General features: G+C 61.3%; 111 protein-coding genes, 2 tRNA genes and 1 pseudogene (2 of these 114 running past the window's edge). 72 read left to right on the forward strand and 42 right to left on the reverse strand.

From position 1 onward, the window contains the following. Both tcuA and tcuB read left to right on the forward strand, forming a co-directional pair. Positions 1-69, forward strand: the end of a protein-coding gene (gene tcuA, locus FB597_RS06050; RefSeq protein WP_141913993.1) for an FAD-dependent tricarballylate dehydrogenase TcuA. The gene continues 1,341 nt to the left of window position 1, outside the view; 69 of the gene's 1,410 nt are visible here — the last part of the coding sequence; the start codon falls outside the window, past its left edge; it ends in the stop codon at positions 67-69. Beyond that, positions 56-1,258 (forward strand): tricarballylate utilization 4Fe-4S protein TcuB, encoded by a 1,203-nt coding sequence (tcuB, locus tag FB597_RS06055; protein ID WP_144768645.1) that lies wholly within the window; start codon positions 56-58, stop codon positions 1,256-1,258. Before tcuA ends, tcuB begins: the two co-directional genes overlap by 14 nt. 97 nt (positions 1,259-1,355) lie before the next feature. On the opposite strand, the gene FB597_RS06060 is transcribed toward tcuB, so the two are convergent. Further along, a complete protein-coding gene (locus FB597_RS06060) occupies positions 1,356-1,829 on the reverse strand; it encodes a cyclophilin-like fold protein (protein WP_141913991.1) in 474 nt (157 codons plus the stop codon). 168 nt (positions 1,830-1,997) lie between these two features. Beyond that, positions 1,998-2,684 (reverse strand): annotated as a pseudogene (locus tag FB597_RS06065) (LysR substrate-binding domain-containing protein); the annotation flags it as partial. Between the two features lie 113 nt (positions 2,685-2,797). On the opposite strand from FB597_RS06065, the gene FB597_RS06070 reads away from it, so the two are divergent. The 5 genes from FB597_RS06070 (at position 2,798) to FB597_RS06090 (ending at position 5,415) form a co-directional block, all read left to right on the forward strand. Next, positions 2,798-3,169 carry an alpha/beta hydrolase gene (locus tag FB597_RS06070; protein WP_255463849.1) on the forward strand — a complete coding sequence of 124 codons (372 nt, stop codon included), beginning with the start codon at positions 2,798-2,800 and terminating at the stop codon, positions 3,167-3,169. Positions 3,170-3,371: 202 nt separating this feature from the next. Next, positions 3,372-4,232, forward strand: coding sequence for an SDR family oxidoreductase (locus FB597_RS06075; RefSeq protein ID WP_144768647.1), 861 nt, complete (start codon positions 3,372-3,374; stop codon positions 4,230-4,232). An 11-nt stretch (positions 4,233-4,243) separates the two neighbouring features. Continuing rightward, entirely contained in the window at positions 4,244-4,585 is a 342-nt protein-coding gene (locus FB597_RS06080) for a hypothetical protein (protein ID WP_144768649.1), read from the forward strand. A 180-nt stretch (positions 4,586-4,765) separates the two neighbouring features. Beyond that, on the forward strand, positions 4,766-4,945 hold the full coding sequence (locus FB597_RS06085) for a hypothetical protein (RefSeq protein ID WP_141913987.1): 180 nt from the start codon (positions 4,766-4,768) through the stop codon (positions 4,943-4,945). A 173-nt stretch (positions 4,946-5,118) separates the two neighbouring features. Then, positions 5,119-5,415: a hypothetical protein gene (locus FB597_RS06090; RefSeq protein WP_141913986.1), complete on the forward strand. Its 297-nt coding sequence runs from the start codon at positions 5,119-5,121 to the stop codon at positions 5,413-5,415. Positions 5,416-5,847: 432 nt separating this feature from the next. Here FB597_RS06090 and FB597_RS06095 read toward each other — a convergent pair whose 3' ends face one another. Beyond that, positions 5,848-6,267, reverse strand: coding sequence for an Rrf2 family transcriptional regulator (locus tag FB597_RS06095; RefSeq protein ID WP_141913985.1), 420 nt, complete (start codon positions 6,265-6,267; stop codon positions 5,848-5,850). A gap of 93 nt (positions 6,268-6,360) precedes the next feature. Here FB597_RS06095 and FB597_RS06100 point away from each other — a divergent pair, with 93 nt between their 5' ends. Further along, the gene (locus FB597_RS06100) at positions 6,361-7,356 is read left to right on the forward strand and encodes an alpha/beta fold hydrolase (protein ID WP_255515733.1); all 996 of its coding nucleotides are present in this window, start codon (positions 6,361-6,363) and stop codon (positions 7,354-7,356) included. Between the two features lie 126 nt (positions 7,357-7,482). Here FB597_RS06100 and FB597_RS06105 read toward each other — a convergent pair whose 3' ends face one another. Further along, complete coding sequence (locus FB597_RS06105) at positions 7,483-8,460, reverse strand: LysR family transcriptional regulator (protein WP_255517088.1); 978 nt, start codon at positions 8,458-8,460, stop codon at positions 7,483-7,485. 224 nt (positions 8,461-8,684) lie between these two features. Here FB597_RS06105 and FB597_RS06110 point away from each other — a divergent pair, with 224 nt between their 5' ends. The 9 genes from FB597_RS06110 (at position 8,685) to FB597_RS06150 (ending at position 17,947) form a co-directional block, all read left to right on the forward strand. Beyond that, the gene (locus FB597_RS06110; protein WP_141913983.1) at positions 8,685-9,962 is read left to right on the forward strand and encodes an MFS transporter; all 1,278 of its coding nucleotides are present in this window, start codon (positions 8,685-8,687) and stop codon (positions 9,960-9,962) included. A 26-nt stretch (positions 9,963-9,988) separates the two neighbouring features. Beyond that, positions 9,989-11,056 (forward strand): porin, encoded by a 1,068-nt coding sequence (locus FB597_RS06115; protein WP_255515734.1) that lies wholly within the window; start codon positions 9,989-9,991, stop codon positions 11,054-11,056. A 101-nt stretch (positions 11,057-11,157) separates the two neighbouring features. Further along, the gene (locus FB597_RS06120) at positions 11,158-12,615 is read left to right on the forward strand and encodes an FAD-dependent monooxygenase (RefSeq protein WP_370454645.1); all 1,458 of its coding nucleotides are present in this window, start codon (positions 11,158-11,160) and stop codon (positions 12,613-12,615) included. Further along, on the forward strand, positions 12,615-13,952 hold the full coding sequence (locus FB597_RS06125) for an amidohydrolase family protein (protein ID WP_141913981.1): 1,338 nt from the start codon (positions 12,615-12,617) through the stop codon (positions 13,950-13,952). The genes FB597_RS06120 and FB597_RS06125 overlap by 1 nt, the downstream gene beginning before the upstream one ends. After that, positions 13,949-14,974, forward strand: coding sequence for an alpha/beta hydrolase (locus FB597_RS06130; RefSeq protein ID WP_141913980.1), 1,026 nt, complete (start codon positions 13,949-13,951; stop codon positions 14,972-14,974). Before FB597_RS06125 ends, FB597_RS06130 begins: the two co-directional genes overlap by 4 nt. A 21-nt stretch (positions 14,975-14,995) precedes the next feature. After that, a complete protein-coding gene (locus FB597_RS06135) occupies positions 14,996-15,841 on the forward strand; it encodes a fumarylacetoacetate hydrolase family protein (RefSeq protein ID WP_144768651.1) in 846 nt (281 codons plus the stop codon). 68 nt (positions 15,842-15,909) lie between these two features. Further along, positions 15,910-16,824 (forward strand): VOC family protein, encoded by a 915-nt coding sequence (locus tag FB597_RS06140; protein ID WP_141913978.1) that lies wholly within the window; start codon positions 15,910-15,912, stop codon positions 16,822-16,824. Positions 16,825-16,862: 38 nt separating this feature from the next. Continuing rightward, positions 16,863-17,423 (forward strand): carboxymuconolactone decarboxylase family protein, encoded by a 561-nt coding sequence (locus FB597_RS06145; protein ID WP_141913977.1) that lies wholly within the window; start codon positions 16,863-16,865, stop codon positions 17,421-17,423. A 101-nt stretch (positions 17,424-17,524) separates the two neighbouring features. Continuing rightward, entirely contained in the window at positions 17,525-17,947 is a 423-nt protein-coding gene (locus FB597_RS06150) for a cupin domain-containing protein (protein WP_370454657.1), read from the forward strand. 66 nt (positions 17,948-18,013) lie between these two features. On the opposite strand, the gene glmS is transcribed toward FB597_RS06150, so the two are convergent. Continuing rightward, positions 18,014-19,831 carry a glutamine--fructose-6-phosphate transaminase (isomerizing) gene (gene glmS / locus FB597_RS06155; RefSeq protein WP_144768653.1) on the reverse strand — a complete coding sequence of 606 codons (1,818 nt, stop codon included), beginning with the start codon at positions 19,829-19,831 and terminating at the stop codon, positions 18,014-18,016. A 194-nt stretch (positions 19,832-20,025) separates the two neighbouring features. Between glmS and FB597_RS06160 the strand changes: the two genes are divergently transcribed. After that, positions 20,026-20,505: an Lrp/AsnC family transcriptional regulator gene (locus FB597_RS06160; RefSeq protein WP_141913974.1), complete on the forward strand. Its 480-nt coding sequence runs from the start codon at positions 20,026-20,028 to the stop codon at positions 20,503-20,505. A gap of 94 nt (positions 20,506-20,599) precedes the next feature. On the opposite strand, the gene glmU is transcribed toward FB597_RS06160, so the two are convergent. Next, on the reverse strand, positions 20,600-21,958 hold the full coding sequence (glmU, locus tag FB597_RS06165) for a bifunctional UDP-N-acetylglucosamine diphosphorylase/glucosamine-1-phosphate N-acetyltransferase GlmU (protein WP_141913973.1): 1,359 nt from the start codon (positions 21,956-21,958) through the stop codon (positions 20,600-20,602). A gap of 277 nt (positions 21,959-22,235) precedes the next feature. Here glmU and FB597_RS06170 point away from each other — a divergent pair, with 277 nt between their 5' ends. Continuing rightward, on the forward strand, positions 22,236-23,282 hold the full coding sequence (locus tag FB597_RS06170) for a glycosyltransferase family 4 protein (RefSeq protein WP_141913972.1): 1,047 nt from the start codon (positions 22,236-22,238) through the stop codon (positions 23,280-23,282). 48 nt (positions 23,283-23,330) lie between these two features. On the opposite strand, the gene FB597_RS06175 is transcribed toward FB597_RS06170, so the two are convergent. From FB597_RS06175 to FB597_RS06205, 7 genes are all read right to left on the reverse strand, one after another. Continuing rightward, positions 23,331-25,259 carry a glycosyltransferase gene (locus FB597_RS06175; protein ID WP_255463850.1) on the reverse strand — a complete coding sequence of 643 codons (1,929 nt, stop codon included), beginning with the start codon at positions 25,257-25,259 and terminating at the stop codon, positions 23,331-23,333. Between the two features lie 276 nt (positions 25,260-25,535). Further along, on the reverse strand, positions 25,536-26,696 hold the full coding sequence (rffA, locus tag FB597_RS06180; RefSeq protein ID WP_141914219.1) for a dTDP-4-amino-4,6-dideoxygalactose transaminase: 1,161 nt from the start codon (positions 26,694-26,696) through the stop codon (positions 25,536-25,538). Between the two features lie 22 nt (positions 26,697-26,718). Beyond that, the gene (locus FB597_RS06185; protein ID WP_144768655.1) at positions 26,719-27,720 is read right to left on the reverse strand and encodes a class I SAM-dependent methyltransferase; all 1,002 of its coding nucleotides are present in this window, start codon (positions 27,718-27,720) and stop codon (positions 26,719-26,721) included. Next, a complete protein-coding gene (locus FB597_RS06190; RefSeq protein WP_141913970.1) occupies positions 27,721-28,362 on the reverse strand; it encodes a class I SAM-dependent methyltransferase in 642 nt (213 codons plus the stop codon). It lies immediately after the preceding gene. Further along, positions 28,355-29,068, reverse strand: a complete 714-nt coding sequence (locus FB597_RS06195) for a WbqC family protein (RefSeq protein ID WP_141913969.1) — start codon at positions 29,066-29,068, stop codon at positions 28,355-28,357. Before FB597_RS06195 ends, FB597_RS06190 begins: the two co-directional genes overlap by 8 nt. A gap of 8 nt (positions 29,069-29,076) precedes the next feature. Continuing rightward, positions 29,077-30,459, reverse strand: a complete 1,383-nt coding sequence (locus FB597_RS06200) for an FAD-binding oxidoreductase (RefSeq protein ID WP_141913968.1) — start codon at positions 30,457-30,459, stop codon at positions 29,077-29,079. Further along, complete coding sequence (locus FB597_RS06205) at positions 30,459-31,238, reverse strand: TylF/MycF/NovP-related O-methyltransferase (RefSeq protein WP_141913967.1); 780 nt, start codon at positions 31,236-31,238, stop codon at positions 30,459-30,461. Before FB597_RS06205 ends, FB597_RS06200 begins: the two co-directional genes overlap by 1 nt. A gap of 308 nt (positions 31,239-31,546) precedes the next feature. Between FB597_RS06205 and rfbF the strand changes: the two genes are divergently transcribed. Genes rfbF through FB597_RS06225 form a run of 4 tightly spaced genes read left to right on the forward strand, consistent with a single transcriptional unit; the run spans position 31,547 to position 35,881 of the window. Next, positions 31,547-32,323, forward strand: a complete 777-nt coding sequence (rfbF, locus tag FB597_RS06210; RefSeq protein ID WP_141913966.1) for a glucose-1-phosphate cytidylyltransferase — start codon at positions 31,547-31,549, stop codon at positions 32,321-32,323. 4 nt (positions 32,324-32,327) lie between these two features. Further along, positions 32,328-32,885, forward strand: a complete 558-nt coding sequence (locus tag FB597_RS06215) for a dTDP-4-dehydrorhamnose 3,5-epimerase family protein (RefSeq protein ID WP_144768657.1) — start codon at positions 32,328-32,330, stop codon at positions 32,883-32,885. Then, on the forward strand, positions 32,882-34,105 hold the full coding sequence (locus FB597_RS06220) for a class I SAM-dependent methyltransferase (protein ID WP_141913964.1): 1,224 nt from the start codon (positions 32,882-32,884) through the stop codon (positions 34,103-34,105). Before FB597_RS06215 ends, FB597_RS06220 begins: the two co-directional genes overlap by 4 nt. 27 nt (positions 34,106-34,132) lie before the next feature. Continuing rightward, the gene (locus FB597_RS06225; RefSeq protein WP_141913963.1) at positions 34,133-35,881 is read left to right on the forward strand and encodes a hypothetical protein; all 1,749 of its coding nucleotides are present in this window, start codon (positions 34,133-34,135) and stop codon (positions 35,879-35,881) included. Between the two features lie 83 nt (positions 35,882-35,964). Here the strand turns inward: FB597_RS06225 and rfbD are convergent, their stop codons facing one another. The 9 genes from rfbD to FB597_RS06270 all read right to left on the reverse strand — a co-directional run bounded on the left by rfbD (position 35,965) and on the right by FB597_RS06270 (position 44,256). Then, entirely contained in the window at positions 35,965-36,915 is a 951-nt protein-coding gene (gene rfbD, locus FB597_RS06230) for a dTDP-4-dehydrorhamnose reductase (protein ID WP_144768659.1), read from the reverse strand. 10 nt (positions 36,916-36,925) lie between these two features. Continuing rightward, positions 36,926-37,471: a dTDP-4-dehydrorhamnose 3,5-epimerase gene (rfbC, locus tag FB597_RS06235; protein WP_144768661.1), complete on the reverse strand. Its 546-nt coding sequence runs from the start codon at positions 37,469-37,471 to the stop codon at positions 36,926-36,928. Between the two features lie 26 nt (positions 37,472-37,497). Then, a complete protein-coding gene (rfbA, locus tag FB597_RS06240; RefSeq protein WP_144768663.1) occupies positions 37,498-38,394 on the reverse strand; it encodes a glucose-1-phosphate thymidylyltransferase RfbA in 897 nt (298 codons plus the stop codon). A 2-nt stretch (positions 38,395-38,396) separates the two neighbouring features. Then, complete coding sequence (rfbB, locus tag FB597_RS06245) at positions 38,397-39,461, reverse strand: dTDP-glucose 4,6-dehydratase (RefSeq protein WP_144768665.1); 1,065 nt, start codon at positions 39,459-39,461, stop codon at positions 38,397-38,399. A gap of 13 nt (positions 39,462-39,474) precedes the next feature. Continuing rightward, a complete protein-coding gene (gene galE, locus FB597_RS06250) occupies positions 39,475-40,485 on the reverse strand; it encodes a UDP-glucose 4-epimerase GalE (protein ID WP_144768667.1) in 1,011 nt (336 codons plus the stop codon). Between the two features lie 35 nt (positions 40,486-40,520). Further along, entirely contained in the window at positions 40,521-41,597 is a 1,077-nt protein-coding gene (rfbG, locus tag FB597_RS06255; protein WP_186442744.1) for a CDP-glucose 4,6-dehydratase, read from the reverse strand. A 452-nt stretch (positions 41,598-42,049) separates the two neighbouring features. Further along, positions 42,050-43,042 (reverse strand): tRNA 2-thiocytidine(32) synthetase TtcA, encoded by a 993-nt coding sequence (ttcA, locus tag FB597_RS06260; RefSeq protein ID WP_255517089.1) that lies wholly within the window; start codon positions 43,040-43,042, stop codon positions 42,050-42,052. A 20-nt stretch (positions 43,043-43,062) separates the two neighbouring features. Continuing rightward, positions 43,063-43,458, reverse strand: coding sequence for a dihydroneopterin aldolase (locus FB597_RS06265; RefSeq protein ID WP_183405700.1), 396 nt, complete (start codon positions 43,456-43,458; stop codon positions 43,063-43,065). A gap of 18 nt (positions 43,459-43,476) precedes the next feature. Further along, entirely contained in the window at positions 43,477-44,256 is a 780-nt protein-coding gene (locus tag FB597_RS06270) for an SDR family oxidoreductase (RefSeq protein ID WP_144768671.1), read from the reverse strand. Positions 44,257-44,278: 22 nt separating this feature from the next. Here FB597_RS06270 and FB597_RS06275 point away from each other — a divergent pair, with 22 nt between their 5' ends. From FB597_RS06275 to FB597_RS06295, 5 genes are all read left to right on the forward strand, one after another. Next, a complete protein-coding gene (locus tag FB597_RS06275) occupies positions 44,279-45,439 on the forward strand; it encodes a class I SAM-dependent methyltransferase (RefSeq protein WP_144768673.1) in 1,161 nt (386 codons plus the stop codon). A 10-nt stretch (positions 45,440-45,449) separates the two neighbouring features. Then, positions 45,450-45,644 carry a DUF2905 domain-containing protein gene (locus FB597_RS06280; RefSeq protein ID WP_050467708.1) on the forward strand — a complete coding sequence of 65 codons (195 nt, stop codon included), beginning with the start codon at positions 45,450-45,452 and terminating at the stop codon, positions 45,642-45,644. 17 nt (positions 45,645-45,661) lie between these two features. Next, positions 45,662-46,318, forward strand: coding sequence for a response regulator (locus FB597_RS06285; protein WP_141913953.1), 657 nt, complete (start codon positions 45,662-45,664; stop codon positions 46,316-46,318). Further along, complete coding sequence (locus tag FB597_RS06290; protein ID WP_144768675.1) at positions 46,315-47,646, forward strand: ATP-binding protein; 1,332 nt, start codon at positions 46,315-46,317, stop codon at positions 47,644-47,646. The genes FB597_RS06285 and FB597_RS06290 overlap by 4 nt, the downstream gene beginning before the upstream one ends. Positions 47,647-47,877: 231 nt before the next feature. Next, a complete protein-coding gene (locus FB597_RS06295; protein WP_144768677.1) occupies positions 47,878-49,359 on the forward strand; it encodes a DegQ family serine endoprotease in 1,482 nt (493 codons plus the stop codon). Between the two features lie 129 nt (positions 49,360-49,488). On the opposite strand, the gene kefC is transcribed toward FB597_RS06295, so the two are convergent. Further along, on the reverse strand, positions 49,489-51,333 hold the full coding sequence (kefC, locus tag FB597_RS06300) for a glutathione-regulated potassium-efflux system protein KefC (protein WP_144768679.1): 1,845 nt from the start codon (positions 51,331-51,333) through the stop codon (positions 49,489-49,491). A gap of 13 nt (positions 51,334-51,346) precedes the next feature. Further along, positions 51,347-51,907: an NAD(P)H-dependent oxidoreductase gene (locus tag FB597_RS06305; protein WP_144768681.1), complete on the reverse strand. Its 561-nt coding sequence runs from the start codon at positions 51,905-51,907 to the stop codon at positions 51,347-51,349. 319 nt (positions 51,908-52,226) lie between these two features. Here FB597_RS06305 and FB597_RS06310 point away from each other — a divergent pair, with 319 nt between their 5' ends. The 5 genes from FB597_RS06310 to FB597_RS06330 all read left to right on the forward strand — a co-directional run bounded on the left by FB597_RS06310 (position 52,227) and on the right by FB597_RS06330 (position 55,612). Next, positions 52,227-53,279 carry a gamma-glutamyl-gamma-aminobutyrate hydrolase family protein gene (locus FB597_RS06310; RefSeq protein WP_141913949.1) on the forward strand — a complete coding sequence of 351 codons (1,053 nt, stop codon included), beginning with the start codon at positions 52,227-52,229 and terminating at the stop codon, positions 53,277-53,279. Between the two features lie 243 nt (positions 53,280-53,522). Beyond that, positions 53,523-53,831, forward strand: a complete 309-nt coding sequence (locus FB597_RS06315; protein ID WP_141913948.1) for a YqjD family protein — start codon at positions 53,523-53,525, stop codon at positions 53,829-53,831. An 11-nt stretch (positions 53,832-53,842) separates the two neighbouring features. Further along, positions 53,843-54,244: a phage holin family protein gene (locus tag FB597_RS06320; protein WP_144768683.1), complete on the forward strand. Its 402-nt coding sequence runs from the start codon at positions 53,843-53,845 to the stop codon at positions 54,242-54,244. A gap of 62 nt (positions 54,245-54,306) precedes the next feature. Beyond that, the gene (locus FB597_RS06325) at positions 54,307-54,720 is read left to right on the forward strand and encodes a hypothetical protein (protein ID WP_255517090.1); all 414 of its coding nucleotides are present in this window, start codon (positions 54,307-54,309) and stop codon (positions 54,718-54,720) included. A 181-nt stretch (positions 54,721-54,901) separates the two neighbouring features. After that, positions 54,902-55,612: an OmpA family protein gene (locus tag FB597_RS06330; protein WP_144768687.1), complete on the forward strand. Its 711-nt coding sequence runs from the start codon at positions 54,902-54,904 to the stop codon at positions 55,610-55,612. A gap of 76 nt (positions 55,613-55,688) precedes the next feature. Here the strand turns inward: FB597_RS06330 and FB597_RS06335 are convergent, their stop codons facing one another. Next, positions 55,689-56,270, reverse strand: a complete 582-nt coding sequence (locus FB597_RS06335) for a cytochrome c5 family protein (protein ID WP_144768689.1) — start codon at positions 56,268-56,270, stop codon at positions 55,689-55,691. 232 nt (positions 56,271-56,502) lie between these two features. On the opposite strand from FB597_RS06335, the gene FB597_RS06340 reads away from it, so the two are divergent. Then, positions 56,503-56,578 (forward strand) — tRNA-Arg (locus FB597_RS06340). Positions 56,579-56,778: 200 nt separating this feature from the next. Here the strand turns inward: FB597_RS06340 and FB597_RS20205 are convergent. Further along, positions 56,779-57,030 carry a hypothetical protein gene (locus tag FB597_RS20205; RefSeq protein ID WP_186442753.1) on the reverse strand — a complete coding sequence of 84 codons (252 nt, stop codon included), beginning with the start codon at positions 57,028-57,030 and terminating at the stop codon, positions 56,779-56,781. Here FB597_RS20205 and FB597_RS20470 point away from each other — a divergent pair. From FB597_RS20470 to FB597_RS06400, 13 genes are all read left to right on the forward strand, one after another. Further along, positions 57,010-57,579, forward strand: coding sequence for a Plug domain-containing protein (locus FB597_RS20470; protein ID WP_255517091.1), 570 nt, complete (start codon positions 57,010-57,012; stop codon positions 57,577-57,579). The genes FB597_RS20205 and FB597_RS20470 overlap by 21 nt on opposite strands. Further along, entirely contained in the window at positions 57,540-59,141 is a 1,602-nt protein-coding gene (locus tag FB597_RS06345; protein WP_255517092.1) for a TonB-dependent siderophore receptor, read from the forward strand. The genes FB597_RS20470 and FB597_RS06345 overlap by 40 nt, the downstream gene beginning before the upstream one ends. A 676-nt stretch (positions 59,142-59,817) precedes the next feature. Beyond that, the gene (locus FB597_RS06350; protein WP_144768691.1) at positions 59,818-60,162 is read left to right on the forward strand and encodes an ATP synthase subunit I; all 345 of its coding nucleotides are present in this window, start codon (positions 59,818-59,820) and stop codon (positions 60,160-60,162) included. Next, entirely contained in the window at positions 60,159-60,980 is an 822-nt protein-coding gene (gene atpB / locus FB597_RS06355; RefSeq protein ID WP_141913941.1) for a F0F1 ATP synthase subunit A, read from the forward strand. The genes FB597_RS06350 and atpB overlap by 4 nt, the downstream gene beginning before the upstream one ends. Positions 60,981-61,063: 83 nt before the next feature. After that, entirely contained in the window at positions 61,064-61,309 is a 246-nt protein-coding gene (gene atpE, locus FB597_RS06360; protein WP_006461334.1) for a F0F1 ATP synthase subunit C, read from the forward strand. Between the two features lie 74 nt (positions 61,310-61,383). Beyond that, complete coding sequence (locus FB597_RS06365) at positions 61,384-61,854, forward strand: F0F1 ATP synthase subunit B (RefSeq protein WP_141913940.1); 471 nt, start codon at positions 61,384-61,386, stop codon at positions 61,852-61,854. A gap of 1 nt (position 61,855) precedes the next feature. Then, positions 61,856-62,389, forward strand: coding sequence for a F0F1 ATP synthase subunit delta (locus FB597_RS06370; RefSeq protein ID WP_141913939.1), 534 nt, complete (start codon positions 61,856-61,858; stop codon positions 62,387-62,389). A gap of 47 nt (positions 62,390-62,436) precedes the next feature. Then, positions 62,437-63,978, forward strand: a complete 1,542-nt coding sequence (atpA, locus tag FB597_RS06375; RefSeq protein ID WP_144768693.1) for a F0F1 ATP synthase subunit alpha — start codon at positions 62,437-62,439, stop codon at positions 63,976-63,978. A 29-nt stretch (positions 63,979-64,007) separates the two neighbouring features. Next, a complete protein-coding gene (gene atpG / locus FB597_RS06380; RefSeq protein ID WP_141913937.1) occupies positions 64,008-64,880 on the forward strand; it encodes a F0F1 ATP synthase subunit gamma in 873 nt (290 codons plus the stop codon). 64 nt (positions 64,881-64,944) lie between these two features. Then, on the forward strand, positions 64,945-66,345 hold the full coding sequence (gene atpD, locus FB597_RS06385) for a F0F1 ATP synthase subunit beta (RefSeq protein ID WP_141913936.1): 1,401 nt from the start codon (positions 64,945-64,947) through the stop codon (positions 66,343-66,345). A 193-nt stretch (positions 66,346-66,538) separates the two neighbouring features. Continuing rightward, positions 66,539-66,961, forward strand: a complete 423-nt coding sequence (locus FB597_RS06390) for a F0F1 ATP synthase subunit epsilon (protein ID WP_141913935.1) — start codon at positions 66,539-66,541, stop codon at positions 66,959-66,961. A 192-nt stretch (positions 66,962-67,153) separates the two neighbouring features. After that, positions 67,154-67,606 (forward strand): CoA-binding protein, encoded by a 453-nt coding sequence (locus FB597_RS06395; RefSeq protein WP_144768695.1) that lies wholly within the window; start codon positions 67,154-67,156, stop codon positions 67,604-67,606. Between the two features lie 105 nt (positions 67,607-67,711). After that, positions 67,712-68,524 carry a polyphosphate kinase 2 family protein gene (locus tag FB597_RS06400; protein ID WP_141913933.1) on the forward strand — a complete coding sequence of 271 codons (813 nt, stop codon included), beginning with the start codon at positions 67,712-67,714 and terminating at the stop codon, positions 68,522-68,524. Between the two features lie 45 nt (positions 68,525-68,569). On the opposite strand, the gene FB597_RS06405 is transcribed toward FB597_RS06400, so the two are convergent. Further along, a complete protein-coding gene (locus tag FB597_RS06405) occupies positions 68,570-69,364 on the reverse strand; it encodes a transporter substrate-binding domain-containing protein (protein ID WP_144768696.1) in 795 nt (264 codons plus the stop codon). Between the two features lie 286 nt (positions 69,365-69,650). On the opposite strand from FB597_RS06405, the gene hemE reads away from it, so the two are divergent. The 10 genes from hemE to FB597_RS06455 all read left to right on the forward strand — a co-directional run bounded on the left by hemE (position 69,651) and on the right by FB597_RS06455 (position 81,757). Further along, positions 69,651-70,730, forward strand: a complete 1,080-nt coding sequence (gene hemE, locus FB597_RS06410; RefSeq protein WP_141913931.1) for a uroporphyrinogen decarboxylase — start codon at positions 69,651-69,653, stop codon at positions 70,728-70,730. 739 nt (positions 70,731-71,469) lie between these two features. After that, a complete protein-coding gene (locus FB597_RS06415; protein ID WP_144768698.1) occupies positions 71,470-73,608 on the forward strand; it encodes a primosomal protein N' in 2,139 nt (712 codons plus the stop codon). Between the two features lie 179 nt (positions 73,609-73,787). Continuing rightward, positions 73,788-74,333 (forward strand): DUF6622 family protein, encoded by a 546-nt coding sequence (locus FB597_RS06420; RefSeq protein ID WP_370454658.1) that lies wholly within the window; start codon positions 73,788-73,790, stop codon positions 74,331-74,333. Between the two features lie 154 nt (positions 74,334-74,487). Beyond that, a complete protein-coding gene (argS, locus tag FB597_RS06425) occupies positions 74,488-76,221 on the forward strand; it encodes an arginine--tRNA ligase (RefSeq protein WP_141913928.1) in 1,734 nt (577 codons plus the stop codon). 211 nt (positions 76,222-76,432) lie between these two features. Then, a complete protein-coding gene (locus FB597_RS06430; protein ID WP_141913927.1) occupies positions 76,433-77,047 on the forward strand; it encodes an SPOR domain-containing protein in 615 nt (204 codons plus the stop codon). Positions 77,048-77,172: 125 nt separating this feature from the next. Beyond that, entirely contained in the window at positions 77,173-77,874 is a 702-nt protein-coding gene (locus FB597_RS06435; protein ID WP_141913926.1) for a thiol:disulfide interchange protein DsbA/DsbL, read from the forward strand. 267 nt (positions 77,875-78,141) lie between these two features. Next, positions 78,142-78,843, forward strand: a complete 702-nt coding sequence (locus FB597_RS06440) for a thiol:disulfide interchange protein DsbA/DsbL (protein WP_144768700.1) — start codon at positions 78,142-78,144, stop codon at positions 78,841-78,843. A gap of 108 nt (positions 78,844-78,951) precedes the next feature. Then, on the forward strand, positions 78,952-79,758 hold the full coding sequence (locus FB597_RS06445) for an SDR family oxidoreductase (RefSeq protein ID WP_144768702.1): 807 nt from the start codon (positions 78,952-78,954) through the stop codon (positions 79,756-79,758). A 55-nt stretch (positions 79,759-79,813) separates the two neighbouring features. After that, entirely contained in the window at positions 79,814-80,767 is a 954-nt protein-coding gene (gene fmt, locus FB597_RS06450; RefSeq protein ID WP_144768704.1) for a methionyl-tRNA formyltransferase, read from the forward strand. Positions 80,768-80,851: 84 nt separating this feature from the next. Then, positions 80,852-81,757 (forward strand): LysR family transcriptional regulator, encoded by a 906-nt coding sequence (locus FB597_RS06455; RefSeq protein ID WP_144768706.1) that lies wholly within the window; start codon positions 80,852-80,854, stop codon positions 81,755-81,757. A gap of 72 nt (positions 81,758-81,829) precedes the next feature. Here the strand turns inward: FB597_RS06455 and FB597_RS06460 are convergent, their stop codons facing one another. The 3 genes from FB597_RS06460 to FB597_RS06470 form a co-directional block, all read right to left on the reverse strand. Further along, positions 81,830-82,288 (reverse strand): cupin domain-containing protein, encoded by a 459-nt coding sequence (locus tag FB597_RS06460; protein WP_141913921.1) that lies wholly within the window; start codon positions 82,286-82,288, stop codon positions 81,830-81,832. Positions 82,289-82,348: 60 nt separating this feature from the next. Further along, positions 82,349-82,960 carry an isochorismatase family protein gene (locus tag FB597_RS06465; RefSeq protein ID WP_144768708.1) on the reverse strand — a complete coding sequence of 204 codons (612 nt, stop codon included), beginning with the start codon at positions 82,958-82,960 and terminating at the stop codon, positions 82,349-82,351. 136 nt (positions 82,961-83,096) lie between these two features. After that, positions 83,097-83,564, reverse strand: a complete 468-nt coding sequence (locus FB597_RS06470; RefSeq protein ID WP_141913919.1) for an Lrp/AsnC family transcriptional regulator — start codon at positions 83,562-83,564, stop codon at positions 83,097-83,099. Between the two features lie 162 nt (positions 83,565-83,726). Here FB597_RS06470 and rocD point away from each other — a divergent pair, with 162 nt between their 5' ends. Further along, positions 83,727-84,965, forward strand: coding sequence for an ornithine--oxo-acid transaminase (rocD, locus tag FB597_RS06475; protein ID WP_255517093.1), 1,239 nt, complete (start codon positions 83,727-83,729; stop codon positions 84,963-84,965). Continuing rightward, positions 84,962-85,843: a dimethylarginine dimethylaminohydrolase family protein gene (locus FB597_RS06480; RefSeq protein ID WP_144768712.1), complete on the forward strand. Its 882-nt coding sequence runs from the start codon at positions 84,962-84,964 to the stop codon at positions 85,841-85,843. Before rocD ends, FB597_RS06480 begins: the two co-directional genes overlap by 4 nt. 7 nt (positions 85,844-85,850) lie before the next feature. Here FB597_RS06480 and FB597_RS06485 read toward each other — a convergent pair whose 3' ends face one another. After that, positions 85,851-86,441 (reverse strand): 5'-methylthioadenosine nucleosidase, encoded by a 591-nt coding sequence (locus tag FB597_RS06485; protein WP_141913916.1) that lies wholly within the window; start codon positions 86,439-86,441, stop codon positions 85,851-85,853. Positions 86,442-86,640: 199 nt separating this feature from the next. On the opposite strand from FB597_RS06485, the gene metH reads away from it, so the two are divergent. The 4 genes from metH to FB597_RS06505 all read left to right on the forward strand — a co-directional run bounded on the left by metH (position 86,641) and on the right by FB597_RS06505 (position 93,200). Then, complete coding sequence (metH, locus tag FB597_RS06490; protein ID WP_144768714.1) at positions 86,641-90,384, forward strand: methionine synthase; 3,744 nt, start codon at positions 86,641-86,643, stop codon at positions 90,382-90,384. Positions 90,385-90,429: 45 nt separating this feature from the next. Beyond that, positions 90,430-90,726, forward strand: a complete 297-nt coding sequence (locus FB597_RS06495) for a hypothetical protein (RefSeq protein ID WP_144768716.1) — start codon at positions 90,430-90,432, stop codon at positions 90,724-90,726. A gap of 506 nt (positions 90,727-91,232) precedes the next feature. Next, on the forward strand, positions 91,233-92,387 hold the full coding sequence (locus FB597_RS06500; protein WP_255517105.1) for an MFS transporter: 1,155 nt from the start codon (positions 91,233-91,235) through the stop codon (positions 92,385-92,387). Between the two features lie 123 nt (positions 92,388-92,510). Further along, positions 92,511-93,200 (forward strand): MarC family protein, encoded by a 690-nt coding sequence (locus tag FB597_RS06505; protein WP_141913912.1) that lies wholly within the window; start codon positions 92,511-92,513, stop codon positions 93,198-93,200. Positions 93,201-93,225: 25 nt separating this feature from the next. On the opposite strand, the gene FB597_RS06510 is transcribed toward FB597_RS06505, so the two are convergent. The 5 genes from FB597_RS06510 to FB597_RS06530 all read right to left on the reverse strand — a co-directional run bounded on the left by FB597_RS06510 (position 93,226) and on the right by FB597_RS06530 (position 99,574). Continuing rightward, positions 93,226-93,879 carry an LON peptidase substrate-binding domain-containing protein gene (locus FB597_RS06510; protein WP_141913911.1) on the reverse strand — a complete coding sequence of 218 codons (654 nt, stop codon included), beginning with the start codon at positions 93,877-93,879 and terminating at the stop codon, positions 93,226-93,228. Positions 93,880-93,908: 29 nt separating this feature from the next. Beyond that, positions 93,909-95,438, reverse strand: coding sequence for a SpoVR family protein (locus FB597_RS06515; RefSeq protein ID WP_141913910.1), 1,530 nt, complete (start codon positions 95,436-95,438; stop codon positions 93,909-93,911). Then, positions 95,435-96,700, reverse strand: a complete 1,266-nt coding sequence (locus FB597_RS06520) for a YeaH/YhbH family protein (protein ID WP_141913909.1) — start codon at positions 96,698-96,700, stop codon at positions 95,435-95,437. The genes FB597_RS06515 and FB597_RS06520 overlap by 4 nt, the downstream gene beginning before the upstream one ends. A gap of 116 nt (positions 96,701-96,816) precedes the next feature. Then, positions 96,817-98,739 carry a PrkA family serine protein kinase gene (locus tag FB597_RS06525; protein WP_144768719.1) on the reverse strand — a complete coding sequence of 641 codons (1,923 nt, stop codon included), beginning with the start codon at positions 98,737-98,739 and terminating at the stop codon, positions 96,817-96,819. Between the two features lie 340 nt (positions 98,740-99,079). Further along, positions 99,080-99,574, reverse strand: coding sequence for a hypothetical protein (locus FB597_RS06530; RefSeq protein WP_144768720.1), 495 nt, complete (start codon positions 99,572-99,574; stop codon positions 99,080-99,082). A 532-nt stretch (positions 99,575-100,106) separates the two neighbouring features. Between FB597_RS06530 and rpmH the strand changes: the two genes are divergently transcribed. The 7 genes from rpmH to FB597_RS06565 all read left to right on the forward strand — a co-directional run bounded on the left by rpmH (position 100,107) and on the right by FB597_RS06565 (position 105,470). Beyond that, entirely contained in the window at positions 100,107-100,244 is a 138-nt protein-coding gene (gene rpmH, locus FB597_RS06535; protein ID WP_006461360.1) for a 50S ribosomal protein L34, read from the forward strand. Between the two features lie 37 nt (positions 100,245-100,281). Beyond that, positions 100,282-100,683 (forward strand): ribonuclease P protein component, encoded by a 402-nt coding sequence (gene rnpA, locus FB597_RS06540; protein ID WP_141913906.1) that lies wholly within the window; start codon positions 100,282-100,284, stop codon positions 100,681-100,683. 13 nt (positions 100,684-100,696) lie between these two features. Continuing rightward, positions 100,697-101,044, forward strand: coding sequence for a membrane protein insertion efficiency factor YidD (gene yidD, locus FB597_RS06545; RefSeq protein ID WP_144768721.1), 348 nt, complete (start codon positions 100,697-100,699; stop codon positions 101,042-101,044). 16 nt (positions 101,045-101,060) lie between these two features. After that, positions 101,061-102,755, forward strand: a complete 1,695-nt coding sequence (yidC, locus tag FB597_RS06550; RefSeq protein ID WP_144768722.1) for a membrane protein insertase YidC — start codon at positions 101,061-101,063, stop codon at positions 102,753-102,755. A 182-nt stretch (positions 102,756-102,937) separates the two neighbouring features. Continuing rightward, positions 102,938-104,338, forward strand: a complete 1,401-nt coding sequence (mnmE, locus tag FB597_RS06555; RefSeq protein WP_144769019.1) for a tRNA uridine-5-carboxymethylaminomethyl(34) synthesis GTPase MnmE — start codon at positions 102,938-102,940, stop codon at positions 104,336-104,338. A gap of 362 nt (positions 104,339-104,700) precedes the next feature. Beyond that, on the forward strand, positions 104,701-105,294 hold the full coding sequence (locus FB597_RS06560; RefSeq protein WP_144768723.1) for a nitroreductase family protein: 594 nt from the start codon (positions 104,701-104,703) through the stop codon (positions 105,292-105,294). Between the two features lie 99 nt (positions 105,295-105,393). Continuing rightward, a tRNA-Asp gene (locus FB597_RS06565) sits at positions 105,394-105,470 on the forward strand. A gap of 67 nt (positions 105,471-105,537) precedes the next feature. Here the strand turns inward: FB597_RS06565 and FB597_RS06570 are convergent. Next, positions 105,538-106,458, reverse strand: a complete 921-nt coding sequence (locus FB597_RS06570) for a LysR substrate-binding domain-containing protein (RefSeq protein ID WP_144768724.1) — start codon at positions 106,456-106,458, stop codon at positions 105,538-105,540. 116 nt (positions 106,459-106,574) lie between these two features. Between FB597_RS06570 and FB597_RS06575 the strand changes: the two genes are divergently transcribed. Beyond that, complete coding sequence (locus FB597_RS06575) at positions 106,575-107,387, forward strand: class II aldolase/adducin family protein (protein ID WP_144768725.1); 813 nt, start codon at positions 106,575-106,577, stop codon at positions 107,385-107,387. 70 nt (positions 107,388-107,457) lie between these two features. Here FB597_RS06575 and fusA read toward each other — a convergent pair whose 3' ends face one another. Beyond that, positions 107,458-109,563 (reverse strand): elongation factor G, encoded by a 2,106-nt coding sequence (gene fusA / locus FB597_RS06580; RefSeq protein WP_144768726.1) that lies wholly within the window; start codon positions 109,561-109,563, stop codon positions 107,458-107,460. A gap of 315 nt (positions 109,564-109,878) precedes the next feature. Here fusA and FB597_RS06585 point away from each other — a divergent pair, with 315 nt between their 5' ends. After that, positions 109,879-110,562 carry a TetR/AcrR family transcriptional regulator gene (locus tag FB597_RS06585; RefSeq protein WP_144768727.1) on the forward strand — a complete coding sequence of 228 codons (684 nt, stop codon included), beginning with the start codon at positions 109,879-109,881 and terminating at the stop codon, positions 110,560-110,562. A gap of 97 nt (positions 110,563-110,659) precedes the next feature. Here FB597_RS06585 and FB597_RS06590 read toward each other — a convergent pair whose 3' ends face one another. The 4 genes from FB597_RS06590 to FB597_RS06605 all read right to left on the reverse strand — a co-directional run. After that, a complete protein-coding gene (locus FB597_RS06590) occupies positions 110,660-111,586 on the reverse strand; it encodes a recombination-associated protein RdgC (RefSeq protein ID WP_144768728.1) in 927 nt (308 codons plus the stop codon). A gap of 98 nt (positions 111,587-111,684) precedes the next feature. Next, positions 111,685-112,836 carry a DNA polymerase IV gene (locus FB597_RS06595; RefSeq protein ID WP_144768729.1) on the reverse strand — a complete coding sequence of 384 codons (1,152 nt, stop codon included), beginning with the start codon at positions 112,834-112,836 and terminating at the stop codon, positions 111,685-111,687. A gap of 40 nt (positions 112,837-112,876) precedes the next feature. After that, the gene (locus FB597_RS06600; protein ID WP_144768731.1) at positions 112,877-113,086 is read right to left on the reverse strand and encodes a SlyX family protein; all 210 of its coding nucleotides are present in this window, start codon (positions 113,084-113,086) and stop codon (positions 112,877-112,879) included. Next, on the reverse strand, positions 113,083-113,165 hold the end of the coding sequence (locus tag FB597_RS06605; RefSeq protein WP_144768733.1) for a TIGR03862 family flavoprotein. 1,201 nt of this gene lie beyond the right edge of the window; the window shows 83 of its 1,284 coding nt (coding positions 1,202-1,284); its start codon lies beyond the right edge, outside the window; its stop codon occupies positions 113,083-113,085. Before FB597_RS06605 ends, FB597_RS06600 begins: the two co-directional genes overlap by 4 nt.

Here is a 113,165-nt window from a genome sequence, read left to right on the forward strand (position 1 = left end):
CGCATCGCCGGCGCCCAGGCGGCGCAGTTCGCCACACGGCAATCTGGAGTTGAAAATGCACAAACTTGAAACCCTGGCCAGGCAGGCGCGCGACGATGCCGGCAATGCCGGTTCCTCCCCGGCGCCGGCACATCGGCGCATCATTCCCATCGCGGCGATGAACGCCGAAGAAACCGAAGTGGCGCGGCAGATGCAGATCTGCAATGCCTGCCGCTATTGCGAAGGTTTTTGCGCGGTCTTCCCGGCCATGACGCGGCGGCTGGAATTCGGCAAGGCCGATGTCCACTACCTGGCCAACCTGTGCCACAACTGCGGCGCCTGCTACCACTCCTGCCAGTACGCGCCACCGCATGAATTTGCGGTCAACGTGCCCAAGGCCATGGCCAAGGTGCGGCTCGACACCTATGCCAGCTATGCGTGGCCGGCGGCGGCCGGGGCGCTGTACAAGCGCAACGGATTGGCGGTCGCGCTGGCGCTGGTGGCCGGCCTGGCGCTGTTCCTGCTGATGGCGCTGGCGGCCAATGGCACGCTGGCCGGCGGTCAGCTGGGCGCCAACTTCTATGCGGTGTTTCCCCACAACCAGTTGGCCGGGATGTTCGGCGCGGTTTTCGGATTCTCCGTGTTGGCGCTGGGCATCGGCGTGACGCGTTTCTGGCGCGATGTCTCGGCCGGAACGGCGAGCGCCGGCGCCGTGCTCGAAACGACCGGCAATGTGCTCGCGCTGACTTATCTGGGGGGAGGTCACGGCGAGGGATGCAACGAATCCGACGACGCGTTCACCCTGTTGCGCCGGCGCTTTCACCACTTCACTTTCTACGGTTTCATGCTGTGCCTGGCGGCGACTACGGTGGCGACCTTCTATCACTATGCGCTGGGGATGGAGGCGCCTTATCCGATCTTGAGCTTGCCCGTCCTGCTGGGAACGGCCGGCGGCATCGGCTTGCTGATCGGGCCGGCCGGCCTGCTGTGGCTGAACCTGCGGCGCCATCCCGAGCATGGCGATATCAGGCAACGCCCCATGGACCGCGGCTTCATCGTATTGCTCCTGTTGACCAGCCTGACGGGCTTGGCGCTGCTGGCCTGGCGCGACAGCGCTGCCATGGCGGCACTGCTGGCCCTGCACCTGGGATGCGTGATGGCGTTGTTCGCCACGCTCCCCTACGGCAAGTTCGCCCATGGCATCTACCGCTGCGCAGCACTGCTCAAAGCCGCCATCGAAAAACGACAGGCCGTCCACATCGATCCCGGATCCACCTGATTCGCCCGATCCACCGAGGCCGGCCAGGACGGGTCAATAAAAAGAGAAAGGCCCGTCATTGAGGCTCGTCTTGAGACCAGTCATGGCGCCCGGCGCGCTATTTGCGTTCTATCCGCGCTTGCTGCGGCGCCATTTTCCCCAGCATGCCCGCATCGCCCTGAATCCTGCCCAGCTTGACCAGTCCCTTTGAATAGCCGAATCCCTTGTAGAAAATCGCCAGGTTTCCCCAAGGGGCATAGAAGGCGATATCTCCTGCCTTAGGAGTGAATCCCTCGGGAGAGCCGGCTGTTGAAAGCCCTCTGGGCAGTTGGGCGATCTTTTCCGTGCGGTTGTAATCGGTCAGTTCGACAGATAGGGGGAGCATTGCCGCGAAATCCTGCGCGGCGGCGCTGGATTCCAACTCTGCGGTAAGCACAGCGTCATTGGTCGTAATGCGGATCTGAATGGTGCCAGTCATTGTGGTCGCAGTTTGCTGTAGAGGATCGGAAGACGCTTCAGCAATGGCTGGAGCGGTCAATACGCATGCCGTCATGAGCGCCGGCATGCGAAAGGAAGAACGGTTCTTGGACATATTAGGGTTGAGATGCTTTGCTTTCCACGGTTCATTGTTTCAGCAATGGGCAAATCAGAATACCGATCGATGGCTACTTGCTCCCATAAGCCACATTAATTAATCGGGCTTGCTGTCCTCGCATTGCCCAGGCATTGTCACGCATCTCGCCATGCATATCGCCGCGCATCAATGTCGGCGGCTCTCATAGCGAAGCGCATTGACGACCAACGCAAATGCCGGCGACGGCTGCCGCCGGCTCGGATAGTACAGGTGATAGCCCTCAAATCTGGGGCACCAGTCTTCGAGCACTCTGACCAACCGTCCCGATTCCAGGTGAGCGGCCAAATCGTCCTCCGGCAACAGCAGTATGCCCAGGCCGGCCAATGCCGCATCAATCTGCGGCGGCGCCGTATTGAAGATCAAGGTGCCGTCCACCCGCACATTGATCTTCTTGCCGCGCTTCTCGAAGTCCCAGACATAGAGCCCTCCCGAGGTAGGCATGCGCTGATTGATGCAGTTGTGGGACATCAGGTCGTCGGGATGTTTGGGAACCGGGTGTTGTTCGAAGTAAGCGGGCGATGCAGCGACGACCATCCTCAGCGGCGGGCCAATCGGAATGGCGATCATGTCCTTGTCGATCGTCTTGCCCCAGCGCACGCCGGCGTCAAAGCGGTCGGCGACGATGTCTCGAAACGCATAGCTCATGTCGAACTCGAACTTGATGTCCGGGTACTCCCGCAGCAGCGGCGTGAGCTTGGGAAGCAGAATGCGCTCAATAATGCCGTCTCCGGAAGTGATGCGCACCGTACCGCCGGGCTTCTCGCGCATGGCGGTCAACGCGTCCAGTTCGGCCTCGATCTCGTCAAAGCGATTATGCGCTGAACCACTCGCAAACGCTGCAACAGCGCCAGCAGATCATCGCCGAGGCGGCCCGGCAGCGATATGCCGAGTTCACCGGCGGCGCGACCAGGTATACCAGCGGCACGGTGCATCGGCTTGATGCGGATACCCACCCGATCCAGCGCGAGTTCTATGACTTCTATCGCACGCCTCGCGGCGAATTCACGCCGGCGACCTCGACTCCCGAGGTCACCACGCATCCGACGCTGACGAGCAACGTGAAGTTCATGAACTTCTACCCCTTCAACGATATCGAGACGATCTCGCCGCGCCCGATGCTGTTCATTGCCGGCGACCAGGCGCATTCGAAGGAGTTCAGCGAGGAAGCATATCGCCTGGCCGGACAGCCCAAAGAGCTCTATTGGGTCAAAGGCGCGGGGCACGTGGATCTCTACGACCGCACCGATCTCATTCCCTTCGACAAACTGGCGTCCTTCTTCCGTTCAAGCTTGAAATGAAGCGCGCATGAGGCAATCCGGGTAATCCGGGCAATGTAGCGCCGCCCGGTGAACCCTGGAAACAGCTCATCTAAAGCAGCTCATCTTCATTCATCCGGCTGTCAAAAATCGGGAGTTCGCTGGCGCAAGTCAGGCCAGTTTCTGACATACCTCTGAAATGCTGTCGCCTAACATGGCGATTCAGCCATGCACGGAGGTCGACATGAATACCCATGAGACAGAATCCATTCCACCCCAGCACCAGGATCGTCAGCCCGGCAGCGAGCAGCTGATGGAACCGCAGCCGGCATCCGGGCCGGCTGCCCGCCCGGCGCGGCGCCTGGCCGGAAAAGTCGCGCTGGTTTCCGGCGGCGACAGCGGCATCGGGCGCGCCGTCGCGCTGGCCTTCGCGCAGGAGGGCGCCAGGTTGGCCATCGTCTATCTCGATGAGCACGAGGATGCGCACCGTACCTGCGACGAGGTGCAGGCGATGGGCTCGCCCTGCCTGCTGCTGCCGGGCGACATCGCTTCCCCGGCCTTCTGCCGGCAGGCCGTGCAGTCTACGATCGATGCCTATGGCCGTCTCGACGTGCTGGTCAACAACGCTGCCCAGCAGTATCCGGCGGCCACCATCGAAGATATCTCCGGCGAGCAGCTGGAGCACACCTTCCGCACCAATGTCTTTTCGATGTTCTACATGGTCAAGGAGGCGCTGCCTTACCTCACGCGCGGCGCGCGCATCATCAATACCGCCTCGGTCACCGCCTATCGCGGCAGCAAGCACCTGATCGATTACTCGGCGACCAAGGGAGCGATCGTCTCGTTTACGCGTTCGCTGTCACAGCAGCTGGCGCAGGCCGGCATCCATGTCAACGCAGTCGCGCCGGGACCGATCTGGACGCCGCTGATCCCATCCAGTTTCACTGCCGAAGAGGTTGAACAGTTCGGCAAGAACGTGCCGCTGGGCCGCCCCGGCCAACCGGACGAGGTGGCGCCGGCCTACGTCTTTCTCGCCAGCGAGGGCGCTTCCTACATGACCGGGCAAGTGCTGCACCCCAACGGCGGCGAGATCATCAACAGTTAGGAGGACGCATCATGCTCACCCGCAATCAACCGTTGCCGGAAGGCGAAGCCGATTCTTGCCGGGAGGCCTGTTGGTATTGCCACGAGGTCTGCCGCAAAACCGCCTTCGACATGAGCCCGGCTGCGGCGCAGGAAATGAACCTGGACGATGTCCGCGTGCTGTTCGAATGCGCCGAGCTGTGCCAGCTGTCGGCCAACTGGCAACTGTCGGGCTCGCCATATCGCCGCCAGATATGCGCCGTGTGCGCGCAGGTCTGCCGCGAATGCGAGCGCCGCTGCGCGGGCAAGATCGACATGGAAGAGTGCGAGTACGCCTGCCGCCGCTGTGCGGAAAGCTGCGAGGCGATGGCGTGATGCGCCGGTCGCTGCCGCGCAGGCCCGGCCCTCATCAAGCCGCGCCGACTTCATTGTCGGAAAATGCTCACCAGGAATGGCGTGCTGGGCCGATAGCCGCGTGGCGGCGACTTCGTTAGGCTGGATGTTCGGAGCGCCGATGCGCGTCCGAGTTTTTCAACCGACCAAGGAGATATGCAAATGTCTAGTGAACATACCCGTGGTGGCAGCCACGAACAGCACGTCAAGGCAGGACAGCAAAGCCACAAGAACTCGCCGGGGGCGGGCAGCGGCGGCGCCAGGTCGGCCGGCTCTTCCCAGGGCGGCACGCATGAGCAGCACGTGAAGGCCGGGCAGCAAAGTCACAAGAACACCAAGTGATGCGCTGACCGCCTCAACGGCAACGGCCGTCTGCAAGGCGGCCGTTGCTTCGTCAACAGGCTGGCCTGAGGCGGCCATGATGACGAGCGTTCCTGAAGGGAGGCTGTCATATCCGTCGCATCCTTTTTCAGGGACGGCGGCCTCGAATCCCAACGATTACAATGGAAAAATGAATGAAAACTCAACAGATCGTTCTTTCAATGGCGTTATCGCTGGCCGCGGCTGCGGTCAGCGCCCAACCGTTTAGCCAGCCGGGTCCCACCGGCGATAATCGCGCCGCCACCGGGAACCCCGGCACGCAGGAGCCACCGGCAGGCAACGGGAAAAAGGCTGCGCAGCAGAAGAAACCGATGCGCGGAGGCGCCGCCGCGCCAGGCGCATCGAAGCGGGCGGCGCCGGATAGCCCGGCGCCTGTCCACTCCTCGGGAACGCCGGCAGAAAACTCGTCGCGGCCGGAAAGCGCGAAATAAACGGGCTTGGCCGATTCCCCAGCGTTACCTTCCATCGATCGCGGGTAGCTATCACGAGCAGATTTTGCTCGTGATAGAACCGCCGATCTCATGCCGCCAGCGCCAAGGATTGATTAGCCTGGCTAATATCCTCTTTAAGTATTCTTCACCTAATCTGTACTTTGCGAACCGGCGTCAACAGTCGCCAGCACTGGCTCTGGTAATCGACGCGTTGAAAATGACCTCGTGATAAGCCAATGGCGAAGGCCGATATCGACCATTCACCCTGGCGCCGGCTGGACGTCCATTGCAGGCGAGTCGTTTATGCGTGCTCAGATAATTGGCAAGTTCTGCCTGAAGCCGCCTGGGCTGCCTTGCAGGATTGGGCATCCGTGCTATCCACGGGCTTTTCCCCGACAACCTTGGCAAACGCTCCGTCACGAACATTGAGACCTATCGAGGTTGCGCGATGGTGCTGGCTAAATCAGCCAGTGTGGTGCCGCGCATAGCTTCGCTGAATCGTTCATGCGCTTGTTGCAGTGCTCCGCCTACGGCCGAATTGACCGCAGCCTCGACCGGGCATTGGGGATGGTCCGACGATGGTCCAATTGCGAAGATATTTTCTGTGCTCAGTGCATTTTGCACGTCCAGTAGTGACACATGCTCGGCTGGCTTGGCGAGGATCCAACCGCCGCCTTTCCCGCCTTCCGATTGGACAATGCCGTGGCTCTTCAAGCATGCCATCGTTCTTCTGACGACCACCGGATTCGTGTTCAGCATGAGCGCAATGGTTTCCGACGTTTCCCTGCCGCCGAGTAAATGCATATGAACCAGAACGTGCAACATGCGGGACAAACGCGTGTCAGTGCGCATCTACGACTTTCCATGAACAACGATTGGTGGGGTTGACCGGGAAATATGTGTAACTTATGATGTTACGCGTATTTCATGTCCGGAGATTCTATCGTGAAAGCTATCCAAAGCCGATTGGTTGCTGTGAACGGCATCAACATGCATGTCTCTGAGCAGGGACAGGGGCCTGTGATATTGCTTTGCCATGGATTTCCTGAGACATCATATTCATGGCGGCACCAGATGGGGCCCCTGGCCGAAGCCGGTTACAAGGTGGTCGCACCGGATATGCGCGGATATGGGAGGACTGATAGTCCTGGTAGCGTCGAGGAATTCTCGATGGAGCATTTGGTGGGCGATATAGTCGGACTGCTTGATTCCATGGAGGTTGAGGATGCCCTGATCGTTGGTAACGACTGGGGGGCTAGCGTGGCTTGGCAAGCGGCATTGAGATTTCCGCGTCGTTTCCGCGGCTTGGTAGCCCTTGGCGTGCCCATGATGCGGCGGGCACCTGTACCGCCGACGACGTTTTTCCCGCGCACAGAAGAGTTAGAACTCTATGCGCTTTACTTCCAGGGTGTTGGAACCGCAGAACAGGAATTCGAAGAAAACGTTGCCGAATCCGTGCTCAAGATACTGTACGCAGCCTCAGGTGAGGCTGGGCCGCGCAAAGAGGGGGATGGAACGCCAAATCCATTTGGAATGGTGAACCGGAAGGCGGGCCTGCTCGCAACTCTTCCGGTTCCCAACCCACTACCGCCTTGGATGAGCCAGGAAGACATCGACGTCTATGCACAGGCGTTTGGAAGAAGTGGCTTCCGAGGAGGACTAAATTACTACCGGAACCTGGATAGGAACTGGGAACAAGAGGCAGCTTACTCGGATGCCGTCGTTGTTGTGCCGACGCTATACCTGGTTGGTGAGAGGGACACAGGGTTGAGCATCCCCGGCATGAGAGAAATAATCGCGTCGATGCCGGAACTGGTGCCAGATTTGCGTGGTGCGCATGTCATTCCAGAATGCGGTCATTGGATTCCACAGGAACGACCAGCCATTTTGTCCAAGATGATCATCGACTTTGCTAATGAGTTGGAGGTCAGGCAGGCGTAGCAAAGATTTCCAGTCAGGCTCCGAACTAAAACGCTCTGGGTATCGATGCGAAGATTGCTCGTCTATCGGAAAGGCGCTGATGGCTACGGAAAATGAATGGTTCGTTTCCAACGGATGCAGGAAGGTTTAGCGGGCCTTTTTGGCGGCGCCAGTTCGTGCACCCGGTGTTTTCACGGAACGTTTGCTCGAGGATTTTATTGGCGCCGAGTCGCGCTCCTTGATGCTGGCGGCCGTTTCCTGGAACAGTTGCCGCAACCACAGGACCGACGGGTCATTGTCTCGAAACTTGTGCCACTGAACGTTTTCCGTGAAGTGAGGGATTTCTGTAGGACAGGGCAATAGTTTCAACGGAAACTGCCTCGTAATCTTCGCAGCTAGTCTGTGCGGAAGAGTTGCAATCAAATCTGTCCCGATGAGTAGTTCTGGAACGAGGGAGAAACTCGGTGCAACCACCGTTTGTTTCCTGTGCTTGTTGCCGGCTGCAATGACACGCGTATCGAACGTGATTCTTCGGCCACCACCCCATTCCACGCTGATGTGATTCGCGTCGAAGTATTCCTCAGTCGTCAATTCTTCTTTGTCTTTAAACGCCCCATTCGCACAGACTAAGCAAGAGAATTTGTCTTCGAACAGCTCTTCTTTGGGATGCCCCTGGACAATCGCATAGTGCGGAATGATAAGAATCTCAGCATCTCCATTCTCCAGATTGTCCGGTGTCTGTGGATTGATTGACCGCAGGTCGAACTCCATCATCGGCGCCACCACTGACGCGCGCCTAATCACCTCCGACAGGAAAACATTGATGACGTAGTCGGACGATTCGATAGTGAATTTGCGAGTCGACGTCGACGGGTCGAACGACGGCCGCGCGCGGGTGATTGTTTGTACCTGCAAAAGCACGTCTCGCACGGGCTTGATGAGGCTGGAGCCCAGCGGTGTGAGCGCATTTGTCTTCCCGACAGACACGAGTAGGTCATCCTCAAAATACTCGCGAAGTCTCGCAAGGGCGCAGCTGGTGGCGGGCTGGCTAAGGAACAGACGCTCCGAAGACTTGCTTACGCTGCGGGTAGATAGCAGCGCGTCCAGGACAACCAACTGGTTCAAATCGAGTTTATTGAATCGCATGGCAAGATATTTACGCTGTAAATGTTTCGGATTTAGACAATCAATTTCACAAATGTAATGCCAAACCTATAATCCATTCAAGCGGTGAAGAACAACCGTCGACATTCAACTACAACTGGAGAGAGACGGTGATTGTTCAAAATGGAACGCCACGTTCGAGGTTCGGACAGTGGGGGCTGGTCGCCACCCTGACGATACTGAGCATGCTGGCGCAGCTCGACAAAAACATTCTGGTTTTGATGGTCGCGCCGATTCAAAAGACCTACGGCGTCAGCGACGTCGAAATCAGTTTCCTGATTGGTGCAGCATTTGCAATCGCCAACATCGCTGTTGGCATACCGGCTGGTTGGATGGCGGATAAGTGGAACCGCCGTGTAGTCATTGCGGCCGGCGTCATTATTTGGTCCTTGGCCTTGTCGGCGAATGCGGTGGCAGCCAGCTTCTTCGGCCTCGTGGCGGCCCGTGTGATTGTCGGCGGAGCTGAAGCGCTCATCCCGCCCTCGTCGTACTCGCTCATTCGTGATGGTGTCGATGAAGACCGCCGGGCACGCGCACTCTCTATTTACACAATGGCCCTGATGCTGGGGACAGGCCTGTCCTTGGTTCTTGGCGGGCCGCTGCTAGCCGCTGTTCATAATGCCGGATGGACGTATATCCCGGTTCTGGGTCACGTCACCTCTTGGCAGTTCACGTTGTTCTTGATTGGCGCCGTGGGCTTGCCGCTGGCCATGACCGTGTTCTTGAATCGCGACCCGGGCCGGTCTGCTGCGGCACCGGCGGAGCTGGCTGCCTCGAATGCGCGAGCTTCATCACTGCCGGACTATCTCTGGGCGAATCGCGCGTTCTTCATCCCCATCCTGCTGTTCGTCGTCGCCAACGCAATTGTCACCTTCGGCATGGCGGCTTGGTTGCCTGCAATGGCGGGTCGCAAGTTCATGCTGGAGATGCGTACGTTTGGTCTTTCGCAGGGCATCATCATGCTGACCGCCGGCCCCCTGGGTCTCTGGCTGGCCGGTATCGCGATGCAGAAGAAGAATGCCAATAATCCGCTCGCTCGAATCATGTCTGTCGGCCTGGTATCGAGTCTGGCGATGACCATCATGCCGACCGCGCTGGTCTTGTCTTCCAGCCTGCAGTGGTTCTGGACCATCAACTGCTTCGTCGTCCTGAGCTCCTGGACCTTCATGTCAGTCACTTCCGTGGTCATCGCACGTACGGTGCCGGCCACATCAGTTGGCCTGGTGATGGCGGTGGTGCTCTTCCTCAACGGCCTGGTCGGCCAAGGCTTCTCCCCGACGCTGATTGCCCTGGTTGGACGCTACGTCTACGGCGGTAGCGAGCATGCGCTGCCCTATGCGATGGCCACAGTGTTCGTTACAGCTGGATGTATTGCCTGCCTGGCGGCGATGAGACTGGTTTTTGTTGTGCAGCGCAGGTTCACAGGCGGAATCAAAGCCGAGCATCAGAATTCGGCCGCCTGATTACATAAAAAACAGGGAGACATGACGTGTTGAAGAAGACTTTATTGGCAGGAGCAGTGATGCTTGTCGCTGCGTCGGCACAAGCCCAGACAGAGAACGTGACGATTTCAGGTGTGTTGGGTGCGGGCGTTTTATACACAAATAACGCAAGCTACCCCAATGGCGGCGCCCGCATGCAGCAAGGCAATACCCATGCTGTCCCGTTCATCGCATTTACCGGCCGTGAAGACTTGGGGGGCGGCGCATCGGCCATCTTCAAATGGGCCAACTATGTACAACTCGATACCGGCGGCTTCAGCCCCTTCGAGACCTTCGTGGGCCTGAGCTCGCGTGACTACGGCACCGTAACACTGGGCAACCAGTACGACTTGCTGGCCGACCTGGTTCCGTACACGTCCGAGCGCTTCACCTCGAACCTTGCGACGCACCCGGGCAACCTGGACCGCACGGTCGGCAATCCGCTCAACAGCCTGGTCAAGTACAAGTCGCCGGAGATGAAGGGTTTCCAGTTTGGCGCCCAATATGGCTATGGAACCCCGACATCGACCACCAACAACGGCAATACGATGGGTTTCAGCGCCAGCTACACCTCCAATCCGTGGCAATTCTTGGTGGTGTGGGAGACGGTGCATGACGTCCCTTACTCGCCGCGCAGCTCCCTGGGCGTGCCGACGCTGTATGGCATCGACTTGGTGAAGAACCCCACCACCAAGGTGGCACAGAACCAGAACACGGCGAGCACTGGTGTTGTGTATTCCAACGCAGGATGGCGCCTGATGGGCAACTACAGCTACACCAAGCTGTCCGCGCTGGGAATTTCAGCAAAGGCCCAGACCATCGACGTCGGCGCCTATAAATATGTCACAACGGCCCTGCGCCTTGGCGGCGGCTACGCCTACACGAAGCTGGAGAACTACAAGTGGAACGTGGTGCATGCACACGCCGATTACGCCCTGTCGAAGCGCACCAGCCTCTACGCTCTGAGCGTCTTCCAGGCAGCAGGCCAGGGGCAGGTCGCGGCCATGCGGTTCCAGCCTATCGCTTCGACGAGCAGGCAGGTCGTGTTTGAGGTCGGTGTTACTCATGTCTTCTGACCCCGGTTAAGCAGTTTGTTGTTTCGTTCAACTCGTTCATACGGAGAGTGAAAATGCAGTGGGATGTGGTCGTAGTCGGGGCAGGGCCCTCGGGTTTAACAATGGCGGGTGAACTCGCAGGCGCCGGCGTGAAAACCCTGGTAGTGGAGAGGCGCACCGCAGGCGTCCAGTCGCGCGCAGGAACCATCCTTCCTCGTGTGCTCGAGTTGTTCGATGCACGCGGTATAGCAGACCGCTTCATCAACAAGACGAAGCAAATCGCTCCGTATCCGTTCAGGCCGTCGCACATCTGGTCGGGGTTCCATCCCATCGACTGGAAGTACCTGGATTCGCGCTTCGGCTTCACGCTGGGTCTGCCCCAGAACCATACCGAGGAAATTCTCTGGGAATGGGCCAAGGAGTGCGGCGCCGAGGTCGTCTCGGACAGCGAGCTCATCGACCTTCGTCAGGACGCTGAGGGCGTCACGGTTCTGGTGCGCTCGTCTGCCGGTGAAGAGAGGGAGATCCGTGCCCGTTATGTGGTGGGCGCTGACGGCGGCCGCAGTGCCGTCCGCACGAAGCTGGGCATGGACTTCGACGGTCACTCCGGCACCTTCCGCGGCATTGTCGTGGATGCACACCTGGAAGCACCGTGGCCGGGCGGCCGTATCAACGTCGACAACGAGATGGGCTGGATTCGCGGCTACACGTTCGGCGAGGGCATCACCCGCTTCAACATCGTCCACCGCGACCGGCGCCATGCCCCCAAGGAGGAGCCAGTCGAGCTGCCCGAGGTGCTCCAGTGCCTGCGCGACGTGCATGGCACCGACTACGGGATTGCCTCCTATCGCTGGGCGTCGCGCTTCGATGACCAGATGCGTAGCGTCAAGCAGCTTCGCCAGGGACGTGTGTTCCTGGTCGGTGAATCGGCCCGCATTCACTACCCGGCCAGCGGCGTGGGCATGAACTTCTGCCTGCAGGACGCCTTCAACCTGGGCTGGAAGCTGGCCAACGTGGTGAAGGGTCTCGCCAAAGCCGATACCCTGGATACCTACCATTCCGAGCGCATGCCGGTCATGGAACGACTGCTGGAGAGCGTGAAGGCGCAATGTGCGCTGCAGTTCAACTTCTCCGAGGACGCCGTTGTCCTGAAGCGCCGCATGCAGGAGCACATCATCCCGCTGCCGGATGTCCAGAAGAAGCTGGTGCTGGAGCTGTGCGGCCTGGAAACTCCGTATCCCCGCGCTGAAGGGGCGCACCCGGCGGAAGGGTTGCGCTGTCCGGACATCCTGCTGACGCTGCTGGATGGCTCTACGCCCAGCATGCTGTCCCTGCTGCGCTCGCGCAAGTTCCTGCTGTTGGACCTGGAGGGCTTCAGCCGCCAGTTCGCCGATCTCGATGTCTCGAAGTACCCCATCGATGTGGTTCAAGCGCGCCTGGCGAAGATTCCCGACGTGCTCGGTGACGTGAAGGCCCTGTTGGTCCGGCCGGATGGCTATATCGCCTGGGCTGGCAGCAGCACTGGCCTGGTGAGGGAAGTCGAAGGCCAGCTTTCGAAATGGTTTAACGGGAGTCTCTGATGCAAACGCAGCGGAAGCTTTTGAAGGGCGGCTGGGTCGTCAGCATGGACCCGAAGGTGGGTGACCACCGTTCGGCCGATATCCTGGTCGACGGCGACAAAATCGTCGAGGTTGCGCCCAACCTGGAAGTGGCGGACGCCGAACTGGTTGATGCCTCCGGGATGATTGTCATCCCAGGCTTTGTGGATACCCATCGCCACACCTGGCAGACCTGCGTTCGCCACCGCTACGCTGATATCGACCCGCAAATCTACTTCGCGGAGATGTTGGGAGCGAAGGGCGCGGCGTATCGGCCGGAAGACGTGTATATCGGCACGTTGCTGGGCGCGGTGTCGGCCTTGGACTCCGGCATCACCACGATGCTGGACTGGTCGCACATCCAGAATAGCCCTGAGCACACGGATGCCGCGGTCATCGCCCTGCAGGACTCTGGCATGCGCGCCATCTTCGCCCACGGCTGGCCGCTGGTCGAAGGCGCATCCTGGATGTTCAACAGCCAGCGCGGACACCTGGAAGACATCCGTCGCCTGCGCCAGCAGTTCTTCTCGTCCGACGACCAGTTGGTCACCCTGGCCATGGCCGGCCGTGGCCCTGAAATGGCCACCCGGGATGTCTGGCTCGGCGACCTGCGCCTGGCCCGAGAGCTCGGTATTCGCTCCAGCATCCACATGGGCGCCTATGCACGGAACGCCAAGGTGCGCGCCATCGCGCAGATGCATGAAGCGGGCGTCCTCGGCGCGGATTTGACCTTCGTCCATTGCTGCTGCTCCCACGACGACGAGATTTCGATGATGGCTGATGCTGGCGTCACCGCATCCCTCGGGGTGCACTGCGAGCTGAACGCCCAAGGTATCGGCGACATCCCGTTCGACCGCCTGCTGGCGGCCGGCATTCGCCCCAGCCTGAGCGGCGACACCGAAACGAAGTGCGCCGGCGACATGTTTACCCAGATGCGGCATGCATTCGCCTATTACCGTTCCTGGATGGGCGGCGGCCACTCCAAGGCAAAGGGTGCACCGGAGACGATGACGATGCGCGACGTGCTGGAGTTCGCAACCCTGTCGGGCGCGCAGGCGACCGGCATGGAGAGCAAAATCGGCTCCCTGACTCCTGGCAAGCAGGCTGACATCGTCATGATTCGTACCGACGACATCAATCTGGCGCCGGTCTCGGATGCAGTGGGAGCCATCGTCCTGGCCGCCCACCCCGGTAACGTGGATTCGGTGTACGTGGCCGGCCGCGCGGTCAAGAAGGGCGGCAAGCTGCTGTCCGTGGACCTCGATCAGGTGCGCGACCGCGCTGTGAGCTCGCAGAAGTTCGTTCTGGGGCTGCAATGACGTCGACCAATTCAGCAAAAGAGTTGGATCCTCAACTGGCGGAAATCGTCCGCAAGGTGGCCGAGGTCGGCATTCCTCCGCCGTTTTCAGGCACGCCAGAGCAGGCCCGGGGCCGCCTGCGCCAGGCAATCGAGCGCGCAAGGGCGGGTAAGACCTTGCCTGAGGTGCTCTCGACGGAGGATGTCGTGGCATCGGACGAGGTCAATGGCCAGCTTATCGAGGTTCCTGTCCGTGTGTATCGGCCCTTGGCTTTCCAGGGGCGGATCCCAACCGTCGTGTTCTTCCATGGTGGCGGCTTTGTCCTGGGCAGCGTTGAGCTCATGGACGACATCGTGCGCAAGCTGTGCCGTGATACCGGCGCCGTCGTGGTGTCCGCGGATTACCGGCTGGCGCCCGAACATCCTTTTCCGGCCGCGCACGATGACGCCCTGGCGGCTACTCGCTGGGCCTTGAAGAACGTGGAAACGCTCGGTGGCGACCCGCTCCGTGTGGCCGTTGCTGGCGAAAGCGCCGGCGCCAACCTGGCAACGTCCGCCGCAATTCTGGTTTCCCGTGAGTCTCCAAGGAGCCTTGTGGCCCAGCTGCTGGTGGTCCCTGGCATTGATATGGCCCGGGATGTGTCGGAAATTGAGGCCCGTGGCATCGACTATCCGATGCTCAAGCCGAACGATTTGCGCGACATTTCCCGCCTGTACATGGGCGAGAACATGACCCAGTCCACGGAATTCCCTCCGTCGCCGCTGCGCGCGACGGCCCTGGAAAGTTCGCCGCCGGCGCTCATTGCGGTCGCCGGCCACGACCCGTTACGGCCAGAAGGCCTGGCGTATGCCGACAAGCTGGCCCAAAACGGAGTCCCGGTGAAGGTGCTCGACTTCGACAGCATGTTTCACCTCTTCTTCGGCATGTTCGAAGCGTCGGCCGGGGCGCGCCTTGCCAATGACCAGATTTGCCAGTCTTTCTCTCGCTGGATTGAGGCCTATTCCAGTGAGGGCGCGGGATGCAGCGCCGCTACTTTCAGCTGATTTTTTCTTAGGAGTTCTGTAATGCGTTACGTATCGGTTTTGTATCAAGGCAAAAAGGCCCTCGGTGTTCGCGAAAGCAAGGGAATTCGCATCATCGGTGAGGAATCTCTGGAAGACCTCCTGGCGCGTGGTGTCAGCCTCAAGAACTACGGCGGGACCTTCAAGGAAGGCGTGGTCGTGGCGGAACAGGACGTTACCTATCTGCCGCCGCTGTCCCGTCCGCCGAAAATCATCTGCGTCGGCCTGAACTATGCCGACCACACCAAGGAGAGCAACTTCGTCCAGCCGGATTACCCCACGCTGTTCTTCCGCGTGAATACCAGCCTGGTTGCGCATGCGCAACCGATGATTCGCCCAGCGGTGAAGGACAGCGAAGGCCTCGATTTCGAAGGTGAGATTGCCGCCGTGATTGGCAAGGGCGGTCGCCACATCGCGCCCGCTGACGCTCTGGAGCATGTGGCCGGATACAGCCTCTTCAACGACGGTTCCGTGCGCGAGTACCAGTTCAAGACCCCGCAATGGACCGTCGGCAAGAACTTCGACGGTACCGGCGCCTTTGGCCCAGACCTGGTCACCGCCGACGAGCTGCCGGCCGGCGCCAAGGGCCTGCGCCTGGAAACCATCCTGAACGGGGAAGAGGTCCAGTCGGCCAGTACCGACGAGATGGTCTTCGATATCGCAACCGTTATCAGCATCGTCAGCCAGGCTATTACCCTGGAACCGGGTGACGTGATTGTCACCGGCACACCGTCGGGTATCGGCTGGGCGCGCTCGCCGAAGCTGCTGATGAAGGCCGGTGACGTGTGCGAGGTCCGCGTCGAGGGTATTGGCACGCTGCGCAACGTCATCATGGACGAAGCACGCTAAGTAGTCCCGGAAGTAAAACGGGCCTCCGGCAACGCATCGTGAGGCCCGTGGCGTTTAGGAGATATGTCGTGACAGCCATCCATTCGATTGACCATTTCGCGCTGGCAGTACCAGATTTGAACCAGGCCAGGACGTTTTTCTCCACCTTCGGGCTGGATATCAAGGAGAACACGAGTCCGGAAGGTGGCCTGAACGTGTTCGCCGCCGATGGCCACCGCTGGGCGCGGCTCGTGCCGGGCGACCGGAAGCATCTGGATTATCTGACCTTCAACGCCTACCAGGAAGATATCTTCCGGTTGCATAGCCAGGTGGTGGAGGCGGGGGCGACTCAGGTATCGGCCATTTCGCAGGGTGACGAGCCCTCGTTCTGGTTCCGCGACCCGGATGGCAACCGGATTCAGGTACGTGTCGGCCCCAAGACCACGCTGGATGAGAAACCGACCAGGACGAGCGAGAGCACGCCGGCGGACAAGCGCGGGGCATGCACACGCGCTGAGGCGGTGACAGTGAAGCCCACCCGGCTCTCGCACGTGCTGCTGTTCACGCCGGATGTCCTTGGCTCGGTGGCTTTCTATGAGCGCGCCCTGGGACTGCGCCTTTCGGACAAGTCCCGCGATATCATCGCCTTCATGCATGCTCCCCATGGCTGCGACCATCACCTAGTGGCTTTCGCCAAGAGCAGCGCGCGAGGCTGGCATCACTCATCCTGGGACGTACCAGACGTCAATGCGGTGGGTGCCGGCGCCGCCCAGATGGCTGCTGCTGGGTATGTGAAGGGCTGGGGCACCGGGCGCCATGTACTCGGCTCCAATTACTTCCACTATGTAGAGGATCCTTGGGGTTCCTTCTGCGAGTTTTCGGCCGACATCGACTATGTGTCCGCAGGCAAGCCATGGCCGGCCGGCGACTTCCCGCCGGAGGACTCCCTGTATCTGTGGGGGCCCGGCGTGCCGGAGAATTTCATCTTCAATACCGAGGCATGAGCCAGTATTGAGCGCACATCACTTTAAGGATGAACAACTTGAGCCCCAGACTGCCCCATTTCTCCGTTGAAAGCGCATCTCCGGAGCAGAAGGACGTATTGCATGCGATTCTCTCCGGCCCGCGCGGCAACCTGAATGGCCCATTTCTCTCGTGGATTCATAGCCCCGAGCTGGCAAGCCGTGCGCAGGAGCTGGGGGCGTTCTGCCGCTACGGCACGGGATTGTCTCTGCGGCTCTCCGAGCTCGCCATCCTGTGCACGGCGGCCAAGTGGAAGTCGCAAGCCGAGTGGTATATCCACTACCCGATAGGCGTTGATGCCGGGCTCAAGCCAGAAGTGCTCGAAGACCTCCGGCAGGATAAGCCGCCCAAGTTCGATAACGGCGACGAAGCCTTGATTTGGCGATTCGTAGAGGACCTGTACCAGAAGAGACGGGTGTCCGACGAGATCTATCACGAGGCGGTCACCAGTTTCGGCGTCAAGACGGTGGTGAATCTGGTGGGGCTGCTGGGGTACTACACCTTGGTGGCGATGAGCCTGAACGTATTTGACGTCAGGGCGGACGGGCAAGTCGAGCTGCCGTTCCCAGATACCCCGTAATGGTCCGCTGCAACCGGGCCAGTCCTTTTTCGAGCGGATGACTGGCCTGATCCCGTTATCCGCTTTAGCAGATTTCTGAACTAACGGAGGCGGTAGAAATGATGGATACGAGTTTGCAGACGAAATTCACGCACGTGAAGCCTGGTGACACTCAGTTCGTTGAGGGGGGCCTGCGGGATTTTTTCGTCTATCGGGACCTGGGCGTCGCCGAGGCCACCCAAGGAAAGGTCATCGCCCAACTGGTGCGCGCAAATGCGGCTCCTGAGGCTGGCACCGGATGGCACGTGCACGAGGCGGAGTTCCACATCGTCTACATGCTGAAGGGCTGGGCGAAGTTCATGTACGAAGACAAGGAAACGCTCGTCAGCGCTGGCGACTGCGTGCATCAGGCGCCGGGTATCCGCCACTTCCTGTTCGACTACTCGCCCGATATGGAGTACCTGGAAGTGGTCGGCCCGGCCGACTTCGCCAGCATCGGGGTAGCGGAGCCATGTGCAGTGCCGGAACCCGCGCCCTGGGCATAAGGCTGAACAGTTTCATCTCCTCTGCTGCCAGCGGAGGTTCTGCCCAGAGGACTTCCCGGGGCATTTTTATTCCACCGTCACCGACTTAGCCAAATTCCGCGGCTTATCCACATCGGTGCCACGCGCCAACGCCGTGTGATAAGCCAGCAACTGCAACGGCACCACGTGCAGGATCGGCGACAACACCCCATAGTGCTCCGGCATGCGGATCACGTGCAGGCCTTCGCTTGAGTGGATGTGCGAATCGCTGTCGGCGAACACGTAGAGCTGGCCGCCACGGGCGCGCACTTCCTGCATGTTCGATTTCAGTTTTTCCACCAGCGCGTCGTTGGAGGCGATGGTGACTACCGGCATCTGGTCGGTTACCAGCGCCAGCGGGCCGTGCTTGAGTTCGCCGGCGGCGTAGGCTTCGGCGTGGATGTAGGTGATTTCCTTGAGCTTCAGGGCGCCTTCCAGCGCGATCGGGTAGTGCAGGCCGCGGCCGAGGAAGAGGGCGTTTTCGCGGCGGGCGAAGGTTTCGGCCCAGGCGACGATGCTGGGTTCGAGCGCCAGTACGCTTTGCAGCGCGGCAGGCAGGTGGCGCATGGCCTTGAGGTGGGCTTCTTCCTGCTCTTGCGTCAGCAGGCCGCGGGTTTGCGCCAGCGACAGCGTGAGCAGCAGCAGGGCCACCAGTTGGGTGGTGAAGGCCTTGGTCGAGGCGACGCCGACTTCGACGCCGGCGCGCGTGATGTAGGCCAGTTCGCATTCTCGCACCATGGCGCTGGTGGCGACGTTGCAGATGGTCAGCGTGTGCGGCATGCCGAGGCTGCGCGCATGCTTGAGCGCGGCCAGGGTGTCGGCGGTTTCGCCGCTTTGCGAAATGGTGACGACCAGCGATTTCGGGTTGGGCACGCTGTCGCGGTAGCGGTATTCGCTGGCGATCTCGACGTTGACCGGGATCCTGGCGATCGATTCCAGCCAGTACTTGGCGGTGAGGCCGGCGTAGTAGCTGGTGCCGCAGGCCAGGATCAGGACCGAGTCGACTTCCTTGAAGATCTTGTAGGCCTTGTCGCCGAACAGTTCGGGCATGATGCCGGCCACGCCTTCGAGCGTGTCGGCGATGGCGCGCGGTTGCTCGAAAATTTCCTTTTGCATGTAGTGCTGGTAGGGGCCGAGTTCGACCGCGCTGCTGAAGGCTTGCACCGTACGCACTTCGCGTTCGGCCGAGCGGCCGGCGGCGTCGACGATCCAGACTTTTTGCAATTGCAGGTCGACCACGTCGCCTTCTTCCAGGTAGATGATCTGGTCGGTGGTGCCGGCCAGCGCCATGGCGTCGGAGGCGACGAAGTTCTGGCCTTCGCCCAGGCCGACGATCAGCGGCGAGCCTTGGCGGGCAGCGACCACGCGGTGCGGTTCGTCGGACGAGAACACGGCGATGGCGTAGGCGCCGGTCAGGCGGCGCACGGCCTGTTGCACGGTGGCGAACAGGTCGCCGTCGTACATGTGGTCGATCAGGTGGGCGATGACCTCGGTGTCGGTCTGGCTCTCGAACGTGTAGCCGGCGGCTTGCAGCTCGGCGCGCAGTTCGTCGTGGTTTTCGATGATGCCGTTGTGGACCAGCGCGATGCGATCGCGCGAGAAGTGCGGATGGGCGTTGTGTGTGGCCGGGGCGCCGTGGGTGGCCCAGCGCGTGTGGGCGATGCCGGTGAAGCCGGCCAGGCCGGTCTGTTCGATCTGCTTTTGCAGTTCGGCGACGCGTGAGGTGCTGCGCGAGCGCTGCAGCTTGCCGTCCACGTACAGCGCGACGCCGCAGGAGTCGTAGCCGCGGTATTCGAGGCGCTTTAAGCCCTCGAGCAGGATGGGAGTGACGTTTTGTTGCGCAACCGCGCCGACGATGCCGCACATGATGAACCTCGCTGGAAGAAATGTGAGGCCATATTAGGCGAGGGGGTATGAAATAAGATTTCTAAAATAATTTAAATATGAACTATTATTGCCATTAGGATTTATGTTGGAATTAACGTAAACATATTTAATTAATATGAAATTATGTTTCATATTTAATTGCTCGAACAACTTCATTGCAAGCAAGGTGCCGGATGAAACTCGAACTCGACGACCTGGATCGCCGTATCTTGAAGGCGCTGCAAAGCGATGCCAGCCAGACCAACCATCAGTTGGCGGCGTCGGTGCACGCGTCGCCGCCGACTTGCCTGCGCCGGGTCAGGCGGCTGACCGAGGCGGGCGTGATCGCGCGCCAGGTGGCCTTGCTAGATACGGACAAGCTGGCATCGACCTTGACCGCCATCGTTGAAATCACGCTGGATCGCCAGGGGGATGAAGAGCAGCAATCGTTTGAGTCGCTGGTGGCCGATGAGCCGGCGGTGCAGCAGTGCTATCGGGTGTCGCCCGGCCCGGATTTCGTGCTGGTGGTGCTGGTGGCCGACATGCCGGCCTATCATGCGCTGGCGCATCGCTTGTTCGCTTCGCAAAAGAACGTGCGCAACGTGCGCAGCTATTTCTCTGTATTGCGCAGCAAATTCGAGACGGCGGTGCCGATCGATGTGCAGAAGGAATAGGCAGGAGTGGGATCAATATAAAAAGGACCGGCCCGCGTGTTGTGCAGTCACGGAGCCGGTCCTTTTTGTTTTTCGGCGCTGTTTGCCGGGATGATTATTTCTTGATTTTCACCGGACGCTGCCAGCCCGGCAGCGAGAGCTGCTTGGCGCGCGACAGCGTGAGCTGGCCGGCCGGGGCATCCTTGGTCAGCGTGGTGCCGGCGCCCAGCGTGGCACCCTTTCCGACGCGCACCGGCGCCACCAGTTGCGAATCGCTGCCGATGAAGGCGTCGTCTTCGATGACGGTGCGGAATTTGTTGGCGCCGTCGTAATTGCAGGTGATCACGCCGGCGCCGATGTTGACGCCGCTGCCGACATCGGCATCGCCCACGTAGGCCAGGTGGTTGGCCTTGCTGCCGATGCCGACGATGCTGTTCTTGACCTCGACGAAGTTGCCCACGTGGACATCCTGCTCCAGTTCGGTGCCGGGGCGCAGGCGCGCGTACGGGCCGACCTGGGCGCCGGCGCCGACGGTCGCGCCTTCGATGTGGGTGAAGGGCTTGATGTTGGCGCAGGCGCCGATGCTGGCGTTCTTGATCACGCAATTGGCGCCGATGGCCGCGCCTTCGGCGATGCTGACGCGGCCTTCGAATACGCAGTTGACGTCGATGGCGACATCGCGGCCGCAGGTGAGCTCGCCGCGGACATCGATGCGCGCCGGGTCGGCCAGCGTCACCCCTTGCTCCAGCAGCCGGTTGGCGATATTGCGCTGGTGCACGCGTTCCAGTTCTGCCAGTTGCGCCTTGCTGTTGACGCCCAGCGTTTCGGCCACATCGTCGGGCTGGGCCGAGACCACCTCGACGCCATCGGCCACCGCCAGGGCGATGATGTCAGTCAAATAATATTCGCCCTGGGCGTTCTGGTTGGACAGCGCGGCCAGCCACTTGCGCAGCCGGGCGGTGGGCGCGGCGATGATGCCGGTATTGATCTCGCGGATGGCGCGCTGGGCTTGGCTGGCATCCTTTTGCTCGACGATGCTGGTGATCCGGCCGTTCTCGCGCACGATGCGACCGTAACCGGTCGGGTCGTCCAGGGTAATGGTCAGTACGCCCAGCTTGTCGTTGCCGGCCGCGTCCAGCAGGCGCTGCAGGGAAGCCGACGTGGTCAGCGGCACGTCGCCGTAGAGGACCAGGGTCGGCGCATCGTCTTCGATGTGCGGCAGGGCTTGCATCACTGCGTGGCCGGTGCCCAATTGCGGTTCTTGTTTGGCGAACGACAGGCCGGCATCCGCGAACGCCTTGGGCACCGCATCGCCGCCGTGGCCGTAAACCACGCACAGTTGCCGGGGCGAGAGCGAGCGGGCGGTGTCGATGACGTGGCCCAGGAGCGGCTTCCCGGCGAGCGGATGCAAGACTTTGGGCAGGGCCGACTGCATGCGTTTGCCCATGCCTGCGGCGAGGATGACGATGTTCATGTAAGAGCTTGTAGCGAGCGGAACGAAAGCCGGAAGTCTAGCATGCAGGCCTTGTTCCGGGCCTTGTCCAAATGCAAAGTTGAAGGTCATTTCCGCATGTGCTCGACCCTTTGCGTGGCTGGGCGGCAATTATGATGGCACTCTGCACTGAATGCGTCTGACGCACTGGGAGACGCATTCAGTTGCGGCGCGGCATCATTCCGGCGGCCGGGTTGCAATAGCATCAAGATAACGATAACGGATCCCGGCAAGACCGGGATATCCATGGAAGCAGTCAATGAAGATCTTATTGTTGAACGACGAGTTTTATACCACCGGCGCGAGCATCGCAATGTTGCGCCTGGCAGAACGGCTGGTGCAGCACCACGAGGTATACGTCATGCCGCGTATCGACGGCCAGGGAGATGTGCGCAAGAAGTTCGAAGCCTTGGGCATTCCCATCGTCAAGAACATCGATAGCGCCGACGTGATCGTCTCCAACTGCATCTTGTCGGGAGCGGCGGTCGCCGACCTGGCGTCGCGTTGCCCGGTAGTCTGGTGGATCCATGAGGCAGAAATCGGGCGCGATCTGCTAGTGCACTACCCGCAAATGGCAGCCGGTTTCAAGAAGGCTTCGCATATCGTTTTCCAGACCGAATTCCAGCGCATCGTCTACGGCAGTTTCCTGTTCGACAGTCCGGCCGCCACCCATGTGCTGCCGTTCTGGAACGATGCCATTTACCGGCAGGAAGACCTCGCTCCCAAGTCGAAAGACAAGAAGCGCATCGTCTGCATCGGCACCATCGAGCAACGCAAGCGCATGGAGGACGTCATCATGGCGGTCAACGCCATGGATGAGGCGTTGCGCGACAGCGTCGAAGTGCTTTTCATCGGCAAGTACTTGCAGATGAGCGATGGCGCCAGGCGCCTGGCCGAAGCGTTCCCCAATCTCTACCGGTTCATGGGCGAGCTTCCCAACGAAGAGACCCTGCGCTACCTGGCCTCGGCCGATGCTTACGTGCTGGCCAGCAATTCCGAGTCGCAGCCGCTGACGATCTGGGAGGCTTTCGAGCTCGAGGTGCCGGTCTGCCTGTCCGATTTGGAAACCTACCGGCATATTGGCCTGCGCAATGGCGTCAATGCGTTGATGCACCCGGTGGGCAACATCGAAATGCTGTCTTCCAACCTGCGCATGTTGCTGACCAGCGACGAGGTGCGCCGCAGTGTCTCCCGCGCCGGCAAGAGCCTGCTGCTCGGTCGCCTGGCCAGCGACTGGGCCGATGAGTTCGAGCGCATTATCTATCGAGCGCAGGCGCAGGCGGAGATTAAGAGTTTAGGTTATTGAGTCCTCTCCCAAGAAATTTTGTATTGGCTCTAGTTCATCCTAGAACTGTTAATTTGTCTTTTTTAGAATGTTACGGGCGCTGGCAGTTACTCCAGCATTAATGCCAGCGATTCGTCGTGGGATAGCTTGGGGAGTGGACATGTTTATTTCTGACGCAGAGCGTTGGACGGTTGGTTTAGGCGCGCCATGGATGAAGCTTGAGTAGACCTCGTTGTACAAATGTACATGTTGTTTTAAGCCGAAACGGTTTTTGACCTCTTGCTGAGCCTGTATTGCCAATTTACTCCGCAATTCAGGAGATTCAATCAGTGAAACGATAGCATCCAGCCAGGCTTGACTGGAGTTTGGCATGAGCAAACCGGTGCTCTCATTCGTAACAACGGCGTTATAGACTGATACGTCACTAAAAATAGATGCGATGCCAGCGGCAGAGTAATCCAGCCATTTGACAAAGCTTTTGCATTGATTGTATTCGTCCTGAGCCAAAGGAATCAGGGCAATATCCCATTCCATATGCTTAAGTTGTACTGCATATTTCTCGTATTCATGAATGAAGGATGTGAAGCGAGCATTGGGATGCTGTTCCCAGCCTTGGGGACAATGCCAACCAACGAAGTCGATGCGTACTTTATCCCTATAACGTTCACATATTGTGCGCAAGGCCTGATGTACGAGTGCAAAATTCGATGGCTGAATAGATGAGCCGAGCAGGCCAATAGTGATGGCCTCTCCTTTTTGCTTGCGCGGCACGTCTCGATGAAAAATGTCGTAATCCAGATAATTCTGGAGGACGTGAACATTAGCGTTGAGCTGACGATACTTTTCGGCCAAGAAATGGGTGGATACCACTACGGCTTGCGCCCGTTTCACAGAGTATTCGATACCTTCTTTCCAGCTGGCGCCGGCAGCGGCTTCGGGATGGTCTGTGGGAATCTCATTAAGTAGATCATCGGATTCGTAGATGACTGGTTTGCCTAACTTGAATATCACATCCAGTGCCGAGATTGGCAGTAAGCCGGGGGTAAAACGATGTAATAAGATAACATCGGCACGTGCGGCGGCAGCGGTATCAAGCTGGCTGTTTTTGATGCCCCATTCTATTTCCCATTCGTCGGACATTTTCGCAAAAGGACGAATTAACCGGATCTGCGGGCAGGGGCTCCAGGTCGATTCCACACTGAACACTAACAGCCGTTTTTTCCGTTTCGCGAAGACCCCGCCAACAGGAGGTAAAGTTGTTGCTGTGATGGTTGAGTTCACCGCAACCGGTGAATGTGTTTTATGTATAGGTTCACCATTCAGGCCTACTGCCGACTTTTGTGTTTTTTCGACGAGGCTGCGAAGATCGTTCCAAAATGCATCTTCTTCTTCCTGATAAACATCACTGGCTTCATGTACAGTTTGTTTTGCTTGCGCAATATCTTCAGGATTGAGGCCCCAAGAAATGCCCTTGCCTTTCATGAGCCATGGAAAGCTTTCTGGGAGAGAGGTTGCATTCATGATGTAGACAACCGGGCACCCGCACAAAAGGGCTTCAAAGCACACTGTTGAGTGCTCATACATATACAAACATTCGACAGATCTAAAGATTTCGGCCAGTTGTGCTGCGGAACGCTCGGGTACTCGATATGAAATTTCTATCGAATCTGCAGCGATGGGGTGTAGTTCCCCTCCTTTATTTAGATGCCTATGGATGAAAACAGCCGTTCCTTTACGTTTTGTATCATCGACGCCAATGCTGTTGAATAGCCGCGTGTCGACAAGAGGGATGCGCAACATATCGGCAACCCATCCCTTGGGGACAAGCGTGGGGCCAAATGTATAGACCAGATCCCGAGGCTGAAGATTGATTGGTCGTCCTGTGTAGATAGCTGGTTCAGCAAGCAGATAGCGGACAACGTTACGTGCGTTGAGCGGGTTGTCGCTGACAACTTCTGGGTAAATTGCAATAGGACTGCGCCCGGCTTCCTGATGCATTCGTATGATGTCCTGCGTTAGGATAGGCGTGCGAAGTTGAGGGTTGACATTAGGGTTTAACGCATAAGCCTCTTCCCCGATCAGATTCAGCGCGTGACAGAGGTAGTGTAAGGCCCTCGCTCCTCCAGAAGTTTGGTGGAAAGGTGGGCTATAAACGTAGTACGGCTGATTTAGCGGAGCGAAGATTTGAGGATTCTTCATTCTAGATGTCTAGTTATTAGGTACGGAAATCTAAAGTAGAGAGCAGATGATGAGTTGTTCATCAGATCTAATCGATTATTCTTTTTGCTTGTAATAAGAGAAAAGCAAGTCACAAACTTTGCGTTGCTCTGCCTCTGAAATTCCATAGTACAGAGGGAGACGCACTAAGCGGTCACTGATGTCATCCGTTACATGCATAGCGGATTGCTGTTTGCCGAAACGTTTGCCTCCCGGGGAGCTATGTAGTGGGACATAATGGAATACCGCACTACAGCCATGCTCACGTAGAAACTGCAACAGATTGGTTCGATCTTCAAGATTTTTAGCCAGGAAATAAAACATGTGGCCATTGCCGGTTTCATGCAATTTGGTCTTGGGCAGCACAATTTTTTCGGTATCGGACAATGGAAGCAGCATGTCATGATAGCGTCTTACGGCGTTCAAGCGCTCATTGGTAATGGCGTCGGCATGTTCCAGTTGGGCATAGAGGAATGCAGAAATAAGCTCGCCCGGAAGATACGATGAGCCAATGTCAACCCAAGTGTATTTATCAACCATTTGCCTGAAAAATTGAGAGCGATTGGTTCCCTTTTCGCGAATGATTTCGGCGCGTTCAGCTAATTCCAGATTGTTGATGAGGAGGGCTCCGCCTTCTCCGGAGATAACATTTTTTGTTTCATGAAAACTGAGGCAACCCAGGTCTCCAAGACTGCCGAGCATTTTTCCTTTATAGGTAGATTGGAATGCTTGCGCAGCGTCTTCAATCAGCCATACTCCATGTTCCTTGGCCAGCAGAGCCAGTGCGTCCATTTCACATGGTACCCCCGCGTAGTGAACCGGAACAATGGCTTTGGTTCGATCGGTAATGGCTTGAGCTACAAGATTTTCATCGATATTGAGAGTGTCTTGCCGGATGTCTACGAATACCGGAGTTGCGCCGCGGGTAACAAAGGCATTGGCTGTCGAGACGAAAGTATATGAAGGCATGATCACTTCATCGCCGGGGCCTACCTCAGTCAAAATGGCAGCCATCTCCAGTGCAGCTGTGCAAGAATGAGTCAATAAGGCACGTTGCACACCAAGATTATGTTCCAGCCATGCATGGCAAAGCTTAGTGAATCGCTGGTCTCCGGCTAAGCTACCTTGTGCGACGGCTTGAGCTATGTAATAAAGCTCCTTGCCGACAATGAAGGGGCGACCGAAAGGAATTGTTTCCAAGTTGGACTTTTCTAACATGCCTATCCCTGCAATGAGTGCTCTAGGTTGGTGCAAATAATCCATACAATTTGTAGCCTAGTTTGTAGCGATACAAATCTTCAGGTGTTTTAATTTCTGCAGTCGTGCCCAACAGATCTTGAATGGTTCTGGATTTTTCTTCGTCACGAAAAGCCATGATACGGTCGAATTCGGTGATGCATGTGCCAGTTTCAAGGCAACGATATCCGGCCCTGCCCATGACGTCAGTTAACGTGGTGTCTGTGAAATGCTGCCAATGCCCAACGCAGTAATTGGAGTTTCGGCTGCCTTCAAGACGTACCAACAAGCTGTTGTAATTCGGGACCTGAATCAGTACTAAACCATTCGGTGCCAGGTTGTTCTTCAAGGAGCGGGCAAAACTTACAGGAGTAATCATGTGCTCAAGCACATCCAATAGGGTGATGAGATCGAAGGGGGGCCACAGTGGAGCTATATCGGTAGGAAAGTATCCGTTAATTACGCGTCCTGGAAATTGTTCGTTGAGCGGCTCGGCCATGGCACTGTCGGGTTCTATGCCATAAGCCTCAATTTTTTCGTAATTGGCGGCTGCGAGTACTGCCCCCGTACTTGCGCCGACATCCAGAACGGTTTTGAGATTGTGGTGATGGCGTATCGCTTGCTGCAAGAGAAATCTGGCTTTGGTAACTTCAAGTCGTGTAAACAGAGGGTGACGTTTGAGTCTTACATAGGCGCGCATGAATTCCGTATCGTCGTACTGTGCGGCATCGGCAGCGTCTGTTAATGTCATCGATGTATAAACCAAGCCACAAGTATGGCATTGAACATGCGGCACGCCGTTTTTCTCAAAGAGTACGGTTGCATTTTCAGTATTGGCGAGACAGGATGGGCAATTCAGGCGGTAGGTGACTTCGGAGTCGTGTAAAACATGCTGGCTATGGGTTTGTTTGGTGCGAAATTCTTTATAGATTTCCGCTAGTTGATCACGCATCCCGGGTTGCGTGGCAACGTCGAAGTCGCTAGGGGAGACGGTAAGTACGGACATTTACGCATCCTTTCTGACAAGAATTGTGAATTCGTAAAGTCCATAATCATGAAGAAGTGCAATCTGGCGTGAATAGTTACGTTTGCAGTAATCAAACAAAAAACATGGATCGGCGTAATAGAGTAGGTCGGGACGCATGCGTTCGGAATCGGAATAGCTGGTCAGGCAATTGAATGAAAAGCCTTTTTTGGAATACGCGTTCAGGATATCCAAAGTCGAGAGAATGTACTGAAGCCATGATGTGTCATCACGGCCTTGTCTTAAATTGAATATTCCGCTCGCAATGGTGAAATCGGCTTGTGAAGCGGGATGAGCAGATTGGGAAAAATGCGTATGCTCAAGGTGACCATAACGTGTCTGCGCTGTGTGAATCATTTCCGCCGAAATATCGTTTCCCATATAAAGCTGCATCGGTAAACGATTTTTTGCATATTCTAGAAATGCTCCATAACCGCACCCAAAGTCATTGAGAGAGAAATTTTCTGATCTGGGTAGGATTTTCGAGAGTTCCTCGAACCGTTGAAATTGACTGGTTTCGCTATTCCAGTCAACGCCGCGAGCGGTCGCCCCATATTCGGTCAATTTGGAATTGTAATAATGTGCCACGTCGAGGTGTATTCCCGACAGTAAAGAGTCATCCATTGAAATCCTTCTTTCCGCGGCTTGGCAATGCATGATGTACGGATTGAGGGCCGCAATTGAAAAGCAGATCGAGGATTGTTACGCCATGCGTAAATTCTCCCCAAAGTTGAGGGTAGGTGGGATAGCTTGGATAGCTGAACCAATCGACTGCCACGCCAGCTTCCCTGAAAATATTTTCGTCCAGATATTCTTGAGCGGCCGGCCCGGATAGATATCTCAGTGCACCTGCTTGCAGGCAGATGTTCAATAGTTTTTCGGAACGATCTCCTTGCAGTTGGTAATCTGACGAAGAGGAAATCGTTGTTTTAATTCCTAACTGTGTATTAACCCACTCCAGGAGTGTGCGGTTCAGATCGCTAAGAAAAACAAAAGGGCGCTGGAGGTAGAGTTGTTCAAGTTGGTTTGCGTAATAAGAGAAAAAAGGCGCGCGTGAATAGTTCTGCTGCAAACTTTTCCAGTGCATAGCCGCCCATTCGTTTCCATCGATTTCGGTTTCACGAATTGTCTGGAGATATTTTCCTTTGACTTTGACGGGGACGGTTAACCACTGTACGCCTTGTGGTGTCTTGATTTGATTTCGATTTCGCCAATCGCGTCGGGTATATTGCATATCGTCATACAAGACGAATTCGTCAACCGATGAGATTAAGTCAAAATAACCTTTCCAGGGAATGTAGTTCGACTGGACGATTGCTACTCGCTTCATACCTACTTTCAGGCAGGAATGTGGCCGTAACGGTACATATCGACGAGTTCCGGTGGAATGCCCCAGTCGGTAGCGCCAAGTTTGTCATGTAGTGTCTCAAGGTCAAACTGGATTGACTGTTTCAACTGCTCCACCATTCTATTTCGGGCTGGAACGAAATCATGTTGATAAGATGCATTGATCTGATGTCGAACGGCCTTCGCTATGGCGGCTTCACGCGATATATTACGAATTAATTTTCGCTCGGGCGCCAATTGTGAGTAACGTGGATCGATGTCTTGGCCAGACATCGCTGATACTAAATCTCGGCAGATGATGGGCGACAGATGGAAGCCATCTCGTTTGGTACCCCCCAGTATCCAGAGATTGTTCAATGAAGTGCGCCCGAAAAGCGGGTATGTATCTGATGTAGTTGGCCGCCAACCAACATTTACATTCACCAGGCTGGCACGGGAGAAATGGCTATTGATTTGATCCATGGCTGATTTGAGCAGGGTATAGGCGCTTCCGGCATGTCCATGATTTAACGGCCATGGACTAATATAGTTACTTGCGCCTACTAAAGTGCGATCTTTGCCGTAGGGAACAGAATATACGCCGCATGCCAAACCTCTATTCGTGGTTCGGACACAATGTGTATGGACGTTGTCTTTGCTCTGCAATTCAATGGACATGCCGACGCCATAGAATAGCCTTTGCACCGGTAACTGCTCTTTAAGAGATTCCAGCAATTTCGTGAGGCTTGCCCCATTACATAGAATGAATTGATCGGCCTCTATTGTTTCGCCGTTATCCAGGGTTATATGTGAAAGGGCTCCATTCTTCGAAACCAGTGTTACAGCTTGGGCATCGATTAATCGTGCATTGGGGTTACTGCGTACTGTGTCGGTCAGTTTGTCGAGGAATTGTTTGGGATTAACCCAGCCCTCCCTCTTTAGGTAAATCGCTTTTAGGGCTCGATGCCTTGAGTCCGGATGATAATTGGGAATGTCGCGAGGGGCGACTATCTCATGGGGCTCGTCATATTCTTGGCAGAACCGCTCGACAGCAGCGAAATTTTCATCATCCAGATCGTCTGTTGCAGCATTATTGAGTACGTACGTTCCGAAACCGTATGTTATTTCCGAGCCGTGGCAAATTTCCTGGAAGACTTCTGGCCACACAGCGGTCGCAGCTCGACTAAGGTCGAATTTGAAGCGATCCAGGTCAGTTTTTAAAGAGTCGCCCTCTAATTCAGTGAAGGAATTGAGCATCGCGGCAGCGGCCCGCGTTGCAGAGCCTGGACGATCGGATGGGCCAATAAGCGATATTTCGGCATTCGGATTTGCATACAGCCATGCACGGGCACTCATCATTCCGAGGATGCCATTTCCGATGATTGCGATTTTCATTAGAATCCGCCGCCTTCTGGAAAAGTAAGATAGCAAAGCGAGGGGTAAGCTTCAGCCTTATGTATGGTGTGCTTGTACTCGCCGAGAATGTCATTTAAATAATGCATGCCTTCTGTCGGGACTTGTCCCCCACGAGTTAATTGCCAAAATGCAACAATCCCTCCTGGGACTAACTGGCGTATTACGTCTTTGAAAGAGTCGCGGGTTGGTTCGAGCACGTTTAGATCGAACCATGCCAATGAGATCATTTCGCCGGGGAATTCTTTTCTGAAAGTATCGAAAGTCTGGCGGCAATCTCCTTCCCAAACACGGTGTTTCCCATTGACATGTCCCATGGCATTGTTGCGTTCATGTAATTGAAGCAGGGTCTTTAGTAGATTTGCGTACTCAGAGGAGAGCGAATAGGTGCCATCTGAATACAGTTTGGCATCACGGGGATCTTTTTCGTTGAAGCCTGCGTAACCCGTGAAGGTATCGAAGGCATGGATTCGACGTTGAAAATTGAGCGGCTCCAGAATTGCCCGGAAATTTTCACAAAGTACGGCAGTTTGACCGCGCCATGTCCCCATATCAACAATAGCTCCGGGTAGCTTTACAATTCGTTGATACACTTCGAACGTCGCTAAAATGCGGGCGAGCAATGAACCTCTGATGAATAGTCCAAGTGATCTTTCCGTTTCCTCTTCAGTCGCCGGATATGCCGCCATCATGGAAAACAGCTCTCGTCGGGCTTTTACTTGATCTTGATCGGCATTGGTAATGATCGATGACTCATGCATGTTTGACTCCAAAAGGGGAAGCGGTTCGATTGCAGGATGTATTGAACTATACGGTCAGTGCAACAGGTAGAAATGCAGGAAAAACGATCCTATTGGGGGTTATATTCACTTTCGCCATGTTTTTTGTCAGTTTGGGAGGGGGGCGACGCGCCTAAGCTAACTTATAAAAAGAAGATTTACGCATGATAAGCAGGTTAGCTTGGTACTTGTTACGACAATAAAATAGGTAGGATTCTTATCACTGATAGAAATGTGTTTAGCGGAGGTTTTATGCAGAGTTGGCAAGAAAATTCAGGTGGAGGGTACTGTTGAAAGTCGTCATTCTCGCAGGTGGCCTGGGCACGCGGCTCGGGGAAGAAACCGATGTGCGGCCGAAACCGATGGTCGAAATCGGCGGCAAACCGATCCTGTGGCACATCATGAAGGGCTATTCGCAGCACGGCTTCAACGAATTCGTGATCCTGCTCGGCTACAAGGGCTACATGATCAAGGAGTTCTTCGCCAATTACTTTCTGCACCAGGGCGATGTCACTATCGACCTGGCCGACAACCGCGTCGAGGTGCATCGCAACAAGTCCGAGCCGTGGAAGGTCACGCTGGTGGAAACCGGCCTGCATACCCAGACCGGCGGGCGCCTGCTGGCTGCGCGCGATTACCTCAAGGGCGACGATTTCATGCTCACTTACGGCGATGGCGTCTCCGACGTGGACGTGGGCGCGCTGGTGCGGCATCACCGCAGCCACCAGTCGCTGGTGACCATGACCACGGTGCAGCCCGAGGCGCGTTTCGGCATGGTGCAGACCGACGAGGCCGGCCTGATTCGCGACTTCCGCGAGAAGCCGCCGGGCGACCTGGGCTGGATCAACGGCGGCTTCATGGTGTGCCGCCAGGGCGTGTTCGATTATTTGAAGGACGGCGAGAGCACCATCTTCGAGCGCGCGCCGCTGGAGCAGATCGCCGCTGACGGCAAGCTGCTGAACTGGCCGCACCACGGTTTCTGGAAATGCATGGATACGCTGCGCGACAAGATCCAGTTGAACCAGATGTGGGACCAGGACCAGGCGCGCTGGAAGACCTGGGATTGACGTCGTGAACCTGCGGATCGAGGAAACCGGCATCGTCGGCGCCGTGGTCGTATCTAGCGTGCGCCGCGGCGATGCGCGCGGCGGTTTCGCGCGCTGGTTCTGCGAGGATGAGCTGGCGTCCGTGCTGGGGGGCAGCCGCATCGTGCAAATCAACAATTCGGTTACGGCCGAGCCTGGCAGCGTGCGCGGCATGCATTTCCAATATGCGCCGCATGCCGAAAAAAAACTCATCCGCTGCATCGCCGGCCGCGTGTTCGACGTGGTGCTGGATCTGCGGCGCGGTTCGCCGACTTTCCTGCAATGGCGCGCGGTTGAACTGGCCGCCGGCGACGACCGCGCCATCCTGATTCCCGAGGGCTGCGCGCATGGTTTCCAGGCGCTCTCGGCTGACGCTTCCCTGCTTTACCTGCATACTGCGGCCTATGCGCAGGCTGCCGAAGGCGGCGTGCGCCACGATGATCCGCGCGCCGCGATCGCCTGGCCGCTGCCGCCGAAGAATTTGTCGCCGCGCGACCTCCAGCATCCGTTGCTGGCTTCCGATTTCGATGGAATCTCTCTATGAAATGCCGCCATTGCCAGACTGAATTGCATGACACCTTCATCGATCTGGGCTTCTCGCCGCCGTCCAACGCCTACCTGAAGGCGGAGGACTTGCAGCGGCCCGAGACCCATTACCCGCTGAAGGTGATGGTGTGCCGCCAGTGCTGGCTGGTGCAGACCGAGGATTACACGCATTACGACCAGTTGTTCGCTACCGACTACGCGTATTTCTCGTCAACCTCCAGCACCTGGCTCAAGCATGCTTCCGACTACGTCGACATGATCGCCGCGCGGTTGAACCTCGGTGCGAAGTCGCTGGTGGTGGAGCTGGCCGCTAACGATGGTTACCTGTTGCAGTACGTGCAGCAAAAAGGGATTCCCTGCCTGGGCGTGGAGCCGACCAGGAGTACCGCCGACGCCGCGCGCGAGAAGGGCATTCCCATTGTCGAGGAATTCTTCGGCGTTGCACTGGGGCAGCGTTTGCGCCGGAGCCATGGCGCAGCCGACCTGATCGCCGCCAACAACGTGTTGGCTCATGTGCCCGACATCAATGATTTTGTCGGCGGCATGGCGGCGCTGCTGGCCCCGCAGGGCACCGTGACGGTGGAGTGTCCGCATCTGCTGAACCTGATCGGGCAATCGCAGTTCGACACCATCTACCACGAGCATTTCTCTTACCTGTCGCTGGTGGCGGTGGAGCGCGTGATGCGCGCGCAAGGGCTGCGCGTATACGACGTCGAGGAGCTGCCCACGCACGGCGGCAGCCTGCGCATCTATGCCTGCCATCTGGATGCGGCGCTGGCCACGACGCCGGCGGTGACCGCCATGCTGGCGCGCGAACGCGCTTTCGGCCTGGAAAGCATCGAGGCCTACGACGGCTTCCAGCGCAAGGCCGAAGAAATCAAGGCCGGCTTGCTGGAATTCCTGCTGGCGCAAAAGCGCGCCGGCAAGAAGGTGTTGGCCTACGGCGCCGCGGCCAAGGGCAACACGCTGCTCAATTATTCCGGTGTCCATCCCGACCTGTTGCCGCTGGTGGCCGATGCCGCGCCTTCCAAGCAGGGCAAGTACATGCCGGGCAGCCATATCCCCATCGTTTCGCCGGCGCGCCTGCTGCAGGACAAACCCGACGTGGTGCTGATCCTGCCATGGAACATCAAGGACGAGGTGGCCCGGCAACTGGCCGAGATCCGCGGCTGGGGCGGCCATTTTGCCATCGCCGTGCCGCAGTTGCAGGTCTGGTGAGGCGCGCGGCGACACAATAAGGCATTCATGAACATCCATCTTTTCCAGATTTGCCCCGATGGCGGCGACGCCGGCGATGCCGGTTTCACGCCGCTGGCCAATCCCGCCTCCGATACCTGGGGCGACTTCGCTGCGATTCGCGGCTTTTTCCATGCGCAAGCGGTGGATGAGGAGCATTGGTACGCCTTCGTGCCGCGCGACTTCATCGCGCAGACCGGTTTGAACGCCGCGCACTTGATTGAATTGGCGCAGGCCGCGCCGGGGTGCGACGCTTATACCTTTTCTCCGCACACGGTCGATGCGGCCGGGAATTTGAACCTGCTCCTGCAGGGTGAGCGCCAGTTGCCGGGGTTGGCCGGCACGACGCGCGCCTTCCTGGAGAACGTGGGGTTGGCGCTCGATCCCGAGCATTTCGTGCCGCCCTGGCAAAGTAATGTGCTCAATGGCTTCGTGTTGGCCAAGCCGGTGTTTTGGCGGACTTGGTTCGATTTGGCCGAACGGCTGCATCAACTTGCGGACCAGGAGCCCGGGCCGCTCGCCGACCAGCTCAATTCGGTAGCGCCGGCGAGCCGGACGACCAGCGCCAAGCGCTTGCTGGGGGAGCGGCTGGCCTCGCTGGTGCTGGCGTTGGATCAGCAATTGACAATATGGCACTGCCCGCCTGCGCGGATGCCCGGGGCGCAGCAACTGGCGTCGCAGGACCTGGCGGCGCTCGAGGCGCTGCGCGCCGCTTATGCGCAATACAACGATCCTCTCGTGCGTTCCCGTTTCGATGCGCTGGCAGCGCGCCTGCTGCGTGAAATGGACGCGGCGCCGGTTCGCCCGCCGTCGGCGGTGGCGGCCGAGCAGCGCCCGCTCAGTATTTCTTCCGCTGCTGCGGCGATTTCGTCATCCGGGCTCAGGCTGGGCGGCATTTCGCCTGTCGCAGCTACCGATGCCGCCGCACAGGCCGCGCGCGGCGAACTGGTGTTCGGTTGCATGACCCACGTGCCGCTGCCGGTGAAGTTTCCCGATCATGTCTTGCCGATCTACCTGGGCGAATCGCAGCATGACGGCGCGCTCAACCTGCGCGACCTGGCGCCGGAATGGGTACCTTATCACCCCATCGTGGGCGGCATGCTGGGCAATTTCGCGCTGCGCAACCTGATCTTGCGCGAATATCCCAAGGCGCAGCGCGTGGGCGTGTGCATGTATCGCAAGTTTGTCTCGCGCGAGCGCATCAGCGGCGTGCCGGCCGACGACAACTGGATGATGGACGTGGTGTCCGACCGGGAATTTGCCAGCCAGAGCCTGGAGCAGATGCTGGAGCCGGGTTCCCAGGACTTCGTGGTCGGCCGCACCTGCGGCTTCAGCTATGGCGGCCAGGGCGCCGGCTACCTGACCCACTATGCGCATGCGCACCATGCCGAGGACCTGTTGCGCTACGCGGCGGCGGCAACCGAGCTGGGGGTGTTCGGCAAGGCCGAAGCCGAGGCATTCTTCAATGAAAAGGTGTTCTTCATGGGCGGTGTCGAACTGGGCGTGTTCCCGGCCCAGTTCTGGCTGCAGGCCATCGGCCAGATCGAGGCGGTGACCTGGTATTGCGTGCAGCGCTACGACACCCGCCGCGAGGGCTACCAGGCCCGCGCCTGGGCGTTCTGCGCCGAGCGCCTGGGCAGTTACCTGTTGTTGCGGGAATTGCGCGCGCGTTATGGCGAGCCGGCTTACCAGCGCTTCTTCGGCCAGCTCAACCTGATCACCAAGGGTGACCAGAAGCAATACGTGCCCAGCCACTGACGATGTTTTCCGGAAACGACAGCGCCGCCGCACTTTCAACGAGTGCGGCGGCGCTGTCGTTTTTGGCGCGTGCGGTTCGCAGTTCAGTCGGGCAGCAGCTTGCCCTGGTCCAGCCCGTAGTGCGCGATGATCTGCTGCAGGCAGGCCAGCGCATCTTCATCCCAGGTCGGCAGCGTGATGCCGAAGGTACGTTCCAGCTTGCCACAGTCCAGGCGCGAGTTGAGCGGGCGCTGCGGCGGCGTGGGATAGGTGGAGGTCGGCACCGGCGTGATCTGTTCCAGGCCCTTGAGCTTGACCGGGATGCCGCGCGCCATCAGTTCCCGGGCCACCAGCGAGGCATAGCCGTGCCAGGAGGTGGCGCCGGCCGCGGTCAGATGGTAAGTGCCGCTGGTGGCGTGCACCCGTTCGCGGCCACCGTGTTCGCCGGCCAGCATGCGGCAGCACACCGCGGCGATGGTCGAGGCCCAGGTCGGCGCGCCGAACTGGTCGCCGACGATGGTGTAAGCCTCTTTTTGCTGCGCCAGCCGGATCGCCGTCTTCATGAAATTGCCGCCATGCAGGTTGTACACCCAACTGGTGCGCAGGATCCAATGTGCCGCCCCGGTCGCGGCGATGGCCAGTTCGCCGTCGCGCTTGGTGGCGCCGTAGACGTTGATGGGGCAGGTCGGCATGTCTTCGGTGTAAGCGCCGGCATGGCTGCCGTCGAAGACGTAGTCGGTGGAAAAATGCAGCACCGCGGCGCCGATCTTCTTCGCTTCTTCGGCCAGCACGCCCGGTGCTTCGGCATTGATGGCGCGCGTCAGCGCGCTGTCCGATTCGGCCTTGACCACGGCGGTGTAGGCGGCCGGGTTGATGATCAGGTCGGGTTTGGCGGCCTGGACGGCCTGGCGTATGGCTTGCGGATCGGCCATGTCCAGCTGCGCGCGATGCGGCGCGATCACCTCGATGCGGTTTGGCATGGCGCGCAGGCGGCGCAGGAATTCGCCGCCCACCTGGCCGCTGGAACCTGTCAGCAGGATGCGCATGGATTTCATGGATGGGCTTTCATTCAAAGACTTCGGCCGCGTTCAGCAAGACGCCCAGCTTGTCTTTGTCGGACATGATGGGCGCATCCCGCAGTTGCCAGTCGATGCCGATGGCGGGGTCGTTCCAGAGGATGCAGCGCTCATGTTCGGGCATCCAGTAATCGGTGGTCTTGTAGAGGAATTCGGTATCGTCTTCCAGCACCGAGAAGCCATGCGCGAATCCGGGCGGAATCCAGAGTTGCAACTTGTTTTCTTCGCTTAACACTGTGCTGAACCATTGGCCGAAGGTCGGCGAGCTGCGGCGGATGTCGAGCGTTACGTCCAGCACGGCGCCGCGGGTGACGCGCACCAGTTTTCCTTGCGCATGGCGGATCTGGTAGTGCAAGCCACGCAGCACGTTGCGGGCCGACTTGGAATGGTTATCCTGGACGAATGGCGCGTCGATGCCGGTTGCCTCGCGGAAGCGCTGGGCATTGAAGCTTTCGTAGAAAAAACCGCGGCTGTCGCCGAACACGCGCGGTTCGATGAGGAGCACGCCGGAGAGGGGGGTGAGTTTGACCTGCATATTGATGGGGTTCCGGATGCTGGTTTTCAGTAGCTCATATCGGTCAGCAAGTGCATCAGGTACTGGCCGTAGGCATTCTTTTTCAAAGGCGCCGCCAATTTCTCCAGTTGCGCCGCATCGATGTAGCCGCGACGATAGGCGATCTCTTCCGGGCAGGCTACTTTCAGGCCCTGGCGCTTTTCGATCGTTGCGATGAACTGGCCCGCATCGAGCAGCGACTCGTGGGTGCCGGTGTCCAGCCAGGCGATGCCGCGTCCCATCAGTTCTACCTGCAGTTGGCCCATTTCCAGATAGGCCTTGTTGACGTCGGTGATTTCCAGTTCACCGCGCGCCGAGGGCTTGAGCGAGCGGGCGATGCCGCTCACCTGGCTGTCGTAGAAATACAGGCCGGTGACTGCGAAATTGGATTTCGGCTGCGCCGGCTTTTCTTCGATACCGATGGCCCTGCGCTGCTTGTCGAACTCGACCACGCCGTAGCGTTCCGGATCCTGCACGTGGTAGGCGAAGACGGTTGCGCCGTCGGCGCGTTCGCTGGCGGCGCGCATTGGCGGTTCCAGGTCGCGCCCGTAAAAGATGTTGTCGCCCAGGATTAGCGCGGAAGGATCGTTGCCGATGAAATCGCTGCCGATGATGAAGGCTTGCGCCAATCCGTCGGGCGACGGTTGCACTGCGTACTGGATATTGAGGCCCCATTGGCTGCCGTCCTTGAGCAGGTCGGCGAAGCGCGGCGTATCCTGCGGCGTGGAGATTACCAGGATGTCGCGGATGCCGGCCAGCATCAGGCTGGTCAGCGGGTAGTACACCATCGGCTTGTCGTAGATCGGCATGAGCTGCTTGGAAACCACCGTGGTGGCCGGATACAGGCGCGTGCCGGAGCCGCCGGCGAGAATGATGCCTTTGCGGCGGTTCGCTGTATGTTCCATTTTTATCCCCTCACGCCGTATTGCTGTTCCATCCATGTCAGATAGCCGCCCGAGCGCACATTGGCCACCCATTGCGGATTGGCCAGGTACCATTGAACTGTCTTGCGGATGCCGCTTTCGAAGGTCTCGGCCGGCTTCCAGCCCAGTTCGCGTTCGATCTTGCGGGCATCGATGGCGTAGCGGCGGTCGTGCCCCGGGCGATCCTTGACGAAGGTGATCTGGTCGCGATAGCTGCCGTCGGCCTTGGGTTTGAGCTGGTCGAGGATGTCGCACAGGGTGTGCACCACGTCCAGGTTGGCTTTTTCGTTCCAGCCGCCGACGTTGTAGGTTTCTCCCGGCTTGCCGCGCGCCAGCACTTCCCGGATCGCCGCGCAGTGGTCGCGCACGTACAGCCAGTCGCGCACTTGCATGCCGTCGCCGTAGACCGGCAGCGGCTTGCCGTCCAGCGCATTGGAGATCACCAGCGGGATCAGCTTTTCCGGGAAGTGGTAGGGGCCGTAATTGTTGGAGCAGTTGGTGGTCAGCGTAGGCAGGCCGTAGGTGTGGCGGTAAGCCCGCACCAGATGGTCGGAGGCCGCCTTGGAGGCCGAGTAGGGGCTGTTGGGGGCATACGGCGTGGTTTCCGAGAATGGCGCGTCTTGCGGTCCCAGCGTGCCGTAGACCTCATCGGTGGAAACGTGCAGGAAGCGGAAGGCCTCGCGCTCCTCGCCCTGCAACGTGCTCCAGTAGCGGCGCGCCGCTTCCAGCAGGTTGAAGGTGCCGTTGACGTTGGTGCGGATGAATTCGTCCGGGCTGGCGATGGAGCGGTCGACGTGGCTCTCCGCTGCGAAATGCAGGATCGCCCGGGGCCGGTGTTGCGCGAACAGTGCGGCGATGGCCGTGTCGTCGCAGATATCCGTTTGCGAGAAAAGATAGCGGGCATCGTCGGCGATGCAGGCCAGGTTGTAGGGATTGCCGGCGTAGGTCAGCTTGTCGATGTTGAGCACGGGACCGGCCGTACCGGACGCCAGCCAGTCGAGGATGAAGTTGCTGCCGATGAAGCCGGCGCCGCCGGTGACAAAAATCATATGCTTGGGGAGCTCAGGATTTAAAGCCGTTGGGGTTCATCTGTTGCCAGCGCCATGAGTCGGCGCATATGGCATCCAAGCCTCGTTGGGCTTCCCAGCCCAGTTTGCGCTTTGCTGCGGCGGGGTTGGCGTAATATTCGGCAATGTCGCCCGGGCGGCGCTCGGCGATGATGTAGGGCAGTGTTTTGCCGCAGGCCTTCTCATAGGCCTTGACCACGTCCAGCACGCTGTGGCCGGTGCCGGTGCCGAGGTTGATGGCGAAGCATTGCGGTTCGGTCAGTGTTTGCAGCGCAGCCAGGTGTCCGGTTGCCAGGTCGACCACGTGAATGAAATCGCGTACGCCGGTGCCGTCAGGCGTCGGGTAGTCGCCGCCCCAGATGTTGAGCCGCTCGCGGCGGCCGATGGCGACTTGCGCCACGAACGGCATCAGGTTGTTGGGGATGCCGTCGGGGTCTTCGCCGATCAGGCCGCTTTCATGTGCGCCCACCGGATTGAAGTAGCGCAACAGGGCGATCTTCCAGTCGGGATGCGCGCGGTAGCAGTCGCGCAAGATGTCTTCGACCATCATCTTGCTGCGGCCGTAGGGACTGCTGGCCGCCAGCGGGTGGTCTTCGTCCAGCGGCAGATATTGGGGAGGGGCGTAGACCGTGGCCGACGAACTGAAGACAATGGTCTTGACGCCCGTGGCTTCCATGGCCTCCAGCAGGCGCACGGTGCCTACGACGTTGTTGTCGTAGTACATGAGCGGTTGCTCGACCGATTCGCCGACGGCCTTCAGGCCGGCGAAGTGGATCACCGCTTCGCATTTGAATTCGCGCAGCACGCTCTCCAGCTGTTCGCGGTTGCGGACGTCGCCTTTGACCAGCGATACGGACTTGCCCGCGATTTTCTGGACGCGGGCGACCGCTTCCGGGCTGCTGTTGCAGAAATTGTCGAAGACGATGACTTCGTGGCCTGCCTTGAGCAGTTCCACGCAGGTATGCGAGCCGATATAGCCGGCGCCGCCGGTGACGAGGATGTTCATGGGTGCTTCCGATTCTGAAAACCGCAACAGGGCGATTATGTCAGACTCTGGTAGAAAGCGATCTGGTTCTCGGAGAGCGCGCGCAGGTCCTCATTGTTGAGGTAGCCGGCGTACCACTGTGCCGTCAGCTCCAGCGCCGTATAGAGCTCCATCCTGGGGATCCAGTCCAGGCGCTGGCGCGCCTTGGAGATGTCCAGGCGCAGGAAAGCCGCCTCGTGCGGCGCATGCGGCTGCGGTTCCAGGCGCACCTCGACCGGCGTCACGTCGTTCTTCTGCAGCGAATGGTTGAAGGTGGCGCACAACTGGCTGACGGTCTGCAGATCGGTATCGGCCGGGCCGAAGTTCCATCCCTCGGCATACTTGTTGCCGTGCTCGTAGAGCAACTGGCCGATCTGCAGGTAGCCCGACAGCGGCTCCAGCACGAACTGCCAGGGGCGCACTGCATGCGGGTTGCGGATATTGACCGGTTCATCTTTTTCCAGCGCGCGGATGAAGTCGGGAATCAGGCGGTCGGCCGCGAAGTCGCCGCCGCCGATGACGTTGCCTGCGCGCACGCTGGCGATGCCGGTCTGGTTGTCGGGATCCTTGGCGAAAAAGGAGCGGCGGTAGGCTGAGGTGACCAGTTCGGCCGCGCCTTTGCTGCTGCTGTAGGGATCGTGCCCGCCCATCGGGTCATCCTCGCGGTAGCCCCACAGCCATTCGCGGTTTTCATAGCATTTGTCGCTGGTGACCACCACCACTGAGCGCACGCTGGGCGTGTTGCGCACGGCTTCGAGCACATGCGCGGTGCCCATCACGTTGGTGGCGTAGGTGTCGAGCGGGGTCAGGTAGGAGTCGCGCACCAGCGGCTGCGCCGCCAGGTGGAACACGATGTCGGGCTGGACGGCGGCCATGGTTTCGGCCACGTGCCTGGCGTCGCGTACGTCGCCGGTCGTGGTTTGCACGCAATTTTGCAGGCGCGCGAGATGGAACAGGCTGGGATTGGTCGGCGCAGGCAGGGAATAGCCGCTGACTTTCGCCCCCATGAGGTGCAGCCACAACGTCAGCCAACTGCCTTTGAAGCCCGTATGTCCGGTTACGAAAACGCGCTTGTCGCGCCAAAAGTTAGCCATCAGGCAGCCTCATACACGTATTGCGGAGAGTCGTTTGAGTGCAGAGGCGAGAATGCGGTGCTGCACGCGGACGACCGGTAAAAGCAGTGTTGCAGGCCTTCCTGTTTTTCCGCGCCGATGTCACGTTTCCCTGCGAAACCACGACTGCATGGTTATGGTTGCTCTTCCCTCGCAGTGGCGCCTTGCGGCATCGACTGCGACGGTCAGATTAGAACATGGGGTTTTTGCGCTTCATGCGAGAATCAGGAGGGTATTTGTCATCTAATCCCGGCGTATATCTTTGCGCCAACAAAAATTTACTTCCGACACCGCCGGAAATCCCGGGGAAGCCAGCAGGGGAGCGGCTTTGACAGGGTAATGGTGGAACGGGGTGTATCGCCATCTGCGGTGGTATGCCGCAGCTGCAGCCAGCACCGCCAGCATCCGGATTGATGTGGCGGCCTGGATTTCAGTCAGTCGGAGGGAAGCAGCGAAATGATTTGCGAACCGAATGCATTGTCGGCCGCCAGGCCGGCGCCGGTGCTGCAGGGTTCCTCGTCGAAGGCGATGTCGCCGTTGGCGTCGGCCTCGCCACTGGCTTGCAGCGCGGCAAAACCGAACAGGTCGCGATCCATCAGGTGCGAGGGCACCACGGTCGACAGCGCCGAGAAGATGTTGTCGACCCGGCCCGGGAATTTCTTTTCCCATTCGCGCATCAGGCCCTTGATCTGCTTGCGTTGCAGGTTCTCCTGGCTGCCGCACAGGTCGCAGGGGATGATGGGGAACTGCTTGATATCGGCGTAGCGGATCAGGTCGGCTTCTTTCACATAGGCCAGCGGGCGGATCACGATTTGCTTGCCATCGTCGGACTGCAGCTTGGGCGGCATGCCCTTCAGCTTCGCGCCGAAGAACATGTTGAGGAAGAAGGTTTCCAGGATGTCATCGCGATGGTGGCCCAGCGCCACCTTGGTGGCGCCCAGCTCGGTGGCGACCCGGTACAGGATGCCCCGGCGCAGGCGCGAGCACAGTGCGCAGGTGGTCTTACCTTCAGGTACCACGCGCTTGACGATGCTGTAGGTATCCTGGTTTTCGATGTGGTAAGGCACGCCGAGTTTTTCCAGGTAGGCCGGCAGCACGTCGGCCGGGAAATTGGGTTGTTTCTGGTCGAGGTTGACGGCGACGATGTCGAAATGGATCGGCGCGCGCTCGCGCAGCGTCAGCAGGATGTCCAGCAGCGCATAGCTGTCCTTGCCGCCCGAGAGGCAGACCATGACCTTGTCGCCGTCCTCGATCATGTTGAAGTCGCCGATGGCCTGGCCGACCTGGCGGCACAGCCGCTTGTGCAGCTTGTTGTTCTCGTAGGCGATCTTCTCCGCCTTCTTGGCGCCGATGGCGGCCTGGTCGGATGCGTCGCCGGCAGGGAGGGCGGCGGAGGTGTCGGCGGAGGGATGGAGTCGGTCGTTCATGGTGCTGCCCGTTGGTTGGTTCAGTTGTCGCGTTTGATGCGGAAGACTTCCACGCCGACCGCGTCGCAGTCGGGGTAAACATCCGGCTTTTCGGTCGACACGCGCGCCGCGCGCACTTTCGGATGCGCCAGCATGGCGGCGACCACGTCGTCGCACAGGGTTTCCTGCAGGTGGATGTGGCCCTGCGCCATGCGGCGGGCGATGGTGGAGCGGATGAAATCGTAGTCCACCACTTCATCCAGCAAGTCGGCCTTGGGCGTCGAGTCGGCCAGCGGGATGAACAGGTCGACGTTGATCAGGATGCGCTGCTCGCCCTTCTTCTCGAATTCGTGCACGCCGATGTTGATGAGCACTTCATAGTTGCGCAGGAACAGGCGGCGGCAATCTTGCAGGGACGGATGGAACAATGCGAGCATGATAAGAAAGGAAAGAGATTATTTCGCTACGAACATGACGTCGCGCGAAAGGGGGAGCAAATGCTGGCCGCCATCGACCAGCAAGGTGGCGCCGGTAACCGCCGGCGCCGAGGCGACATAGCAGACCGCGGCGGCGATGTCGTCGGGCGTGCTGCTCTTGCCCAATGGCGTGACCTGGTGGGCGCGGCCGAACTCTTCGGCCGTCTGGTCGCCTGAGGCCATGGTGATGCCCGGCGCCACGCCGACCACCCGCACGCGCGGCGCCAGCGCTTGCGCCAGCAGCGTGGTGGCGCTGTGCAGCGCGGCCTTGGACAGCGTGTACGACAGGTAGTCGGGGTTGGGATTGTACAGTTTCTGGTCCAGCAGGTTGACCACCACCGACTGCCCGCCCTCGGGCGTGGCCTCGAACAGCGCCTGCGCCAGCAATACCGGGGCGCCGACGTTGGCGCACATGTGGCGCATCAGGCGCGCATTGCCGAAACTGGCGGCATCGTCGAAATCGAACAGGGAGGCGTTGTTGACCACGCACGACACGCGCCCCAGCGGCGCGACCTGTTGTAACAAGCCGCGCACTTCCTCCTCGTTGCCCAGTTCGCAGCGCACCGCCAGCGCGCGGCGTCCCAGCGCCTCGATCTCGCGCACCACGTCATCGGCTTCGTCGCGCGAGCGGTTGTAATGCACGGCCACATCCCAGCCGGCATGCGCCAGCGCCAGCGCGATGTGGCGGCCGATGCGGCGCGCGGCGCCGGTGACCAGGGCTACGCGTGGGGCGGTGCGGGAATAGGGTTGGGATGTCATAAGTTCAAATACAATACGGCCCATGCAATTGCAATTACCTGAACCAGGCGCCGATGCACAGGCCGCCTCACAAGCCCTCCGGCAACTGATCGCTGGCGAGATCGCCGCGGCGGGCGGCTGGATATCATTCGAGCGCTACATGGAGCTGGCGCTGTATGCGCCGCAATTCGGCTATTACAGCGGCGGCGCGGCCAAATTGGGCAAAGACGGTGATTTTACAACCGCCCCGGAAATTTCGCCGCTGTTTGGCGCGACTTTGGCGCATTTGGCGACAGAACTGATCGCAACCAGTGGATCGATTGCCAATGTTTTCCTCGAATTCGGGGCCGGCACCGGCAAATTGGCGTTCGACATCCTGTCGGAACTGAAATCCCGCAACCAGTTGCCGCAACAATATTTCATTGTGGAAATATCGGCCCAGCTGCGCGCGCGCCAGCGCGAAACCTTGGGGGAATTCGCCGCGCTGGTCGAATGGCTGGATGCCTTGCCGGAAAGTTTTTCCGGCATCGTGTTGGGCAACGAGGTGCTGGACGCCATGCCGGTGCGCCTGGCGATCAAGGCGGACGGCATCTGGCTGGAGCGCGGCGTGGCCGTCAATGCCGAGGGCGCCTTCGTATTTGCCGACCGCGCCGTGGATGGGTTGCCGGTGGCGCAGATTCCCGATGCCGAGGCATTGCCCGAAGGCTACCTGACCGAACTGGCGCCGGTGGCAATCGGTTTCATGCGCACGCTGGCGGGCATGATCGCGCGCGGCGCAGGCGCCGTGGCGATCTTGCCGGACTACGGTTTCCCGGCGGCCGAATACTATCTGGACGACCGCTCGCAGGGCACGCTGATGTGCCATTACCGCCACCATGCGCATCCCGACCCTTTCTACCTGCCGGGGCTGCAGGACATCACCGCCCACGTCGATTTCACCGCCATGGCGGTGGCCGCCGTGGAAGCGGGTGCGGAAGTGCTGGCCTATGCCAGTCAGGGCGCTTTCCTGCTCAACGCCGGCATCGGCGAACTGCTGCTGCGCACCTCGCCGGAGGCTAGCCTGCAATATCTGCCGCAAGCCAACGCCATGCAGAAACTGATTTCACCCGCCGAGATGGGCGAGCTGTTCAAGGTGCTGGCCATCGGCAAGAACGTGGAGTGGCCACAGCGCATGCTGCGCCATGACCGCACCCACCGCCTGTGAAGGAGCTCGCGTGATACGCTGGGTTGTCGTGATTTTTCTCGCCGTGATCGTGTTTTCGTCGCTGCTGCCCTGGCTGGAAAAGCTGGGCATCGGCCGTTTGCCGGGCGACTTGCGTTTCCGCCTGTTCGGCCGCACCTTCTCGTTGCCGTTCGCTTCGACTATCTTGTTGTCGACGGTGGTGTTCATCCTGGCGAAGATCTTGTAAAAGAGCGCGGAGCGGATATGCGGGTATTGCTGGTGGAAGACGATCCCATGGTGGGCGAAGCGGTGCGCAAGGGTTTGCGCCAGGACGGTTTCGCCATCGACTGGGTGCAGGACGGCAAGTCGGCCGACGCCGCCTTGCGCAACGAAGACTACGCCATGCTGCTGCTCGACCTCGGCCTGCCGCACAAGGATGGGCTGGCGGTCTTGAAGACCCTGCGCGAGCGCGGCAACCGCATCCCGGTACTGATCACCACCGCACGCGATGCCGTGGCCGACCGCGTGGCAGGCCTGGATGCCGGCGCCGACGATTACCTGATCAAGCCGTTCGACTTGGAAGAACTCGGCGCCCGCATGCGCGCGCTGCTGCGCCGCCAGTCCGGCCGCGCCGACAGCCTGGTGCAGGTGCGCGAGGTGGTCTTGAACCCCGCCACCCATGAAGTCACCGTGGCCGGCCAGCCGGTCAACCTGTCGGCCCGCGAGTTCACCCTGCTGCATGCCTTCATGGACCGCCCCGGCGTGGTGCTGTCGCGCGCCCAGCTGGAAGAAAAGCTCTACGGCTGGGACGACAGCATCGAAAGCAATGCCGTCGAAGTGCACATCCACGCGCTGCGCAAGAAGGTCGGCAGCGATTTCATCAAGAATGTGCGCGGCGTCGGCTATCTGGTGCCGGCATGAACTCGATGCGCAACAAGCTGCTGCTGTGGCTCGGGCTGGGGCTGTTCTCCATCATCGTGGCCGCCGGCGTCGGGCTGTATTTCCAGGCGCGCGGCGAGGCCAACCAGATCTTCGATTACCAGATGCGCCAGATCGCCGCCTCGCTGCCGCGGCAGGCTTTCTCGCCGATTTCGCCGGGGCAGCAACTGCCGGAACTGGAAGACGAGATCATGATGCAGATCTGGGACAGCAGCGGCACCGTCATTTACCACTCGCACGCGCGCGGCGCCATGCCGCGCCAGGCCGAGCTGGGTTTTGTCAACGTGCACGGGCCCAACGGCATGTGGCGCGTCTACAGCGCCCAGGTCGGCAGCACGGTGGTGCAGGTGGCGCAGCCGCAAAGCGCGCGCGACGAGATCGCCGCGCAGATGGCGGTCAAGACGGTGGCGCCGTTGTTCCTGCTGTTCCCGCTGATCGGCATCCTGGCGTGGCTGGCGGTCAGCCGTGGGCTGGCGCCGGTGCGGCGCGCGGCGGCCGAGGTGCAGGCGCGCGACATGAATTCCCTGATGCCGATCGCCGACGTCGGCCTGCCGCAGGAAATCCAGCCCTTGACCCATGCGCTCAACGACCTGCTGGCGCGCCTGAAACAATCGACCGAGGCGCAGCGCGCCTTCGTGGCCGATGCCGCGCATGAACTGCGCACCCCGCTGACGGCCTTGCGCCTGCAGGCGCAACTGGCCGAACGCGCGGCCGATGAAGGCGAGCGCAAGGCCGCTTTTGCCGATTTGAAGAATGGCCTGGAGCGCGCCACGCACCTGGTGCATCAGTTGTTGACCCTGGCGCGCCAGGAGCCCGATGCGATGCGCTTCGCGCCGGTCGACCTGCGTGAGCTCCTGCGCGGCGTGGTGGCCGACCTGTCTTCGGTGGCCAGCGACGGAGATATCGACCTGGGATTGTCCGGCGAGGATGGCGACGGCGGCCCGTTGATGGTGAGCGGCAATGCTGACGCCCTGCGCATCCTGTTCAACAACCTGGTCGACAACGCCTTGCGTTACACGCCGGCCGGCGGCGTGGTGGATGTGTCGTTGGCCATGCCGGAGCAAGGAAAATGTGCGGTGCTGATCCAGGACAGCGGCCCGGGCATCGCCGAGAGCGAGATGCCGCGCGTATTCGACCGCTTCTATCGCGCGCGTCGTCCGCAAGAGCAGAACGCCGGCCGCGCCGCGTTCGGCAGCGGACTGGGGTTGGCCATCGTGCGCCAGATCGCCGATTTGCATCGTGTGCCGGTGGAACTCAACAATACCGGCAAGGGACTGCAGGCGCGCGTCACGTTTGTGCTGTTGCCATAGTTGATTCGACGCGCAGTGTCGGGATGGTGAGAGACGCTGGAACCCGACCTTCGTCAGAGCTACGGTGTGCGGTGGACTGCGCCGGTTTGCCGCCTGCCGCTTTCTTCCTGCCTTAAGTTTGTCTTAATTTTCCCGCCTTAATCTTCACTCCAACGGTCGAGCAGCCGCGGCATCCCAAGCCCACCAGCTGCCGGGCCACCGATATTTCTCTGGAAAGCAAAGGAGTGCATGATGAGCCGTCGAATCGTTTTTGTTCGCAACACATTGGCTGTGGCGCTGGCTGCCGTCGTCGGCGGCAGCTACGTCTATTTCCGTGGCGCCGACCTGCCTTCGGCCCATGCGGCGGCAATCAATACGCCGCTGGTCGCTTCCAATACCGGGCCGACCACGCCGGCCGGACCGGTGATCGCGGCGGCCACCGATTTCTCCGGCATCGTCCAGCGCGCGGGGCCGGCCGTGGTCAACATCAGCGTCACCGGCAAGGTCAAGAAAGTGGTCGACGACAGCGACGATGGCGATCCGGATGATCCGTTTTCCCAGTTCCTCAAGCGTTTCGGCCCGCAACTGCAGATACCGCGCCAGCCGCAGGTCATGCACGGTTTGGGTTCGGGTTTCATCATTTCCCCGGACGGCGTGATCCTGACCAATGCCCACGTGGTGGAGGGCGCGCAGGAAGTAGTGGTCAAGCTGACCGACCGCCGCGAATTCAAGGCCAAGGTATTGGGCGTGGACAAGCAGAGCGACATCGCGGTGATCCGCATCGACGCCAGGAACCTGCCCACGGTGCAGATCGGCGACCCGTCCAACGTGAAGGTCGGCGAGCCCGTGCTGGCTATCGGCTCGCCCTACGGCTTCGACAACACGGCCACCGCCGGCATCATCAGCGCCAAGTCGCGCAGCTTGCCGGATGATAATTACGTGCCTTTCCTGCAGACCGATGTGGCGGTCAACCCCGGCAATTCGGGCGGCCCGCTGTTCAACCTGAAGGGCGAGGTGATCGGCATCAATTCGCAGATCTACAGCCAGACCGGCGGTTTCCAGGGTTTGTCGTTCGCCATCCCGATCGACGTGGCGATGAAGGTCGAGCAGCAGCTGGCGCAGCACGGCAAGGTCACGCGCGGCCGCCTGGGCGTGTCGGTGCAGGATCTGAACCAGGCGTTGTCCGAATCGTTCGGCCTGAAGAGTGCGCAAGGCGCGCTGATCAGTTCGGTGGAAAAGGGCAGCCCGGCCGACAAGGCCGGCCTGCAGGCCGGCGACGTGATCCTCAGCTTCAGCGGCCATGCGATCGACCATTCGGTGGATCTGCCCACGCTGGTGGCCGATACCGCGCCCGGCACCTCGAAGTCGCTGGAAGTGATGCGCGGCGGCAAGGTGCGCACCATCAACGTGACGGTGGGCGAGATGAAGTCCGCCAGGAACGACACGCCTGCCAGCAAGGCCGAGAACCAGGGGCGGCTGGGCTTGGCGGTGCGTCCGCTGGATCCGGATGAGCGCAAGCAACTGGGCGGCCAGAACGGCCTGCTGGTGGAAGACGTCAACGGCCCGGCGGCAATTGCCGGCATCCAGAGCGGCGACGTGATCCTGGCCTTGAACGGCACGCCGGTGTCCAGCGTCGAGCAGTTGCGCAAGCTGGCCAGCCAGGCCGGCAAGAGCGTGGCGCTGCTGGTCGAGCGAGGCGATGAGAAGATCTTTGTTCCGTTGGCGCTGAACTGATTTTCCGTAGCGTTTTGTTAGCGGCGCTAAGTAGTCCTGAGGGTAGTCCGTGGAAAGCAGTAAGCAGTGAGGGAGTGGCCGGACATGCGCAAGCATGTCCGGCCTTTTTTCTCCGCTCGCGCCTGCCGCTCAGGCCGGATCGGCCGGCGGTTTTTCCTGCGCCGCCGGTTCGCTTCGCCAATGGCCATGCGCGTGTTCGCGCTCCATCGCTTCGCGATCGCTGGCGAACATGGCTTGCAATTCTTCGCGCGCCTGCACCGCCATCGACACCATCTGTTGCTGGTCCTTGTAGTGGGGATAGAGCTCGTACAGCGTCTTGATGTTGTGCGCGCGGAATTTCATTGCCGCCTGGCGCGCGCGGTAGGCGCCGAAGCCGAGCTGTTCCAGCGCGCGCCGGCCCATCTGCAGCGCGCTTTCGAAGGTTTCGCGCTCCAGCACCGTGACGCCGCGGTCGAGCAGGTCGTAATAATGCGTGACGTTGCGTGCGCGGGTGGCAATGGCCAGGTGCGGGAATTCTTCCTTCACTTTGTCGACCAGTTCCAGCGTGGCCTGGGCGTCGTCGATGGCGATCACCAGCAGGCGCGCCTGGGCGGCGCCGGCGGTGCGCAGCAGGTCGATGCGGGTGGCGTCGCCGTAAAACACCTTGAAGCCGAACTTGCGCAGGAAATCGATCTGGTCCGGGTCGTGATCCAGCACCGTGGCGTGGATGCCGTTGGCATGCAGCAGGCGCCCGACGATCTGGCCGAAGCGGCCGAAGCCGGCGATGATGACCGGATGCTCCTGCGGTTCGATCCGGTCTTCCGGGCGGCGGTTGCCGGCGTCCAGCCAGCGCATCAGCATGCGATCATGGATCAGCAGCAGCAGCGGCGTGACCAGCATCGACAGTGCCACCACGACCACCAGAATCGATGAGACTTCCGGGGTGAGCACCTTGGCGCCGACTGCCGCGCCGAATACGATGAAGGCGAATTCGCCGCCCTGGGACAGCAGGAACGCGAAGAACAATTGCTGGCCGCGGGGGATGCCGAAGCAACGCCCGAGGCACCACATCACGGCCGTCTTGATCGCCAGGAAGGCCGCCACCAGGCCGAGGATGCGCCAGGGCTGCGCAAGGAACACGCCGAAGTCCACCGACATCCCTACGGCGATGAAGAACAGCCCCAGCAGCAGGCCCTTGAACGGTTCGAGGTCGCTTTCGAGCGCGTGGCGGTACTCGGAGTCGGCCAGCAGCACGCCGGCCAGGAAGGTGCCCAGCGCCATCGACATGCCGACCGATTGCATCAACAGGCAGGTGGCGATCACCAGCAGCAGGGCGAAGGCGGTGAAGATCTCGCGCATGTCGGTCTTGGCGATGATGCGCAGGATGGGGCGCATCAGCACGCGCCCGCCGAAGATCAGCAGGGCGACCACCAGCGCCACCTGGCCCGCATGCAGCCAGCCCTGGCCGCTGCCCTGGCTGGCCGCCACGCCCAGCAGCGGCACCGCTGCCATCATCGGGATGGCGGCGATGTCCTGGAACAGCAGGATGGAAAATCCGGCCGCGCCGGCCGGCGAAGCGGTGAGCTTGCGTTCGCCCAGCGTGGCCAGCGCAATCGCGGTGGAGGACAGCGACATGCCCAGCGCCGCGATCAGGCCGATGCGCCAGGGTACGCCGGCGGCCAGCGCCACGGCCAGCAGCGCGGACGTCACCGCCAGCACCTGCACGCTGCCCCAGCCGAAGATGGAGCGCCGCAGCGCCCACAGGCGTTTGGGGTCGAGCTCCAGCCCGATCAGGAACAGCAGCAGCACCACGCCGAATTCGGAGAATTCGAGGATGTGCTTGACCTCGGTGATCAGGCCCAGGCCCCAGGGGCCGATGACGATCCCGGCCAGCAGGTAGCCCAGCACCGCGCCCAGGCCGAGGCGTTTGGCGATCGGTACGGCGGCCACGGCGGCGAGCAGGTAAACCAGGGCTTTGAGTAAGTGTTCATCCATGGCGGCGTGATCTTTATGGGATTGGGGCGTCGTCGGTTGCGGAAAGGGCCGGATAGCGTTTCAGCTGGTCGAGATAGCGCTCTACGTGGCGCTGGAAATCGAGCGGCGCGATGTTGTGGGCGCCGTGCAGGATCAGCGGTTCCATCCAGCGCATGCCGCACAGTTGCGCGGTTTGCCGGTAGGGCGGGAGGAAGTCGCTGAAAGGATGGCCGTGGCGTCCGTCGGGAGCGTACGCCCCGGATTCGCCGCCGGTGCTTGCCACCAGCCAGAACCCTTTGCCGCGCAGGGCGTTGCCATCATGGCCGAAGGCCCAGTCGCGCGCCAGCACCAGATCCAGCCATTCCTTTTGCAATGCCGGCATGCTGTACCAGTGGATGGGGTGCTGCATCACGACCAGGTCGGCTTGCGTGAGCAGTTGCCGTTCGCGCTCAATGTCGATGTGGAAGTCCGGATAGCGCTCATACAAGTCGTTGACCACCACGTTGGGCAGTTTGGCGGCGGCCTCGACCATCAGGCCATTGGCGCGTGAGAGTTCGGCGGCGGGGTGGGCATACAGGATGAGTATGTTGGGCATGGCGGTGGCGGGCTTGGCGTTGTTGTCGGGCAGGTCGCGCGGTTCGCCGAAATTGGCCGGAACATGCGCGCATTGTCCGCTGTCTGTTTTATCGAGGGAAGGGAGTTTGCCACGAAAGCGCCGGCGGCCGCTGGTTCAACGCGGTATGCCTATGCCAAGGCATGTCCTTCCCCTGTTTTTCCTGCGGGTATCAAAAGCCGGGCAATGCGCTTATACTCAGCCATCCCCCCGCGGCTTCTTCTTGCGCCATGAATCCACGCGCACGCCGCAACAGATGACACTCGCCGCAGTTTATTCATATTCACTCGTTATTGCAGCCATGTCCGATATCCAAGATTCCGAAGCCAGCCAGCCACGAGAACCCAATCCGGCCAAGCCCGCGCCTGCAGTCCCCCCAGCCACGTCACAAGCCGCCGATGCGGCAGCCCAGCCGAAGCCGGCGGAGCAGCCTGCCCAGGCAGTGCCGCCGCCAGTTGCCCAGCACGCTCCCTTGCCGCCGCCGCCGCACCATGCCACCGACGCGCCGTGGAGGCAGACCTGGCATTTCCTGGCGGCGCGCTTGCGCGCGATGTCCGACAAGGCCGGGCGCCGCGTCATGCAGCGTACGCTCAAGATCGGCGTGTCGGCCCGTATTTTCCACCCCGAGTCCGGTTCCAAGGGCTTGCGCAGCAAGACGCTGCAATACCTGGAAGAGTCGATTGCGCAGTGGGTGATGTCGCGCGACGTGCTGGTGTTCATGATCCCGACGGTCAATACCAACGGCCTGGTCCATCCCAGCAACATCCGTTTGCGCGACTATGCCAAGAATCTCGACGGCCTGGTGCTGCAAGGCGGCGCGGACGTTTCGCCGCAAAGCTACGCCCAGGCGGCGACGCGCCCTGAATGGAGCGGCGACCGCGCGCGCGACATGTACGAGCTGGAGCTGCTGCACGAATTCATCGAGGCCGGCAAGCCGGTGCTGGGCATCTGCCGCGGCTGCCAGTTGATCAACGTGGCCTTCGGCGGTACCTTGTACCAGGACATCGCCACCGATGTGCCTAGCGCGATCCCGCACGTCAACGACATGTACGACAGCAATTTCCATGCGCTGCAGTTCCCGCCGGGCTCTTCGCTGGCGACGCTGGTGAAGACCGAGAACGCCATCGTCAATTCGATCCACCACCAGGCGGTGCGCGACCTCGGCCGCGACCTTTCGGTGGAGGCGGTGTCCGGTCCCGACCAGATCGTCGAGGCCATCCGCTACCGCAAGGCGCCGTTCGTCATGGGATTGCAATGGCATCCAGAATTCCACCGCTCCGGCGGTGCCGAGTTGCTGGATTGCACGCCGATTCTCGACAGTTTCCTGCGCACGGCGCGCGAGACGCGTTTTTGAGTGTGGGCCGGGCGCTGCCTGCACATGCATGGCCTATATTTCCGTGCAGGAAACTAATGCCTGGATGTGCCATCGAACTTTCTTTGCGCTGCCGCAATATTGCCCCGCTCCGGCTACACGCCAGCGAACCGTCTCTGTAGAATCGACTCAAGCCGGTTCGATGCGTTGCGCTTGATGGCATCGCTGCCGGCCTCGCATTTTAGTTTTGTCATTTCGCCAACTGGGATAAAAAGGAGAATCCGCATGACCCAATCCGCCGCTCTCAAGACCGTAAGGAACGATATGAAAACCCTCGTCAAGGATGCCCAGGCCCTGTTTGCTGAAGCCGCGACCGCCACCGGCGAAAAGGCCGATGCCTTGCGCGCCAAGGGACTGACCCTGCTGGAGGCAGCGGCGGAAGCTGCGCAGGGCGCGCAGGCCGCCGCCATCGAAAAGGGCAAGGTAGTCGCCGCCAAGACCGATGACTACGTGCATGAAAACCCGTGGCGCGCCGTGGCTATTTCGGCCGGCATCGGTTTGCTGGTGGGGCTGGTCATCGGCCGCAGCAAGTAAGCCGGGTACCGATGGCGACCCCGCACAAGGAAGGCCAGCCGGCGCAGCCCGCCACGCCCGGGCTGACCGCAGGCCTGCTGGGCCTGGCCAAGAACCTGCTCGGCCTTATCATCAGCCGTATCGAGCTGGCATCGCTGGAAATGTCCGAGATCGGCGCCAACCTGGTTCGCTTCGCGGTCATCTTCGTGCTGGCAGCCATTGCATTATGGTTTGCGGTCGCATTCTGGTCGGTGTTGCTCGTCATGCTGGCGTGGGATACCTGGGGCTGGAAGATCCTGGCGTTGCTCGGCGCCATCTTCACCGCCCTCACGGTCGGCCTGGTGTTGTATGCGCGCTCGGTGCTGCTGCAGGGCAAGCTCTCGCTGCCGGCCACCATGTCCGAATTGCGCAAGGACCGCGATGCCTTGCTGTAACGATGGCAGCCGTTGCCGACAAGGAGAAAAGGAGCCGTATGCAAGCAAACCAGGATGACGGTATGACGCACGAAGAACGCAAGCGCAAAGCGCTGGCGCAAGGGGCGTTGTACCGGTTGGGCGTGATGGAGGCGCGTGACGCGGTGCGGCACAGCCTGAGTGCCGAATCGCTGGCCAAGGGCGCCTTGAGCCGGGCTGCGCATTTCGCCACTGCCTTCATCGGCGGCGACAAGACCCTGCAGTCGATCAAGTCGCTGGCTGCCGGCGGTCTTGGCGGCGTCAACCTGCAGTCGGCCATGCCGTTGCTGATCACCGGCGTCTCCCTGTTGTCCAGGCGCTGGCTGCGCAAGCCGCTTTTATATGGCGGCATCATCAGCGCGGTCGGCGGCCTGGCGTATTACCTGAGCCACCGTCCCGACAGGCAGGATGCCGCCAGTGAAGCGGCCGGGCAGGACGAACCGCCGGAAGCGCCATGAGCGGCAACCTGCGGTGTTGATGATCAATCGAGACAAAGGCATCCGCCGCGCCGGATGCCTTTGTTCTTTCCGGGAAGCGAAATATCGCTGGCGGCGGAACATAAATGCGTTCATCCTGCTCTGAATCTGACCGGCCGCGAGGCCTGAACAACAACGCTGAGAAGGCAAGAAAGGAAATGAGATGAAGACATTATCGATTGCCGCCATCGCCGGGGTCCTGGCGATTTCCGGCTGTGCGGACATGAGCCAGACGCAGCGCGGTACGGCCACCGGCGCCGGCATTGGCGCGGGCATCGGCGGTATCCTTGGCGCCGTCACCGGCGGCGGTGGCGGCGGACGTGCGTTGGGCGGCGCGGCCATCGGCGGCGCCATTGGCGCCGTGGCCGGCAATATCTGGTCCAACCGGATGGAGGAGCAGAAGCGCGCCATGGAGCAGGCAACCCAGGGCACCGGCGTGCAAGTGACCCAGACCCAGGACAACCGCCTGAAACTTGAAATCCCCAGCGACATTTCCTTCGATACCGGCCGTGCCGACATCAAGCCCGAGCTGCGCCCCGTGCTGGATCGCTTCGCCGCGACCCTGGTCGAAAATCCGGCCACCACCGTCACCATCGTCGGCCATACCGACAATACCGGCAGCGATGCGATCAACGACCCGTTGTCGACCCAGCGCGCAGCGCGCACGCGCGACTATCTGACCACGCGCGGCGTCGGTGTGGGCCGCTTCATGATCGAAGGCCGCGGTTCGCATGAGCCGCTCGTGCCCAATACTTCGGATGCCAATCGCGCCAAGAACCGCCGCGTGGAAATCTACGTGGCTGAACCGCAGCAGCAGGCGCAGCAACAACAGGCGCCTGCCGGATATGCGCCGCCGCCTCCGCCACGTTATTGATGGCGGTCCGATTCCGGTGAGTTGCCGGGAAATAAAAAGCCCCGAATACCATTCGGGGCTTTTTGCTGGCGGCGTCTTATTTCGCGGGGGCGGCCGCTGCGGCGCCGTCGCCTGCTGCAGGAGCTGGAGCTGGAGCTGCGGCCGGGGCTTTCACCTCGGGTTCCTTGAACTTGGCGCCGGACTGGTTGGCCATGTAGACCACGGTGCGCTGGATTTCGATATCGTCCAGGTCGGGATTGCCGCCCTTGGGCGGCATGGCGCGCAGGCCGTTGATGGCATGTGAAACCAGCTTGTCATAGCCTTCGGCGAGGCGGGCTTTCCAGGCGGCCTCATCGCCAACCTTGGGCGCGCCTGCGACGCCGGCGGCATGGCAGGCGGCGCAAGTCGACTTGAAGACTTCTTCACCGGATTGCAGTTGCTTGGGGGCATTGGCGTCACGGAAGGTGAAGCCATCGTCGGCGACCGGCTTGATGCGCGCGGCGACCATCTCGGGGGTTTGTCCATCGGAGCCGGCGCCGGTCTTCTGCCCGTTGGCGACATACTGGACCAGAAGCACAATGCAGACGATTGGAACCAGAAAACCTGCTACGACAGCTGCGATCAATTGCTTGGGAGTCTTGATGGCCGACTCGTGTTCATCATGATGAGCTGTGCTCATTGGTGTCCCTCCGTAATGTTTCCTCGAAATTGGGGCGGAAAACGTCGGTTCCCTTTGTATCGCCTGGCATTATATGGACTCATTATCAGGCAGGGCTTTCATTGCGCTCTCTCGCCGAACCCTTGATTATAGTCACAATGCTTTCCGTTTGACACGCAAAAACGCCTGCGGCAATGGACGGCCTGCATGAAAAACGGTATTCTTCAGGCCTCTTCGGGTTTTGCCCCACAACGCGGCTGTAGCTCAGTGGATAGAGTATTGGCCTCCGAAGCCAAGGGTCGTGGGTTCGATCCCCGCCAGCCGCGCCACAGAATTGCTCTTCGTTTCACCGGTTCAAGTTCCAACCTGATGCACGGCATGCGCCGTCGCAGGCAGGCCATGCCATTGTAAATCCCGTTTTTTCCAAGATTCCCCGACGCTGACGGAGCTGTCCGCCGTTCAAGTCGGTGCTCAGTGATGCTGCTGTTGGCGTCAAGGCAATATCAAGGCGGGCTGTCGGCAACTGCCGTCATGCAGCCTTTGGGATAAAAGGGGCGGAAGGCCCGATTTCCTTGGCCGGTTGCGGGATGATTCCCGATGATGTGATCCGTTTTGGTTTTTCGTTGGTCATGACAAATGAGAACGCTTCTTCTTTCCATATGAGGCGTTTCAATTTTTCTATCTCCAAGCGAAAGGTCAGATCATGGTGCAGGTCCGGGCGTCGAGACGCCGATGCAATTCCGTTTTCCCAATGAAGGCCGTGGCCTGTGCTGCGCGCCATCTGGCGCTGATGGCGCCGATGCTGGCGGCTCCGGTGGCCTATGCCCAGACCGCGTCGGCGGGCGGCGCCGGCAGCAACGGCAATGCCGTACTGCCCACCGTGACCGTCACCGAAAGCGCCGATCCCACCGCGCCCTATGCCGGTGGCCTGGTTGCCCGCGGCGGCAGCCTGGGGGTGCTCGGTACGGCCAGCGTGATGGATACGCCGTTCAGCACCACCAACTACACGTCCCAGGGGATCGAAGACGTACAGGCACGTGCGATCGGCGATGTGATCGCCAATGATGCTTCCGTGCGCAACACCAACGGCAATGGCGGTTTCGGCGACAGCTATCAGATCCGCGGTTTCACGATGTCGGCCAACGATGTGGCCTTCAATGGCTTGTACGGCCTGGTGCCGCTGACCCGCATGCCGATCGCGATGGTGGAGCGGATCGAAGTGCTGAAGGGGCCGGGCACGTTGATGTATGGCATGGCCCCTCCGGCGGGATTGGCGGCGCGGTCAACCTGGTGCCCAAGCGCGCCACCGAGGATCCCGTTTCCAGCGTGAGCGCGACTTACCTGTCCAACTCCCAGTTCGGCCTGAAGGCGGACCTGGGTCGCCGTTTCGGCGAGAACCAGGAATGGGGCATCCGCGTCAACGCGCTGTATGCCGACGGCAATACCGGCCTGTCCGGCAGCAACCAGCAGCAAACCATGGGTTCGGTCGCGTTGGATTACAACGGCGGCCGCGTGCGCTGGAGCCTGGATGCGTACACCCAGCACGAGGACGCGCGCAACTTCCGTCCGCAGTTCAGCATCGACAGCAGCCTGACCACCATGCCGGCCGCTCCCTCGGGCAAGACCAATCTCTATCCGGGCACGACGCTGCAATCCGACGACAAGGCTGTCGCCACGCGCCTGGAATATGACATCGATGACACGCTGACCGCCTATGGCGCGGTCGGTTACCACGTGGCGGAATCGGCGCAGAGCTGGCCCAGCGCCACCATCATGAACGTGCGCGGCGACACCAGCACCTTGTACAACGGCTACTATGATCAGCGCGTCACCTCCACGTCGGCCGATGTCGGCTTGCGTGCGCGTTTCGGCACGGGCGGCATCAAGCACACCCTGATGCTGGGCGCGAACATGCTCGACCAGCAGACCGACTACTTCTTCGACTCCCGAAGCACCGGGGTGAGCTCCAACCTGTACAACCCGGTCGCGCTTCCTGCCGCCGCGGGCGTGCGTGGCCAGCCCGCGCCGCAGAGCCAGATCCGCCTGACCAGCCTGGCGCTGACCGATACCTTGTCCCTGGTCGACGACAGATTGCGCCTGATTGCCGGCCTGCGTCGCCAGCAGGTCTACCAGCACAGCCTCAGCGATGACGCGCAAACATCCAACCGAACCGCCATTTCCCCGGTGCTGGCAGTGGTGGTCAAGCCTCTGGAGAACTTGTCGGTGTATGCAAACTACACGGCCGCGCTCAGTGCGGGCGGGTTCACCGGTGCGACTGATGGCAACCCGAATCAACAGTTTCCCCCGTATAAGTCAAAGCAATACGAGACGGGCGTGAAAGCCGACTGGGGACGTGTGACCACGACCGCGGCGGTCTTCCAGATTGAACAGGCCAACAGCACCTCCACCACCATTGACGGCACGACTTATACGTCGCAAGACGGCCGCGCACGCATCCGCGGCCTGGAGCTGTCGGCCTACGGCGAGCTGCGCCGCGGCCTGCGCTTCAATGCCAGCGGCACCTTCTTCGACACCAAGCAATCGCACACCGGCGATGGCGCGACCGATGGCAAGGAAGTCGGCGCGGTGCCGAACCACAACTTCAACCTCGGCCTGGACTGGGATACGCCATGGCTGGCCGGCCTGGCGCTCAACACCCGTGTCACCAATACCGGTTCCATGTGGTACAGCAACGCCAATACCCTGAAGGTGCCCGGCTGGACCCGCATGGATATCGGCGCGCGCTACATCGCCAGGATTGCCGGCCAGGTCGTGACCTATCGCGCCAACATCGAAAACCTGTTCGACAAGAACTATTGGGTGATGCAAAACGGCTACGTAGGAACCTCTTCCGGCCGCACCTTTGTACTGTCGGCCAAGGTCGACTTCTGATGGCGCCGGGCTGCGCGCGGTCGGGCGCGCAGCCTTTGCAGCCATCGTTGCAGGCGCCGCCGCTGCCCGTTCCTGGCGGCGCTTTTGTTGACTTGATGGACAAATCGGTTGCCATGGGTACCGTGGTTTTACGGTAGAGTGGCGCCTCGCCGCGAAACTACGCTGTGCTGCAACATAAAATTCCCAAAGCGAACCCAGTCATCGGACAACTTGCGTTCTGCTGTTGGCGCGGGAGCGGGGCGCAAAACACTGGCGAGCGGCCCCTGGAGACAGGTAAATCCTTGAATTTCCATGTGTTTTTGCTGGTGGGCGGGGGCGAACCGGATGACATCGGGCGCTGTTCCGGCAAAAAACCTGTTGCTGACAGGATTGTCAGGCTGCAGTAGGCGCGACTGCCTCGGACGGCAGAGGGTAATGCGCAGCGATCGGACCCCGTCAATTTTCCTGTTGCAACAACTCGCGGCGCGCGGGGCATTTTTCATCGCATTGTTTGTTGCAATGCGCAAAATCCAATCCGTCCACTATTTTCCACATCTCGCCGATAAATGGCTGAGATAACGCCGTGATCTGGCTGTAAAAGGTTTGACTAACCTGAAAACGAACCTTTATAATCGCCGGGCTTTTAAGCTGCCGTTTGCTCGTAATGAGTGCGGTGCATGCACGATATTGGATATATATGCTGCGCATCATCCTTTTGCAGCTCGTAACCACGGTCGTCGCTGCTTTGGTGGCAGGCATGCTGGGCGGATTGCCGGCGCTATGGTCCGCCTTGCTGGGCGGAATCTGCTGCGTGGTTCCCAACGCCCTGTTTGCCTTGCGACTCTACGTTAGCGCGCGTAAGCCTGGTGGTACCAACCCGATGACGTTTTTCTTCGGGGAATTTATCAAGATTGCTACGACCTTTGCGCTCATGGGCGTGAGCGTTTGGTTGTACCACGGTGTCAACTGGCTCGCATTCGTGCTGAGCTTCATCGTGGTGCTTAAGAGTTATTTCATTTTACTGTTTAGACACCGACCATGACCGTAGAAGCCGCTGAGCACGCGCCAACAGCCTCCGAATATATTGTCCACCACCTCGGACATTTCTCCACGCACCACCAAACCAAGATCGTCGATTTCTCCATCCTGAACGTGGATACCATTTTCTGGTCCGTGTTCTGTGGCGTGATCGCCTGCCTGTTCATGTTCCTGGCGGCCCGCAAGGCCACCTCGGGCGTGCCGGGCCGTTTCCAGGCGTTTGTTGAAATGGTGGTCGAGATGGTCGAGGACCAGTCCAAGGCCATCGTGCACGGCAACCGAACCTTCATCGCGCCGGTCGCCCTGACCGTGTTCGTCTGGGTCGCCCTGATGAATTCGCTGGACTTCCTGCCGGTCGACCTGGCCTCGGCCATCTTCCGCATCTTCGGCATGGGTGAAATGCATCACCGCATCGTGCCGACCGCCGACCTGAACGGCACCCTGGGCATTGCCCTGGGCGTGCTGGCGCTGATGCTGTATTACAGCGTCAAGATCAAGGGCGCCGGCGGCTTCATCCACGAACTGTTCGCAGCGCCGTTCGGCATCTGGCTGGCGCCGTTCAACCTGCTGTTGAACATCATCGAATTCGCCGCCAAGACCGTGTCCCTGGGCATGCGACTGTTCGGCAACATGTACGCAGGCGAACTGTTGTTCCTGCTGATCGCATTGCTGGGATCGACCGCGACCGCTTTCGGCTTTGTCGGCCACGTGATCGCCGGTTCTATCTGGGCAATTTTCCACATCCTGATCGTGCTGCTCCAAGCATTCATCTTCATGATGTTGACACTGGTTTACCTGGGCCAGGCGCACGAAGCGCACTAACAACAAGGCTTGCAGTATCTGTTTTTGGTTTGTTTTTTGGTTTTTGATTTTTTGTATTTACTAACTTTTCTTAAGGAATTGTCATGACTGATGTCTCTTTCGTTGCTTTGGCTTGCGGTTTGATCATTGGCCTGGGCGCTATCGGCGCTTGTATCGGTATCGCGATCATGGGCGGTAAGTACCTCGAAGCATCCGCACGTCAGCCTGAACTGATGAATACCCTGCAAACCAAGATGTTCCTGCTGGCCGGCCTGATCGACGCTGCGTTCCTGATCGGTGTTGGTATCGCCATGCTGTTCGCATTCGCAAATCCGTTCATCGCCAAGTAATTCGGGCTTCATAGCCACTCTCACCCTGCCGGACGATTGGTTCCGGCACTCGTTATTCTGAGAAGGAAATTACCGTGAACTTAAATGCAACATTGATTGCTCAGTTCGTGGTCTTCTTCATCCTCGCCGGCTTCACGATGAAATTCGTGTGGCCGCCGTTGATCAAGGCGCTCGACGAGCGCGCCAAGAAGATTGCGGACGGCCTGGCAGCCGCCGACCGCGGCAAGGCAGATCTGGCTGCCGCTGAAAAGCGCGTGCAGGCTGAATTGTCGTCGGCCCGCGATGAAGGCCAGAAGCGTATCGGCGAAGCCGAAAAGCGCGCGCAGCTGATCATCGAAGAGGCGAAGAAGACGGCCGCTGACGAAGCAGCCCGCATCATCGCCAATGCCCGTGCCGATGCCGAACAGCAAGTGAACAAGGCGCGCGAAGAACTGCGCGGCGAAGTCGCGACGCTGGCGGTCAAGGGCGCCGAGCAGATCCTCAAGCGCGAGGTCAATGCGGCGGCGCATGCCGAATTGCTGAACCAACTGAAGGCAGAGCTGTAATATGGCCGAACTCGCAACGATCGCTCGCCCTTACGCCGAAGCCCTGTTCCGTGTGGCCAAGGCCGGAAGCCTGGCAGCCTGGTCCGATCTCGTTACCGAGATGGCCCAGGTGGCAGCGCATCCCGAGCTCAAGGCACTCGCGCAAAATCCTTCCGTTTCGCATGCCAAGCTGGCTGAAGTGTTTGCCGCAGCAGTGAAGACTCCGCTTTCAGTTGAAGCGCAGAACTTCGTCAAGACCCTGGCCGACAATGGCCGTCTGACCCTGTTGCCGCAGATCGCCGAACAATTCCATGCGCTGAAAAACGCCCAGGAAGGTTCGGCCGATGCACATATCGTCAGCGCATTCGAGATGAGCGATGCGCAGGTCAAGGATGTGATCGCCACCCTGGAGAAGAAGTTCGGCCGCAAGCTGAACCCTTCTGTGGAAGTGGACAGCAGCCTGATCGGCGGCGTGCGTGTCGTGGTGGGCGACGAAGTGTTCGATACCTCCGTGCGCGCGAAACTGCAGCAGCTGCATGTTGCTCTGGCCGCGTGAATAGCCGGACCCTGGCGTAAGCGAAAGAAAAATTTTTAGGAGTTAGTATGCAACTCAACGCATCTGAAATCAGCGAGCTGATCAAGAGCCGGATCCAAGGCCTTGGCGATACCGCTGAGATTCGCAATCAGGGCACGGTGATTTCCGTGTCCGACGGTATCTGCCGTATCCATGGTCTGTCCGACGTGATGCAAGGTGAGATGCTGGAATTCCCGGGCAACACCTTCGGCCTGGCGCTGAACCTGGAGCGTGACTCGGTCGGCGCCGTTATCCTGGGCGAATACGAGCACATTTCCGAAGGCGACATCGTCAAGTGCACCGGCCGTATCCTGGAAGTGCCTATCGGTCCGGAACTGAAGGGCCGCGTCGTCAACGCCCTGGGCCAGCCGATCGACGGCAAGGGGCCGATCAACGCCAAGCTGACCGCCCCGATCGAAAAGATCGCTCCGGGCGTGATCGCGCGCCAGTCCGTGTCGCAACCGATGCAGACCGGCCTGAAGTCGATCGACTCGATGGTGCCCGTCGGCCGCGGCCAGCGCGAGCTGATCATCGGCGACCGCCAGACCGGCAAGACCGCCGTCGCGATCGACGCCATCATCAACCAGAAGGGTCAGAACATGACCTGCATCTACGTTGCGATCGGCCAGAAGGCTTCGTCGGTCAAGAACGTGGTGCGCGCACTGGAAGCGCACGGCGCGATGGAATACACCATCGTCGTGGCAGCGACCGCCTCCGAATCGGCAGCGATGCAATACGTGTCGGCCTACTCGGGTTGCGCCATGGGCGAATACTTCCGCGATCGCGGCCAGGACGCCCTGATCGTCTATGACGACCTGTCCAAGCAAGCTGTTGCCTACCGTCAGGTTTCGCTGCTGCTGCGCCGTCCGCCGGGCCGTGAAGCTTACCCGGGCGACGTGTTCTACCTGCACAGCCGCCTGCTGGAACGCGCAGCCCGCGTGAACGCCGACTACGTCGAGAAGTTCACCAACGGCGAAGTCAAGGGCCAGACCGGCTCGCTGACCGCGCTGCCGATCATCGAAACCCAGGCCGGCGACGTGTCCGCCTTCGTTCCGACCAACGTGATCTCGATCACCGACGGCCAGATCTTCCTGGAAACCTCGCTGTTCAACGCCGGTATCCGTCCTGCAATCAACGCCGGTATTTCGGTGTCGCGCGTCGGTGGCGCAGCGCAGACCAAGGTCATCAAGGGCCTGTCCGGCGGTATCCGTACCGACCTGGCGCAGTACCGTGAACTGGCCGCGTTCGCGCAGTTCGCTTCCGATCTGGACGAAGCCACCCGCAAGCAGCTGGATCGCGGCGCGCGCGTTACCGAACTGCTCAAGCAGGCTCAGTACACGCCGCAATCGATCTCGATCATGGCCGTCACGCTGTTCGCGGTCAACAAGGGCTACATGGACGACGTCGAAGTGAAGAAGATCCTGGCATTCGAAGCCGGTCTGCACAACTTCATGAAGACCAGCCATGCCGACCTGCTGAAGAAGATCGAAGACACCAAGCAACTGGATAAGGATGCTGAAGCGGCCCTGGCAGCAGCCATCGCCGACTTCAAAAAATCCGGCGCGTACTAATTTTACTGAAGCTATAAGGAGTCTTACTCATGGCTACAGGTAAAGAGATACGTGGCAAGATCAAGAGCGTAGAGAATACGAAGAAGATCACCAAGGCGATGGAAATGGTGGCGGCATCCAAAATGCGCAAGGCGCAGGACCGGATGCACGCTGCCCGCCCATACAGCGACAAGATCCGCAATATTGCGGCCAACCTGTCGCAGGCCAATCCGGAATACACGCATCCGTTCATGGTCAAGCAGGATATCGCCAAGCGTGTTGGTTTCATCGTCGTCACGACCGACAAGGGCCTGTGCGGCGGCATGAACACCAATTCGCTGCGTCTGCTGACGACGAAGATTCGTGAACTGGAAGGCCAGGGCCTTGCCATCGAGACCGTTGCCATCGGCAACAAGGGTCTCGGTTTTCTGAATCGTATTGGCGCCCGCGTGGCCGCCAACGTAACGCAATTGGGCGATACGCCTCACCTGGAAAAGCTGATCGGCCCCGTCAAGGTGCTGCTTGACGCATACCAGGAAGGCAAGCTGGACGCGGTGTACCTGGTGTACACCAAGTTCATCAATACGATGAAGCAGGAAGCAACCCTGCAGCAATTGCTGCCGCTGACCAGCGACAAGCTCAAGGCTGATGAGGGTTCGCACTCCTGGGATTACATCTATGAGCCCGATGTGCAAAGCGTGGTGGACGAGCTGCTGGTGCGTTACGTTGAAGCACTGATTTATCAGGCTGTCGCTGAAAACATGGCGTCCGAGCAATCGGCGCGGATGGTGGCGATGAAAGCTGCAAGCGACAACGCCGGCAGTGTGATCGGAGAGCTGAAGCTGGTCTACAACAAGACCCGCCAGGCAGCGATCACCAAGGAACTGTCGGAAATCGTTGCTGGTGCGGCCGCGGTCGGCTGATAGCGGCAGACGTAACGCAGCGATGCGAATCAGATTTTAAATTTTATCTATTGAAGGAACGAAAATGGCTGATGGCAAAATCGTTCAGTGTATCGGCGCTGTGGTGGACGTAGAGTTCCCGCGCAATGCGATGCCCAAGATTTACGATGCCTTGAAATTGGAAGGTTCTGACCTGACCCTGGAAGTCCAGCAGCAGCTGGGCGACGGCGTGGTTCGTACCATTGCGCTCGGTTCGTCGGACGGTCTGCGCCGCGGCCTGACCATCACGAACACCGGCCATGGAATCACCGTGCCGGTCGGCACTGCGACCCTGGGCCGCATCATGGACGTGCTGGGCAACCCGATCGACGAATGCGGTCCGGTGAGCCACGCGCAAACCGCCGAAATCCACCGCAAGGCTCCTGCATACGACGAACTGTCGCCGTCGCAAGAGTTGCTGGAAACCGGCATCAAGGTGATCGACCTGGTGTGCCCGTTCGCCAAGGGCGGCAAGGTCGGCCTGTTCGGCGGCGCCGGCGTGGGCAAGACCGTGAACATGATGGAACTGATCAACAACATCGCCAAGGCGCACAGCGGTCTGTCCGTGTTCGCCGGTGTTGGTGAGCGTACCCGTGAAGGTAACGACTTCTATCACGAAATGGCAGAAGCCAAGGTCGTGGATCTGGAAAACCCGGCCAACTCCAAGGTGGCCATGGTGTACGGCCAGATGAACGAACCGCCGGGCAACCGTCTGCGCGTGGCGCTGACCGGCCTGACCATCGCCGAAGGCTTCCGTGATGAAGGCAAGGACGTCCTGTTCTTCGTCGACAACATCTACCGTTACACCCTGGCCGGTACCGAAGTGTCCGCGCTGCTGGGCCGTATGCCTTCCGCCGTGGGCTACCAGCCGACGCTGGCTGAAGAAATGGGCCGCCTGCAAGAGCGCATCACCTCGACCAAGACCGGTTCGATCACCTCGATCCAGGCCGTGTACGTCCCTGCGGATGACTTGACCGACCCGTCGCCGGCAACCACCTTCGCCCACTTGGACTCGACCGTCGTTCTGTCGCGTGACATCGCTTCGCTGGGTATCTACCCTGCGGTCGACCCGCTGGATTCGACTTCGCGCCAGCTGGACCCGCAAGTGGTCGGCCAGGAGCACTACGAAACAGCCCGTGCCGTTCAAGGTACCCTGCAGCGCTACAAGGAACTGCGCGACATCATCGCGATTCTGGGCATGGACGAACTGGCTCCGGAAGACAAGCTGCTGGTGGCGCGTGCTCGCAAGATGCAGCGTTTCCTGTCGCAGCCTTTCCACGTCGCCGAAGTGTTCACCGGTTCGCCGGGCAAGTACGTTTCGCTCAAGGACACGATCAAGGGCTTCAAGATGATCGCCAGCGGCGAACTCGATCACCTGCCGGAACAAGCGTTCTACATGGTCGGCACGATCGAAGAAGCAATCGAAAAAGCCAAGAAGATCAACTAACAAGCTGTTGAAAAGCGTAGCGCGCGGTTCGGGCCTGGGCTCGAGGAGCACAAGCGTACGAGAGTACGCTGGGCGCCGCAGGGCTCAAGACCGGACGGCGCAGTAGTTTTGCGACAGTTTGTATTTATTGATCTTTGGCGCCGCGTCCGTGCATTGCTGATGTACGGACGCGGTCAATCGGATAGGAAACGACATGGCACATACTATTCACGTGGACGTGGTTTCGGCGGAAGAGGAAATCTTCTCCGGCGAGGCTGAATTCGTCGCGTTGCCGGGTGAAGCGGGCGAGCTGGGTATCTATCCCCGCCACACGCCGCTGATCACGCGCATCAAGCCGGGTGCCGTCCGTATCAAGGTGCCGGGCCAGGCAGCAGAGGAGTTCGTGTTCGTGGCGGGCGGCCTGCTGGAAGTGCAGCCGGATGCCGTGACCGTGCTGGCCGACACCGCGATCCGTGGCGCCGACCTGGACGAAGCCAAGGCAACCGAAGCCAAGAAGCTGGCCGAAGAAGCATTGGCCAACCGCGATTCGAAGATCGATTACGCCGCTGCGCAAGCCGAACTGGCTGCCGCAGTCGCGCAATTGGCTGCGATCCAGAAGTTGCGTCAGAAGCGCTGATTCGTCGGCATCGCCATCTCCGCAAGGGATGGCGCAAGCAAGAAGTCAAAAGGCAGCCTCGGCTGCCTTTTTTCATTGGTGCGCGCGCCGATGGATGCGCGCTGGCGCATATTGCGCTAGTCTGCCTCAATATAAACGGCGCTCTTGAGCATAGACGTACAACGCCGGGACCGAACGAGACAGGAGGACTTCATGCAGCAAACCGGGAACGTCCCGCCACTTTCATTCCATGCCGGCGGCAAGCCGGTGATTGCCGTGGTCGGCTTGTCCAATCGCGCCGTGCGGGCCAGTTACGATGTCGCGGCTTATATGCAGTCCGCGGGGTATCGGATCGTTGCGGTCAATCCCATGTACGCCGGCCAGACCATCCTGGGCGAGCATTGCCACGCCACATTGCAGGATGCGGCGTCGGCGCTGGCGAAAGAAGGGCTGGCTATTTCCATCGTCGACTGCTTCCGCAAATCGTCCGACATCCCGCCGGTGGTGGATGACGCCATCGCCATCGGCGCCGAATGCGTGTGGATGCAGCTCGACATCTTCCACGAGGAGGCCGCTGCCAAAGCGCGTGGCGCGGGATTGAAGGTGATCATGGACAAGTGCATCAAGATCGAACATCGCCAGGGAAATTACCTCGGCGTGCTGTAGCGGCGCGGTTGCAACTGACATGCCGCAGCCGGCAGGACGTAATCGGCAAGACATAATCAACAAGATGTAATCAGGACCTTCCCACAACAACCGCAGAGCCCCAGCATGCCGAAAAAAATTGCAGAGCAATTCGTCGCCGACAGCAAGGTGGAGATCAATGACGGCCACGCTTCGTCCAAACCGCTGTCATCGGGCAACAAGGAGCAGGACAAGGCCGAGATCGGCCGCCTGGCCGCCGCCATCGGCGAGCAGCAACAGATGTTCTATGCCGGCCGCCGGCACAAGCTGCTGGTGATTTTGCAGGGGATCGATACCAGCGGCAAGGACGGCACGGTCAACGACGTGTTCGCCGGCGTCAACCCGCAAGGCATCCGCATCGCCAACTTCAAGGCGCCGACATCAGTCGAGCTGGCGCATGACTATCTCTGGCGCGTGCACCAGCAGGTGCCGGCGGCGGGGGAGATCGTCGTGTTCAACCGCAGCCATTATGAAGACGTGCTGATCACACGCGTGCATGAGTGGATCGACGACAAGGAGTGCAAGCGCCGCTACGCCCAGATCAACGACTTCGAGCGCTTGCTGAGCGAGACCGGCACGGTCATCCTCAAGTTCTTCCTGCATATTTCCAGGGATGAGCAGAAGGCGCGTTTGCAGTCGCGCATCGACGATCCCAACAAGCATTGGAAATTCGAGCTCCAGGACCTGGAGGAACGCAAGCGCTGGGATGCCTACCAGCAGGCCTACCAGAATGTCCTGCGCGCCACCTCCACGGAACATGCGCCCTGGTACGTGGTGCCGGCCGATTCCAAGACGCATCGCAACCTGGTGGTTGCCAATATTGTGCTGGAAACGCTGGAGGCGTTGAAGCTGAAGTTTCCGGATCCCAAACCGGAACTGAAAAAACTCAAGGTCGACTGAGCCGCCAGTCCTGGGCCTGAAGCCGGCCGGACTGGCGGTCCGCCATCACTTGAGCCACTTGTCGAATACCTGCTGGTACTCGCCGGTAGCCTTGGCCAGGTGCAGCCAGGCATCCACATATTCCTTGAAGGCGATATCGCCGCGCGGCAGCATATAGGCCTTCTCGGCGAACTGCAGCGGCTGCTGGGGGTTGACCGGGCACAGTTCCGGATGCAGCTTGGACTGCCACATGGTCTCGCTGGCATCGGTCACCATCACGTCGGCTTTGCCGTCGACGATCTGCTGGAAGATGGTCACGTTGTCGGGGTGCAGCGCCAGCGTGGCGCGTTTGTAGCGCGCACGCGCGAAGCGTTCGTTGGTGCCGCCGGGGTTGACGATGGCGCGCGTGCCCGGCTGGTCGATCAGGTCGAAATTGAGGAACTTGTCCTTGTCGGCGCAACGCACCACCGGCGCCTTGCCATCGACCATGGTCGGCGCCGAGAACGCCGCCTTCTTCTGGCGTTCCAGCGTAATCGAGACCCCGCCCATGGCAATGTCGCACTGGGCGATGAAGTCATTCATCAGGTTGCTCCAGGTGGTCTTCACGAACTGCGCTTCCACCCCCAGCGACTTGGCCAGCGATGTGGCCAGTTCCACATCCATGCCTTCGAACGTCTGGTCGGGGCGGTAGAAGGTGAACGGCTTGTAGTCGCCGGTCATGCAGACGCGCAGCTTGCCGGATTTGAGCACCTGATCCAGGCGCGATGCGTTGGCGTCGCCGTCGGCGGCAAGCGCCGGGCGGCTTGACAGCGAAACGAGGGCGAGGACGGCCAGCAAGGCGGCGCCGAGAAATTTTTTCATGTTGTCTCCTGATCGGTTTTGGCAATGCGGCGCCCGATTCTTGAGTGATGGCGTGCCGCCTGTTTGTCTTTTTGTTGCCCGCCGATCATAACAAAAATGCTTGCGCTTTCGCAGGATGATGCGCTTTGTCGCGGCTTGCCGGCGCGTAGCGCAATCCCGCGAGGAAATGACGGGTTCGCTGCCATCCAGGTCGATATCGGCGCCGGCCGATACCGATAATTAGCCGGGCTTTGCCGGTTTGGATGAGATAATGGAGGTTTGCCGTTCGCTATTGTCCAGGTCGACCATGTCCCGATTCGCACCGCTGAAAAACGATACTTTCCTGCGCGCCTTGCTGCGCCAGCCGACAGATTACACGCCGCTGTGGCTGATGCGCCAGGCCGGTCGCTATCTTCCTGAATACCGCGCCACGCGCGCGCGCGCCGGCTCCTTCATGGGCCTGGCGGCCAACCCCGACTACGCCACCGAAGTCACGCTGCAGCCCCTGGCACGTTATCCGCTGGATGCCGCCATCCTGTTCTCGGACATCCTCACCGTGCCGGATGCGATGGGCCTGGGGCTGTATTTCGCCGAAGGCGAGGGTCCCAAGTTCGAGCGCCCATTGCGCGACGAAGCGGCGGTCAAGGCGCTGCAAGCGCCCGACCTTGCCAAACTTGACTACGTATTCAACGCCGTGACGCAGATCCGCCGCGAGCTCGATGGCCGGGTGCCGCTGATCGGTTTTTCCGGCAGCCCCTGGACGCTGGCCTGCTACATGGTCGAAGGCGGCGGCTCGGACGACTTCCGCCTGGTCAAGAGCATGCTCTACGGCCGGCCGGACCTGATGCACCACATCCTCAGGACCAACGCCGCCGCGGTGGCGGCTTACCTGAATGCGCAGATCGACGCCGGCGCGCAAGCGGTGATGATCTTCGATACCTGGGGCGGCGCCCTGGCCGATGGCATCTACCAGCAATTCTCGCTGGCCTACATGGCCGACGTGGTGCGCCAGTTGAAGCGGGAGCAGGACGGCGTGCGCATCCCCGTGATCGTGTTCACCAAGGGCGGCGGCCTGTGGCTGGAGCAGATCGCCGCCATCGGCGCCGACGCCGTCGGCCTGGACTGGACGGTCAACCTGGGCGAGGCCCGCCGTCGCGTCGGCGACAAGGTGGCGCTGCAGGGCAATCTCGACCCCAACGTGCTGTTCGCCGGCGACGACGCCATCCGCGCCGAGGTGCGCAAGCTGCTGGAATCCTTCGGCAAGCCATCGGCGGGTAACGGCCATGTCTTCAACCTGGGGCACGGCATTTCCCAGCATACCCCGCCCGAGGCGGTGAGCACGCTGGCTGCCGCAGTCCATGAGATCAGCCGCAGCATGAGGTCTTGAGGTCGCTGTACGCCTGTGCGCCGGCCACCGGCCACGGTTCGTAGTGTGTGGCAGCGTGAACCGGCACGGTGCAAGCATGCATCCTTGATAAGTCATTTTTTGACTTATGCACATTTTTGGCTTGTTTCTAATTAAGAATCAATAATATCGACATGCGAAATTCCTCGCTGGAAGCGTTTTCTCAAGTCATTGATTTTATTGATGTTATTTTCTGCTTCGCTTTTGGGCAATCTATCGGGAGGCCCAGCCTTGGCGGGCTTGCAGGTTGTCAAGAGGTACTTTTCAACAAAGTTACCCACAGGATTTGTGCATAACCCTAAAAGCGCTTATTAAACCGCCATTTACGCGCGCTTTTCACGTTTTACTTTAAATGCGCGTCGTCATTCTTGCTGGGTGGATATGAAAAATTCCCCCGCATTGTCGATGGCGGACCCTTGACAAATGGCTGCGAGGGACTAGTGGCTTCCGGACTTATGCACATGGAAGAGGTTGGAACGGCGGCTGAAAAAATTTTAGAAAATAAATTTTCCGTTCATTAAGTAAAAATACAAGTATTTGATTTTATTGAATATTTTTTTTGCTTTTGATTTGGGCAATTTATTGAAAGCCGCCTCCAGTCTGGCGGAAAGCATGTCAAGAGCGACTTGTCCCCAAAGTTATCCACAGGATTTGTGGATAGCTTAAAAAGTACAGTTGAAACCTATAGTTAGCCCGGTTTTTCAGGAATTACATTAAGTTCGTGGAACAGTGCATCCTCCAAGTCGCGCTCGATACCCCCTTGCATACCGTCTTCGATTATTGTTGGCGCGGGCAGGAGGATGAGACGATCCCCGCCATCGGCCAACTGGTCGTGGTGCCATTCGGGCGGCGCGAAGCGGTCGGCGTGGTGGTCGGCCATGCGGCCCGGACCGAACTGAGCGCAGACAAGATCAAGGACGTGCTTGCCGTACGCAGCCAGTTGCCGCCGTTGTCCGCGCATTGGCTGGCGCTGTGCGGCTTTGCTGCCGACTATTACCAGCGACCGCTGGGCGAAGTGATGTTGCCGGGCCTGCCCAAGAACCTGCGCGCGCTGACCACGGTGGCGCTGGACAAGGCGCTCAAGGCGCTGGGCAAGATCGCCGCGCCGCCCAAGAAGCGCAAGGCAAAGGCCAAGGACGCCGAGAGCGAACCGGCTGCCGAGCCGGCGCCGCCCGCCGATCCCATGCAGTTCGGCGCCGCGCCGCCGCTCAATGCCGCGCAACAACAGGCCGTCGACGTCATCGCCCAGGCGGAGGGTTTCGCGCCGCTGCTGCTGTACGGGGTCACCGGCAGCGGCAAGACCGAAGTCTATCTGCAGGCCGCCGCCGCCATCCTGAAACGCGCGGCCGATGCCACGGCTGCCGCGGAGCCGCCTGCCGCGCCGGCGGAAGCGCCCGCGCAGATCCTGGTGCTGGTGCCGGAAATCAACCTCACCCCCCAACTGGAAGGCAATATCCGCGCGCGCTTCCCCCATCTGAACGTGGTGGCGCTGCACAGCGGGCTGGCCGAGGGCGAGCGTACCCGCAACTGGCTGGCGGCCCACCTGGGGCAGGCGCACATCGTGCTGGGCACGCGCCTGGCCATCCTGTCCTCATTGCCGCACCTCAAACTCATCGTCATCGACGAAGAGCACGACCCGTCCTATAAGCAGCAGGAAGGCCTGCGCTATTCCGCGCGCGACCTGGCGGTATGGCGCGCGCACCAGCTGGGTATCCCGGTGGTGCTGGGTTCGGCCACGCCATCGCTGGAAACCTGGCAGCACGCCCAGGCCGGCCGCTACCGCCGCCTGGAACTGCGCCAGCGCGCCGCCCAGCAGGCGGTGCTGCCCACCGTCAAGGTGGTCGACATGGAGCGCGACAAGCCGCAGGACGGGCTGACCTCCACCCTCATCGGCGCCATCCGCAAGCGGCTGGAAAACGGCGAGCAGTCGCTGCTGTTCCTCAACCGGCGCGGCTATGCGCCGGTGCTGGCGTGCGACGCCTGCGGCTGGATCAGCAATTGCATGCGCTGCGACGCCTTCATGGTGGTGCACCGGCCCGAGCGCCGCCTGCGCTGCCACCATTGCAGCCTGGAGCTGCACATCCCCAAGTCCTGCCCGACCTGCGGCAATATCGACCTGCAGCCGCTGGGGCGTGGCACCCAGCGCGTGGAGGAGGGCTTGCATGCGATCTTCCCGGAAGCGCGGGTGCTGCGCATCGACGCCGATTCAACGCGCCTGAAGGGTTCCGCCCAGGTCGCCTTCGACAGCGTGCACCGCGGCGAGGTCGACATCCTGATCGGCACCCAGATGGTGGCCAAGGGGCACGACTTCAAAAAGCTGACCCTGGTGGGCGTGATGAACCCCGACACCGCGCTGTTCTCGCACGACTACCGCGCCAGCGAACGTCTGTTCGCGCAACTGATGCAGGTGGCCGGCCGTGCCGGCCGCGCCGGGTTGTCGGCCGACGGCAGTTCGGGCGAGGTACTGATCCAGACCCGTTATCCGCACCATCCGCTGTACCAGGCGGTGATGCGCCACGACTACGACGGCTTCGCCGGCACGCTGCTGGAAGAGCGCCAGCAAGCCTGTTTCCCGCCCTTCATGTACCAGGCGCTGCTGCGCGCCGAAGCGCGCGAGCTGGCGCAGGCCGTGGGTTTCCTGCAAGAGGCGGCGGCCATGCTGACCGCGCCCGCCATCACCATCAATGCCCCCATCCCGATGACGATGATGCGCGTGGCCAACGTCGAGCGCGCGCAATTGCTGGTGGAATGCCCTTCGCGTCCCGCCTTGCAGGCTTTCCTGAGGGAATGGCTGGCCGAACTCAGGCTGGTGAAGACGCGGGTGCGCTGGTCGCTGGAGGTCGATCCGGTCGACATCTGAGCACCTGTATCTGAGCACCTGTTCCAGGCTGCCGCCGCACATCAGGCCGCACATCAGGCCACACTTACGCCGCACTTCACACCGCTGCCAGTGCGCTTGCCCGTCGGCGCCATGCATTTCGTCGCAAGGCGCTGTGCCGGCGTTGCAGCGGCCGCTAAGCTTGCTCCCGTCACTCATCCATTGCACAGGAGCATTCCATGATCGCCGGCATCGTCACGCACACTCCTTTATGGGTCTGGCCCTTGCTGGCCTTCCTGCTGTATCGCGGCTGGCAAGCAAGCCGCGACCAGGAAACCCCGCTGGTCAAGGCGCTGGCGATGCCGGTGGTGATGCTCGGCTTGTCGTTGTCGGGCTTGCTGCTCAGTTTCAGCGCCCATCCGGCCAACGCCCTGCCGGGTGCCGTCGCCATGCTGGCCGCTGGGTTTCTCAGTTTCCATAGTCGCGCTGCCGCCGCCATCGGCGTCGATGCCGCGCGCCGCCGGATCGCCCAGCGCGGCAGTTGGCAGCCATTGTTGCTGACGCTGGGAATTTTCACCGTCAAATACAGCGCCGCGGTCATGCTGGCCTTGCATCCGCAACTGGCGTCCATGGCCTGGTTCACCCTGCCGCAGGCCGCGCTGTATGGCGCCTTCTCCGGCATCTTCGCCGGCCGGTTGTTGCGAATCGTGCATCTTTATCGCCGCGCGCTGGCCGGTCACGCCCAGGCGGACCCGGCGCTGGGCTGAGGGCGGCCGCAAAAAGCTGGAATGGCGGCGCCCCCGGGCGCAAAGCGGGTCGGCAAGCCGGTATAATCTCGGCTGCTCAACTAATTTCAAGCGATTCCTCCCGGCGCGGGTGTTCCGATGCGTCGCGGCCGCTTCCGCTTTACCTGCCATTCCCATGCTCGCACAACAGAAACAAAGCATTGCCGACCTGTTTTCATCCGCGTTGAAGCCGCTCGTCGCCGGCACCGACCTGCAACCCAGCATCACGCTGGAGCGCCCGCGCGATCCGTCGCATGGCGACATCGCCTGCAACATCGCCATGCAACTGGCCAAGCCGCTGAAGAAGAACCCGCGCGAACTGGCGCAAGCCATCGTGGACGCCGTGCTGGCCGATCCGGCGCGCGACGGCCTGGTGGAGTCGGCGGAAATCGCCGGTCCCGGCTTCATCAACCTGCGCGTGGCGGCTGCCGCCAGGCAGGCGGTGGTAAAGGCGATCTTCGAACAGGGCGCCGACTTCGGCAAGAGCCGGGCCGGCGAAGGCAGGAAGGTGCTGGTCGAGTTCGTCTCCGCCAACCCCACTGGTCCGCTGCACGTAGGCCACGGCCGCCAGGGCGCGCTCGGCGATGCGCTGTCGTCGTTGCTGGAAGCGCAGGGCTACGACGTGCTGCGCGAGTTCTACTACAACGACGCCGGCGTGCAGATCGCCACGCTGGCCACTTCCGTGCAGGCGCGCGCGCGCGGCGTCAAGCCGGGCGACGCCGGCTGGCCGGAGTCGGCCTACAACGGCGACTACATCGCCGACATCGCGCGCGACTTCCTCGACCAGAAGACCGTCTCTGCCAGCGATGGCGAACCGGTCACCGCCAGCGGCGATGTCGAGGACATCGAATCGATCCGCCGTTTCGCCGTGGCCTACCTGCGCCATGAGCAGGATCTCGACCTGCAGGCCTTCGGCGTGAAGTTCGACAATTACTATCTCGAGTCCTCGCTGTACGCCGACGGCAAGGTGGCCGCCGCGGTCGAGGCGCTGGTCAAGGCCGGCAAGACCTACGAGCAGGACGGCGCGCTGTGGCTGCGCACCACCGACTATGGCGACGACAAGGATCGCGTCATGAAGAAGACCGACGGCACCTACACCTACTTCGTGCCCGACGTCGCCTATCACATCAACAAATGGCAGCGCGGCTACGGCAAGGTCATCAACGTCCAGGGCAGCGACCACCACGGCACCATCGCGCGCGTGCGCGCCGGCCTGCAGGCCGCCGGCGTGGGCATCCCGCAGGGCTACCCCGACTACGTGCTGCACAAGATGGTCACCGTCATGCGCAACGGCGAAGAGGTCAAGATCTCCAAGCGCGCCGGTTCCTACGTCACGCTGCGCGACCTGATCGAATGGTCGGCCGGGGAGGCCATCGAAGGCGAAGCCCGCGACCTGACCCGCGGCCGCGATGCGGTGCGCTTCTTCCTGATCTCGCGCAAGGCCGACACCGAGTTCGTGTTCGACGTCGACCTGGCGCTGGCGCAGTCCGACGAAAACCCGGTCTATTACGTGCAGTACGCCCACGCGCGCATCTGCACGGTGCTGGGCAAGTGGGGCGGCGACGAGGAGGAACTCAAGGCCGTGGCCGACTTGTCGCCGCTGACCGCGCCGCGGGAAGCTGCGCTGCTGGCCAAGCTGGCCGAGTATCCGGAAATGCTGGCGCATGCGCTGGCCGAGCTCGGGCCGCACCAGGTGGCTTTCTATTTGCGCGATCTGGCAGGCGAACTGCATAGCTACTACAATGCGGAACGCGTCCTGGTCGACGATGTCCCAACCAGGCTCGCACGCCTGGCGCTGATGGCCGCCACCCGCCAGGTGCTGCGCAATGGCCTGGCGCTCTTGGGCGTATCGGCGCCGGCCAGAATGTAAATTGCTAACCAAGCCGCTAGGGCCTGTTAACAATTAATTTGCGAGATGCAACCCTCCGGGAGCAGCCAGCAAGCGTCGCCTGCCGTTGTTGTGGCTCCTTGCCGTAGCACCACTACGACGCGTCGCCACGCCTAGGCAGACAACGCTTGCTGGACACTCGCACTCGTAAATTAATGTTAACAGGCCCTAAGCTAATCAAGACAAGAGAAACGTGAAACAGTTGAACGCGAAACATCACAAACAGGCCGGCGGCACGCTGTTGGGCCTGATCCTGGGGTTGATCGTCGGGCTGGGCATCGCCGTCGGCGTGGCGCTGATGATCACCAAGTCGCCGATTCCCTTCGTCAACAAGGTGGTCCGTCCCGAGCGCGCCGATCCGACCCCGGCCCAGGCGGCCGACCCCAATCGTCCGTTGTACGGCAACCGCGACAGCAACCCGCCGCAATCGCAGACGCCGGTTCCGCCCAACACGGCCGCGGCGCAGCCAGTTGTCCCGGCGCCGGTCGCGCCAGCCAAGCCGGCTGAAACGAAGACCGCCGACGCCAAGCCTGCCTCCCAGGCGCCAGCCAAGGGCGATGCCGCCGACGACAAGTGGACTTACTTCCTGCAGACCGGCGCCTTCCGCGACCAGGCTGATGCGGAAAGCGCCCGCGCCAAGCTGGCCCTGCTCGGTTTCGAAGCCAAGGTCACCGAGCGTACCGCCGACAGCGGCGTACTGTACCGCGTGCGCATCGGCCCCTTCGAACAGGCCGAAACGATGAACCGGACGCGCAGCAAATTGTCCGATAACGGGGTCGATGCGGCGATCGTCCGCATTCCCAGGTAATTTAGTACAGGTTCTCAGACAAGAATCCGATTCGTCCCGGCAACAGGGGATAGCTGGCGGGGGAGCCGGATTCGGGGGCCGTGTCATCGGCCCTTTCCGAATATCCATCAGAGAAGGGTAATTTCATGCGTTTTTATCAACAGCTGCTGGCGGCAGTCAGCTTTGGCGTGCTGGCCCTGTCGGCCAGCGTGAATGCCGGCGCTTCGCCGGCCAATCCGCAAGCGGGCGCCGATTATCGCGTGCTGGACCAGGCCCAGCCCACCGACTCGGGCAACAAGGTGGAAGTCACCGAGTTCTTCTGGTTCGACTGCCCGCATTGCGCGGCCTGGGATCCGTCGCTGACGGCCTGGGTCAAGAAGCAGGGCGACAAGATCAACTTCAAGAAGGTGCCGGTGGCTTTCCGCGACAGCTTCGTGCCGCAGCAAAAGCTGTACTACGCGCTGGAAGCGATGGGTAAGGCGGAAGAACTGACGCCGAAGATTTTCCATGCGATCCATGTTGAAGGGCAGCGCATCAATACCGACAAGACCATCCTGGCCTATATCGAGAAGGTGGGCCTGGACAAGCAGAAATTCCTCGACCTGTACAACTCCTTCGGCGTGCAGACCAAGGCGCGCCGCGCGGCCCAGCTGCAGGAAGCCTACAAGGTCGATGGCGTGCCGATGATCGCCATCGAGGGCCGTTACGTCACTTCGCCGGCGCTGGTCGGCGTGGCGCTGGCCAACCAGCCGGAGTCGATGCAGCAGGCCGCAGCGCTGCAGGTGATGGACCATCTGGTTGCCAAGGCCGCGGCCGAAAAGGCGGCAGGCGCAGCAAAGAAGAAGTAAGCGCCTTGATTCGCCAGAACGGCACGCGTCCGCAAGGTCGCGGGCCGTTTTCATTTTGGCGCTGCCCGGTGCCGGCGCCCAGGCGCAACGCCGATAACGATGGCGATGTCGATGTCGATGCAGCGATCGTACGCGTTTCCGTGTAATTCATCCGATCAGAATCCGATGTGCGCCGGCGGCAGGGGATAATCGTCGCGGTAGTGTTGGGCAGGGGCTGGGACCAGGGTTGGCGGCGCTGTCGGATATTTATCAGAGAAGGGTAATGTCATGCGCTTTTATCAACAGCTGCTGGCGGCAGTCAGCTTTGGCGTGCTGGCCCTGTCGGCCAGCGTGAATGCCGGCGCTGCGCCGGCCAATCCGCAAGCGGGCGCCGATTATCGCGTGCTGGACCAGGCCCAGCCCACCGACTCGGGCGGCAAGGTGGAGGTTGTCGAGTTCTTCTTTTTCGACTGTGCGCATTGCGCCTCCTGGGATCCGTCGCTGATGGACTGGGTCAGGAAACAGGGCGACAAGATCAGCTTCAAGAAGGTGCCGGTGGCTTTCCGCGACAGGTTCACGCCGCAGCAGAAGCTGTACTACGCGCTGGAAGCGATGGGCAAGTCCGACGAGCTGGTGCCCAAGATTTTCCATGCGATCCACGTTCAGAAGCAGCGCATCAACACCGACAAGACCATCCTGGCCTATATCGAGCAGGCCGGCCTGGACAAGCAGAAATTCCTCGACCTGTACAACTCCTTCGGCGTGCAGACCAAGGCGCGCCGCGCGGTTCAGCTGCAGGAAGCCTACAAGGTCGACGGCGTGCCGATGATCGCCATCGACGGCCGTTATGTCACCTCCCTGGCGCTGGTCAGTGCGGCGCAGGCCAACCAGTCCGGACCGATGCTGCAAGCCGCAACATTGCAGGTGATGGATCACCTGGTCGCCAAGGCCGCGGCCGAGAAGGCGGCCGGCGCAGCAAAGAAGAAGTAAGCGCCTCGATCCGCCAGAGCGGCGCGCGTTTGCAAAGCCGCGAGCCGTTTTGATTCCAGGTTGTCCATCTTCACCCAGGCGCATGCATCAGAACAGACAGGAGCCGATATGGCGGATTCTCCCGGAACGACGAAACCCCGGCGCGTTTTCCTGACCGGCGCCTCCAGCGGCATCGGCATGGCGCTGGCGCGGGCCTATGCGCAGCAGGGCGCGACGCTGGGCCTGGTGGCGCGGCGCGCAGCCGAGCTGGACGCCTTGCGCGCCAGCCTGCCAGATCCGCAACGCCACCGCGTCTATGCGCTTGACGTCACCGACCATGCGGCGCTGCAGGCGGCGGCCGATGCCTTCATGGCCGAGTTCGGCGGCGCCGATGTGGTGATCGCCAATGCCGGCATCTCGCAAGGCACGCTGACCGAGTACCGCGAAGACCTGGCCGCCTTCGAGCGCATCCTGGCGGTCAACGTCACTGCCACGTTTGCCACTTTCACGCCTTTCGTCGCGCGCATGAAGGCGCTGCCCGAGGCCGAGCGCCGCCGCTGCCGGCTGGTCGGCATCGGCAGCGTGGCCGGCATCCGCGGCCTGCCGGGCGCCGGGGCCTATAGCGCCTCCAAGGCCGCGGTGATCAGCTACTGCGAGTCGCTGCGGGTGGAGTTGCGCAGCAGCGGCATCAGGGTGGTCACTATCGCCCCGGGCTATATCGATACGCCGATGACCCAGGTCAACCACTACCGCATGCCGTTCCTGATGCCGGTGGAGACATTCGCGGTGCGCGCATTGCAGTCGATTGCCGACGGCGCCAGTTACCGGGTCATCCCGTGGCAGATGGGCGTGGTCGCCAAGTTGCTCAGGATGTTGCCCAACTGGTTGTACGATATGGCGTTCGCACGCGCCCCCCACAAGAAACGCAATCTGTAATAACGCAATCTGTATTTTTTGCCGCCGCGCAGTGTCGGCGGCATTTGGAGCCACCATGAAGATCATCTTTGCCGGCACGCCGGAATTCGCCGCCGTCGCGCTCGAAGCGCTGTACGCTGCCGGCCACGACATCGCCCTGGTGCTGACCCAGCCCGACCGTCCGGCCGGGCGTGGCATGCAATTGCAGGCCTCGCCGGTCAAGCAATGCGCGCAGAAGCACGGCACGCCGGTAGCGCAGCCGGTCTCGCTGCGGCTGGACGGCAAGTATCCCGAGGTCGCCCAAGAGGCGCATGCACTGCTGCGCATGACGCCGCACGACGTCATGGTGGTGGCGGCTTACGGCCTGATCCTGCCGAAGAGCGTGCTCGACATTCCGCGCCTGGGCTGCATCAATATCCACGGATCGCTGTTGCCGCGCTGGCGCGGCGCCGCGCCGATCCACCGCGCCATCGAAGCGGGCGACGCCGAGACCGGCATCACCATCATGCAGATGGAAGAAGGGCTCGATACCGGGCCCATGTTGCTGATCGAAAGCTTGCCGATCGCCGACGACGATACGACCGGCAGCCTGCACGACAAGTTGGCCGTGTTGGGCGGCAAGATGATTGTCGACGCATTGGCCAGGCTGGAACAAGACCGGTTGCCGGCCACGCCGCAGCCGGAGCAGGGCGCCAATTACGCCCCCAAGATCGCCAAGGAAGAGGCCGCGCTCGACTTCTCGCGACCGGCTGCCGAGCTGGCGCGCAAGATCCGCGCCTTCAATCCCTTCCCCGGCGCCAGCGGGCGTTTCGGCGAAACCGTCATCAAGATCTGGCAGGCGCGGCCGGTCAGCATTGCGCTGCAGGGCGTGCCGGGCCAGGTGCTGTCGGCCGATGCCCAGGCCGGCATCGTGGTGGCTTGCGGCGATGGCGCGCTGCTGCTGACCGAACTGCAAAAGCCGGGCGGCAAGCGTTTGCCGGCATCGGAGTTCCTCAAGGGCTTCGCGCTGGAGGACGGGCGTTTCGTTTGAGTGGTCAGGGCTTCAGGTTGGGGCAATACCCGACGCAAGAGCGGGATGCTGGGCAGGAGTGTTTTTCCAAAAAGGGGGGAAATCATGGATCAATTGACAGCCATGCGTACGTTCCGCCACGTCGTCGACGCCGGCGGATTCTCGGCGGCGGCGGTGGCGCTGGACATGTCGCACAGCGTGGTGTCGCGCCAGGTGCGCCAGCTGGAGCAGGCACTGGGCGCGCAACTGCTCAACCGCACCACGCGCCGCTTCGCGTTGACGGAAGTGGGGCAGTCCTACTATCAGCGCTGTGTGCAGATCCTGGACCAGATCGAGGATGCGGCGCAGATGGTGCACCATCACCAGAGCCACCCTTCCGGCCTGCTGCGTATCAATGCGCCGATGGTGTTCGGCATCATGGAAGCCGGCAAGTGGCTGCCGGACTTCATGCGCAGCTATCCCGAACTCAAGGTCGACTTCGTGTGCAATGACCGTTTCGTCGACCTGATCGCCGAGGAATTCGACGTCGGCTTGCGCATCACGCGCACCCTGCCGGACTCGACGCTGGTCGCCAGGCGCCTGTGCGCCAGCGACATGGTGCTGGTCGCCTCGCCGGCCTATGTGAAGCGGCACGGCCTGCCGCGCACGCCCGCCGATCTGGCGGCCCACAACTACATGGCGTATTCGCTGGCGTTGCAGACTACCGAACTGAGCTTTACCGGGCCGGACGGCGCGCTGTCCAATGTGGCCGTGAGCGGCAATCTGCAATCCAACAGCGGCATGGTGGTGTGCGATGCGGTGCGCGCCGGCATGGGCATTACCGCTTCGGCCACCTTCGTCGTTTGCGAAGACCTGCGGCGCGGCGACCTGGTGCAGCTTTTGCCCGATTACCGCCTGCATTCGCGCGACCTGTATGCGCTCTATCCGCAAAACCGCCACATGTCGCCCAAGGTGCGCGCCTTCGTCGACTTCGTCGGTAACTACTATGCGCAGAACCGCTGGGCATTCTGAATGCTGCTTGCCCGGCACAAATAAAAACCCGCTGCAAATGCATGCAGCGGGTTTTTGTTTGGGGGAATGCGCTTACTTCTTCTCGACCGGAATCAGGTCGAAGTGGTCCGCCTGATATTGGAACAGCACGCAGTCGTCGCCCTTTTCGCAACCGCTGTAATGCGGCATGCGCGCCGGCAGGTTATAGAAGGAACCGGCCGGGTACTGGATGCGCTTGCCGTCGATGACGGCGTAGAAGGTGCCCTTCAGGACCACCGTCGGCAGGTTTTGTGTGTGCATGTGGTAAGGATTGTCCTTGCCGGCCGGGAAGATCACGAAGGCGTCGTAAGGACCCTTGCCGGTGATGCTGCCGCGAACATCGGCGACCTTGATGCCGCCGGTGCCCGGCAGTTCGCGCCATTGCAGGTCGGAGGCGGGGAACGAGACCAGCGGTTGGGCCTTGACTTCCGCCTTTTTGGGGGCGTTTGCCAGGGCGGCGGAGGTGGCGGCGATACCGGCGATCAGCAGTGCGGCGGTGGCGATACGTTTCATGTCGGAGTACTCCTTTAAGGTCGGGTGAGTCAAGCGTGAAGAAAGACGGGCCGGATCGGCTCAGGCTACGTTCATTTCCAGGATGGCATTGGTGTCGAGCACGCTGCCGAAGGTGTCGGCGATGCTGACCAGGGATGCGCGGTGCAGTGCGTCGTGTGCGATGACGCCGCCGTCGGGCGCCTCGATGTCGCGCGTGGCGCAGGCATCGGCGGCCACGATCACGTCGAACCCGGCCGGCGCCGCGTCGCGGGCCGCGCCTGCCACGCAGGCATGGGTCATCAGGCCGGTGATCAGCAAGGTCTTGATGCCGGCGGCCTTGAGCTGCGCCTCGATGTCGGTGCCCTGGAAGACGCTGACATTGGCTTTCTTGACCAGATGGTGATGCGCTGCCGGCTGGATCTCGGGATGGAGGGCGACGGTGGCGCCGCCTTCGGCGAAGATCGGCGTGCCGGCCGGCGTCACATGCTGCACGTGGAACACCGGCATGCGGTGGCGGTCGGCCATGGCGACCAGCCGCCTGGCGTTGGCCAGCGCCGCCTTGCCGTCGGGGATCGGCATCATGCCGGTGAAATATTCGTTCTGGAAATCGATGACCAGCAGGGCGGTGCTGGCGGCCTCAAGCGAAACCGGGGCAAGCGCGCCGGCGATGCTGCGGATGGTGGGGTGCGACATGTTCTGCTCCTGGTTGATTGACGACAGGACGAAGCATAGTCAGGCGCAGGCGTGCCCGATAGTAGCGGCATGCGACAAGATCTGTGCTGAAAACGCACAAATCCGGATGGAGGGCTTCAGGCAGGCGAGGGTTGCTTCAGTCGGGAAGCGGCAGCGGGCTGGCGGGCTTGATCTCTTCCATGCAGACCATCGAGCGCACGCCGGCCACCCCCGGCACCTGCATCAGGCGGTCGGTCAGGAAGGATGACAGGCTCTTGAGGTCGGCCGCCGCCACCTTGAGCAGGTAATCGAAGTCGCCCGAAATGGTGTAGCACTCCAGGATTTCCGGGAATTGCCGGATCGCTTTCTCCACGCTGCGCACCTGCTTGAACTGTTCGCGCGCCAGCGAGAGGCTGACGAAGGCGATCACTCCCAGCCCCAGCGCGGCCGGATCGAGGCGGGCGGCATAGCCGCGGATCACGCCGTCCTGCTCCAGCCGCTGCACCCGCCGGTAGCACTGCGGGGGCGACAGGTTCGCCTTGTCCGACAGTTCGACATTGCTGGCGCGACCGTTTTGCTGCAGGGTTTCCAGGATGATGCGGTCGAAACGATCGAATTTTTCCATGTTGATGGATTTTTAGAATGAATCGTTCATATTTTAATGTTTAAGAGAATAAAAAAGAACGGTAATTTCGCAATCCTGAAACTATCATGTATCCATGGAGTCAATTGGCGGCGCTGAGCGGATCTTGCCGCAAAGGCTGCGCCAATGTGCATGGGAGGCAACATGAACGCCCGCATCGATAATCCGCACATCGCATTGGAGCAACGCTATTGCGCGCACAACTACGCGCCGCTGCCGGTCGTGCTCAGCCGCGGCCACGGCGTATGGCTGTGGGACGACCAGGGCCGCCGCTACATGGACATGATGTCGGCCTATTCGGCCGTCAGCTTCGGCCATGCCAACGCCGCGCTGGTAGAGGCGCTGACGCAGCAGGCGCAGCGTCTGGCGGTGACCTCCCGCGCCTTCTACAGCGACCGGCTGGGGCTGTTCCTGCAGCGCCTGTGCGAGATGACCGCAATGGAACGCGCGCTGCCCATGAACAGCGGCGCCGAGGCGGTCGAGACGGCCATCAAGGCGGCCCGCAAATGGGCCTACAGGCGCAAGGGCGTGGCCGATGGCCGGGCGCGCATCGTGGTGTGCCGCGGCAACTTCGCCGGCCGCACCACCACCATTGTCGGTTTCTCGTCGGAGGTGCAGTACCGTGACGGCTTCGGCCCCTTCGACGGCGGTTTCGACAGCATCCCGTTCGGCGATGCCGCCGCGCTGGAAGCGGCCATCACGCCCGATACCGCGGCCTTCCTGGTCGAGCCCATCCAGGGCGAAGGCGGCATCATCGTGCCGCCCGAAGGTTACTTGCGGCAATGCCGCGAGATTTGCACGCGCCATCGCGTCCTGATGATCTGCGATGAGGTGCAGACCGGGCTGGGACGCACCGGCAAGCTGCTGGCCTGCGACCACGAAGGCATCCGGCCGGATGGCCTGGTGCTGGGCAAGGCGCTCGGCGGCGGCTTGTTGGCGGTATCGGCGTTCCTCGCTTCGAGCGAGGTGATGGATGTGTTTGTTCCGGGCGACCATGGCAGCACCTTCGGCGGCAATGCGCTGGCGGCGGCAGTCGGTTTCAAGGCGCTGGAGCTGCTGCAGGATGGCGCCCTGGCGGCCAATGCCGGGCGGCTCGGGGAGCGTTTGCGTGCAGGCTTGCGCGCCATCGGCCACCCGGCCATCCGCGCGGTGCGCGGCAAGGGTTTGCTGATCGGCATGGACCTCGATCCCAAAGTGATCGGCGCGCGGGCGTTTTGCGAACGCCTGATGGCGCACGGCATCCTGTCCAAGGAAACCCACGAGACCGTGGTGCGCTTCGCGCCGCCGCTGGTCATCGACGATGAGCAGATCGATACCGCCTTGCGCATCATCGGCGAGGTTTTCCATGAAATCCCGGCCCCACCCCAAGGAGAATCAATATGAAGCAGCAACGCCACGAGCTCTTCCTGATGTGCCCGCCAGGACACTTCGAAGTGTCCTATGTGATCAACCCCTGGATGGAAGGCAATGTCGCCCATGGCGACCGGGCGCTGGCCGCGCGGCAGTGGCAGGCGCTGCGCGACGGCCTGGGGCAGGTGGCCGAGGTGCGCGAGATGCCGTCCGTCGCCGGCCTGCCGGACATGGTGTTTACCGCCAACGGCGGCCTGGTGCTGGAGGACAAGGTGGTGTTGTCGCGTTTTCGCCATGCCGAGCGCCAGGGGGAGGAAGCGCATTTCGCCGGATGGTTCGGGGAACAGGGCTTGCGCGTGCTGCGCATGCCCGACGCGGTTGCCTTCGAAGGGGCCGGCGACGCTTTGCTGGATCGGCAGTCCGAACTGCTGTGGATGGGTTACGGCCATCGCACCGACGTGCTGGCGGCGCCGCTGATCGCCGGCTGGCTGGACCTCGAAGTGCAGTCGCTGCAACTGGCCGACCCGCGTTTCTATCACCTGGATACCTGCTTCTGCCCGCTCGAGGGCGGCTATGTGATGTACTACCCGGCCGCGTTCGATGCCGCTTCGCAAAAGGCGATCGCCTGCCGGGTGCCGCAGCAACGGCGCATCGTCGTCGGTGAGCAGGACGCGCTGGATTTCGCCTGCAACACCGTCAATGCCGGCCGCCACGTATTCCTGAACCGGGCCTCGCCGCCATTGCGCGCACAGCTGGAGGACAAGGGGTTTGAGGTGCATGAAACGCCGTTGTCCGAATTCATGAAGGCCGGCGGCGCCGCCAAGTGCCTGACCCTCAAGCTGACCGAGCCGCGCCGGCGCGCGGCCAATGCAGGCCGCCTGGAGGAAGGAACGGCCAGATTGTCGGCCTGAGCGGCTTTTATCGGCCGACCACCAGCGGCAGATGGCGCCAGAACAGCTCGGCGCCCAGGTGCACCTTGTCTTGCCAGTCGCTGGCCGAATCGTCGTCGGCGCCGTCGGTGATGAACTTGAAGGCGCGCCAGGGCACGCCGAAGTGGCGGCATACGCGGGCGATGGCGAACAGTTCCATGTCCACCAGGTCGATCTTTTCCCGCAGCAGCCAGTCGTCGGCGGCGGTGACGAAGCTGTCGCCGGTGCCGCACACGACTCCCGGATAGCCCGATTCCAGCCGCGCCGGCTGCTCGGTTTCACTGGCCAATGGCGTCACCCCGCGCGGCGCCAGCGGCATGGCCAGCATGTCGCGCTGGACCACGGCAGCCACTTCCAGCAGGCCGTCATGCAACGGATCGATCTTGCCGGCGGTGCCGAAGTTGATCACCAGTTCGGGTTTGCCGGCCAGTAAGCGCCGGGTCGTGTGCAGGGCGGCATTGACCTTGCCCACGCCGCAATAGACCACTTCCACGCCCGGCGGCGCATCGGCGGCATTGAGTTCGCTTTCCAAGGCGGTGAGGATGACGATGCGGGCGTGCGGGTTCTGGGAGGCGGGCATGGAGTGTTGTCGGGCTGTTGTCGTTCTGGAATGTTGCGGTCTTGCCGGGCGCAAGCGCCCGCCGCCGGGGAAGGATAGCCCCTTTGGCGTATAATTTAACAATATTTTTCGCCCTGAAAACCGGCCCCGCGACGGCCGTTTTTTTTGCCCCTGACCCCGGGGCACGGCGCATTTCCGCTCTAAGACGAGAACCAGCCAGATGAAGCCGAACGAACTCTGCCAGACCGAATTGCTGTTGCGCGACCTGATGTCCAAGCGCATCCTGATCCTCGATGGCGCCATGGGCACCATGATCCAGCAATACAAGCTGACCGAGGAAGACTACCGCGGCCAGCGCTTCGCCGATTTCAGCGTTCCCGGCAAGGAACTCTTCGTCAAGGGCAACAACGAACTGCTGTCGCTGACCCAGCCGCACATCATCCAGGAAATCCACGAGCAATACCTGGCCGCCGGCGCCGACCTGATCGAGACCAATACCTTTGGCGCCACCGGCGTGGCCCAGGACGATTACCACATGGCCCATCTCGTCTACGAGATGAACCTGAAGTCGGCCCAGCTTGCGCGCGCCGCCTGCGACAAGTATTCGACGCCCGACAAGCCGCGTTTCGTGGCCGGCGCGCTCGGCCCCACGCCCAAGACCGCCTCGATCTCGCCGGACGTCAACGACCCGGCCGCGCGCAACGTCAGCTTCGACCAGCTGGTGGCCTCGTACCTGGAGCAGACCCGCGCGCTGGTCGAGGGCGGCGCCGACGTGCTGCTGGTCGAAACCATTTTCGACACGCTCAACTGCAAGGCCGCGCTGTTCGCCATCGACACCTTCTTCGAAGAATCCGGCAAGCGTCTGCCGATCATGATCTCCGGCACCGTGACGGACGCCTCCGGTCGTATCCTCTCGGGCCAGACCGTGACCGCGTTCTGGAACTCGATCCGCCATGCGCGCCCGCTGACGGTGGGCCTGAACTGCGCGCTGGGCGCGGCGCTGATGCGCCCGTATGCGGAAGAATTGTCGCGCATCGCCGACACCTACGTCTGCATTTACCCCAACGCCGGCCTGCCCAACCCGATGAGCGACACCGGCTTCGACGAGACGCCGGACGTCACCTCGGCGCTGTTGAAGGAGTTCGCCGAAAGCGGTTTCGTCAACGTCGCCGGCGGCTGCTGCGGCACCACGCCGCCGCACATCAAGGCGATCGCCGAGACGGTGGCCTCGATCGCCCCGCGCAAGATCCCCGATACCACGCACGAAATGCGCCTGTCGGGACTGGAGCCGTTCACCATCAACGACCAGTCGCTGTTCGTCAACGTCGGCGAGCGCACCAACGTCACCGGTTCCAAGGCCTTCGCCCGCCTGATCCTGAATGAACAGTACGACGAGGCGCTGGCCGTGGCGCGCCAGCAGGTCGAGAACGGCGCGCAGATCATCGACATCAACATGGACGAGGCGATGCTCGATTCGGTCGCCGCCATGACGCGCTTCCTGAACCTGATCGCCTCCGAGCCGGATATCGCGCGCGTGCCCATCATGATCGACTCCTCCAAGTGGGAAGTGATCGAGGCCGGCCTGAAGTGCGTGCAGGGCAAGTCCATCGTCAACTCCATCTCGATGAAGGAAGGCGAGGCCAAGTTCCTGCACGAGGCCAAGCTGTGCCGCCGCTACGGCGCGGCCGTGATCGTGATGGCCTTCGACGAGGTCGGCCAGGCCGACACCTACGCGCGCAAGATCGAGATCTGCGAGCGCGCCTATCGCCTGCTGGTGGACAAGGTCGGCTTCCCGCCGGAAGACATCATCTTCGACCCCAACATCTTCGCGGTGGCCACCGGCATCGAAGAGCACAACAACTACGCGGTGGACTTCATCGAAGCCACCCGATGGATCCACGACAACCTGCCCTACGCCAAGATCAGCGGCGGCGTGTCCAACGTGTCCTTCAGCTTCCGCGGCAACGACCCGGCACGCGAGGCGATCCACACCGTGTTCCTGTACCACGCCATCAAGGCCGGCATGACCATGGGCATCGTCAATGCCGGCATGATCGGCGTCTACGACGACTTGCCGGCCGCATTGCGCGAGGCGGTCGAGGATGTGGTGCTCAACCGCCGTCCGGACGCCACCGAACGCATGATCGAGATCGCCGCCACTCTCAAGGCCGGCGACAAGAAGGAAGAGGCCACGCTGGAGTGGCGCAACGGCAGCGTCGAGCAGCGCCTGTCGCACGCGCTGGTGCACGGCATCACGCAATGGATCGTGGAAGACACCGAGGAAGCGCGCCAGAACCTGCTCAAGTCCGGCGGACGTCCCATCCACGTGATTGAAGGCCCGTTGATGGACGGCATGAACGTGGTCGGCGACCTGTTCGGCCAGGGCAAGATGTTCCTGCCGCAGGTGGTGAAATCGGCGCGCGTGATGAAGCAGGCGGTGGCCCACCTGATTCCCTTCATCGAGGAAGAGAAGCGCCTGCAGGAGATCGAGACCGGCGTGGTGGCCAAGCCCAAGGGCAAGATCGTGATCGCCACCGTCAAGGGCGACGTGCACGACATCGGCAAGAACATCGTCACCGTGGTCCTCCAGTGCAACAATTTCGAGGTGGTGAACATGGGCGTGATGGTGCCGTGCTCGCAGATCCTGGCCAAGGCCAAGGAAGAGAACGCCGACATCATCGGCCTGTCCGGCCTGATCACGCCGTCGCTGGAAGAGATGGCCTATGTCGCCAAGGAAATGCAGCGCGACCCGTATTTCAGCGGCGTGAAGATGCCGTTGCTGATCGGCGGCGCCACCACTTCGCGCGCGCATACCGCGGTCAAGATCGCGCCCAATTACGAAGGCCCGGTGGTCTACGTGCCGGACGCCTCGCGTGCGGTATCGGTGGCGCAGTCGCTGCTCACGCCCGAGCAGAAGGACCAGTACATCGCCGATATCAATGCCGACTACGAGCGCATCCGCGAGCAGCACGCCAACAAGAAGGCGGTGCCGATGCTGGCGCTGGCGGCCGCGCGCGCCAACAAGACCAGGCTGGATTTCGCGCCGGTCAAGCCCAAGTTCATCGGTCGCCGGGTGTTCAAGAACGTCGACCTCGGGATGCTGGCCAACTACATCGACTGGGGCCCGTTCTTCCAGACCTGGGACCTGGCCGGTCCTTACCCGGCCATCCTCAAGGACGAAGTGGTGGGCGAAGCGGCTTCCAAGGTGTTCGAGGAAGCCCAGGCCATGCTCAGGAAGATCGTCGACGGTCGCTGGCTGACCGCCAATGGCGTGGTGGCGCTGCTGCCGGCCAATACCGTCAACGACGACGACATCGAGATCTACACCGACGACTCGCGCAGCCAGGTCGCCTTCACCTACTACGGCACGCGCCAGCAGACCGAGAAGCCGGTGGTGGACGGCGTGGCGCGTCCCAACCAGTGCCTGTCGGACTTCATCGCGCCCAAGGACTCGGGCATTGCCGATTACATCGGCATGTTCGCGGTGACGGCCGGCCTGGGCATCGAGAAGTACGAGAAGCGTTTCGAAGACGCGCATGACGACTATTCCTCGATCATGCTCAAGGCCCTGGCCGACCGCCTGGCCGAAGCCTTTGCCGAATACCTGCACGAGCGCGTGCGCAAGGATTTGTGGGGCTATGCGCCGGACGAGTCGCTGAGCAACGCCGAGCTGATCAAGGAGCAATACCTCGGCATCCGCCCGGCGCCGGGTTATCCGGCCTGCCCGGAGCATACGGTCAAGGCCGATGCCTTCCGCGTCATGCAATGCGAGGAAATCGGCATGCAGCTCACCGAGTCGTACGCCATGTTCCCGGGCGCGGCGGTGTCGGGTTTCTACTTCGCGCATCCGCAGTCCAAGTACTTCGTGGTCGGCAAGATCGGCGAAGACCAGGTGGAAGACATGGCCCAACGGCGCGGCGTGCCCAAGGAAGAGATCGAGCGCTGGCTGGCGCCCAATCTCTAACGTTCTATCTTGAATTCGTATACCGTCCTGCTATCATCCTGCGCCATGATCGATTCCGCCGACAACGCCACCCATCCGCTGCCCGTGACCGGAGCCACGCGCCTGCACTTTTCCGGGGCCTCGCGCAGCACCTTCATAGTAGACCTCGGCCAGGACTTGCTGGGCGACTGGATCCTGACCCAGACCTGGGGCGGTACCCAGATGCAGCGCGGCGGCGGCAAGCGCATCGTGGTCGACGGCCATGAAGCGGGCTTGCTGATGCTGCAGAAGATCGCGCAGAAGAAAGAGCGCAGCGGTTATCGCCAGGTGCATCCTTACCACGTGCGTTCGTATTGGCTGTAGCGTTTGGCCGTCAGGTTCTGGCCAAGGCCGCCCGCAGGGCGTAATGCCGTTCAGTTAAGCGCTGAACGGCATTTGTGTTTGTGGAGGTTTGAGGAGACCAGACGCCGTTCGCCCTGAGTAGCTGCGCAGCAGCGTATCGAAGGGCAGGCAAGGGCGCCAACGGTGATGCGCTGGCTTCGATACGGCCCTGGCGGGCCTACTCAGCCCGAACGGGTTCTGTGATGAGTGATTCAGAATGAGCCTTAACCGAACGGCATTAGTCCGCTGGGCGGCCTTTGTTTTTGCGCCTTATCAGGCTCGCCTGCAGCCAAAATGCGACCGTGTTAGTCTGTGCAGCGCACGCCGCCACCCGGGCGGCATGATGCCGAAGCGATAAAAACCACAAGCGCGTGGTTATAAGAACACGGAGACAAACAGTGGATTCCAGCCCATCCAGTCAGGCCGCAAGCCGGCACCAGATCGACTCGCCCTACGCCGCCATACGGCTGTTCATCACGCTGATCCTGATGATCGTCGGCGCCAGCGGCATGTATGTGGTGGCGGTGGTGCTGCCGGAAGTGCAGGCCGATTTCGGCGTGGCGCGCGGCATGGCTTCATTGCCCTACACGCTGACGATGCTGGGGGTGGGCGTCGGCGGCGTGCTGATGGGGCGCCTGGCCGACAAGGCCGGCATCACCGTGCCGCTGATGCTGGGCGGCGCCTGTCTTGGCGGCGGGTTTGTCGCGGCGGCGCTGGCGCCCAACATCTGGGTCTTCATGGCGGCGCACTGTATCCTGATCGGCCTGCTCGGCACGTCGGCGACCTTTTCGCCGCTGGTGGCCGATACCTCCTTATGGTTCCTCAAGCGGCGCGGCATCGCGGTGGCGGTATGCGCCAGCGGCAATTACCTGGGCGGCGCGATCTGGCCGCCGATCGTCCAGCACTTCGTCGGCGCGGTCGGCTGGCGGCAAACCTATATCGGACTGGGCATCATCTGCGCCGTCGTCATGTGCTCACTGGCCTTGCTGATGCGCGCGCGTCCGCCGGCGCTGGCGGCGGACGCCCATGCCGCGCGCGCCGGCGCCGGCAACCGCCCCTTCGGCCTTGCCACCGGCCAGGCGCAATTGCTGCTGTGCGTGGCCGGCGTGGCCTGTTGCGTGGCGATGGCCATGCCGCAGGTGCATATCGTGGCGTATTGCGGCGACCTCGGCTACGGCCCCGCGCGCGGCGCCCAGATGCTGTCGCTGATGCTGGCCTGCGGCGTGGTCAGCCGGCTGGTATCGGGCGCTATTTGCGACCGTATCGGCGGCCTGCGCACGCTGCTGCTGGGGTCGGTCTTGCAGTGCCTGTCGCTGCTGCTGTTCCTGCCGTTCGACGGGCTGGCTTCGCTGTATGTGATCTCGGCGCTGTTCGGCCTGTTCCAGGGCGGCATCGTGCCGTCCTACGCCATCATCGTGCGCGAGTATTTCCCGGCGGCCGAGGCTGGCCAGCGCGTGGGGACGGTCATCATGTGCACCATGTTCGGCATGGCGCTGGGCGGCTGGATGTCGGGCAAGATCTTCGACCTCACCGGCTCCTACCACGCGGCGTTTGCCAATGGCATAGGCTGGAACCTGGTCAACCTGTCGATCGCATGCCTGTTGCTCATGCGGGTGCGCGGCGTTCGCCTGAAGACGGCCTGAGCGCCGTCCAGGCCGCATGGCCGGTTGCCGCGGTTGGCAGCCGGGCGGCTTTCCGCTACGCTTGTGGGCGGCGGGGAATCCGCGCCATCCCTATAACGATTTGCCACCCTTCCTGCGCCCAGCATGCTGATCCTGTTCCTCAAAGCGGCCATCCTGATCCCGATCACGCTGCTGCCGATCCTCAACCCGCTTGGCATCGCCCCGGTGTTCGCCAACCTGCTGGGCAATGTCAGCCGCAAGACGGAAAAGAAGATCGCGCGCCAGGTGGCGATCAATTGCTGGTTCATGCTGGTGGGGGCGATCTTCATCGGTTCGCACGTGTTGACGTTCTTCGGCATTTCGCTGCCCATCGTGCGTGTCGGCGGCGGCTTGCTGGTGGCGGCATCGGGCTGGAAACTGCTCTCCAATAACAGCCAGGACTCGGCCATCCCCAACCAGGTGGCCAAGAGCTACGACGAAGACCTGCCGGACGAGGAAATCAAGGCCCGCAGTTTCTACCCGATGAGTTTTCCATTGACCGTCGGGCCAGGCACCATCGCGGCATCGATCACGCTGGGCGCGAACACGCCCACGCGCTTGCTGGATTGGGTGATTTCGGTAGGGAGCGCGGCCTTCGGCGCGGCGCTGACCGCGCTGGCGGTTTTCCTGTGCTACAACTATGCGCAAAAGCTGGTGCAGCTGATGGGGCGCCTGGGGACGATGGTGGTATTGCGCCTGTCGGCGTTCATCTTGCTGTGCATCGGCATCCAGATCTTCTGGTCCGGCATGGCGGCCTTGCTGGCGGAAGCGGGCATCAGCGGCGCGGCGCCCTGAGCGCCTTTCCGAGGCCGATGGCCGCTTATCTCAGCCAGCCCAGTTCATCCAGAGCATCCTGCACCAGCTCCAGCCGCACCAGCGGATTGTCCAGGGCCAGCAGTGTTTGCTTGACCTCGACCGGCACCGGCATCATCTCGGCCCAGCGGTTGGCGACCCAGCCGCAATCGTTCAGTTTGAACGGCATGGCGATCGGCACCTCGCTCTCCGGCAATCCCTGGCGCATCACCGATTGCAGCAGATGCTCCAGCGCCTGCGAGGTATTGGTCAGTTCTTCGGGAATCGCCACCGCATGGTCGGCTTCCATCATCTCCACTTCGGCCGTCCATAGCCCGTGCTTTTGCTGCTCCGCCTGCAGGATGCGAAAGCGCGCGGCGCCGCTGCAGGCGATGCGCATCAGGCCCACCGAAGGAGTGGACCATTCGTTGATGCTGGCGACCGTGCCGACGCCGACGAAGCGTTCGGTCTGGCCCGGCCGGCGCACTTCCGAACCTTCGGTCAATGCCACCACGCCGAAGCCGCTGCCTTCGGCGATGCATTTTCCGATCATGTCGAGGTAGCGTACTTCGAAGATCTGCAAGGGCAGGCGGCCATCGGGAAACAGCGTGCTGGCCAGCGGAAACAGCGGGATGGTTTGCGCCGAAATCGGCCGGCGGGGTGTGGCGGGAGCGGCGGGCATGATCGGTGACGGGCGTTGTAAGCGGGCCTTCACGTCCGCAGCGAATACCGGTTTTCCGCCACGCATTCATAGCGCTGGACGATGTAGCCGTTGTCGTCCACGCTCTCCAGGTAGACGTCGAATTGCCATAGCCGCGCCATGTGGCGCAACACCTCGTTGGTGCTGTCGCCCAGCGAGCGGCCGTCGCTGCGGAAATGGCGCAGCGTCAGGCTGCGGTTGCCGCGCGTGTTGACCGACCATACCTGGATGTTGGGTTCGCGGTGGTTGATGTCGTACTGGCGCGAGAGCGCCTGGCGCACATACTGGTAACCGCGCTCGTTGTGGATGGCCGACACTTCCATTTCGCTGCGGGACTCGTCGTCGAGCACCGCGAACATGCGCATGTCGCGCATCAGCTTTGGCGACAGGTATTGCGCCACGAAGCTCTCATCCTTGAAATTGCGCATCACGTGATGCAGGGTTTCCAGCCAGTCGCTTCCGGCGATGTCGGGAAACCATTCGCGGTCTTCATTGCTTGGATCTTCGCAGATGCGGCGGATGTCGCTCATCATCGAAAAGCCCAGCGCATACGGATTGATGCCGTTGTAATAGGGCTTGGTGATGGGCGGCTGGAACACCACGTTGCTGTGCGAATGCAGGAACTCCATCATGAAGCCGTCGGTCAGCCGTCCCTGGTCGTACAGCGTATTCAACAGCGTGTAGTGCCAGAAGGTGGCCCAGCCTTCGTTCATTACCTGGGTCTGGCGCTGCGGATAGAAATACTGGCCGATCTTGCGCACGATGCGCACCACTTCCCGTTCCCATGGTTCGAGCAGCGGCGCGTTCTTTTCGGCGAAATACAGCAGGTTCTCCTGCGGCTCCGGCGGGAAGCGTTCTTCGACCAGCGCGGCAGCCGCTTCCTTCTTCGCCGGCAATGTGCGCCACAATTCATTGACCTGCGACTGCAGGTAAGCCTCGCGCTCGCGCTGGCGCGCCCGTTCCTGGGACAGCGACAGCCGTTGTGGACGCTTGTAGCGGTCCACGCCATAGTTCATCAGGGCGTGGCAGGAGTCCAGCAGTTCCTCGACCCGTTCGAAGCCATGCCTTTCCTCGCATTCGGCGATGTAGTTGCGGGCGTATACCAGGTAGTCGATGATGGCGCTGGCGTCGGTCCACAGCTGGAACAGGTAGTTACCCTTGAAAAAGGAATTGTGGCCATAGGCCGCATGCGCGATGACCAGCGCCTGCATGGTCATCGTGTTTTCTTCCATCAGGTAGGCGATGCAGGGATCGGAGTTGATCACGATCTCGTAGGCCAGGCCCATCTGGCCGCGCTTGTAGTCGCGCTCGGTCAGCATGAAATGCTTGCCGTAGGACCAGTGCCGGTAGTTCACCGGCATGCCGTGCGAGGCGTAGGCATCCATCATCTGCTCGGCCGAGATGATCTCCAGCTGGATCGGATAGATATCCAGCTTGTATCCCGCCGCCACGCGGGCGATCTCGTCGTTGTAGCGTTCGATCAGGTCGAAGCTCCAGTCCGACGGGCAGGGCAGCGGATCGTACTTGAAGCGGCTGTTCATGCGTGCACCTGTTTTTCAAAGAGTTCGCGGAACACCGGATAGATCTCGGCCGCCGATTGCACCTTCTTCATGGCGAAGTGCGGGTGCGAATCGATCAGTTGCAGGTACTCGGTCCACAGGTTCTGCTCCGGCTCGGCCACCTGGATATAGGCGAAGTAGCGCATCAGCGGCAGGATCGCGTTTTCCAGGAGCTCGCGGCACTTGGGGGAGTCGTCGTTCCAGTTGTCGCCGTCGGAGGCCTGGGCGCCGTAGATGTTCCATTCGCTGGGGGGATAGCGTTTAGCGATGATCTCGTGCATCAGCTCCAGCGCGCTGGAGACCACGGTGCCGCCGCTTTCCTGCGAATGGAAGAAGGTTTCCTCGTCGACTTCGTCGGCGCGCGTGTGGTGGCGGATGAACACCACCTCGATGTGCTCGTAATTGCGCGTCAGGAACAGGTACAGCAGGATGAAGAAGCGCTTGGACAGATCCTTGCGCTGCTCGTCCATCGAGCCCGACACGTCCATCACGCAGAACATCACGGCGCGGCTGGACGGCTGCGGCTGGCGCACCCGGTTGACGTAGCGCAGGTCGAACGGATCGATGAAGGGGATGCGCCAGATGCGCGAGCGCACATGATGGATTTCTTCTTCCAGCAACTTGATTTCGGGCAGGTGTTCGTTCGGGTCGCGGTTGAGTTCGGCCAGCTGCGCTTCAAGTTCCTCCAGCTTGTTCTGCAGCGGCGCCCCCAGCGCGATGCGCCGCCCCAGCGAACTGCGCAGCGAGCGCACGATGTCGATGTTGGTGGGGGAGCCGTCCACCGAATAGCCGGCGCGCATGTTCTTCCAGTTGGGCAGCGTCATCAGGTTGGTTTCCACCAGCCGCGGCAGCTCCAGGTCTTCGAAGAAGTACTGCATGAATTCTTCGCGCGTAAGCTCGAAGGCGAAGTCATCCTCGCTTTCCCCTTCGTTGCTGGCCGCGCTGCCGCCTTCGCCGCCTCCGCCGTTCTGGCGCGGGATGCGGTCGCCCTGCAGGTAATCCTGGTTGCCCGGATGCACGGCTTCGCGCCGGCCGCCCTTGCCGTGATGGAAAAAGGGTTCCGAGACATCCTTGCGCGGGATGCTGATGCTCTTGGATTGTTCCAGATCGGTGATGCTGCGGTCGCGGATTGCATCCGCCACCGAGCGTTGAATATGCCCGCGGAAGCGCCGCAGGAAGCGCTCCCGGTTGGCAATCCCCTTGTTTTTGCCAGCTAGCCTACGGTCGATAATCTGATGCAGCACTGTCCGTTCTCCTGCTGGTCCTCAGCGGGCGGGCTGTCGCGGCAGTCTTTGCAGACAGCCCGATGTGTTGCCGGCGCACACCGGTCGCTGAAGAACCGGTGCGCGCCAAACGCGGCTTACGACGACTTGCGCACGCGCAAATACCATTCGCACAGCAGGCGCACTTGCTTGGGCGTGTAACCCTTGCTGACCATGCGGTTGACGAAGTCTTCGTGCTTTTGCATTTCTTCAGTGGAGCCCTTGGCATTGAAGGAGATGACCGGCAGCAGGTCCTCGGTGTTGGAGAACATCTTTTTCTCGATCACCACGCGCAGCTTTTCGTAGCTGGTCCACAGCGGGTTCTTGCCGCCGTTGTTGACCCGCGCGCGCAGCACGAAGTTGACGATCTCGTTACGGAAGTCCTTCGGATTGCTGATGCCGGCCGGCTTCTCGATCTTTTCCAGTTCGGCGTTGAGCGCGGCGCGGTCGAAGCTTTCGCCGGTGTCGTGGTCGCGGTATTCCTGGTCCTGGATCCAGAAGTCGGCGTAGGTCACATAGCGGTCAAACACGTTCTGGCCGTACTCCGAATACGATTCCAGGTAGGCGGTCTGGATTTCCTTTCCGATGAATTCGGCGTAGCGCGAGGCCAGCGTGTCCTTCACGAAGGACAGGTATTTCTGTTCGACCTCCTGCGGGAACTGCTCGCGCTCGATCTGCTGTTCCAACACATACATCAGGTGCACCGGATTGGCCGCGACCTCAGTGCTGTCGAAGTTGAACACGCGCGAGAGGATCTTGAACGCGAAGCGCGTCGAGATGCCGGTCATGCCTTCGTCGACGCCGGCGTAGTCGCGGTATTCCTGGTACGACTTGGCCTTGGGGTCGGTGTCCTTCAGGTTCTCGCCGTCATACACCTGCATCTTGGAGAACAGGCTGGAGTTTTCCGGTTCCTTCAGGCGCGTCAGGATGGAGAACTGGGCCATCATCTTCAGCGTGCCGGGCGCGCAGGTGGCCTTGGCCAGCGAAGAGGTGCGGATCAGTTTCTCGTAGATCTTGATCTCCTCGGACACGCGCAGGCAATACGGCACCTTGACGATGAAGATGCGGTCCAGCAGCGCCTCGTTGTTCTTGTTGTTGCGGAAGGCCTTCCATTCCGATTCGTTGGAGTGGGCCAGGATCACGCCGTCGAAGGGGATCGCGCCGAAGCCTTCGGTGCCCTTGAAGTTGCCTTCCTGGGTTGCGGTCAGGAGCGGGTGCAGCACCTTGATTGGCGCCTTGAACATTTCGACGAATTCCAGCAGGCCCTGGTTGGACAGGCACAGGCCGCCCGAGTAGCTGTAGGCGTCGGCGTCGTCCTGCGAATACTGTTCCAGCTTGCGGATGTCGACCTTGCCTACCAGCGTGGAGATGTCCTGGTTGTTCTCGTCGCCCGGCTCGGTCTTGGAGATGGCGATCTGGCGCAGGATGGACGGGTAGCGCTTGACCACGCGGAACTGGCGGATGTCGCCGTTGTACTCATGCAGGCGCTTGACCGCCCACGGGCTCAGGATCGGCTTCAGATAGCGGCGCGGGATGCCGTACTGCTCTTCCAGGATGGGGCCGTCCTCGTCGTAGTCGAACAGGCCGAGCGGCGATTCGTTGACCGGCGAGCCCTTGATGGAATAGAAGGGCACCTGTTCCATGAGCTGCTTGAGGCGTTCGGCGATGGACGACTTGCCGCCGCCGACCGGCCCCAGCAGGTAGAGGATCTGCTTTTTTTCCTCCAGGCCTTGCGCGGCATGGCGGAAATAGGCGACCACCTGTTCAATGACTTCTTCGGCGCCGTAGAACTCCCTGAAGGCGGGATAGACCTTGATCACCTTGTTGGCAAAGATGCGCGAGAGCATCGGGTCTTCCCGGGTGTCGACCTTTTCGGGGTCGCCGATGGCCATCAGCATCCGTTCGGCAGCAGATGCATACACCGCCGGATCGTTCTTGCAAAGATTCAGATACTCTTCAAGCGAACATTCTTCTTCTCTGGTCTTGTCGAACCGGCTTGCAAAGCTGCTGTAGATATCCATACCACCTCCGTCGCTTCAAAAGATACGAAACAGATTCATATGTCTGGACTTGCCATCTGCGGTTATCGAAGAGCGCGTCGGCGGGCTTGGAAAGGCGCCATTGCCGAAGTGCTCTTTGAAAGCCGTAGCATCGACAGCGCGATGCGAAAGACCTCGGTTTTTATTCTATTCCTTTTTCTCTTTCTGCTACTGATCGAATCGCATGTGCTTTGTTTCAGCATAGGCCGGATTTATTTTCGCGTAGAGGAAAACACCTGGCGTTTTGCATCCCTTCTTGCAGAAATGGGCTGCCGTCATGCCGACGCGCTCGCGCGATGGATCCCCGTCTTCCCATGCTCTTTCAATGTGCGGCAAGGCACGGCGGTTGACGCTGCGATGCGCTATTTTTGCGCGTCACGCCGCCCAGGAAAGACCTGGTCGCCAATATGGGAAAACGGCGCGGCAACGACGCTGCCGGCCTGCCGCGGCAGCGCCTCTGGTCGTGCGCGCCGGGCTGGTTTTTCGCGCCGCGCATGCGCGCGCATCCCTCGCTTTCGTTATAGCTGGAATCGTGCCAGATGGGGAAAACTTCTTGTGTGCGCAGCGGTATGGCATGCCGCGCCCTGCGTTCAAGTGCGCGGCCCGGCAATATCATCGCTGCGACATGGCAGTTGTTCTTTTGGGCGAGCGACAGCGCGGCTTTTTTGTAACGACGGCGGGATGCATTCGCCAAGTGTTGCTGTTGAGCCTCATTTGCCATGCCCGCAGCGTCGGCGGCTGCAGGGCTTGGCGGAATCGTTTTTTTTCGCATGTCGATATGCAACGTATGCATGCGGCTGCGCGGTAAGAAGGCCATTTCGCGATCCGGGGATGGAGGGGGGCAAGACCGTGCGCTCGAAATCTTTTAGAACATATATTGAGCGATCGGCGTGCGTGCGGGAGCGCATCTGGCGCGATGGCATTTCCCGGATGCATCATTTGTGTGCGTCGAAGGCGGCGGGCATGAAAATGATGTCATGCAGGAAATGTTTCCATGTTTGCATATGGGCGGTGTGGCATATCGGAGGAGCAGGATGCGCCCAAAAGCAGATAAGTCATTGACAGGTAAATGGAAAATGCAGTCTAATTCAGGGTTCACCATCTGAAGAATTGCGCACGGTGCCGTCGCAGTGCTCTTTCAGCTTTCAACTGGTCTGAATACCAACGTATAAAGACAAGAAGACACGCGGACGAAGAGGGGCCGACAAATGGTGTCAGCGATGCGGGGCTGCCGGGGCAACGGACAGCAGGGCATCGGTGATACGGAACAGGCACATTGAAAGCGGTTCCAGAATTCCGATTTATTTTTGCTGTTTGCTGAATAAGCATCCCAACTAAGCGAGTCCAACATGAAACGTACTTACCAACCTTCCGTCGTGCGTCGCAAGCGTACCCACGGTTTCCGCGCTCGTATGGCAACCCGTGGCGGCCGCGCCGTCATCAACGCTCGCCGCGCCAAGGGCCGCAAGCGTCTGGCTGCTGTTTAATAAGCCAACAAGCTGCGACAGTGCGCTGCTGCATCGCGTGACGGACGTACTTCCTACGCTCTCTACGCTTTTCCCACGCGATCGGCGAATCGTTAAAACGGATGAGTTTTCATCCGTTTTTCGTTTGCGCCCCGTCCATCGTACGGAGCATTTCGTGTTGTACGCGCGCCGCAACAACTTGCCGCATGCTCGTCTGGGTGTGGTGGCGGCCAAGCGTTTTGCGCCGCGCGCGGTGACGCGCAATACGATCAAGCGCGCCACGCGGGAACTGTTTCGCCAGGCTTCCTTGCCGGCCGTCGACTGCATCGTGCGTTTGTCCCGGCCCGTGAACGCCAGGCGCGATGCGGCCACCAATTCGGCGCTCAAGGCCGCCTTGCGGGCCGAGCTGACGCAGTTGTTCGACTTTTTGCCGAACGCGCCAGCGTTTGCCAGGAAATAGGAAGCCGGAAGTGATGAAAACGCCTTTGCTCCTGCTGTTACGCGCCTACAAGCTGGGAGTGAGCCCTTTTCTCGGGCAGAATTGCCGTTTTTATCCCAGCTGTTCCGACTATGCCGCCGAGGCGGTGCGCCTGCACGGCGCGCTCAAGGGCAGCTGGCTGGCGGGCAGGCGCTTGTGCAAATGCCATCCCTGGCATCCCGGCGGGCTCGATCCTGTTCCCGGTTCGCCCGGCGCCGCCGATGGCACGGGCGACGCCAAGGCGGCAACCGAGGCTCCCCTGATTTCCCCACGTTCTTCGCCGCAGAGCAGCGCGGCGCGAGTTTCCCCTGCTGTGGCCGCTGACGGTTGCAGTCACTCCTGAACTAACCAATACGCATATGGATATCAAACGTACCGTCCTGTGGGTTGTATTCTCCTTCTCTTTGCTGCTGCTCTGGGATGGCTGGATGCGCCATAACGGACATCAGTCGATGTTCTTCCCATCGGCGAACCAGACTCAGGAGCAGGCCGCCAATCCTGCCGCCCCGGTCGCCAGCCCGTCCGGCTCGCCGGTGCCGCAGGCCGGCACATCGGCGCCCGCCGCGGTGCCCGCCGACGCGTCCGCCGCGCCGGTCGGCAAGGGCGAAACCATCACCATCACCACCGACGTGGTCAAGGCCGACATCGATACCCTGGGCGGCGAGCTCAAGCGCCTGGAGCTGCTCAAGCAGCGCGACGTGGTCGATCCGAGCAAGAACCTGGTGCTGTTCGACTCGGGCGCAACCCATACCTACCTGGCGGAAACCGGCCTGATCGGCGGCGCCTTCCCCAACCACAAGTCGCTGTTTGTCGCCAAGCCGGGTGCGCGCACCCTGGACAACGGCAACGAAGTGCAACTGGTGCTGGAGTCCGAACAAGGCGGCGTCAAGCTGACCAAGACCTACACCTTCAAGCGCGACAGCTACCTGATCGACCTCAAGCACACCGTCACCAATGACAGCGGCGCGGCGATCACTCCTTCGCTGTACCTGCAACTGCTGCGCGACGGCAACAAGCCGGGCGGCGAGTCGCACTTCTACAGCACCTTCACCGGTCCGGCGGTCTACACCGACGCCAGCAAGTTCCAGAAGATGACCTTCGAGAAGATCGAGGAAGGCAAGGCCGAGCACGCCACCAAGGCCGACAACGGCTGGATCGCGCTGGTGCAGCACTACTTCGTCTCGGCCTTCATCCCGCCGCAGCAGGCGCAGCGCGACATCTTCACCAAGAAGGTCGCCACCAACCTGTACGCGGTCGGCACCATCCTGCCGCTGGGCACCGTGGCCCCGGGCGCTTCGGTGACCATGGATGCGCACCTGTACTCCGGCCCGCAAGAGTCCAAGGTGCTGGAATCCACCGCTCCCGGCCTGGAACTGGTCAAGGACTATGGCTGGCTGACCCTGATCGCCAAACCCATTTTCTGGCTGATGACGCACATCCACGCGCTGGTCGGCAACTGGGGCTGGACCATCATCCTGCTGACGGTGCTGATCAAGCTGATCTTCTTCCCGCTGTCGGCCGCTTCGTACCGCAGCATGGCCAAGATGAAGGCGGTCTCGCCGCGCATGCAGGCCATCCGCGAACGCCACAAGGGCGATCCGCAGGCCATGAACCGCGAAATGATGGCGATGTACAAGACCGAAAAGATCAATCCGCTGGGCGGCTGCCTGCCCATCGTGATCCAGATCCCGGTGTTCATCTCGCTGTACTGGGTGCTGCTGGCATCGGTCGAAATGCGCGGCGCGCCGTGGCTGGGCTGGATCCATGACCTGACCGCCCCGGACACGCTGTTCGGCACCATCCCCTACTTCAACATGCCGGTCGGCCTGTTGCCGATCATCATGGCGGCTTCGATGTTCCTGCAGACCAAGCTGAATCCGACGCCGCCGGATCCGGTCCAGGCCAAGGTCATGATGTTCATGCCGCTGGTGTTCTCGTTCATGTTCTTCTTCTTCCCGTCCGGCCTGGTGCTGTACTGGGTGACGAACAACATCCTGTCGATCGCGCAGCAATGGGTGATCACCAAGAACATCGAAAAAGGCAAGACCAAGTAAGCGGATTGCCGCGCCAGTCCCGGTGCGCCGGGACTGATCCTGAAAAACCCGTGGAAATACACGGGTTTTTTTTCGCTCGCAGATTCTTCACAGGCCTTAACATGGCGGTTGTGCCGAGGCATGTCAGCGCCAGGGAAAGGCGGCACCGCAACAAGCCACTACGACAATAAATGACTCACACGATGACTTTCGATTCCTCCCCCATCGCCGCCATCGCCACCGCCCCCGGACGCGGCGGCATCGGCGTGGTCCGCATTTCCGGCAAGAACCTGGCGCCGGTGATCGCCGCGCTGTGCGGCCGCGAGCGCCTGGCGCCGCGCCATGCCACCTATTTGCCGTTCCGCCGCGCAGACGGCAGCCTGATCGACCAGGGCCTGGCGATCCACTTCCCGGCGCCGCATTCCTATACCGGCGAAGACGTGCTGGAACTGCAGGGCCACGGCGGCCCGGTGGTGATGCAGATGCTGCTGGCGCGTTGCCTGGAGGCTGGCGCCGAAATCGGTTTGCGCCTGGCCGAGCCGGGCGAATTCACCCAGCGCGCCTTCCTCAACGACAAGATCGACCTGGCCCAGGCCGAGGCCGTCGCCGACCTGATCGAGGCCACCACCGAAGCGGCCGCCAAGTCGGCCTCGGAATCCCTGAGCGGCGCCTTCTCCAACGTCATCCATGAACTGGTGGAGCAGGTCACCAGCTTGCGCATGCTGGTGGAAGCCACGCTCGACTTCCCGGAAGAGGAAATCGACTTCCTCAAGCAATCCGACGCGCGCGGCCAACTGGCAAGAATCCGCGCGACCCTGGAAGACGTGTTCAAGCACGCTGCCCAGGGCGCGCTGCTGCGCGACGGCTTGAATGCCGTGCTGGCCGGCAAGCCCAATGTGGGCAAGTCATCGCTGCTCAACGTGCTGGCCGGCTCGGATGTGGCCATCGTCACGCCGATCGCCGGCACCACCCGCGACAAGGTCACGCAGACCATCCTGATCGAAGGCATGCCGCTCAACATCATCGACACCGCCGGCATCCGCGAGGCCGGCGAAGATGGCGGCGGCCCCGATGAAGTCGAACGCATCGGCATCGAGCGCACCTGGGCCGAAGTGGCCAAGGCCGACGTCATCCTGCACATGCTCGACGCCGACCTCGGCCCCACGCGGGAAGACGAGAAGATCGCCTCGCGCTTCCCCGAAGGCGTGCCCATCATCCGCATCTGGAACAAGATCGATCGTTCCGGCCACAAGGCCGCGGTGGACCAGATGCCGGACGCGACGCACGTCTACATTTCCGCAGCGGAAGGACAGGGCGTGGACATGCTGCGCGCGGAACTGCTGCGCATCGCCGGCTGGCAGCAGACGGTGGAATCGCGCTATCTCGCGCGCGAACGCCATCTGCTGGCGCTGAAGGCGGCCGACGAGCATTTGGCGCACGCCGCCGCCCACGCCGCGCTCGACAACGAGGCAGGCGAGCATGCGCTGGACCTGTTCGCGGAAGAGTTGCGCCTGGCGCAGGAGCGCCTGTCGAGCATTACCGGCAAGTTCACGCCGGATGATTTGCTGGGGGTGATTTTCTCGCGCTTCTGTATCGGCAAATGATGTCGCGCCCGCGCCCTGACAAAGCGCTGATGGACGTAACAAGACGTTGCCATCGGCATGTAAACGCTTGATGAACTGATAAAACTTCGCAGCGGATGTTACAGCGTGTAAAAACGATAGTGGCGTCGGAGGGAGATGGATATTCTGAAGTTCCTCCCCCTCCAATTCATCACCCCTGAGAATTGGATTTAGCCCGCGAACCGCAAGGTACGCGGGCTTTTTTACGTCCATGTGCGTACCAGCGGATGTTGATGCGCTTCACCCGCTCCGGCTTTCATTGCGCCGCCAAAGAGCTCGCCTGCAGGAATGGCGCGCCGCTGCTAAGATGCATTTTTTTTCACGACTCATCCACAGGAGTGCGCATGTCTTCCAATCCACGTCTGGCCGATTACCCCATCGATCCGCATTTCATCAACCGCTGGTCGCCGCGCGCCTACACCGGCGCCGAGATCTCGGAAGAAACCGTGCTGACCTTCCTGGAGGCCGCACGCTGGGCGCCTTCGGCCTACAATGCGCAACCCTGGCGCTTCGTTTATGCGCGTCGCGGCACGCCCGCATGGGACAGCCTGCTGGGCCTGCTCAACGAATTCAACCGCAGCTGGGCCGAGAGGGCATCGGTGCTGATCGTGGTCTTGTCGCGCACCGTGATGGTCCCGCCGGGCGCCACCGAGGCGGTGCCGGCGCCGACCCATTCGTTCGACGCCGGCGCGGCCTGGGGCTACATGGCGCTGCAAGCCAGCATCTCCGGCTGGCACGCGCACGGCATGGCCGGTTTCGACAAGGAAAAGGCCCGCGTGGAACTGAACGTGCCGCCCGACTACGCAGTGGAAGCCGCCATCGCCATCGGCAAGCTGGGCGACAAATCCATCCTGCCCGAAGGCCTGCAAGCCCGCGAATTGCCCAGCCCGCGCGAACCGCTCGCCAAGCTGGCGTTTGAAGGCAAATTCAAGGCGTAAATAATTTTGGCGAAAGCGCGACAAAACGCTGGATTTTCTGAAACACCTCTTATAGAATAGCGGTCTTTCAGCGAGAACCAACAGCTGAAGACGGTTTTAGGAGTGGTAGTTCAGTTGGTTAGAATACCGGCCTGTCACGCCGGGGGTCGCGGGTTCGAGCCCCGTCCGCTCCGCCAAATAAAAGGGTCTGCTCATTGAGCAGGCCCTTTTTCTTTTTGCCATCCAGGTTCTCGCTGCGAATCGTTATCCCGGAAGCGGCGCCGGCAAATCGTCCGTCCCATCCGCCACCAGCGCAATCCACTCCCGGAACGCCTTGATCCCCCTGGCGCCCGCGTCTCCCCGCCGATAGCACAGGAAGTGCATCTCCCGTCGAATCGTCTTGAACTTGCCATCCCCCGCCACCACCAGCTCCCCGCGCGCCAGTTCGGCCTCGGCGAAGCGTGCCGTCTCCAGCGCTACGCCCAGTCCGTCCACCGCGGCGGCCACTGCCAGCGAACCGCGGTCGAAGGAGGGATGGGCGCGCGGCGGCAGGCGGATGCCGTGCAGGTCGAACCAATCCTTCCAGCGCACCGGATTGAGTTTGGACTCGATCAGCGTCAGTTGCAGCAGGTCTGAGGCCTGCTGCACAGGGTGGCGCGCCAGCAGGCGCGGCGAACACAAGGGCAGCGTGGCTTCGCTGCCCAGCGCTTCTACCGCCACGCCTTCGCGGTGCGGGGGCGGGCCATAGGCGATGTCGATGTCGGCGCCGCCGTCGCGGCCCAGGTCGGCCGGTTCGGCGCTGGACGACATCTGCAGGGTGATGCCGGGATGCGCCTGCATGAACTGCGCCAATCGGGGGCTGAGCCATTTGCTGGCGAAGCTGGGGGCGCAATGCACCGCCAGTACGCTGTGGTCATCGCCCGGGCGGAAGGCCGCGCAGGCATCTTCGATGGCGTCGAAGGCCGGCGACAGCTTGTTCTTCAACAACTGGCCTTCCATGGTCAGGCTCACGCGTCGCGTCTGGCGGATAAAGAGGGCCTTGCCGCACCATTGTTCCAGCACCCGCACCTGGTGGCTGATGGCCGAAGTGGTCAGGTGCAGCTCTTCGGCGGCTTGGGTGAAACTGCCCAGGCGGGCGGCAGCCTCGAAGGCGCGCAGCGAAAAGAAGGACGGGAGCTTGCGCATCGGCGATGAAGATATGGTTGAGTTTGATTCAACAATCGGTGAAAACACGTCTTTTGTCAACGCCGGCGGCAGCTGCCACCATGGGCCTTCACAACCAGAACATCTGAGGAGACTCTATGCTCGACAGCGTCAAACGCACCTCCGTCTACCAGCCCGAGCAGCTGGGACTGAAATTCCCCGACATCCCCGATTTCAAGAGCCATGAAGAGCAGCGCCTGCACCTGAAAAAGCGCCTGGTCGCCGCCTGTCGCGCCTTCGCGCAGCAGGGCTTCGATTACGGCTTCGCCGGCCACCTGACCATCCGCGACCCGGAGCATCCGCACATGTACTGGACCAATCCGATGGCCGTGCATTTTGCCCAGGTGCGCCTGTCCAACCTGATTCTGGTCGACCATGACGGCCGCGTGGTGGAGGGCGATTATGCGGTCAACCGCGCCGGCTTCGTGCTGCATGCCGCCGTGCACGAGGCGCATCCCGAGATTGTGGCGATGTGTCATGCCCATACCGAATACGGCACCGCTTTTTCAGCGCTGGGCCAGCCGCTGCTGCCGATCAGCCAGGATGCCGCGGCCTTCTATGAAGACCACGTGGTGATCGGCGACGAGGCCGGCCAGGTGGCGGTCGAGGTCAAGGCCGGGCATCGCGTGGCCAACGCTTTTGCCGGCGTGAAGGCGGCGATCCACCAGAACCACGGCTTGCTGACCGCCAGCCGCCACAGCATCGAATCGGCGGCGTTCTGGTTCATCGCGCTGGAGCGCTGCTGCAAGCAGCAACTGCTGATTTCCGCCAGCGGCCAGGCGCCCCGGCTGGTGCCGCCGGAGAAGGCGCGCTACAGCCGCGAACACGTCGGCAGCGACTACATCGGCTGGTTGCATTTCCAGCCCATCTACGAGCATCTGGTGGCGACGCAGCCGGACATGTTTACCTGAAGTTCACCTGAAGGCGCGAAAAAAAACCGATGCATCGCAAGATGCATCGGTTGTGAGGTGCCGGAGAAGATCAGCCCTTGGTCTTGCTGCCGCTTAACTGCTCCACCACCTGGCGCGGCGCCTCCGCGTAGTGCTTGAACTCCATCGAGTAGGTCGCGCGGCCCTGGGTCAGCGAGCGCAGCGTGGTCGAGTAGCCGAACATTTCCGACAGCGGCACCTCGGCGCGCACCAGCTTGCCACCGCCCACCATGTCTTCCATGCCCTGCACCATGCCGCGCCGCGACGACAGGTCGCCCATCACGTTGCCCATGAATTCCTCGGGCGTTTCCACCTCGACCTGCATCATCGGCTCCAGCAGGATCGGGCCGGCGCGCTTCATCGCTTCCTTGAAGGCGATCGAGCCGGCCATGCGGAAGGCGTTCTCGTTGGAATCGACGTCGTGGTAGGAACCGAAGGTCAGCGTGGCCTTCACGTCCACCACCGGGTAGCCCGCCAGCACGCCAGCCTTGAGCGACTCCTGGATGCCCTTGTCGACCGCCGGGATGAATTCGCGCGGCACCACGCCGCCCTTGATCGCATCGACGAACTCATAGCCCTTGCCGGGCGGCTGCGGTTCCAGCTTCAGCACCACATGGCCGTACTGGCCGCGCCCGCCGGACTGCTTGACGAACTTGCCTTCGACATCTTCCACCGCCTTGCGGATCGCTTCGCGGTAAGCCACCTGCGGCTTGCCGACGCTGGCTTCCACGCCGAACTCGCGCCGCATGCGGTCGACCAGGATCTCCAGGTGCAGCTCGCCCATGCCGGACATGATGGTCTGGCCCGACTCCTCGTCGGTATGCACGCGGAACGAGGGATCCTCCTGCGCCAGGCGGTTCAGGGCGATGCCCATCTTTTCCTGGTCGGCCTTGGTCTTCGGTTCCACCGCCTGCGAGATTACCGGCTCCGGGAACACCATGCGCTCCAGGATGATCGGATGTTCCGGGTCCGACAGCGTGTCGCCGGTGGTCACGTCCTTCAGGCCGACCGCGGCGGCGATGTCGCCGGCGAACACTTCCTTGATCTCCTTGCGCTCGTTGGCATGCATCTGCAGGATGCGGCCCAGGCGTTCCTTCTTGCCCTTGAGCGGGTTGTACACGGTGTCGCCCGAATTGACGATGCCCGAGTAGACGCGGAAAAAGGTCAACTGGCCCACGAACGGGTCGGTCATGATCTTGAAGGCCAGCGCCGAGAACGGTTCATCGTCGGACGGATGGCGCTCGATTTCCGAGTCGTCTTCGGCATGGCCGGCGATCGCCGGCACATCGATGGGCGAGGGCAGGTAGTCGATCACCGCATCCAGCATGGCCTGCACGCCCTTGTTCTTGAAGGCGCTGCCCGCCAGCATCGGCACGATCTCGTTGGCCACGGTACGCAGGCGCAGGCCGTGCTTGATGTCGTCCTCGGTCAGCGGCGTGCCGGAGAGGTATTTCTCCAGCAACTCTTCGCTGGCCTCGGCGGCCTGCTCGACCATGTTGTCGCGCCACTGGCGCGCGCTGGCTTCCAGTTCGGCAGGAATGTCTTCGTACTTGAACAGCACGCCCTGGCTGGCCTCGTCCCAGATGATGGCCTTCATCTTGACCAGGTCGACCACGCCGGAGAAATGGTCTTCGGCGCCGACCGGGATCTGGATGGGGACGGCACGGCCCTTGAGGCGTTCCTCGATCTGGCGCTGCACGCGGAAAAAGTCCGCGCCGACGCGGTCCATCTTGTTGACGAAGGCGATGCGCGGCACCTTGTACTTGTTGGCCTGGCGCCAGACGGTCTCGGATTGCGGCTGCACGCCGCCCACCGAGTCGTACACCATCACGGCGCCGTCCAGCACGCGCATCGAGCGTTCGACCTCGATGGTGAAATCGACGTGGCCCGGCGTGTCGATGATGTTGATGCGGTGCTCGGGATAATTGCCGGCCATGCCTTTCCAGAAGGCGGTGGTGGCGGCCGAGGTAATGGTGATGCCGCGTTCCTGTTCCTGCTCCATCCAGTCCATGGTGGCCGCACCGTTATGCACTTCGCCGATCTTGTGGTTGACGCCGGTATAAAAAAGGATGCGCTCGGTGGTCGTGGTCTTGCCTGCGTCGATGTGGGCGCTGATACCGATGTTGCGGTAGTTTTCTATTCGGGTCTTGCGGCTCATGGCATATCCTTTCAGTGGGTGCCGTTATTCCTCAGTCTGTTGCGTGGATGGTGATGAAATGATTGTTAGTGGATTGCAAGGGCGCCTGTTGACTTTGGTCCGGCGCCCGTCTTGTTGGCGGCAGGACAAGAGTTGCGCCCCTGTTCCGCCATTTTCGCCACATTTCTGTAACGAGGATTAGATAATAAGAACCTGCGGAGGTTTCTTCAAGAGCAATTCCCGATATTTTTGTAATTCAAATTAAAATAAACTACACTGCGCACTGCGGGAACGCTCGCGACAGAAACAAGGCAACCAGGCAATAAAGGAACACCGATGATACGAACACGCGGCCGCCCCCGCAGTTTTGACCGCGAGCAGGCGCTGCAGCAGGCCATGCAGGTCTTTTGGAGCAAGGGGTACGAAGGCACCACCATGGCCGACCTGACCGAGGCGATCGGCGTCAAGGCGCCCAGCCTGTACGCGGCTTTCGGCGACAAGAACGCCTTGTTCCGCGAGGCGGTGGAGTTTTATTCGCGCACCGTCAGCGCCGGGCCTTTGCGCGAGTTGCAGGCCGGCAACGGCATTCGTGAAGATTTATATGCGATGCTGCGTGCCAGCGTGCAGATGTATTCCGGCAAGGGCGGCGTAGCGGGCGCGGGCTTGCCGGCGGGCAGGGGGTGCATGGTGGTGATCTCGGCCATCAACTGCGCTCCCGAGAACGCGGAACACAGTGACGCGCTTTCGCAACGCCGCCACAAGCGCCGCAACGAAATCCGCGCGCGCCTGCAGCAGGCGCAGCGCGACGGCGAGATCCGCGCCGATGCCGACGTCACGGCATTGGGCGACTTCTACACCAGTTTTCTGAACGGCATGGCGCTGGGCGCGCGCGACGGCGTGTCCAACGCGCGGCTGGCGGCGACCTTGCGGCATGCGATGCTGCCGCTGGAGAGCGTGCTGGCCGAACCCAAGGACGAGGCCGTTCCGGTCCGGCGCAAGGTGGCCAAGCGGGCAGCCTGAAGCGGGCGCCTGAGCATGTGCCGCGCCGCGCGGGCAAAGAAAAAGGGAGCAATCATTGCTCCCTTTTTCTTTGGATGGTTACTTTTGCAACGGCCGCTTACGCCGCCTGCGCCAGCGTCCCGTCGTTTTCCTTCAACTGGCCGCCCAGCGCTTCCACCAGCGACGCCAGCAGCTTGGACAGCTCGCCGGTCATCAGCATGAAATCGCCGTCGAAGCGCTCATCCTCGTTCTTGCCGGTGAAGTCGGCATCTTCCTTCAGCACGTCCAGCGGCGCGATGCGCTTGACCGACAAGTTCTCGGTCAGCACGAACGACACCTTGTCGGCCCAGGTCAGCGCCAGGCGCGTGCATTGCTTGCCGGATTCGATGTGGCGGCGCACGTCTTCTGGATCCAGCGTGTGGCGCACATAGCGCACGGTGGCCTTGCTTTCCGCGGTGGAACGCAGCTCGGTATCCTGGTCCACGGTGAAGCCGTTGGGCGCCTCGTCGCTGGCCAGCCAGTCGGTCATGGCGGCCGCCGGCGACATGGCGGTGCGCAGGGTTTCCAGCGGGAACTTGGGGATCGCCTTGAACAGCAGCTTCAACACTTCCTCGGCCTTGCCGGGGCTGCCGGCATCGACCAGCAGCCAGCCGTTGACCGGGTCGATCCAGACCCAGGTGCTGCGCACGATGGAAAAAGCGCGCGGCAGCAGCTCGTCGGTGACCTGCTCCTTCAATTCCTTGGTCTGCTTGCGGCCCGGCGGAAAACCTTGCTGCTCTTCCAGCTCGGCCGCGCGCGCCTTGGTGACCTGGTTGATCACGGTCGAGGGCAGCAGTTTCTTTTCGGTGGAGAGCTGCAACAGCAACTGGCGGTTCACGACATGCACCAGCTTCTCGTTGTTGCGCGGCGAGACCCAGCCCTGGCTCTGCATTTCGATGCTGGAGCAAGCGGTGAATGCCTGTGGGGCGAGATGGGATTCGAGCTCGTCGGCGGTGATCGCCCATGGTGCGGGCAGGCGATAAATCTGGAGGTTCTTAAACCACATAACGTTCCGGGCAAAAGCAACCATTCTACACGCCTGACTCCTGCCGGGCGATGTCGGATTGTCCACGTTGGATGATTAAACCGTGGCGCCGGGCCGTCTCAGGAGAAGGGCAGTTCGCCTTGCGCCGGACGCTGCTGCGCGGGCTGCTCGTCCCGGCGCGACAAGGTGCCCACGCGCACGCCCAGGAGCCGCAGTTTCTTTTCCAGCGGCACGCGGCGCAGGCATTCGCCGGCCGCCTGGCGGATGGTGGCGGCATCGCCGGTCGGTTCCGGCAGCGTGACATCGCGCGTGATGCCCTGGAAATCCGCGTACTTGAGCTTGATGCCGATGGTGCGCCCGACATAGCCCTTGCGCTTCAGGTCGTCGGCCAGGCGCAGGCACAGCGCGGTGAAGATTTCCGAGAGCCGGATGCGGTCGGCGCGCGCATGCAGGTCGCGCTCGAAGGTGGTCTCGCGGCTGATCGACTTGGGTTCCGAATAGGTCTGCACCGGCCGCTCGTCGATGCCCTGTGCGACGCGTCCCAGCCATTCCGAATAGCTGCGGCCGAAGTGTGCGCGCAGCAGTTCCGGCGGCGCCTGCGCCAGGTCGGCCACGGTCTCGATGCCGAGCGCGGCCAGCTTGGCGGCGGCCTTGGGGCCGATGCCGTTGATCTTGCGTGCAGCCAGCGGCCAGATGCGGCGTTCGATGTCGTCGCGGGTGAGGATGGTGAGCCCGTCGGGTTTGTCCAGTTCGGACGAGATCTTGGCCAGCATCTTGTTCGGGGCCACGCCGATGGAGCAGGTCAGCGAAGTGGCGGCATGCACCGCCTGCTTGATGCGGCGCGCGACTTGCTCCACCTCGTCATGCCAGGCCGACAGGTCGACGTAGATCTCGTCGATGCCGCGGTCCTCGATCTGCGGCGCGATGCCGGCCACCGCCTCCTTGAACAGGCGCGAATACTTGCGGTAGGCCTCGAAATCGGTCGGCAGCAGGATGGCGTCCGGCGCCAGTTGCGCCGCCTTCATGATGCCCATCGCCGAGAACACGCCCAGCGCCCGCGCCTCGTAGGTGGAGGTGGTGACCACGCCGCGTCCGGCGTAGTCGCGCATGCGGAAATATTGGCGGCTGCCGTCGGGCAGTTCGACCGGCCTGGTGGCCGCGCCGCCGCCGATCACCACCGGCTGGCCGCGCAGCTCGGGATAACGCAGCAGCTCCACCGAGGCATAGAAGGCATCCATGTCGATGTGGGCGATGCGGCGATCGGATGGCATGGCGAAGGGAAGGATGGGGCGGCAGGATGCCGCCCGTGGATCAGTAGTGGGGCGGCTTCTCGTTGGCCGCGGCGCGGTCCTGGCTGGTATCGGCCAGTTCCTTGAAGCGCTTGGCCAGCGCGCCCAGCAGCATTTCCAGTTCATCGATCTTCTGCTGCTGGCGGTAAACGGCCTGGTTGAGCTCGTCGACCAGGTGTTCCTGGTGCGCCAGCTTCATTTCAATATCGATGATGCGTTCTTCGCTGCTCACGTCTGTGGCTCCTCTTGCTGCGCTTGGGTGGACAGCCAGTGTAATACACCGGCGCCGGCGGCGTGGCCGGTGGCGAAGC

The organism is Herbaspirillum sp. SJZ099, assembly GCF_007828355.1.
In the GTDB taxonomy this organism is placed as follows: domain Bacteria; phylum Pseudomonadota; class Gammaproteobacteria; order Burkholderiales; family Burkholderiaceae_D; genus Herbaspirillum.

What these genes read in the sequence shown, in the direction of transcription:
- mnmE (WP_144769019.1), top strand. Translation starts at nt 102,938, where the DNA reads ATGACTTTCGATTCCTCCCCCATCGCCGCCATCGCCACCGCCCCCGGA.
- FB597_RS06460 (WP_141913921.1), bottom strand. Translation starts at nt 82,288, where the DNA reads ATGAAACGTATCGCCACCGCCGCACTGCTGATCGCCGGTATCGCCGCC.
- FB597_RS06405 (WP_144768696.1), bottom strand. Translation starts at nt 69,364, where the DNA reads ATGAAAAAATTTCTCGGCGCCGCCTTGCTGGCCGTCCTCGCCCTCGTT.
- FB597_RS06075 (WP_144768647.1), top strand. Translation starts at nt 3,372, where the DNA reads ATGAATACCCATGAGACAGAATCCATTCCACCCCAGCACCAGGATCGT.
- FB597_RS06390 (WP_141913935.1), top strand. Translation starts at nt 66,539, where the DNA reads ATGGCACATACTATTCACGTGGACGTGGTTTCGGCGGAAGAGGAAATC.
- kefC (WP_144768679.1), bottom strand. Translation starts at nt 51,333, where the DNA reads ATGGATGAACACTTACTCAAAGCCCTGGTTTACCTGCTCGCCGCCGTG.
- FB597_RS20205 (WP_186442753.1), bottom strand. Translation starts at nt 57,030, where the DNA reads ATGGCGCGCAGCACAGGCCACGGCCTTCATTGGGAAAACGGAATTGCA.
- FB597_RS06190 (WP_141913970.1), bottom strand. Translation starts at nt 28,362, where the DNA reads ATGGATGACTCTTTACTGTCGGGAATACACCTCGACGTGGCACATTAT.
- FB597_RS06595 (WP_144768729.1), bottom strand. Translation starts at nt 112,836, where the DNA reads ATGCCATCCGATCGCCGCATCGCCCACATCGACATGGATGCCTTCTAT.
- FB597_RS06510 (WP_141913911.1), bottom strand. Translation starts at nt 93,879, where the DNA reads ATGCCCGCCGCTCCCGCCACACCCCGCCGGCCGATTTCGGCGCAAACC.
- FB597_RS06505 (WP_141913912.1), top strand. Translation starts at nt 92,511, where the DNA reads ATGCTGATCCTGTTCCTCAAAGCGGCCATCCTGATCCCGATCACGCTG.
- yidC (WP_144768722.1), top strand. Translation starts at nt 101,061, where the DNA reads ATGGATATCAAACGTACCGTCCTGTGGGTTGTATTCTCCTTCTCTTTG.
- FB597_RS06150 (WP_370454657.1), top strand. Translation starts at nt 17,525, where the DNA reads ATGGATACGAGTTTGCAGACGAAATTCACGCACGTGAAGCCTGGTGAC.
- rfbB (WP_144768665.1), bottom strand. Translation starts at nt 39,461, where the DNA reads ATGATTTTTGTCACCGGCGGCGCCGGCTTCATCGGCAGCAACTTCATC.
- FB597_RS06185 (WP_144768655.1), bottom strand. Translation starts at nt 27,720, where the DNA reads ATGTCCGTACTTACCGTCTCCCCTAGCGACTTCGACGTTGCCACGCAA.
- FB597_RS06275 (WP_144768673.1), top strand. Translation starts at nt 44,279, where the DNA reads ATGCAATTGCAATTACCTGAACCAGGCGCCGATGCACAGGCCGCCTCA.
- hemE (WP_141913931.1), top strand. Translation starts at nt 69,651, where the DNA reads ATGTCCCGATTCGCACCGCTGAAAAACGATACTTTCCTGCGCGCCTTG.
- FB597_RS06315 (WP_141913948.1), top strand. Translation starts at nt 53,523, where the DNA reads ATGACCCAATCCGCCGCTCTCAAGACCGTAAGGAACGATATGAAAACC.
- FB597_RS06175 (WP_255463850.1), bottom strand. Translation starts at nt 25,259, where the DNA reads ATGCATCAGGAAGCCGGGCGCAGTCCTATTGCAATTTACCCAGAAGTT.
- FB597_RS06570 (WP_144768724.1), bottom strand. Translation starts at nt 106,458, where the DNA reads ATGCGCAAGCTCCCGTCCTTCTTTTCGCTGCGCGCCTTCGAGGCTGCC.
- FB597_RS06095 (WP_141913985.1), bottom strand. Translation starts at nt 6,267, where the DNA reads ATGCGCACTGACACGCGTTTGTCCCGCATGTTGCACGTTCTGGTTCAT.
- rfbC (WP_144768661.1), bottom strand. Translation starts at nt 37,471, where the DNA reads ATGCAGGTCAAACTCACCCCCCTCTCCGGCGTGCTCCTCATCGAACCG.
- fusA (WP_144768726.1), bottom strand. Translation starts at nt 109,563, where the DNA reads ATGAGCCGCAAGACCCGAATAGAAAACTACCGCAACATCGGTATCAGC.
- metH (WP_144768714.1), top strand. Translation starts at nt 86,641, where the DNA reads ATGAAGCCGAACGAACTCTGCCAGACCGAATTGCTGTTGCGCGACCTG.
- FB597_RS06195 (WP_141913969.1), bottom strand. Translation starts at nt 29,068, where the DNA reads ATGAAGCGAGTAGCAATCGTCCAGTCGAACTACATTCCCTGGAAAGGT.
- FB597_RS06110 (WP_141913983.1), top strand. Translation starts at nt 8,685, where the DNA reads ATGCTGGCGCAGCTCGACAAAAACATTCTGGTTTTGATGGTCGCGCCG.
- FB597_RS06530 (WP_144768720.1), bottom strand. Translation starts at nt 99,574, where the DNA reads ATGGCCTTCTTACCGCGCAGCCGCATGCATACGTTGCATATCGACATG.
- atpA (WP_144768693.1), top strand. Translation starts at nt 62,437, where the DNA reads ATGCAACTCAACGCATCTGAAATCAGCGAGCTGATCAAGAGCCGGATC.
- FB597_RS06515 (WP_141913910.1), bottom strand. Translation starts at nt 95,438, where the DNA reads ATGAACAGCCGCTTCAAGTACGATCCGCTGCCCTGCCCGTCGGACTGG.
- FB597_RS06125 (WP_141913981.1), top strand. Translation starts at nt 12,615, where the DNA reads ATGCAAACGCAGCGGAAGCTTTTGAAGGGCGGCTGGGTCGTCAGCATG.
- FB597_RS06500 (WP_255517105.1), top strand. Translation starts at nt 91,233, where the DNA reads ATGATCGTCGGCGCCAGCGGCATGTATGTGGTGGCGGTGGTGCTGCCG.
- FB597_RS06160 (WP_141913974.1), top strand. Translation starts at nt 20,026, where the DNA reads ATGAAACTCGAACTCGACGACCTGGATCGCCGTATCTTGAAGGCGCTG.
- FB597_RS06455 (WP_144768706.1), top strand. Translation starts at nt 80,852, where the DNA reads ATGGATCAATTGACAGCCATGCGTACGTTCCGCCACGTCGTCGACGCC.
- FB597_RS06480 (WP_144768712.1), top strand. Translation starts at nt 84,962, where the DNA reads ATGAAGCAGCAACGCCACGAGCTCTTCCTGATGTGCCCGCCAGGACAC.
- ttcA (WP_255517089.1), bottom strand. Translation starts at nt 43,042, where the DNA reads ATGAACGACCGACTCCATCCCTCCGCCGACACCTCCGCCGCCCTCCCT.
- FB597_RS06495 (WP_144768716.1), top strand. Translation starts at nt 90,430, where the DNA reads ATGATCGATTCCGCCGACAACGCCACCCATCCGCTGCCCGTGACCGGA.
- rfbG (WP_186442744.1), bottom strand. Translation starts at nt 41,597, where the DNA reads ATGGCTAACTTTTGGCGCGACAAGCGCGTTTTCGTAACCGGACATACG.
- FB597_RS06470 (WP_141913919.1), bottom strand. Translation starts at nt 83,564, where the DNA reads ATGGAAAAATTCGATCGTTTCGACCGCATCATCCTGGAAACCCTGCAG.
- FB597_RS06350 (WP_144768691.1), top strand. Translation starts at nt 59,818, where the DNA reads ATGCTGCGCATCATCCTTTTGCAGCTCGTAACCACGGTCGTCGCTGCT.
- FB597_RS06575 (WP_144768725.1), top strand. Translation starts at nt 106,575, where the DNA reads ATGCTCGACAGCGTCAAACGCACCTCCGTCTACCAGCCCGAGCAGCTG.
- FB597_RS06085 (WP_141913987.1), top strand. Translation starts at nt 4,766, where the DNA reads ATGTCTAGTGAACATACCCGTGGTGGCAGCCACGAACAGCACGTCAAG.
- FB597_RS06135 (WP_144768651.1), top strand. Translation starts at nt 14,996, where the DNA reads ATGCGTTACGTATCGGTTTTGTATCAAGGCAAAAAGGCCCTCGGTGTT.
- yidD (WP_144768721.1), top strand. Translation starts at nt 100,697, where the DNA reads ATGAAAACGCCTTTGCTCCTGCTGTTACGCGCCTACAAGCTGGGAGTG.
- FB597_RS06440 (WP_144768700.1), top strand. Translation starts at nt 78,142, where the DNA reads ATGCGCTTTTATCAACAGCTGCTGGCGGCAGTCAGCTTTGGCGTGCTG.
- FB597_RS06400 (WP_141913933.1), top strand. Translation starts at nt 67,712, where the DNA reads ATGCCGAAAAAAATTGCAGAGCAATTCGTCGCCGACAGCAAGGTGGAG.
- FB597_RS06370 (WP_141913939.1), top strand. Translation starts at nt 61,856, where the DNA reads ATGGCCGAACTCGCAACGATCGCTCGCCCTTACGCCGAAGCCCTGTTC.
- FB597_RS06395 (WP_144768695.1), top strand. Translation starts at nt 67,154, where the DNA reads ATGCAGCAAACCGGGAACGTCCCGCCACTTTCATTCCATGCCGGCGGC.
- FB597_RS06295 (WP_144768677.1), top strand. Translation starts at nt 47,878, where the DNA reads ATGAGCCGTCGAATCGTTTTTGTTCGCAACACATTGGCTGTGGCGCTG.
- FB597_RS06525 (WP_144768719.1), bottom strand. Translation starts at nt 98,739, where the DNA reads ATGGATATCTACAGCAGCTTTGCAAGCCGGTTCGACAAGACCAGAGAA.
- FB597_RS06130 (WP_141913980.1), top strand. Translation starts at nt 13,949, where the DNA reads ATGACGTCGACCAATTCAGCAAAAGAGTTGGATCCTCAACTGGCGGAA.
- FB597_RS06225 (WP_141913963.1), top strand. Translation starts at nt 34,133, where the DNA reads ATGAACATCCATCTTTTCCAGATTTGCCCCGATGGCGGCGACGCCGGC.
- FB597_RS06080 (WP_144768649.1), top strand. Translation starts at nt 4,244, where the DNA reads ATGCTCACCCGCAATCAACCGTTGCCGGAAGGCGAAGCCGATTCTTGC.
- FB597_RS06090 (WP_141913986.1), top strand. Translation starts at nt 5,119, where the DNA reads ATGAAAACTCAACAGATCGTTCTTTCAATGGCGTTATCGCTGGCCGCG.
- FB597_RS06435 (WP_141913926.1), top strand. Translation starts at nt 77,173, where the DNA reads ATGCGTTTTTATCAACAGCTGCTGGCGGCAGTCAGCTTTGGCGTGCTG.
- rocD (WP_255517093.1), top strand. Translation starts at nt 83,727, where the DNA reads ATGAACGCCCGCATCGATAATCCGCACATCGCATTGGAGCAACGCTAT.
- FB597_RS06590 (WP_144768728.1), bottom strand. Translation starts at nt 111,586, where the DNA reads ATGTGGTTTAAGAACCTCCAGATTTATCGCCTGCCCGCACCATGGGCG.
- FB597_RS06265 (WP_183405700.1), bottom strand. Translation starts at nt 43,458, where the DNA reads ATGCTCGCATTGTTCCATCCGTCCCTGCAAGATTGCCGCCGCCTGTTC.
- atpB (WP_141913941.1), top strand. Translation starts at nt 60,159, where the DNA reads ATGACCGTAGAAGCCGCTGAGCACGCGCCAACAGCCTCCGAATATATT.
- FB597_RS06445 (WP_144768702.1), top strand. Translation starts at nt 78,952, where the DNA reads ATGGCGGATTCTCCCGGAACGACGAAACCCCGGCGCGTTTTCCTGACC.
- atpD (WP_141913936.1), top strand. Translation starts at nt 64,945, where the DNA reads ATGGCTGATGGCAAAATCGTTCAGTGTATCGGCGCTGTGGTGGACGTA.
- FB597_RS06285 (WP_141913953.1), top strand. Translation starts at nt 45,662, where the DNA reads ATGCGGGTATTGCTGGTGGAAGACGATCCCATGGTGGGCGAAGCGGTG.
- FB597_RS06485 (WP_141913916.1), bottom strand. Translation starts at nt 86,441, where the DNA reads ATGCCCGCCTCCCAGAACCCGCACGCCCGCATCGTCATCCTCACCGCC.
- FB597_RS06060 (WP_141913991.1), bottom strand. Translation starts at nt 1,829, where the DNA reads ATGTCCAAGAACCGTTCTTCCTTTCGCATGCCGGCGCTCATGACGGCA.
- rffA (WP_141914219.1), bottom strand. Translation starts at nt 26,696, where the DNA reads ATGTTAGAAAAGTCCAACTTGGAAACAATTCCTTTCGGTCGCCCCTTC.
- FB597_RS06465 (WP_144768708.1), bottom strand. Translation starts at nt 82,960, where the DNA reads ATGTCGCACCCCACCATCCGCAGCATCGCCGGCGCGCTTGCCCCGGTT.
- FB597_RS06325 (WP_255517090.1), top strand. Translation starts at nt 54,307, where the DNA reads ATGACGCACGAAGAACGCAAGCGCAAAGCGCTGGCGCAAGGGGCGTTG.
- FB597_RS06290 (WP_144768675.1), top strand. Translation starts at nt 46,315, where the DNA reads ATGAACTCGATGCGCAACAAGCTGCTGCTGTGGCTCGGGCTGGGGCTG.
- tcuB (WP_144768645.1), top strand. Translation starts at nt 56, where the DNA reads ATGCACAAACTTGAAACCCTGGCCAGGCAGGCGCGCGACGATGCCGGC.
- fmt (WP_144768704.1), top strand. Translation starts at nt 79,814, where the DNA reads ATGAAGATCATCTTTGCCGGCACGCCGGAATTCGCCGCCGTCGCGCTC.
- FB597_RS06305 (WP_144768681.1), bottom strand. Translation starts at nt 51,907, where the DNA reads ATGCCCAACATACTCATCCTGTATGCCCACCCCGCCGCCGAACTCTCA.
- rfbA (WP_144768663.1), bottom strand. Translation starts at nt 38,394, where the DNA reads ATGGAACATACAGCGAACCGCCGCAAAGGCATCATTCTCGCCGGCGGC.
- argS (WP_141913928.1), top strand. Translation starts at nt 74,488, where the DNA reads ATGCTCGCACAACAGAAACAAAGCATTGCCGACCTGTTTTCATCCGCG.
- FB597_RS06560 (WP_144768723.1), top strand. Translation starts at nt 104,701, where the DNA reads ATGTCTTCCAATCCACGTCTGGCCGATTACCCCATCGATCCGCATTTC.
- glmS (WP_144768653.1), bottom strand. Translation starts at nt 19,831, where the DNA reads ATGTGCGGCATCGTCGGCGCGGTTGCGCAACAAAACGTCACTCCCATC.
- glmU (WP_141913973.1), bottom strand. Translation starts at nt 21,958, where the DNA reads ATGAACATCGTCATCCTCGCCGCAGGCATGGGCAAACGCATGCAGTCG.
- FB597_RS06170 (WP_141913972.1), top strand. Translation starts at nt 22,236, where the DNA reads ATGAAGATCTTATTGTTGAACGACGAGTTTTATACCACCGGCGCGAGC.
- FB597_RS06320 (WP_144768683.1), top strand. Translation starts at nt 53,843, where the DNA reads ATGGCGACCCCGCACAAGGAAGGCCAGCCGGCGCAGCCCGCCACGCCC.
- FB597_RS06205 (WP_141913967.1), bottom strand. Translation starts at nt 31,238, where the DNA reads ATGCATGAGTCATCGATCATTACCAATGCCGATCAAGATCAAGTAAAA.
- rfbD (WP_144768659.1), bottom strand. Translation starts at nt 36,915, where the DNA reads ATGAAATCCATGCGCATCCTGCTGACAGGTTCCAGCGGCCAGGTGGGC.
- FB597_RS06585 (WP_144768727.1), top strand. Translation starts at nt 109,879, where the DNA reads ATGATACGAACACGCGGCCGCCCCCGCAGTTTTGACCGCGAGCAGGCG.
- atpG (WP_141913937.1), top strand. Translation starts at nt 64,008, where the DNA reads ATGGCTACAGGTAAAGAGATACGTGGCAAGATCAAGAGCGTAGAGAAT.
- FB597_RS06270 (WP_144768671.1), bottom strand. Translation starts at nt 44,256, where the DNA reads ATGACATCCCAACCCTATTCCCGCACCGCCCCACGCGTAGCCCTGGTC.
- atpE (WP_006461334.1), top strand. Translation starts at nt 61,064, where the DNA reads ATGACTGATGTCTCTTTCGTTGCTTTGGCTTGCGGTTTGATCATTGGC.
- FB597_RS06200 (WP_141913968.1), bottom strand. Translation starts at nt 30,459, where the DNA reads ATGAAAATCGCAATCATCGGAAATGGCATCCTCGGAATGATGAGTGCC.
- FB597_RS06310 (WP_141913949.1), top strand. Translation starts at nt 52,227, where the DNA reads ATGTCCGATATCCAAGATTCCGAAGCCAGCCAGCCACGAGAACCCAAT.
- FB597_RS06330 (WP_144768687.1), top strand. Translation starts at nt 54,902, where the DNA reads ATGAAGACATTATCGATTGCCGCCATCGCCGGGGTCCTGGCGATTTCC.
- rpmH (WP_006461360.1), top strand. Translation starts at nt 100,107, where the DNA reads ATGAAACGTACTTACCAACCTTCCGTCGTGCGTCGCAAGCGTACCCAC.
- FB597_RS06120 (WP_370454645.1), top strand. Translation starts at nt 11,158, where the DNA reads ATGGCGGGTGAACTCGCAGGCGCCGGCGTGAAAACCCTGGTAGTGGAG.
- FB597_RS06335 (WP_144768689.1), bottom strand. Translation starts at nt 56,270, where the DNA reads ATGAGCACAGCTCATCATGATGAACACGAGTCGGCCATCAAGACTCCC.
- FB597_RS06220 (WP_141913964.1), top strand. Translation starts at nt 32,882, where the DNA reads ATGAAATGCCGCCATTGCCAGACTGAATTGCATGACACCTTCATCGAT.
- galE (WP_144768667.1), bottom strand. Translation starts at nt 40,485, where the DNA reads ATGAACATCCTCGTCACCGGCGGCGCCGGCTATATCGGCTCGCATACC.